At 67.7% G+C, this 112,698-nt stretch carries 102 protein-coding genes and 3 tRNA genes (2 of these 105 cut by a window edge); 42 read left to right on the top strand and 63 right to left on the bottom strand.

The genetic code is table 11. The features are described 5' to 3' along the window. Both H609_RS0106060 and H609_RS0106055 read left to right on the top strand, forming a co-directional pair. A protein-coding gene (locus H609_RS0106060; protein WP_028484541.1) for a hypothetical protein crosses the window boundary here: on the top strand, window positions 1–292 show its end. Its footprint begins 518 nt before the window's first position; the window shows 292 of its 810 coding nt (coding positions 519–810); its start codon lies off the left edge, out of view; the stop codon is at window positions 290–292. A gap of 15 nt (window positions 293–307) precedes the next feature. Further along, a complete protein-coding gene (locus tag H609_RS0106055; protein WP_018866363.1) occupies window positions 308–1,195 on the top strand; it encodes a mechanosensitive ion channel family protein in 888 nt (295 codons plus the stop codon). A 17-nt stretch (window positions 1,196–1,212) separates the two neighbouring features. Here the strand turns inward: H609_RS0106055 and H609_RS0106050 are convergent, their stop codons facing one another. After that, on the bottom strand, window positions 1,213–2,922 hold the full coding sequence (locus H609_RS0106050; protein ID WP_018875515.1) for an ExeM/NucH family extracellular endonuclease: 1,710 nt from the start codon (window positions 2,920–2,922) through the stop codon (window positions 1,213–1,215). Between the two features lie 19 nt (window positions 2,923–2,941). After that, the gene (locus tag H609_RS0106045) at window positions 2,942–3,379 is read right to left on the bottom strand and encodes an Rrf2 family transcriptional regulator (protein WP_018875514.1); all 438 of its coding nucleotides are present in this window, start codon (window positions 3,377–3,379) and stop codon (window positions 2,942–2,944) included. Between the two features lie 200 nt (window positions 3,380–3,579). On the opposite strand from H609_RS0106045, the gene H609_RS0106040 reads away from it, so the two are divergent. Beyond that, complete coding sequence (locus H609_RS0106040; protein ID WP_018875513.1) at window positions 3,580–4,887, top strand: methyl-accepting chemotaxis protein; 1,308 nt, start codon at window positions 3,580–3,582, stop codon at window positions 4,885–4,887. A 261-nt stretch (window positions 4,888–5,148) separates the two neighbouring features. Continuing rightward, complete coding sequence (locus H609_RS0106035) at window positions 5,149–6,027, top strand: undecaprenyl-diphosphate phosphatase (protein ID WP_018866359.1); 879 nt, start codon at window positions 5,149–5,151, stop codon at window positions 6,025–6,027. A 28-nt stretch (window positions 6,028–6,055) separates the two neighbouring features. Here the strand turns inward: H609_RS0106035 and H609_RS0106030 are convergent, their stop codons facing one another. Both H609_RS0106030 and H609_RS0106025 read right to left on the bottom strand, forming a co-directional pair. Beyond that, entirely contained in the window at window positions 6,056–8,590 is a 2,535-nt protein-coding gene (locus H609_RS0106030; RefSeq protein WP_028484540.1) for an ABC transporter permease, read from the bottom strand. Beyond that, window positions 8,587–9,297 (bottom strand): ABC transporter ATP-binding protein, encoded by a 711-nt coding sequence (locus H609_RS0106025; RefSeq protein ID WP_018875510.1) that lies wholly within the window; start codon window positions 9,295–9,297, stop codon window positions 8,587–8,589. Before H609_RS0106025 ends, H609_RS0106030 begins: the two co-directional genes overlap by 4 nt. Between H609_RS0106025 and H609_RS0106020 the strand changes: the two genes are divergently transcribed. After that, the gene (locus tag H609_RS0106020; RefSeq protein ID WP_018866356.1) at window positions 9,296–9,988 is read left to right on the top strand and encodes an arylesterase; all 693 of its coding nucleotides are present in this window, start codon (window positions 9,296–9,298) and stop codon (window positions 9,986–9,988) included. The genes H609_RS0106025 and H609_RS0106020 overlap by 2 nt on opposite strands. Before the next feature lie 15 nt (window positions 9,989–10,003). Here H609_RS0106020 and H609_RS0106015 read toward each other — a convergent pair whose 3' ends face one another. From H609_RS0106015 to H609_RS0105995, 5 genes are all read right to left on the bottom strand, one after another. Next, window positions 10,004–10,330, bottom strand: coding sequence for a hypothetical protein (locus tag H609_RS0106015; protein ID WP_018866355.1), 327 nt, complete (start codon window positions 10,328–10,330; stop codon window positions 10,004–10,006). Between the two features lie 65 nt (window positions 10,331–10,395). Further along, window positions 10,396–10,472 (bottom strand) — tRNA-Arg (locus H609_RS0106010). A gap of 117 nt (window positions 10,473–10,589) precedes the next feature. After that, a complete protein-coding gene (locus H609_RS0106005) occupies window positions 10,590–11,507 on the bottom strand; it encodes an HPP family protein (RefSeq protein WP_028484539.1) in 918 nt (305 codons plus the stop codon). Window positions 11,508–11,608: 101 nt separating this feature from the next. Further along, window positions 11,609–12,421 (bottom strand): OmpA family protein, encoded by an 813-nt coding sequence (locus H609_RS0106000; protein ID WP_018866353.1) that lies wholly within the window; start codon window positions 12,419–12,421, stop codon window positions 11,609–11,611. A 3-nt stretch (window positions 12,422–12,424) separates the two neighbouring features. After that, window positions 12,425–13,267, bottom strand: a complete 843-nt coding sequence (locus H609_RS0105995; protein ID WP_018866352.1) for a motility protein A — start codon at window positions 13,265–13,267, stop codon at window positions 12,425–12,427. 133 nt (window positions 13,268–13,400) lie between these two features. On the opposite strand from H609_RS0105995, the gene H609_RS0105990 reads away from it, so the two are divergent. From H609_RS0105990 to H609_RS0105975, 4 genes are all read left to right on the top strand, one after another. Further along, the gene (locus H609_RS0105990) at window positions 13,401–13,991 is read left to right on the top strand and encodes a LemA family protein (protein ID WP_018866351.1); all 591 of its coding nucleotides are present in this window, start codon (window positions 13,401–13,403) and stop codon (window positions 13,989–13,991) included. A 13-nt stretch (window positions 13,992–14,004) separates the two neighbouring features. Then, window positions 14,005–15,972, top strand: a complete 1,968-nt coding sequence (locus H609_RS0105985; RefSeq protein ID WP_028484538.1) for a M48 family metallopeptidase — start codon at window positions 14,005–14,007, stop codon at window positions 15,970–15,972. Window positions 15,973–16,028: 56 nt separating this feature from the next. Beyond that, a tRNA-Leu gene (locus H609_RS0105980) sits at window positions 16,029–16,115 on the top strand. A 331-nt stretch (window positions 16,116–16,446) separates the two neighbouring features. Beyond that, on the top strand, window positions 16,447–18,609 hold the full coding sequence (locus H609_RS0105975) for a diguanylate cyclase (protein WP_028484537.1): 2,163 nt from the start codon (window positions 16,447–16,449) through the stop codon (window positions 18,607–18,609). On the opposite strand, the gene mnmD is transcribed toward H609_RS0105975, so the two are convergent. From mnmD to H609_RS0105955, 4 genes are all read right to left on the bottom strand, one after another. Next, window positions 18,579–20,384, bottom strand: a complete 1,806-nt coding sequence (gene mnmD, locus H609_RS0105970) for a tRNA (5-methylaminomethyl-2-thiouridine)(34)-methyltransferase MnmD (protein WP_051206751.1) — start codon at window positions 20,382–20,384, stop codon at window positions 18,579–18,581. The genes H609_RS0105975 and mnmD overlap by 31 nt on opposite strands. Before the next feature lie 124 nt (window positions 20,385–20,508). Beyond that, entirely contained in the window at window positions 20,509–22,017 is a 1,509-nt protein-coding gene (locus H609_RS0105965; RefSeq protein WP_018875501.1) for a peptidoglycan DD-metalloendopeptidase family protein, read from the bottom strand. Window positions 22,018–22,116: 99 nt separating this feature from the next. Continuing rightward, a complete protein-coding gene (locus tag H609_RS0105960; protein WP_018866346.1) occupies window positions 22,117–22,899 on the bottom strand; it encodes an ABC transporter permease in 783 nt (260 codons plus the stop codon). Further along, on the bottom strand, window positions 22,896–23,873 hold the full coding sequence (locus H609_RS0105955; protein ID WP_018875500.1) for an ABC transporter ATP-binding protein: 978 nt from the start codon (window positions 23,871–23,873) through the stop codon (window positions 22,896–22,898). The genes H609_RS0105960 and H609_RS0105955 overlap by 4 nt, the downstream gene beginning before the upstream one ends. Window positions 23,874–23,991: 118 nt before the next feature. Between H609_RS0105955 and H609_RS0105950 the strand changes: the two genes are divergently transcribed. Continuing rightward, window positions 23,992–25,377: a M17 family metallopeptidase gene (locus tag H609_RS0105950; protein WP_028484535.1), complete on the top strand. Its 1,386-nt coding sequence runs from the start codon at window positions 23,992–23,994 to the stop codon at window positions 25,375–25,377. 56 nt (window positions 25,378–25,433) lie between these two features. Here the strand turns inward: H609_RS0105950 and H609_RS0105945 are convergent, their stop codons facing one another. Further along, the gene (locus H609_RS0105945) at window positions 25,434–26,861 is read right to left on the bottom strand and encodes a Glu/Leu/Phe/Val dehydrogenase (RefSeq protein ID WP_026332042.1); all 1,428 of its coding nucleotides are present in this window, start codon (window positions 26,859–26,861) and stop codon (window positions 25,434–25,436) included. Between the two features lie 56 nt (window positions 26,862–26,917). Between H609_RS0105945 and dusA the strand changes: the two genes are divergently transcribed. Continuing rightward, complete coding sequence (gene dusA / locus H609_RS0105940) at window positions 26,918–27,907, top strand: tRNA dihydrouridine(20/20a) synthase DusA (protein WP_028484534.1); 990 nt, start codon at window positions 26,918–26,920, stop codon at window positions 27,905–27,907. 21 nt (window positions 27,908–27,928) lie between these two features. On the opposite strand, the gene H609_RS0105935 is transcribed toward dusA, so the two are convergent. Next, complete coding sequence (locus H609_RS0105935) at window positions 27,929–29,101, bottom strand: cupin domain-containing protein (RefSeq protein WP_028484533.1); 1,173 nt, start codon at window positions 29,099–29,101, stop codon at window positions 27,929–27,931. Window positions 29,102–29,112: 11 nt separating this feature from the next. After that, a complete protein-coding gene (gene purB, locus H609_RS0105930) occupies window positions 29,113–30,480 on the bottom strand; it encodes an adenylosuccinate lyase (RefSeq protein ID WP_018882074.1) in 1,368 nt (455 codons plus the stop codon). A 118-nt stretch (window positions 30,481–30,598) separates the two neighbouring features. On the opposite strand from purB, the gene H609_RS0105925 reads away from it, so the two are divergent. After that, window positions 30,599–31,978: a lyase family protein gene (locus H609_RS0105925; protein ID WP_028484532.1), complete on the top strand. Its 1,380-nt coding sequence runs from the start codon at window positions 30,599–30,601 to the stop codon at window positions 31,976–31,978. A 21-nt stretch (window positions 31,979–31,999) separates the two neighbouring features. Here the strand turns inward: H609_RS0105925 and H609_RS0105920 are convergent, their stop codons facing one another. From H609_RS0105920 to H609_RS0105890, 7 genes are all read right to left on the bottom strand, one after another. After that, window positions 32,000–33,949 (bottom strand): bifunctional diguanylate cyclase/phosphodiesterase, encoded by a 1,950-nt coding sequence (locus tag H609_RS0105920; protein ID WP_028484531.1) that lies wholly within the window; start codon window positions 33,947–33,949, stop codon window positions 32,000–32,002. Between the two features lie 29 nt (window positions 33,950–33,978). Further along, the gene (locus H609_RS0105915; RefSeq protein ID WP_018866337.1) at window positions 33,979–34,818 is read right to left on the bottom strand and encodes an HDOD domain-containing protein; all 840 of its coding nucleotides are present in this window, start codon (window positions 34,816–34,818) and stop codon (window positions 33,979–33,981) included. Further along, window positions 34,818–35,147 carry a hypothetical protein gene (locus H609_RS0105910; protein WP_018875491.1) on the bottom strand — a complete coding sequence of 110 codons (330 nt, stop codon included), beginning with the start codon at window positions 35,145–35,147 and terminating at the stop codon, window positions 34,818–34,820. Before H609_RS0105910 ends, H609_RS0105915 begins: the two co-directional genes overlap by 1 nt. 66 nt (window positions 35,148–35,213) lie before the next feature. After that, window positions 35,214–37,967 (bottom strand): aconitate hydratase AcnA, encoded by a 2,754-nt coding sequence (gene acnA, locus H609_RS0105905; RefSeq protein ID WP_018877410.1) that lies wholly within the window; start codon window positions 37,965–37,967, stop codon window positions 35,214–35,216. A 16-nt stretch (window positions 37,968–37,983) separates the two neighbouring features. Next, on the bottom strand, window positions 37,984–38,613 hold the full coding sequence (gene hflD / locus H609_RS0105900) for a high frequency lysogenization protein HflD (RefSeq protein WP_018866334.1): 630 nt from the start codon (window positions 38,611–38,613) through the stop codon (window positions 37,984–37,986). Between the two features lie 78 nt (window positions 38,614–38,691). Continuing rightward, window positions 38,692–39,819, bottom strand: a complete 1,128-nt coding sequence (gene mnmA / locus H609_RS0105895; RefSeq protein ID WP_028484530.1) for a tRNA 2-thiouridine(34) synthase MnmA — start codon at window positions 39,817–39,819, stop codon at window positions 38,692–38,694. Continuing rightward, window positions 39,816–40,277 (bottom strand): NUDIX domain-containing protein, encoded by a 462-nt coding sequence (locus tag H609_RS0105890; RefSeq protein ID WP_026280220.1) that lies wholly within the window; start codon window positions 40,275–40,277, stop codon window positions 39,816–39,818. Before H609_RS0105890 ends, mnmA begins: the two co-directional genes overlap by 4 nt. 155 nt (window positions 40,278–40,432) lie before the next feature. Here H609_RS0105890 and icd point away from each other — a divergent pair, with 155 nt between their 5' ends. From icd to clpA, 3 genes are all read left to right on the top strand, one after another. Beyond that, window positions 40,433–41,689, top strand: coding sequence for an NADP-dependent isocitrate dehydrogenase (icd, locus tag H609_RS0105885; protein WP_028484529.1), 1,257 nt, complete (start codon window positions 40,433–40,435; stop codon window positions 41,687–41,689). 111 nt (window positions 41,690–41,800) lie between these two features. Then, window positions 41,801–42,127: an ATP-dependent Clp protease adapter ClpS gene (gene clpS / locus H609_RS0105880; protein WP_018140091.1), complete on the top strand. Its 327-nt coding sequence runs from the start codon at window positions 41,801–41,803 to the stop codon at window positions 42,125–42,127. Window positions 42,128–42,132: 5 nt separating this feature from the next. Then, window positions 42,133–44,403, top strand: coding sequence for an ATP-dependent Clp protease ATP-binding subunit ClpA (gene clpA, locus H609_RS0105875; protein WP_018866329.1), 2,271 nt, complete (start codon window positions 42,133–42,135; stop codon window positions 44,401–44,403). 90 nt (window positions 44,404–44,493) lie between these two features. Here clpA and infA read toward each other — a convergent pair whose 3' ends face one another. Beyond that, a complete protein-coding gene (gene infA, locus H609_RS0105870; RefSeq protein WP_012982660.1) occupies window positions 44,494–44,712 on the bottom strand; it encodes a translation initiation factor IF-1 in 219 nt (72 codons plus the stop codon). 210 nt (window positions 44,713–44,922) lie between these two features. On the opposite strand from infA, the gene fabD reads away from it, so the two are divergent. The 10 genes from fabD to H609_RS0105820 all read left to right on the top strand — a co-directional run bounded on the left by fabD (window position 44,923) and on the right by H609_RS0105820 (window position 53,686). Continuing rightward, window positions 44,923–45,873, top strand: a complete 951-nt coding sequence (gene fabD, locus H609_RS0105865; protein ID WP_081618670.1) for an ACP S-malonyltransferase — start codon at window positions 44,923–44,925, stop codon at window positions 45,871–45,873. A 57-nt stretch (window positions 45,874–45,930) separates the two neighbouring features. Further along, on the top strand, window positions 45,931–46,668 hold the full coding sequence (gene fabG / locus H609_RS0105860; RefSeq protein ID WP_028484528.1) for a 3-oxoacyl-ACP reductase FabG: 738 nt from the start codon (window positions 45,931–45,933) through the stop codon (window positions 46,666–46,668). Between the two features lie 128 nt (window positions 46,669–46,796). After that, window positions 46,797–47,036, top strand: a complete 240-nt coding sequence (gene acpP / locus H609_RS0105855; RefSeq protein WP_017941560.1) for an acyl carrier protein — start codon at window positions 46,797–46,799, stop codon at window positions 47,034–47,036. Window positions 47,037–47,165: 129 nt separating this feature from the next. After that, window positions 47,166–48,386 (top strand): beta-ketoacyl-ACP synthase II, encoded by a 1,221-nt coding sequence (gene fabF / locus H609_RS0105850; protein ID WP_018866326.1) that lies wholly within the window; start codon window positions 47,166–47,168, stop codon window positions 48,384–48,386. 15 nt (window positions 48,387–48,401) lie between these two features. Further along, window positions 48,402–49,751: an aminodeoxychorismate synthase component I gene (locus H609_RS0105845; protein WP_028484527.1), complete on the top strand. Its 1,350-nt coding sequence runs from the start codon at window positions 48,402–48,404 to the stop codon at window positions 49,749–49,751. Continuing rightward, the gene (gene pabC, locus H609_RS0105840; protein ID WP_028484526.1) at window positions 49,748–50,560 is read left to right on the top strand and encodes an aminodeoxychorismate lyase; all 813 of its coding nucleotides are present in this window, start codon (window positions 49,748–49,750) and stop codon (window positions 50,558–50,560) included. Before H609_RS0105845 ends, pabC begins: the two co-directional genes overlap by 4 nt. Then, entirely contained in the window at window positions 50,547–51,581 is a 1,035-nt protein-coding gene (gene mltG, locus H609_RS0105835; RefSeq protein WP_028484525.1) for an endolytic transglycosylase MltG, read from the top strand. Before pabC ends, mltG begins: the two co-directional genes overlap by 14 nt. 15 nt (window positions 51,582–51,596) lie before the next feature. Beyond that, the gene (gene tmk, locus H609_RS0105830; protein ID WP_018879112.1) at window positions 51,597–52,253 is read left to right on the top strand and encodes a dTMP kinase; all 657 of its coding nucleotides are present in this window, start codon (window positions 51,597–51,599) and stop codon (window positions 52,251–52,253) included. Between the two features lie 3 nt (window positions 52,254–52,256). After that, window positions 52,257–53,246, top strand: coding sequence for a hypothetical protein (locus tag H609_RS0105825; RefSeq protein ID WP_018877400.1), 990 nt, complete (start codon window positions 52,257–52,259; stop codon window positions 53,244–53,246). A 101-nt stretch (window positions 53,247–53,347) separates the two neighbouring features. Next, the gene (locus H609_RS0105820) at window positions 53,348–53,686 is read left to right on the top strand and encodes a PilZ domain-containing protein (RefSeq protein ID WP_017941553.1); all 339 of its coding nucleotides are present in this window, start codon (window positions 53,348–53,350) and stop codon (window positions 53,684–53,686) included. A 105-nt stretch (window positions 53,687–53,791) separates the two neighbouring features. Here the strand turns inward: H609_RS0105820 and H609_RS0105815 are convergent, their stop codons facing one another. Next, window positions 53,792–54,925 (bottom strand): aminotransferase class V-fold PLP-dependent enzyme, encoded by a 1,134-nt coding sequence (locus H609_RS0105815; RefSeq protein ID WP_028484524.1) that lies wholly within the window; start codon window positions 54,923–54,925, stop codon window positions 53,792–53,794. A gap of 289 nt (window positions 54,926–55,214) precedes the next feature. On the opposite strand from H609_RS0105815, the gene H609_RS0105810 reads away from it, so the two are divergent. After that, a complete protein-coding gene (locus H609_RS0105810; protein WP_018880634.1) occupies window positions 55,215–56,585 on the top strand; it encodes a KamA family radical SAM protein in 1,371 nt (456 codons plus the stop codon). A gap of 38 nt (window positions 56,586–56,623) precedes the next feature. After that, the gene (locus tag H609_RS0105805; RefSeq protein ID WP_028484523.1) at window positions 56,624–57,982 is read left to right on the top strand and encodes an adenosylmethionine--8-amino-7-oxononanoate transaminase; all 1,359 of its coding nucleotides are present in this window, start codon (window positions 56,624–56,626) and stop codon (window positions 57,980–57,982) included. A gap of 210 nt (window positions 57,983–58,192) precedes the next feature. Here H609_RS0105805 and H609_RS0105800 read toward each other — a convergent pair whose 3' ends face one another. The 5 genes from H609_RS0105800 to uvrB all read right to left on the bottom strand — a co-directional run bounded on the left by H609_RS0105800 (window position 58,193) and on the right by uvrB (window position 63,245). Further along, entirely contained in the window at window positions 58,193–58,945 is a 753-nt protein-coding gene (locus tag H609_RS0105800) for an S-methyl-5'-thioinosine phosphorylase (protein ID WP_018866317.1), read from the bottom strand. 14 nt (window positions 58,946–58,959) lie between these two features. Further along, entirely contained in the window at window positions 58,960–59,511 is a 552-nt protein-coding gene (locus tag H609_RS0105795) for a hypoxanthine-guanine phosphoribosyltransferase (protein WP_018866316.1), read from the bottom strand. Window positions 59,512–59,646: 135 nt separating this feature from the next. Further along, window positions 59,647–60,015, bottom strand: a complete 369-nt coding sequence (locus tag H609_RS0105790; protein ID WP_018866315.1) for a DsrE family protein — start codon at window positions 60,013–60,015, stop codon at window positions 59,647–59,649. Window positions 60,016–60,129: 114 nt separating this feature from the next. Then, entirely contained in the window at window positions 60,130–61,173 is a 1,044-nt protein-coding gene (gene nagZ / locus H609_RS0105785; RefSeq protein ID WP_028484522.1) for a beta-N-acetylhexosaminidase, read from the bottom strand. Between the two features lie 41 nt (window positions 61,174–61,214). Next, window positions 61,215–63,245, bottom strand: a complete 2,031-nt coding sequence (gene uvrB, locus H609_RS0105780; protein ID WP_018879106.1) for an excinuclease ABC subunit UvrB — start codon at window positions 63,243–63,245, stop codon at window positions 61,215–61,217. 84 nt (window positions 63,246–63,329) lie between these two features. Here uvrB and H609_RS0105775 point away from each other — a divergent pair, with 84 nt between their 5' ends. Then, window positions 63,330–64,520 (top strand): pyridoxal phosphate-dependent aminotransferase, encoded by a 1,191-nt coding sequence (locus H609_RS0105775; RefSeq protein ID WP_018877392.1) that lies wholly within the window; start codon window positions 63,330–63,332, stop codon window positions 64,518–64,520. Window positions 64,521–64,603: 83 nt separating this feature from the next. Next, window positions 64,604–64,679 (top strand) — tRNA-Asn (locus H609_RS0105770). A 66-nt stretch (window positions 64,680–64,745) separates the two neighbouring features. Here H609_RS0105770 and H609_RS0105765 read toward each other — a convergent pair. Then, window positions 64,746–65,666, bottom strand: a complete 921-nt coding sequence (locus H609_RS0105765) for a cytochrome c (RefSeq protein WP_028484521.1) — start codon at window positions 65,664–65,666, stop codon at window positions 64,746–64,748. 9 nt (window positions 65,667–65,675) lie between these two features. Next, complete coding sequence (locus H609_RS0105760; RefSeq protein WP_028484520.1) at window positions 65,676–66,143, bottom strand: cytochrome c; 468 nt, start codon at window positions 66,141–66,143, stop codon at window positions 65,676–65,678. Window positions 66,144–66,358: 215 nt separating this feature from the next. Between H609_RS0105760 and H609_RS0105755 the strand changes: the two genes are divergently transcribed. Continuing rightward, the gene (locus H609_RS0105755; protein WP_018879104.1) at window positions 66,359–67,033 is read left to right on the top strand and encodes a class II aldolase/adducin family protein; all 675 of its coding nucleotides are present in this window, start codon (window positions 66,359–66,361) and stop codon (window positions 67,031–67,033) included. A 13-nt stretch (window positions 67,034–67,046) separates the two neighbouring features. Here H609_RS0105755 and H609_RS0105750 read toward each other — a convergent pair whose 3' ends face one another. Then, window positions 67,047–67,607 (bottom strand): NUDIX domain-containing protein, encoded by a 561-nt coding sequence (locus tag H609_RS0105750; protein WP_018866308.1) that lies wholly within the window; start codon window positions 67,605–67,607, stop codon window positions 67,047–67,049. Between the two features lie 123 nt (window positions 67,608–67,730). On the opposite strand from H609_RS0105750, the gene hspQ reads away from it, so the two are divergent. From hspQ to H609_RS0105735, 3 genes are read left to right on the top strand one after another with little or no spacing between them, the layout of a single operon-like run. After that, window positions 67,731–68,051 (top strand): heat shock protein HspQ, encoded by a 321-nt coding sequence (hspQ, locus tag H609_RS0105745; RefSeq protein ID WP_018866307.1) that lies wholly within the window; start codon window positions 67,731–67,733, stop codon window positions 68,049–68,051. A 56-nt stretch (window positions 68,052–68,107) separates the two neighbouring features. After that, window positions 68,108–69,799: a dihydroxy-acid dehydratase gene (gene ilvD, locus H609_RS0105740; RefSeq protein WP_028484519.1), complete on the top strand. Its 1,692-nt coding sequence runs from the start codon at window positions 68,108–68,110 to the stop codon at window positions 69,797–69,799. A 15-nt stretch (window positions 69,800–69,814) separates the two neighbouring features. Further along, on the top strand, window positions 69,815–70,501 hold the full coding sequence (locus H609_RS0105735; RefSeq protein ID WP_018875469.1) for a rhomboid family intramembrane serine protease: 687 nt from the start codon (window positions 69,815–69,817) through the stop codon (window positions 70,499–70,501). A gap of 24 nt (window positions 70,502–70,525) precedes the next feature. On the opposite strand, the gene galU is transcribed toward H609_RS0105735, so the two are convergent. The 17 genes from galU to H609_RS0105650 form a co-directional block, all read right to left on the bottom strand. Further along, a complete protein-coding gene (gene galU / locus H609_RS0105730; RefSeq protein ID WP_028484518.1) occupies window positions 70,526–71,413 on the bottom strand; it encodes a UTP--glucose-1-phosphate uridylyltransferase GalU in 888 nt (295 codons plus the stop codon). A 105-nt stretch (window positions 71,414–71,518) separates the two neighbouring features. Beyond that, window positions 71,519–71,800: a ComEA family DNA-binding protein gene (locus H609_RS0105725; protein ID WP_018875468.1), complete on the bottom strand. Its 282-nt coding sequence runs from the start codon at window positions 71,798–71,800 to the stop codon at window positions 71,519–71,521. Window positions 71,801–71,925: 125 nt separating this feature from the next. Beyond that, window positions 71,926–72,669, bottom strand: coding sequence for an orotidine-5'-phosphate decarboxylase (gene pyrF / locus H609_RS0105720; protein WP_155988720.1), 744 nt, complete (start codon window positions 72,667–72,669; stop codon window positions 71,926–71,928). Beyond that, complete coding sequence (locus H609_RS0105715) at window positions 72,666–73,898, bottom strand: tetratricopeptide repeat protein (protein ID WP_028484516.1); 1,233 nt, start codon at window positions 73,896–73,898, stop codon at window positions 72,666–72,668. Before H609_RS0105715 ends, pyrF begins: the two co-directional genes overlap by 4 nt. A gap of 66 nt (window positions 73,899–73,964) precedes the next feature. Continuing rightward, entirely contained in the window at window positions 73,965–74,282 is a 318-nt protein-coding gene (locus tag H609_RS0105710) for a lipopolysaccharide assembly protein LapA domain-containing protein (protein ID WP_019558030.1), read from the bottom strand. A 7-nt stretch (window positions 74,283–74,289) separates the two neighbouring features. After that, window positions 74,290–74,586, bottom strand: a complete 297-nt coding sequence (locus tag H609_RS13750; RefSeq protein ID WP_018866299.1) for an integration host factor subunit beta — start codon at window positions 74,584–74,586, stop codon at window positions 74,290–74,292. 93 nt (window positions 74,587–74,679) lie between these two features. Next, entirely contained in the window at window positions 74,680–76,386 is a 1,707-nt protein-coding gene (gene rpsA, locus H609_RS0105700) for a 30S ribosomal protein S1 (protein WP_255349376.1), read from the bottom strand. Window positions 76,387–76,435: 49 nt separating this feature from the next. Beyond that, the gene (gene cmk, locus H609_RS0105695; RefSeq protein ID WP_018879100.1) at window positions 76,436–77,143 is read right to left on the bottom strand and encodes a (d)CMP kinase; all 708 of its coding nucleotides are present in this window, start codon (window positions 77,141–77,143) and stop codon (window positions 76,436–76,438) included. Further along, entirely contained in the window at window positions 77,140–78,444 is a 1,305-nt protein-coding gene (gene aroA, locus H609_RS0105690) for a 3-phosphoshikimate 1-carboxyvinyltransferase (protein ID WP_018875462.1), read from the bottom strand. The genes cmk and aroA overlap by 4 nt, the downstream gene beginning before the upstream one ends. 6 nt (window positions 78,445–78,450) lie before the next feature. Then, the gene (locus H609_RS0105685; RefSeq protein ID WP_028484515.1) at window positions 78,451–79,332 is read right to left on the bottom strand and encodes a prephenate dehydrogenase/arogenate dehydrogenase family protein; all 882 of its coding nucleotides are present in this window, start codon (window positions 79,330–79,332) and stop codon (window positions 78,451–78,453) included. Beyond that, entirely contained in the window at window positions 79,329–80,486 is a 1,158-nt protein-coding gene (gene hisC, locus H609_RS0105680) for a histidinol-phosphate transaminase (protein ID WP_028484514.1), read from the bottom strand. The genes H609_RS0105685 and hisC overlap by 4 nt, the downstream gene beginning before the upstream one ends. Before the next feature lie 32 nt (window positions 80,487–80,518). Continuing rightward, window positions 80,519–81,634 (bottom strand): prephenate dehydratase, encoded by a 1,116-nt coding sequence (gene pheA / locus H609_RS0105675; protein WP_018875459.1) that lies wholly within the window; start codon window positions 81,632–81,634, stop codon window positions 80,519–80,521. Between the two features lie 3 nt (window positions 81,635–81,637). Beyond that, window positions 81,638–82,801, bottom strand: a complete 1,164-nt coding sequence (locus H609_RS0105670; protein ID WP_018875458.1) for a phosphoglycerate dehydrogenase — start codon at window positions 82,799–82,801, stop codon at window positions 81,638–81,640. Between the two features lie 49 nt (window positions 82,802–82,850). After that, complete coding sequence (gene serC, locus H609_RS0105665; RefSeq protein ID WP_028484513.1) at window positions 82,851–83,933, bottom strand: 3-phosphoserine/phosphohydroxythreonine transaminase; 1,083 nt, start codon at window positions 83,931–83,933, stop codon at window positions 82,851–82,853. Next, entirely contained in the window at window positions 83,930–86,548 is a 2,619-nt protein-coding gene (gyrA, locus tag H609_RS0105660; protein WP_018875456.1) for a DNA gyrase subunit A, read from the bottom strand. The genes serC and gyrA overlap by 4 nt, the downstream gene beginning before the upstream one ends. Before the next feature lie 142 nt (window positions 86,549–86,690). Continuing rightward, window positions 86,691–87,767, bottom strand: a complete 1,077-nt coding sequence (gene mtnA, locus H609_RS0105655) for an S-methyl-5-thioribose-1-phosphate isomerase (protein ID WP_018866289.1) — start codon at window positions 87,765–87,767, stop codon at window positions 86,691–86,693. 4 nt (window positions 87,768–87,771) lie between these two features. Next, window positions 87,772–90,084: a DNA internalization-related competence protein ComEC/Rec2 gene (locus tag H609_RS0105650; RefSeq protein WP_051206755.1), complete on the bottom strand. Its 2,313-nt coding sequence runs from the start codon at window positions 90,082–90,084 to the stop codon at window positions 87,772–87,774. Between the two features lie 215 nt (window positions 90,085–90,299). Here H609_RS0105650 and H609_RS0105645 point away from each other — a divergent pair, with 215 nt between their 5' ends. Next, complete coding sequence (locus tag H609_RS0105645; RefSeq protein ID WP_018866287.1) at window positions 90,300–90,887, top strand: DUF2062 domain-containing protein; 588 nt, start codon at window positions 90,300–90,302, stop codon at window positions 90,885–90,887. Between the two features lie 19 nt (window positions 90,888–90,906). Here H609_RS0105645 and H609_RS0105640 read toward each other — a convergent pair whose 3' ends face one another. Both H609_RS0105640 and H609_RS0105635 read right to left on the bottom strand, forming a co-directional pair. Beyond that, window positions 90,907–91,626, bottom strand: a complete 720-nt coding sequence (locus H609_RS0105640) for an ABC transporter ATP-binding protein (RefSeq protein ID WP_028484511.1) — start codon at window positions 91,624–91,626, stop codon at window positions 90,907–90,909. Then, window positions 91,619–92,869, bottom strand: coding sequence for a lipoprotein-releasing ABC transporter permease subunit (locus H609_RS0105635; RefSeq protein WP_018877378.1), 1,251 nt, complete (start codon window positions 92,867–92,869; stop codon window positions 91,619–91,621). The genes H609_RS0105640 and H609_RS0105635 overlap by 8 nt, the downstream gene beginning before the upstream one ends. A gap of 123 nt (window positions 92,870–92,992) precedes the next feature. On the opposite strand from H609_RS0105635, the gene H609_RS0105630 reads away from it, so the two are divergent. The 5 genes from H609_RS0105630 to H609_RS0105610 all read left to right on the top strand — a co-directional run bounded on the left by H609_RS0105630 (window position 92,993) and on the right by H609_RS0105610 (window position 99,726). Next, window positions 92,993–93,340, top strand: coding sequence for a hypothetical protein (locus H609_RS0105630; RefSeq protein ID WP_051077444.1), 348 nt, complete (start codon window positions 92,993–92,995; stop codon window positions 93,338–93,340). Continuing rightward, window positions 93,337–94,410 (top strand): agmatine/peptidylarginine deiminase, encoded by a 1,074-nt coding sequence (locus H609_RS0105625; RefSeq protein ID WP_028484510.1) that lies wholly within the window; start codon window positions 93,337–93,339, stop codon window positions 94,408–94,410. Before H609_RS0105630 ends, H609_RS0105625 begins: the two co-directional genes overlap by 4 nt. A gap of 21 nt (window positions 94,411–94,431) precedes the next feature. Beyond that, a complete protein-coding gene (locus H609_RS0105620; protein ID WP_028484509.1) occupies window positions 94,432–95,328 on the top strand; it encodes a carbon-nitrogen hydrolase in 897 nt (298 codons plus the stop codon). 249 nt (window positions 95,329–95,577) lie between these two features. Further along, window positions 95,578–99,048 (top strand): transcription-repair coupling factor, encoded by a 3,471-nt coding sequence (gene mfd, locus H609_RS0105615; protein WP_028484508.1) that lies wholly within the window; start codon window positions 95,578–95,580, stop codon window positions 99,046–99,048. Beyond that, window positions 99,049–99,726 (top strand): CsiV family protein, encoded by a 678-nt coding sequence (locus H609_RS0105610; protein WP_018866280.1) that lies wholly within the window; start codon window positions 99,049–99,051, stop codon window positions 99,724–99,726. A 15-nt stretch (window positions 99,727–99,741) separates the two neighbouring features. Here the strand turns inward: H609_RS0105610 and H609_RS0105605 are convergent, their stop codons facing one another. From H609_RS0105605 to H609_RS0105595, 3 genes are read right to left on the bottom strand one after another with little or no spacing between them, the layout of a single operon-like run. Next, window positions 99,742–100,707, bottom strand: a complete 966-nt coding sequence (locus H609_RS0105605) for a S49 family peptidase (protein ID WP_018866279.1) — start codon at window positions 100,705–100,707, stop codon at window positions 99,742–99,744. 13 nt (window positions 100,708–100,720) lie between these two features. Then, window positions 100,721–101,416, bottom strand: a complete 696-nt coding sequence (locus H609_RS0105600) for an HAD family hydrolase (RefSeq protein ID WP_018877374.1) — start codon at window positions 101,414–101,416, stop codon at window positions 100,721–100,723. Continuing rightward, window positions 101,413–102,396, bottom strand: a complete 984-nt coding sequence (locus tag H609_RS0105595) for an RluA family pseudouridine synthase (RefSeq protein ID WP_018879086.1) — start codon at window positions 102,394–102,396, stop codon at window positions 101,413–101,415. The genes H609_RS0105600 and H609_RS0105595 overlap by 4 nt, the downstream gene beginning before the upstream one ends. A gap of 435 nt (window positions 102,397–102,831) precedes the next feature. On the opposite strand from H609_RS0105595, the gene H609_RS0105590 reads away from it, so the two are divergent. After that, window positions 102,832–105,798, top strand: coding sequence for an Rne/Rng family ribonuclease (locus H609_RS0105590; RefSeq protein WP_028484507.1), 2,967 nt, complete (start codon window positions 102,832–102,834; stop codon window positions 105,796–105,798). A 127-nt stretch (window positions 105,799–105,925) separates the two neighbouring features. On the opposite strand, the gene H609_RS0105585 is transcribed toward H609_RS0105590, so the two are convergent. Next, window positions 105,926–106,417: a low molecular weight protein-tyrosine-phosphatase gene (locus H609_RS0105585; RefSeq protein ID WP_026279202.1), complete on the bottom strand. Its 492-nt coding sequence runs from the start codon at window positions 106,415–106,417 to the stop codon at window positions 105,926–105,928. 345 nt (window positions 106,418–106,762) lie between these two features. Between H609_RS0105585 and H609_RS0105580 the strand changes: the two genes are divergently transcribed. Together H609_RS0105580 and H609_RS0105575 are read left to right on the top strand one after the other, a co-directional pair. Then, window positions 106,763–107,827, top strand: a complete 1,065-nt coding sequence (locus H609_RS0105580) for a flagellar hook-length control protein FliK (RefSeq protein WP_081659422.1) — start codon at window positions 106,763–106,765, stop codon at window positions 107,825–107,827. 3 nt (window positions 107,828–107,830) lie between these two features. Further along, a complete protein-coding gene (locus tag H609_RS0105575) occupies window positions 107,831–108,202 on the top strand; it encodes an EscU/YscU/HrcU family type III secretion system export apparatus switch protein (RefSeq protein WP_018866273.1) in 372 nt (123 codons plus the stop codon). On the opposite strand, the gene H609_RS0105570 is transcribed toward H609_RS0105575, so the two are convergent. From H609_RS0105570 to H609_RS0105540, 7 genes are all read right to left on the bottom strand, one after another. Then, entirely contained in the window at window positions 108,197–108,622 is a 426-nt protein-coding gene (locus tag H609_RS0105570; RefSeq protein WP_018866272.1) for a DUF2802 domain-containing protein, read from the bottom strand. The two genes, H609_RS0105575 and H609_RS0105570, sit on opposite strands and share 6 nt — an antisense overlap. Window positions 108,623–108,770: 148 nt before the next feature. Next, the gene (locus H609_RS0105565; protein ID WP_018866271.1) at window positions 108,771–108,956 is read right to left on the bottom strand and encodes a hypothetical protein; all 186 of its coding nucleotides are present in this window, start codon (window positions 108,954–108,956) and stop codon (window positions 108,771–108,773) included. A 63-nt stretch (window positions 108,957–109,019) separates the two neighbouring features. Beyond that, complete coding sequence (locus H609_RS0105560; protein WP_018866270.1) at window positions 109,020–109,478, bottom strand: chemotaxis protein CheW; 459 nt, start codon at window positions 109,476–109,478, stop codon at window positions 109,020–109,022. 128 nt (window positions 109,479–109,606) lie between these two features. Further along, window positions 109,607–110,299: a chemotaxis protein CheW gene (locus tag H609_RS0105555; protein ID WP_019558018.1), complete on the bottom strand. Its 693-nt coding sequence runs from the start codon at window positions 110,297–110,299 to the stop codon at window positions 109,607–109,609. After that, complete coding sequence (locus H609_RS0105550) at window positions 110,296–111,096, bottom strand: ParA family protein (RefSeq protein ID WP_028484505.1); 801 nt, start codon at window positions 111,094–111,096, stop codon at window positions 110,296–110,298. The genes H609_RS0105555 and H609_RS0105550 overlap by 4 nt, the downstream gene beginning before the upstream one ends. Further along, window positions 111,093–111,995 carry a flagellar motor protein MotD gene (gene motD, locus H609_RS0105545; protein ID WP_028484504.1) on the bottom strand — a complete coding sequence of 301 codons (903 nt, stop codon included), beginning with the start codon at window positions 111,993–111,995 and terminating at the stop codon, window positions 111,093–111,095. The genes H609_RS0105550 and motD overlap by 4 nt, the downstream gene beginning before the upstream one ends. 7 nt (window positions 111,996–112,002) lie before the next feature. Further along, window positions 112,003–112,698: the 3' portion of a flagellar motor protein gene (locus H609_RS0105540; protein ID WP_018866266.1), read on the bottom strand. The gene runs 48 nt beyond the window's last position; the window shows 696 of its 744 coding nt (coding positions 49–744); the start codon falls outside the window, past its right edge — the gene reads right to left on this strand; its stop codon occupies window positions 112,003–112,005.

Here is a 112,698-nt window from a genome sequence, read left to right as displayed (position 1 = left end):
ACGGCCGCATCGTGTGGTGACGCCGCTGACCATCGCCAACAAGGCGGACGATGCCCTGTTCCTGGAGCGCGTGAACCTGCCGGTGCCGCGACTGCCGGTGTATGCCGATCGCCACCATCGGCTGTGGACCCCGGCCGTGCGCATGGAGCGCGAGGAGGACCGTGACATGGCGGCGATGAAGATCGACCCGGGGCCGCCCGGGGCCGCGACGGGGGCGCAGCGTATCGCCGAGCCCCGCGAGGCCGGCGGACGGCATTTGATGGTGCGGGCGTTCAGCGCCCTGTTTCAGTAGGGGGCGACGCACACGATGAACGAATGGCTACAGGCCGCGCAGGCCTTCGTCACCAGCGAGGCGTTCCTCGCGGCCGTCCGCGCGGCGGTTTATCTGCTGGTGGGTCTGCTGGTCGCGCGTCTGGTGTCGCGCGGGCTGGCGCGGGTGCTGGAAGACAAGCTCGATGCCCAGCAGGTGATGCTGACCCGGCGCATCAGCTTCTATGTAATCGTGCTCCTGGTGCTGGCCTCGGCCCTGCGCGAGCTGGGCTTCGACCTCACCGTGCTGCTGGGTGCGGCCGGGATCCTCACGGTGGCGCTGGGCTTTGCCTCGCAGACCTCCGCCTCCAACCTGATCTCCGGGCTGTTCCTGATCGGTGAGCGGCCGTTCTCTGTCGGGGATGTGATCAAGGTGGGGGATGCCACCGGAGAGGTACTGTCCATCGATCCGCTGTCGGTGAAGCTGCGGACCTTCGACAACCTGATGGTCCGGGTGCCCAACGAGAGCCTGGTGAAGTCCCAGCTGACCAACCTCAGTCGGTTCCCGATCCGTCGGCTCGACATGCAGATCGGGGTCGCCTATCACACCGATCTCAAGCAGTTGCGCGATGTGCTGATGGGGGTCGCCGAGGGCAACCCGGTCTGTCTGGAGGAGCCCAAGCCGTTGTTCATCTTCCTCGAGTACGGCGACTCCGCGCTGAAGATCCAGCTCTCGGTCTGGGCGCGGCGGGAGAAATTCCTGGACCTGCGTAACTCCATGCACGAGGGGGTGAAGGCGGCACTGGACGAGGCCGGTATCGACATCCCGTTCCCGCAGAGGACCCTGGGCAGCCTGGGCGGGCCGTTGCCGGTACGGATTGTCGACAACGTGTCGGCGGCCGAGGCGGAGGCCGCCGTGCCTGCGGAACCGGACGCCCGCGACTGAGTGGCCGCAGTCACCGACTAGTCCAGGTACAGGTCGGCCCAGACCGGATCGTGATCCGAGGCGCGCCAGGGCCCGTCGGCTGGGGCGCGGCCATCAAATCCGAGGAATTCCGGTTCGTCGGCGTTGACCGCCCAGGTGGCGCCGTCCCGGACTCGTTCACGCAGCGTGTCGGGCCCCAGCAGGTAGTCCAGCTGCCCGGCCTGGCCGCGAAAGACGTAGGTATGGGCGGTACTCGGGTCGTCGTGCACGAGATCGTGTTTTCCTGCGGCATGGAGGACGTGCAGGGGGTCCTCGGCGGCATAGGCGTTGAGATCGCCCAGGACCACGACGGGAGCATCCGCGAACTCGCCGGTTTGCTGTTCGCGTATCCAGGCGACGAGGCGTTCGGCCTGCGCGGTACGGCGCTGGTTCCAGCAGCCCTGGCCACGGTCGATATCGCCGCTGTCGGGGCAGCCGCTCTTGGCCTTGAAATGTACGACCACGGCACCGAGATGTTCGCCGGTAGCGCCCGCTTCGAACCAGCCCAGCAGCGGGGGGCGGTGGTGGACGGTATCGCGGTCGGCGGCCCTGTCGACCAAACGCAGCCGTTCCGGTCGGTAGAGCAGGCCGACCTTGATCGCGTCGTCCCCCGGTGCCGGGTGAACGATGGCCGCATATTCGCCACGCTCCCCGGGGCGGGCGTTCAGGCGCGCCACCAGGGTCTCGCGCGCAGCCGCGGCGTTTTCCAGTTCGACCGCGCCCAGCAGGTCCGCATCCAGGCCCTGCAGCAGGGCATCCAGCTTGGCGGTCTGGCGTTGGCGCTCGGCCGGGGTCTGCGCACCACGCTCGCCCAGCGTGACGAAGTCATTCTCCATGTTCGCGGTGGCAATGCGCAGGTCACCCGCATCCGCGGTTGGCACCGGGTCGGGACGCTGGCCGCCGGTCCAGTCTACGCGCTCGGTGGGGTGGATCCGGTACGCGCCGAAGGCGTGGGTGAGGATGCCGGTGAGGCCTTCCACCGAGCTTCCCGCGCGGCGGGTCCCCTGGTCGTCGAGGTACGGGATCGGGTCGGGGTTCGCGCGATAGCTCCCGTCGTCCAGTTCGATCCGCCGATCTATGTCCTGGCGCCCCGGGCTGTCCGCGGGGGCGGTCTGGCCCGGGTGCGCCAGGCGCCCGTCGGCGACCAGCGTCAAGCTTCCGTAGCGGCCGAGGTCCCGGTTGTCGGTGACCGTCAGGCGCTGCGGGAAACGGACAGGCTGGTCGATAAAGTCGCCCAGCCGGTCGGCTGCGTCGGGCAGGCGCAGGTCGACGGGGGCGGGCGGTTCGCCGTCGGCGCAGGTCACCACCGCGTCCAGTTGCGAGAGTTGGGGGCGGCCTCGATGGCGGGTGAAGGCGCCATGCACCTGCAGGCGCTGCCCGGCCGCGACCGGGTCCCTTCGTGGGGCGTAGACGAACAGGCCCGTGGCCCCGGTGGCCGAGCCCTGTTGCAGGTAGAAGCCCCCCAGCTGGTCCGTGTCCATGAAGACGCCGGTTACGGTGCCTTCCGCGACCACCTCCGTTCCTTCGGGGAGGGTCCCCGCGCGCAGTTCGGCGAGGGGGGTGGGTGTGGTCCCGGGATCGGGACAGGCCTGGCGTGCGTCGGCGCTCGCAAGCGCCAGCAGGCACGGAACGGCCACGGCCAGCCAGCGGGCGCCGGTGTGCGCGTGGAGGGCGGTTCGTTTTCGGGGTGCCGGGTCGGGCCGTTCCATGGCCGAAGGATACCGGGGTTCAGGCGCTCTTGCCGGGATGCAGGAGCTCGTAGAGGTAGTCGGGCGCCTGGGTCACATCGGCAATGGTGTAGCGGTCGAGCACGGCGAGGAAGGCGTCGCGTGCGTCGTTGAGAACACCGCGCAACTGGCAGGCGGGTAGGATCGGGCAGACGGGGTTCTCGCAGTCCACCACGTTCAGGTTCGGCTCCATGTCGCGGATTACGCTGCCGACGTTGATCTCCGCCGGTTCGCAGGCGAGCGAGATCCCGCCCCCCTTGCCGCGCCGGGTGATGATGTAGCCCTTCTGGCCGAGCTGGTGCACGATCTTGACCAGGTGGTTGCGGGGGATGGCGAACTGCTCGGAGATGTCGCTGACGGTTACGCGCTGCTCGCGCGGCTGCACGGTGAGGTACATCAGGACGCGAAGGGAAAAATCGGTATAGCGGGTGAGCTGCATAGGAGGGTTTCGTCGGTTCGCGGTGATCGAGGATATGCTTGAACGTATATTTCAGAGAACCTTAATCGGTCCGGACCTGCGTCACAAGCGCATGCGTTGCGGGCACGTAAAGCACAGGTGCGCCACGGCCTATAGTTTCGGGCCGGTGGGTCGTTACAGCGATAACAAAATCCGGAGTGTACCGGCATCAGGGGGCGGCAATGGAGCAGGAGAGTGGGTGGCTGAGTCGCCTTTCGCTGGCGGGACGTTTCTCGCTCGCATTGAGTGCGATTGTCGGGGTGTTCTTCCTGATCGCCGCCGCGGCGGTGTTCTGGCATACGGCCACGCTGAAGGGCGGGATGGAGGCCACCCTGGAGCAGGTCATGCAGGAGCACGCGACCACGCCGGCCCTGGAGGCCGAAGTGGCCGCTGCGGTGGACCGGCTGCTGGATGTCGCGGCCTGGCAGGTCAACGCGATGATGCTGGGCGTGGCGATTGGCGTGATCGTGGTGGTGTACTTCCTGTTCGTGTTCATGATCCGTCGCCGCCTGGCTGGACTGGCCGGGCGCTTCCGTGCGGTCTCGGAGGGTGAGGGGGACCTGCGCCAGCGCATCGAGGCCCCGCGCAACGACGGCATCGACCGCCTGGCTCGTCTGTTCAACGCCTTCATCGAGCGTCTGCAGCGCATGGTCTCCGAGATGGTGGAGCATGCACGGGAGCTGGGGGAGTCGGTTGGCACCCTGCACCGCGTGGCGGAGGAGACGAATCAGGAGGTGCAGCAGCAACAGGCGCGGCTGGGCCAGGTGGCGACGGCCATGAACCAGATGACGGCCTCGGCCGAGGAGATCGCCCGCAACGCGCGCACGGCCTCCGAGGCGGCCGACCAGGCCGAGACCGAGACCCGGACCGGCTCCGGCGTGGTCGACACAACCGTGCGCACCATGCGCGAGCTGGCGAGCGAGATCGGCACCGCCAACGAACAGGTGGCGCGTCTTCAGGCCGAGTCGGACCAGATCGGGTCGGTTCTCGATGTGATACGCGGGATCGCCGAGCAGACCAACCTGCTGGCACTGAATGCGGCCATCGAGGCGGCCCGCGCGGGCGAGCAGGGTCGGGGGTTTGCCGTGGTCGCCGACGAGGTCCGGACGCTCGCGACCCGGACGCAGGAGTCCACGACCGAGATCCAGGCCATGATCGAGCGGCTGCAGGCGGGTGCGCGCTCGGCGGCCGGTGCGATGGAGCGCAGTCGGGAGAAGGGCGAGACCGGCGTGGACGAGGCCGCCGGTGCCGGCGAGGCCCTGCAGTCGATCCGCTCGGCGGTCGAGCGGATCCGGCATCTCAACAACGAGATCTCCGGTGCCGTGTCACAGCAGGCGGAGGTCGCGCGCGAGGTCGATGGCACCCTCACGGAGGTCAGTCAGGGGGCCCAGGTGACAGCGGCCAATGCCGAGGCCACCGCCAGCGAGACCGATGCCCTGGTGGCGCGCATCGAGCAGTTGCGGGGTCTGACGACGCAGTTCCGAGTCTAGGAGCCAGTTGGATTTGGGACTGATCTGCTGCGCGCGCAGGAGAACGGCCCCTTTTTCCGCTCTCTCTCGTTACATAGTGCCCACTATGCGCCTCGAGAGACCGAAAAAATGGGCTCGCTCTCCCGCCACGCTCGCGACGATCACCCAAATCCGACTGGCTCCTGGCCGGGCTTTTGCCGGCGGTGCGACGCCGGTACCGACGCCGGGTAGGTGGTTTGCGTATACTGCGGCCCGCCTCGGGATCACGGAGTCGCACCTGTCATGACAGTCTGGGTCGCCACCCTGCTCGGGATCGTGCAGGGCATCTTCATGTTCTTGCCGGTCAGCTCGACCGCCCACCTGGTTCTGACCCAGCACTGGCTGATTCGTCAGGGCGAGCCACTGCCGCCCCCGGAAAGCCCTGAGATGATCCTGTTCGATCTGGTGGTGCACGTCGGCACGCTGGTATCGATTGTCTTTGTCTTCCGCAAGAGCCTGCTGCGGCTGAGTGGCGGGATCGCCCGCGAGAGCTGGCAGTGGGCCTCCGCCCGGGGCTCCGCGGGGCGCGAGATGCTGTTCCTGCGCCTGGCGCTGCTGTGCGGGTTGTCGGTGTTCGCGACCGCCGTCGTGGGTTTTACCCTGAAGGCCGGGTTCGAGCAGGTGTTTGCCCACCCGACGCTGATCGCCGGGACGCTCAGCCTCACCGGCGTGCTGCTGTGGTGGACGGACCGGTTGCAGCGGCGCCCGCTGGGCCTGCGCCAGTTGAGCCCGAAGATCGCGGCGATCATCGGCGTGGCGCAGGGTTTCGCGCTGATTCCCGGGCTCTCGCGCAGCGGAATGACGATCGTCTTCGCGCTGTTCACCGGGCTCAAGCGGCGCTGGGCGGCGGAGTACAGCTTTTTCCTCGCGATCCCCACGATCCTGGCGGCGACCGCCGTGCAGTCGCTGGACGTCCTGAACGGCAACGGCCTTGGGGACCTGAACTGGACGGCCCTGGCGGTGGGCTTTGTGGTATCCGCGCTGGTCGGGATCGTGTCGCTGAAGATGGTGCTGTTCTTCCTGTACCGCGCCAACCTGAAGGTCTTCTCCTTCTACCTCTGGGCGCTGGCGTTACTGGTCCTGTTCGGCTTCCTCGACGTGGACATCATGTACGGCCATTGATCCCGGTACGCGAGCGGTCCGGCCCGGCTTATTCCGGGCCGCGCAGCACCGCCAGCGGGGCCTGGTCCAGCACCCGGCGCGTCCCCAGCCAGCCGGCCAGGGCGATCCCCAGCGTGCCGCCCCCGATCCCGTAGACGAAGGTCAGGGGATTGACGCTGTAGTCGAACTCGAACACCTGCCAGGCGAGCAGGGCGCCCACTGCCGTGGCGATCACGGCCGCGAGCAGCCCGGCCAGCAGGCCCAGGGTCCCGAATTCCGCCAGCAAGCCGTTGCGAATGTGGTCGCGACGTGCCCCGAGGGTGCGCAGCAGGGCGGCCTCCCGTCGTCGGACGTCGCGGGTGGCCTGGACCGCGGCGTAGAGCACGGTCAGCCCGGCGATCAGGGTGAACAGGAAGACGTATTCGACCGCCCGCGTGGCCTGGTCCATCACATCGCGGACCTGCGCGAGGATGGCGCTCACGTCGATGGCCGATACGGCGGGGAACTCCCGCAACCACTGGTTCTGGGCGCTGCGCTGGTCTTCGGGCACGTGCATGGCCGTGATGAAGGTCCGGGGCTGCTGGTCCAGCAGCGGAGGCGGGCCGATGACGAAGAAATTCACCTGGAAGCTGTCCCAGTCGACCTCGCGGACGCTGGTGATCGGACTGCGGATGGGCTGCCCCCCGACCCGGAACGTCAGGTAGTCGCCCAGTGCCAGGTCGAAGCGTTCCATGAGTCCGGCCTCCACCGACCAGCCCCGGTCGGGATCCTGCCCGGCCTCGCCGAACCAGTGTCCGTCGACGATGCGATTGTGCGCCGGCGGGGTGTGCGCATACGACAGGTTGAATTGGCGATCCACCAGTCTTCGGTCGCGATCATCGTCAAAATCCTGCGGATGAACGCGTTCGTCGTTGATCTCGATCAGGCGGCCGCGGATCATCGGGTCGAGTTGCGGGCGTTCGAGGCCGGCCGCCTCGACCCGGTCGGCGAAGGCCTGCTCCTGGCCCGGCTGGATGTTGATGAAGAACTGGTTGGGGGCGTCCTCCGGGATGCTGGCATCCCAGGCCTCCAGCAGGTCGACGCGCACGATCGCCAGCAGCAGCAGGGCCAGGATCCCGACACTGAAGGCCACCAGTTGCACCGCGCTGAGGCCGCCGCGCCGGGACAGGTTGGCCAGCCCGAAGCGCAGGGCCATGCCGCCGCGGTTGCGCAGAGGCCTCAGGGCGAGCACCAGCCCCATCCCGAGGACGGCCAGCAACGCGATGGCCACCGCGGTGCCGATCAGGACCCAGGCGGCGAGTTGCGGGTCGGCGGCCTGCCAGTAGAGTAGGCCGCCGAAGGCGAGCAGTGCGAGGGCGCCGGAGAGCCATACCGAGGTGGGCGGCAGGCCCAGATCGCGGCGCAGGACGCGCAGCGGCGAGACCTGGCCAATGCGCAACAGCGCGGGGAGGGCGAAGCCAACGGCGGTAATCAGTCCCACGCCCAGGCCGGCGACCAGTGGCCGCGCCCCCGGAGGAGGGAGATCCCCGTCAAGCCAGCCGCCGAGCAGGGACGCGAGGACGAACTGCGCGGCGAAGCCGATGGCGAGCCCGACAGCGCTGGCCAGCAGGGCGACCAGCACCACCCGGCCGAAGTAGGTCACCAGGACCCGGCGGCCGCTGGCGCCCAGGGCGCGCATCACGGCCGCCGGATCGGCGCGGCGCTGGGCGAAGTGATGGGCCGCCACGGCAATCGCGGCCCCGGCCAGAAGCACCGCCATCAGCGAAGCGAGCCCGAGGAAGCGCTCGGCGCGCTCGATGGCCGTGCGCAGCTCCGGGTTCGCGTCGTCCAGGCCCAGGAGGCGTTCCCCGGCCTCCAGTTCGTCCCCCAGCCAGGCGCGGAAGGCGGCAACCTCCGCACTCGGTCCGGCGGCAAAGAACTCGTAGCGCACCCGGCTGCCGGGGCCGATCAGTCCACTGGCGTCCAGGTCGTCGAATGCGAGCATCAGACGCGGTGCGATGTTCAGCAGGTTGCTGCCACGGTCCGGTTCATGCGCGAGGATGCCGGTGACCTCCAGGTCCAGGTCGCCGACCTCTACCCGGTCGCCCACCTGAAGCCCCAAGGCCTCGAGCAGGGTGGATTCCAGCCAGGCGGTACCGGGTTGCGGCCCGCGTTCGCGCGGTTGCTCCTCCCCGTCCGGTCCCGAGCGGGTGCGGGCCTCGCCCTTCAACGGCCAGCTGGGCTCGACTGCGCGCAGGGCCGCCAGGCGCGACTGGTCGTCCTTGCCAAAGACCACGCTGGGCAGCGAGGCGGTGCGCGCCGTGTCCAGCCCGCGGTTCGCGGCTTCGTCGGGCCAGCCCGCCGGCAGCGGGTTGTCACTGACCACCGCAAGATCACCGCCGAGGAGGGCGGTGGCCTGCTGGGCCATCCCGCGATCCACGCGATCGGTAAAGAAGCCGACGGCGGCGACCGCGGCGACCGCGACGACCAGCGCCGCGGCCAGTACCCGCAGTTCGGCGGAGCGCCATTCCCGCCAGGTGCCGCGCAGCAGCGCGCGCAGGGGATTGCGGCCCTGACCCCGGGTATGGATGTGGCTTGCCGTCATGCCAGCACGCCATCCTGAATGGAGATGATGCGGTCGCACTGCGCCGCCAGTTCCGGATCATGGGTCACCAGCACCAGTGCGGTGGCGGGCCCGTCGCCGTCCGGATGCCGGGCCAGGCCGAACAGCAGCTCGATGATGCGCTGCCCGGTCTTGCCGTCGAGATTCCCAGTGGGCTCGTCGGCGAACAGGACCGCCGGGTGGTCGACAATGGCGCGGGCAATGGCCACCCGTTGCTGCTCGCCCCCCGAAAGCTGGTGCGGGTAATGCGCGGCGCGTTCGCCAAGGCCCACGCGCTCCAGGGCCTGGCTGGCCCAGCGGTTCAGGGTGGCCTGATCTTCGCCGGCATGGGCCGGGTTCAGCTCCAGTGGCAGCAGGGCGTTCTCCAGGGCCGTCAGCGCCGGGAGCAACTGGAAGGACTGGAACACGAACCCGACCCGGCCGGCGCGCAACGCGGCGCGGCCATCCTCGTCCAGTTCGCTGATGGTCCGGCCCAGCAGGCGAACTTCTCCCGCGCTCGGGGCGTCCAGACCTGCAAGGAGCCCGAGCAGGGTGGACTTGCCCGATCCGGAGGCGCCGAGGATCGCGACCGTCTCGCCAGCCTGGACCGCCAGCGATATGCCGCGCAGGATGTCCAGCGGCCCGCTGGGTCCGTTGATCCGCTGTTCGATGTCCCGGGCCTCCAGTACATATGACGAGGATGCATCCATGTTGCGTATTCCGTTGGTCGTGATGGGCTTGATCGCGTTGCTATGGAGTCCCGTCGCGCCCGGGAATTCCCCGGAAGACGAAAATCGCTCCGCCGAGGCGCTGCGAATCCTGGTGTTCGGGGATTCGTTGAGTGCGGCCTATGGCATGCCGGAGTCTGCCGGGTGGCCGGCCCTTCTGGAAGAGCGCCTGGCCGAGCGCGAGCGGGAATGGGTGGTGGAAAACGTCTCCATCAGCGGTGACACGACAGCCGGCGGCCGGGCGCGTCTGCCAGAGGTACTGGAGCGCATGGACCCCGCCCTGGTGATCCTGGCCCTCGGGGGCAATGACGGCCTGCGGGGCCTGGCACCGTCGGCCATGCGCGAGAACCTCGAGGCGATGGTGGACGCGATCGACGCCGCAGGGGCCGAGACCCTGCTGCTGGGCATCCGCATCCCGCCGAATTACGGGCGGCGCTACACCGAACGCTTCGAGGCGGTCTTTGCCGACCTGGCGGCCGCGCGGGATCTGGCCTTCGAGCCATTCTTTCTCGAGGACGTGCTGCTGGAGGACGGCATGCTGATGGATGACGGCATTCACCCCAGCGAGGCGGCGCAGCCGCACCTGCTGGATGCCGTGTGGCCACGCCTGGAACCCATGGTGGAGGACGCCGAGGCGCGCAAGCCGCCACGCGGTGACCGCGCGGCCGGGTAAAGCCCGCGATTCGCCTCAGTCGGCCAGCAGCGCCCGCAACTCCGCCACAACGTTGTCCGGAAGCAGTTGCCGCAGGACGGGATGCAGGTCGCGCTCGACCTCGGACAGCAGGGACAGGGTGCGGACCTCCGAGTGCCGGCAGAGCGGATTGCCGTACTGGTTGGCCTGGATGCTGCGCCGGGAGCCCATGCTCATCAGGGCCACGCCGGGCAGCCCGCGCGGGCCTTCGTCGAGGACCTCGACCAGTTCCACCATGCAGCCATCCACTTCGCCCTGGATCCCGATCAGCGGGGCGAGGCGATCGATCATGCGGCTGGACTGTTCGGTCGTCAGCATGGCCATTTGCCTACCTTACGACCGATGGGGCCGCAGCGCCAGAGTGAGAACGCGGCATCATGCGAGAGAAATGGTGTCCCCGGCAGGATTCGAACCTGCGACCTGCCCCTTAGGAGGGGGCTGCTCTGTCCAGCTGAGCTACGGAGACCCGGGAATCTGCCGGATTTGGGCTTCGCGATCCCGCCACGCTTGCGACGATCACCGAAACCCGACAGAGGTCTGGCGCGAGAGTATAAGCGCCGGGTGCGGAGAGGCCCAAACGCGCTTACTCGTCCGGGCCGTATTCCGGCTCCAGCCGGTGATGGGCCCAGGCGAGGAAGTCGTCCAGTGTGGCGCGGTCTTCACCCGGGGCCTCGGGGCCCGCCAGGTGGCGGTAGATCACCTGCGCCCCGTCGCGCCGGAGCACGCGGCGAACCGCCCAGTCGGCGTCCGTTCCACCGTTGCTGAAGCAGGCCCCGGGCTGGATGGCCTCCGGGGTGATCGGGTCGGGGTGCTGGTGATGGCGGCGGGCCAGCAGGTACAGGCGTGCCAGATCGTCCTCGGTCAGATCCAGATACAGGTTCATCTCGCGCATGGCGTGCTCGAGATCCTCGCGGCCGAGACCGGCCCGCTCCAGGGCCGCCAGCGGGCTTTGTTCCGGGCTTTCGGGGGACGGGGTCAGGCTCGCGGGATAGCGGCGCCAGGGGAACGGGTAGTTGATGATGACGGCCACCATCAGCATGACCCCGACACTGGTCAGCACAGGGTGCAGCAGGAACCACGGTCCCAGGGCCGTGACCGAGTCGCCGCCCACGACCGCATAGAGCGCCGTGGCGCCGCCAGGGGGATGCAGGCAGCGCAGGTAGTGCATCAGCCAGATGGCGAGGCCCACGGCGACGGCGGCGGCCAGCAGGGGGTGGGGCAGCAGGTCGCGTATCAGTATCCCTACGATGGCGGCAACGCCATGACCACCGAGCACGTTCCAGGGTTGCGAGAGGGCGGCATGCGGCGCGGCGAACAGCAGGACGGCGGTGGCGCCGAGGGAGGCGAGGATCAGACCGTTGATGCCGTTGTCGGTTACCGAGGCGGCGACCTCCAGCGACAGGTAAAGGCCGATCATCCCGCCCATCAGGGCAATGAGCTTGTCCCAGTGATTGGTGGTGTCGAGGAAGTCGCCCAGCAGGGACCCGCGTCCGGTACGCACACCAGCCTCCTTAAAGTGCAAGTGTTGCGCATCTTCTATGGGGGTCGCGCGGGCGTCAAGTGGCCCTGCGGGCTCGCGGAATGCGGGTGGGGCGTCGGGTATCAGTTCGCTTCGGCCTCCAGGATCAGTGACACGCGACGATTCTCGGCGCGCCCACCCGGTGTCTCGTTGCCGGCTACCGGCAGCGTGTCGGCGCGCCCGACCGCGCGCAGCCGCGAGGGCTCCAGCCCCTGCGCGACCAGGTGCCGCACGACGCTGCTGGCTCGCGCCGCGGACAGTTCCCAGTTGGAGGGGAAGCGCTCGGTCGCGATGGGGACGTTGTCGGTGTGCCCCTCTACGGTGATGAGGCCCGGGTGGTCCGCCAGGATGGTCAGCAGTCCTTCCAGGAGCGTTGCGCCGTCCGAACGCAGATCGGCCTGGGCGGTGGCGAACAGGATCTCGTCGCGGATGCGCAGTTCCAGACGGCCGGGTTGCTCGACGATATCGACCCCCTCCGGGGCCCGATCCCGCAGTTGATCGGCATCGGCGCCGGTTCCGGTTGTTTCGGCGGACGTTTCGGGGGGCGCCGGGTCCTCGGCGACGCTGTCGTCGAGGTCGGCAAGACCGAGCAGCGTGGGGTGGACCAGGGGCTCGACCAGCGCGCTGCGGTCGGGATGGGCCAGCGCGACGGGGCTGGCGGACACCGCGCGGGGATCGTCGTCGCGCGGGTCCATGAAGGTCAGCAGGATGACGAAGACGACGATGACCAGGGTCAGCACGTCGAGGTAGGTGAGGATCCAGGCGTGTTCGTCGTCGCGCTGGCGTTCGCCGGGGTAGGAGGCGAGAAATGCCTGTTCCGGGCGGGTCGCCGCGTGGGCGTCCATTTCGGCCTGCAGCGCGGCGCGCTCCGAGGTGGAGTAGGCGGGGCCGGGCATGGTTCAGCGACGCTCGTTCGACGGGTCCGGGTCCCGTGGGTCCGCGGCGGGTTCTTCGTCCCCGTTGGTGGGGGCGGCCTGGCGGATTTCGTCGCTGTGGTTCTCCATGAACGAGCGCAGGGTCTCGCGGATGTATCCGGGCGAACGGCCCTTGCGCATGAGCATGATGCCTTCCAGCACCATGGTCATGAGGACCACGCGTTCCTCGGTCCGTCGCTCCAGCTTGATGGCGATGGGGCGAAACACCAGGTTGGCCAGGAGGATGCCGTAGAAGGTGGTGATCAGCGCGATGCCGAGGTTGACCGCGATCACGGTAAAATCGTCGCTCTCGGTCGTCAGGAGCAGGTTGATCAGCCCGATCAGGGTGCCGAGCATGCCAAAGGCCGGGGCATAGGTGGCCATGGTCCGGAACATCTGGGCGTCGGCCTGTTCGCGGGCGCGCAGGCGGGCCATGCGCCAGTTCAGCAGGTCGGAGACGTCGTCCATCGGGGTGTCGTCGATGACCAGCTGGATGCCGGTGCGCAGGAATGGGTTGCGGATCTGGTCCAGGCGGTCCTGGATGCGCTGCAGGTTCTGGGAGAACCAGTAGCGCGAGACCTGCACGATCTCCTCGAGGTCCTGGCTGGCGTCGTAGCGTTCCTCGCGGATCGCGTTGGCCCCGGCGCGGAAGACGCGCATGACCTCGTGGAAGGGGTAGCTCATCAGGGTGGCCGCAATGGTGCCGCCCACCACGATCCCCAGTCCCGGCAGGTTCAGGAAGGCGTCGAGGTCCTGGGAGGAGAACGCGATGACACTGCCGAACACCAGCAGGCTGCCGAGGATGCCGAGCAGGGTGGAGAGATTCATGCGAGGTTCCGAGGATGGCCTGGCGCAAGGATAAAGCACGGCGGCGGTTGCCGTCTGCGCCCGAGAATCCTCTCGCGGGGGACCCGTCCGCCGCGTACACTCGGCCGGGTAAACCGCAAAGGAGCTTTGCACGATGGATACGAAGTGGGTGGTGCTGGCGATTCTGGTCCTGCTGGTGGTCTGGGGGGTATGGACGTACAACCGGCTGGTCACGTCGCGCAACCGGTACAAGAACGCGTTTGCCCAGATCGATGTGCAGCTGACCCGGCGCTACGACCTGATCCCCAATCTGGTGAAGGTCGCCGAGCGCTACATGAGCCACGAGCGGGATACCCTGGAGGCGGTCATCCAGGCCCGGAATCAGGCCCAGCAGAGCCTGCAGGAGGTGGCCGGCGACCCGACCAACGCGGAGGCCGTGCGCAAGCTGTCCAGTTCGGAGCAGGGGCTGTCCGGCGCCCTCGGGCGGCTGTTTGCGCTGTCGGAGGCCTATCCGGATCTGAAGGCTAACCAGAACATGATGCAGCTGTCGGAGGAGCTCACCAGTACCGAGAACCGGGTCGCCTATGCCCGTCAGGCCTTCAATGACGCGGTCATGCAGTACAACATCCTGCGCGAGATGTTCCCGAACAGCCTGATTGCCAACAATCTGGGCTTCCGTCCGGCGCAGCTCCTGGAGATCGAGGATCCGCAGAAGCGCGAGGCGGTCGAGGTGAATTTCTCCTGACGGCCCGGGCGATATGAACTTCTTCGAGCATCAGGACCGGGCCCAGCGACGCACCCGCTGGTTGCTGTTCCTGTTCGGACTGGCGGTGCTGGCGATCGTGCTGGTGATGAACGCCATTGTGCTCGTGCTTTTCGGGCAGGCCGAGCCGGTGGCGGCGGGGGAACCCTGGCTGACCCGGGAATTTCTGGCGCGCAACGTCGAGGTGATGGTCTGGACCAGCGTGCTGACGATCGGGCTGATCGGGGTCGGCAGCCTCTATCGCACCCTGGGGCTGCGCGATGGCGGCGGGGCCGTGGCCCGCGAGCTGGGTGGCACCCGGGTGGACGGCGATACCCGCGACCCGTTGCGGCGGCGCCTGATGAATGTGGTCGAGGAGATCGCGATCGCCTCCGGCGTGCCCGTGCCGGAGGTCTATGTGCTGGAGCAGGAGGCCGGTATCAACGCGTTTGCCGCGGGGTACTCGCCGGACGACGCGGCCATTGCCGTCACGCGCGGGGCCCTGGAACAGCTGGATCGCGACGAACTGCAGGGGGTGGTGGCGCACGAGTTCGGGCATGTCCTGAACGGCGATATGCGCCTGAATATCCGCCTGATGGGGATGTTGTTCGGGATCCTGGTGATGGCGCTCATCGGGCAGCGCGTGCTGCTGGCCATGCGCCTGTCGCGCAACAACCGCAACGCCGGGGGCATTGTTGCGGCGGGTCTGGCGTTGATGGTGGTGGGCTATATCGGGCTGTTTTTCGGGCGCTGGATTCGCGCCTCGGTCTCGCGCCAGCGGGAGTACCTGGCCGATGCCTCGGCGGTGCAGTTCACGCGTCAGCCGTCCGGCATTGCCGGTGCCCTGAAGAAGATCGGGGCCGGACACACTGCGTTGCGCGCCGATACCGAGGAGGTGGGGCACATGCTGTTCGCCTCCGGCGCCCTGGGCCAGATGTTCGCGACCCATCCGCCGCTGGTGCGGCGCATCCAGGCCATCGAGCCCGGGTTCCAGCCGGAAGAACTGGAGACCATCCGCGAACAGATGGAGCGGGATGCGCAAACCCGTCGCAGGGAACAGGAGGCGCAGGCCGAGGCGGAGGCGCGCGAGCGCGAACAGCCGCGCGAGTCGGGCAATATGCTGCTGAATCCGGAACGCCTGATGGAGAACATCGGGGATCCGGGCCTGGCACAGATCCTGGGCGCCGGATTATTGGTCGCGGCGATGCCGGGACCACTGGAGCGCGCCGCGCATTCCGATGCCTGGGCCGTGGAGGTGCTGCTCTATCTGCTGATCAGCGCCGACCCCGAGGTGCGGGAACACCAGTTGTTGCGGATCGCCGCGAAAAGGGGCGGAGAGAGCGAGTCGCGTGTGCGTACCTTGCTGGACGCTGCGCCGGACCTGCGGCCGGACCTGCGCATCCCGCTGCTGGAGATGAGCTTCCCGGCCGTGCGCCATCGTCCGTCGGAGGAGCGCCAGGCGCTGGAGACGCTGATCGACGAACTGGTCCGGGCTGACGGCCGGGTGTCGGTCTTCGAATACGCCACCGGGCGGCTCCTGCGGCGTCAGCTGCGCGACCTCGATCAGCCCGCACGCGCCCGCCCGGGTGGACGGGATCGCCTGGAACGCCACGAACGCCATGCGCGAAGTGTGCTGGCCGTGCTCGCCCATCACGGTCATCCGGAGGACTCCGAGGCCGCACGCGAGGCGCTGCGGGCGAGCCATGTCGCCCTGGGCATCGCAGATCCGGCGAAAGACGTGATGGATACGGCCCTGGAGGCCGCTGCCGACGCGGCGGCCTGGGCGGATGAGCTCGATCGCGCCCTGGACGCGCTGGACGCACTGCGTCCGGCCGACAAGCAAAGGCTGGTCACGGCAATGCTCGCCACCATCACCCATGGCGGGCAGACGGTGATCGCCGAGGTCGAGCTCCTCCGGGCGATCGCGGCGTCCCTGCACGTGCCGTTGCCAGTCGCGGAGATGCCGGCCGCGGAAGCGGAGTAGGCCCCGCCGGGTTCGGGTGCGGCATCGTGGCACGCACGGTATGATGCGGCGGCTCCGGGGGCGTGGCGGAACTGGTAGACGCATCGGACTTAAAATCCGCTGGCCGCAAGGCCGTGCCGGTTCGATTCCGGCCGTCCCCACCAATCCCAGACTGTTCCGCTCGGCGGGCCCCTTGGCCACGGTGCCGAGCGCGCAGTGGTCGCCGGGACGGCGGCCAACCGCCCATGTCCGGGCGCGACCGGCCGCTTCAGGCGGGGTGCCGCGTCTCCCGTGTGAGCGGGGCGTCAGCGGTGCATTTCCGGAGCCGTTTCGGTTTGCCCCCCGTTGGCGCATAGTAGAACCCTGTGCGCCCGCAAAAGACCCGGCATGAGCCCACCACCGGACACCACGGAAGCTTCCGACGCCCAAAACGCCGCCCGTGACAGCGCTTCGTCGTCGCGGGCCCGCACCACCGAACCGTATGTGCGGGGCCCGATGGTGGCCGCGCTGTTCGCGGCGCTGCTGTTCGCCCTGCTTTTTCTGGCCATCGATCACGGCTGGAAGCAGCAGATGGCCGAGCGTTATGAGCAGTCGCTCGCGACCGAGGCGAACAGCCTGCGCTCCCGCCTGGAGAGCGTGCTGAATGCGTCGGTGCACGCCACCATCGGGTTGGCGGCCTACGCCTACGTCCATCCGGAGTTGAACGAGGAGGAGTTCGCCCGCGCCGCGGAACGGCTTTACCGGGGGCAACCCGAGCTGATCCGGTCGCTGACGCTGGCACGCGGCGAGATTCTCGAGCTGGTTTACCCACGGGCCGGCAACGAGGGCGCGATTGGGCTCAACCTGGCCGAGCATCCCCAGCAGTCCGCGTCCTTCCATCGCGTCCTGGAGAGCCGAGAGACCGTGGTGGCCGGTCCCTGGCCGCTGGCCCAGGGCGGCCGCGGGCTGCTGGTGCGGGCGCCGGTCCTGACCGAAGCTGAGGACGAGGACGTGTCGGGTTCCGCCAACCCGTGGAGCCTGTCGAGCATCGCGCTCGATTTCGACACCCTGCTGCGGCAGGCCGGGTTGGTACCCGGCTCGGAGCGCCTGAAGCTGGCCCTGCGCGGCCGCGACGGGACCGGTGCTGAGGGCGAGGTGTTCTACAACCCGCAGGCGCTCGACGTGGAATCGGCGCCATTGCAGCTCGATGTGACGTTTGCCGGGGGGCAGTGGCGGCTGCTGGCAAAGCCGGTCCCCAGCCCGTCCGCCACGGCCCGCCCCGCCGCCTGGTGGGTCCTGGGCGCAGTCGGCCTGATGGCGGTCAGCGGATATACCTTCCGCATTGGCCAGGGGATGCGGCAGCGCCGCGAGGCCCTGAGCCGCTACCAGGCCCTGGTCAACCGCCTGGAGGACGCGACGCTGGTCGTGGCCGGGCGACGCGTTCTGTGGGCCAACCCGGCCTTCGCGCGCATGACCGGGGTGTCGCCGAACCCCGGGCAGGCCCTGGCCACACTGGATGTGATCCATCCGGCGGATCGTCCGCGTCTGCCCCCCGATCTCGATTTCACCCGCGCCGCGGTGCCGGAGGAGCCCCGGGGGCGCGAGATCCGTGTGAAGGCCGCGGACGGGGATCAGCGTTTTCATCTGTTGCGCTGGGTGCCGATCGACTGGGACGGGCAGCGGGCCTGTCTGCTGAGCTTCGTCGACGTGCACGAGAATCGCATGCTGTTCAATGCCCTGAGCGAGGCGCGGGACCTCCAGGACGCCCTGTTCGAGGCCATGCCCGGCGATGCCCTGGTGATCGATGCGTCCGGGCTGGTGCGGCGGGTGTTCGGCGAGGCGCGCCATGGCCGCGACCCGCACACCACGGCCGTGGGGCATACCCTGGCCGAGTTGTTACCCCCCGAGGTGGCGGATCGGTTCTCCGATATCGTACAAAGGGCCCTGCGCGAGGGGGCGATGCAGGAACTCGAGTACCGTCTGCAGGCCAGTGCGTTCCATGCGGGCGAGCCGGGGGTGGCAGCGGACGAGACGCGCTGGTACGAGGCGCGGGTCCGACCGATTCACACGCCGTTCGAGGGTTCCGCGGCCGTGGTCTGGCATGCCCTGGACGTGACCGAGCGCAAGCAGCTGGAGGAACGCATGCAGGCGCTCGCGTGGGAGGACCCGTTGACCGGCACCGCGAACCGGGCCGCGCTGGACCGCGCGTTTCCCCGTCTGGCGGCCCGGGCCGACCGCAGGGAAGGTCAGCTGGCGCTGCTGTTCATCGACCTGGATCGCTTCAAGCCGGTGAACGATCAGTATGGCCACGCGGTGGGCGACGAGTTGCTGCGGCTGCTCGCCAGGCGTCTGGCCGGCAGCCTGCGCACGGATGACCTGCTGGTTCGCCTAGGCGGGGACGAGTTCATCGTATTGAGTGCCCCGCTGCACCACGCGGAGGAGGCAACGCGGCTGGTCGAGCGGCTGCAAGAGGCCTTCCGTGAGCCCTTTGAGCTGCACCCCGGGCATATGGATACGGTGGAGGTGAGCCTGTCATGCAGCATCGGCGTCGCCTTCTATCCGGGTGACGGACAGCGGCTCGCCGACCTGATGATGGCCGCGGATCATGCGATGTACCGGGTGAAGGCGGCGGGCCGCAACGATGTGGCCTACGCCTCGTCGGAGGCTCCCGGGGCCTGACCCGCGTGTCGGGCGGGATCCAGTCGCGCGGCGGTAGTGGTCTCCAGGGGTTCGATCAGGCCCAGCCAATGGTCGGCCAGCCACTCGGCGGCCAGGGGTGCGTACAGCAGGCCGCGTGAGCCATGCGCGAGGTTGAGCTGGACGCGGCCGCGCGCGTCCATTCGGCTGGGCCCGACCAGGGGCAGGCGATCGCGGACCACCGCCCGTTCGCCGGCCCAGTGGTCCAGGACCTGGGTGGCGGGATCGTCCAGGCCGGGCACCCAGGCCAGGTGGCGAAGGTTTGCCGCGTCGTCCGTAGCCAGGAGGGTGTCGGCCTGACGGATGCCGGGGCCTTCCGTGCGCCGGTAGGTCGCGCCGATCCATGCTGTTTGGTCGGGGGACGGGATGCAGTAGCCCTGTCCGGTGGCGACGAACCCGCCCCAGTCGGGCAGGGTGGCCGCCACTCGGGTCATCTGGCCGGTGACCGTCGAGACCGCCCCGTGTTCGGGGCTCAGGGGCGCCCCCTGACCGGCGCCATTGGCCAGCACAACGGCGTCGAATGACTCCCGGCCGTACTCCGTCTCCAGTTGGACCGCCTCCTGGCCCGGAGTCAGGTGGATGTGCGTGACAGCCTCTGCGCGGGGCGCCGGCAGGCTGCTGGCAAGGGCACGACAAAGAGCGGCCATATCCACCGCCAGGCCCTCGGGGTAGTACAGATGCGGGGCGTCGGTGCATCCCGGGCCCGCCGGATCAAAGAGCAGCCCGGTCGCTTCGCTGCCGGCTTTGAGCAGACGGGTCACCCGTTTCTTCCCGTGGGCGCTGATGCCGTGGAAGGCGACGCCGGAGGCCAGCTGCAATACTTCCCCCGTATGGGCCTCCAGTTCGTTGATCAGGGTCCGAGTCCTGCGCATCCCGGCCAGGGCCAGGCGGTTCAGGTCGGCATCGCGCGGGTGCAGGTTGGGCAGCAGCACGGCGGCCGGGTTGCCGGACGCACCGCCGGCGACCCCGGCGGGGTCGAACAGAGTGGTGAGGATGCCGCGACGTTCCAGCGCGTGCGCGCTGGCCAGCCCGGCCAGTCCGGCCCCGACGACGGCCACGTGGCGGGGCGCCCCCGGTGCCGACGGCGCCGGTTCGGCGGACGGCGCGCGGAGAGCCCCGGTCAGGCGCTCGCGCTTGCGTCCGTGGCCCGGGACCCGCCGGACCGTGAATCCGACACCCTCCAGATCGCGACGGACCTGGCCCGCGGCGGTGTAGGTGCCGAACGTGGCGCCGGGCGCGGACAGCCGGGCGATCTGGCGAAAAACGCCGGTGTTCCACAACGCGGGATTGCTGCGCGGCGCGAAGCCGTCCAGGAACCAGGCATCGATCCGGCCGCGCACGCCCGCGAGCATTGGCGCGGCGTCGCCCAGGCCCAGGGTCAGGGTGGCGCGCGCCCCGGGGAATTCGATCCGGTGCAGTCCCGGCACCGGGGGCGGGTACTGCGCGCGCAGGGCGCGGCTGTCGGCATCGTCGAGCCCGAGGTGTTGGTGCAGGGTGGCGAGGTCCTCCGGCGAAAGGGGGTGTGCCTCCAGGCTGAGCAGCGAGAGGAAGGCATCGGGCGGGGCGTGCCGGCGCCATTGCTCCAGCGCCAGCAGCAGGTTCAGCCCGGTCCCGAAGCCGGTTTCGCCGATCGCGAAGTGGCGGCAGCCGGAGAACCGCTCCGGCAGGCTGTTGGCCTCGAGGAAGACCTCTTGCGCCTCTGCGCGTGGCTGGCTCGATCCGAAATAGCCGTCGCCGTAGTCGACAGCAAAGGGCATGCCGTCGCGCCAGTCAAGACGCGCCCAGTCGAGCAGGGGAGACAAGGGAGAGGAGGCCACCACGCAATCAGGACCCCGGCGATGAACGCGAGGCGCGCACCGCCGGGACCCTCGGATCAATCCCTCAACGGGTCAGCTCTTCGAACGAGGTGAAGGCGACCTGCTGGTTGCGCACCCCGTTGTCCAGCTGGGCCAGGAGGGTCTGGCTGATGGACTTGAAGCGGTCGAGTTCGTCGCCTTCCAGGGCATCGCTCTCCGGGAGCTCCACGCGCATCGGGTTCTGCGGCCGGTTGTTCACGTGGATCTCGTAATGCAGGTGGGGCCCGGTGCTGCGGCCGGTGTTGCCGGACAGGGCGATACGGTCACCGCGCTCCACGGTCTGCCCGGGGCGTACCAGCTGTCGCTGCAGATGGAGGTAACGCGTGGAGTATCCCTGGCCGTGCTCGATGACGATGAAGCGCCCGGCGTAGGGGTGATTCTCCACGCGGGTCACGCGGCCGTCGGCCGGCGCGAGGATGGGCGTGCCCACCGGCATGGCGAAGTCCGTACCGTGGTGGGGGGCCACACGGCCGGTGACCGGATGGCGGCGGCGGGGATTGAAACTGGAACTGATGCGGTAATTGCCCGCAAACGGGCGGCGGTCGAATGGCGGCAGCAGGCTCTCGCCCTCGGGCGTGTAGAACCGGCCGTTGACGTTGCGGGCGGCGCGGATCTCGATGCGTTCGCCTTCGTAGTCGAAGGCGAGCAGGCGGAGGTTGTGCGGGGTGTCGTCGCCGACCAGCGTCTCCTGTTCCACCAGCAGGGTGAACTGGTCACCGGTACGGGCATGGGTACGCACGGGCAGGTAGCGGTCGAGCAGTACGGCCAGGGCGTTGGCCGCCCCCGGGGAGATATCCGCGCGTTCGCTCAGCGCGGACGCGATGTTCCCGTCGATCTCGGCGCTGATGATCAGATGGCTGACCTCGCGGCCATTCTCGACCTCGCCGCGTTCGAAGTCCCAGCCCTCGGACTCGCGGATCCACTCGTGCCCGCTGGCGCGGGAGGTCCACAGGCGCATGCGGGTCAGATAGCCCTCGTCGTCGACCTGCCATTCGATCTCCTGGCCGGGACGCACACGGTTCAGGATGGAGGCGTTCTCGTCGTCATCCAGCAGGCGGTAGAGCGTCGCGAGGGGGAGATCCCATTCGCGTTCCCAGAGTCCGGTCAGGCGCTCGCCATCCTTCAGCGTATGGCTGTGCCATTCGTCCTCGGCCGCGTCCGCCTCGGCGGCGGTATCGCCCTCACCGTCGAGGTCGAAGGTTTCGTAGGAGGTGGGCGCCTCCGCGTCCGGGTCGATGGGGTCGTCGTGGTAGCCGGTGCTCGGGTCGTCCAGCATGTCGGTGGCAAACGCGACGGTCTGCGCGCCCGCATCGAACGACGCCGACGGTGCCGGGCTGATCGACGCGCCTCCGGCCGGGTGGTCCGGGCGTGCGAGGGACAGCTTGGCGACGGGGAGCGGGTTGCCGGCACCGATCTGGAGCGGCTGGGAGGTCTCGGCGGGCTGGGAGGCGAGCAGGAGGCTGGTACCCACCAGGATGGCGAGTCCGGCGGTGCCCGCCAGAAAGAAATGCGATGTCTTTCTGTTGTAACCCATATGGCCCTTGCCCCGGAGAGTTTCCGCTTTATACCACGTTTTTTCGGGCAATAAACACCGTCGGAAGCCGCTTTCCGGCGGTTTCGCCGGGGCTGGGCGTCAGGATCGGATTCCGACGCCGCGATTGAGCAGGATCAGTGCCACGGAGTAAAGGACGGCGATGAAGCCCGCGATGATGGCGAAGGACATGGCCACGGGGAAGTCGCTGTGGCCGAGACTGCCGTAGCGGAAGGCGTCCACCATGTACAGGATGGGGTTGAGCATCGACACGCCCTGCCAGAACTCCGGCAGCAGGCTGATCGAGTAGAACACCCCGCCCAGGTACGTCAGCGGCGTGAGCACGAAGGTCGGGACGATCGCGATATCGTCGAAGGTACGGGCGAAGACACCATTGATCAGCCCGGCAAGGGCGAACAGGATCGACGTCATCAAAACGATAACCAGCATGACCGGGGCGTTGTGCACGCTGAGCGGACTGAAGAACAGCGACACCAGCAGGACGGCCACACCCACCGCCAGGCCGCGGGCCACGCCGCCGAAGACGAAGCCGAGGATGATCACGCTGTTGGGGATCGGCGAGACCAGCAACTCCTCGATATGGCGCTGGAACTTGGAACCGAAGAAGGACGAAACCACATTGGAATAGCTGTTGGTGATCACGGCCAGCATGATCAGGCCGGGCACGATGAAGTCCATGTAGCGGTAGCCTTCCATCTCGCCGATTCGCTCGCCGATCAGGCCACCGAAGATGATGAAGTACAGGGCCGTGGTGATCACCGGCGGCAGCACCGTCTGCACCCAGATGCGGGCGAAGCGCAGCACCTCCTTGGTGACGATGGTGCGGAAGGCGGTCCAGTAGTGACGCAGGTGGGTGCTGCTCATGCCTGGTTCTCCGGCTGCTCGCTGGCGCCGCTGGCACCCGGCGTGAGGTGACTGGGGCTCTGGCCGTTGCGGGTCATGCGGATGAACAGTTCCTCCAGGCGGTTGGCCTTGTTGCGCATGCTCTGAACGCGGATTCCGGCCTGATCCAGGACCCGGAACAGATCGTTCAGGTGCTGGCCGCGGCGGATGTCGGCCTCCAGCGTGAGCTCGTCGACCTGGCGCAGGGCCACCGGCGCATCCTCGGGGAGGCCCGGCGGTGGTTCGCTGAGATCCAGGACCATGGTCTCCGTCTCGAGCTTGGCGAGGAGCTGCTTCATCGTGGTGTTCTCGATGATGCCGCCGTCATCGATGATCGCGATGTTGCGGCACAGCGTCTCCGCCTCCTCGAGATAGTGCGTGGTCAGGATGATGCTGCGTCCGTCGGTGTTGATACGGGTCAGGAAGTCCCACATGGAGCGGCGCAGTTCGATATCGACGCCGGCGGTGGGTTCGTCCAGGATCAGCAGCCGCGGTTCGTGCACGAGGGCGCGCGCAATCATCAGCCGGCGCTTCATGCCCCCGGAAAGCGTACGCGCCATGTCCTTGCGCTTTTCCCACAGGCCCAGCTCGTTCAGGTAGTGCTCGCAGCGCTCCCAGGCCTCGCGCCGGGGGATGCCGTAGTAGCCCGCCTGGTTGACGACGATCTCGCCGATCGGCTCGAAGTTGTTGAAGTTGAACTCCTGCGGGACCAGCCCGATGGAGCGCTTGACCGCCTGCAGGTCGGTGTCCAGGTCGTGACCGAAGACCTTGACCGTGCCCGCGGTCTTGTTGATTAGCGAGGTGATGATCCCGATGGTGGTGGACTTGCCGGCCCCGTTGGGGCCCAGCAGGGCAAAGAAGCTGCCGGGCGCCACCTCGAGGTCGATCCCCTTGAGGGCCTCGAATCCGTTCTTGTAGGTCTTCTTGAGCCCGCGAATCTCCAGCGCTGGCGTCATCGTCACATCCTGTAGGGCCCCGGCACACGGAACCGTGCACCGGCTGAGTGGGTACGATCCCGGGGGATCGACAAGATGCGTATTATGGCCGTTTTGGATCGATTTCGAGGAAAGCCGCGTGGATTCTGTCTTTGTTGCGTCGTCCGAAACCGCTGTCCCGCTGATCCCGGTCAGCCGCGAGTCACTCCCGGTCCGCCTGGAGGCCGCGCCGGAGAGCTGGCGCAAGTGGGTCGAGGCCTCCGGCTTCGAGGCGGAGCCGGGCGCGATCCTGCGTATTCCCGACGCGGACGGCGGGCTGGCGGCAGTTCTGGCCGGGTTCGACGCCGAGACGCCGATCTGGATGCTGGCCGCGGCGGCGGAGACACTGGGCAGCGGCGACTATCGTCTGGAGACGGACTTTCTCAACGCCGACGTCCAGAACCTCGCCGCCATCGGCTGGGGCCTGGGGCGCTACCGCTTTGACCGCTACCGCGAACCGCAGGAACGCACGCCACGGCTGGTCTGGCCGGAAGACGCCGACCCGGCCCGGGTTCAGGCCTTTGTCGAATCGATCGGCCTGACCCGCGACCTGATCAACACCCCCGCCGCCGACATGATGCCGGCCAACCTGGCCCTGCAGGCCCGGGATCTGGCTGAGGCCTTCGGTTGCAGCCTGCATGTCGTGAGTGACAGCGACAAGCTGGAACAGGACTTCCCCTGCATCCACGCGGTGGGTGCGGCCAGTGACCACGGCGCGCGGGTGATCGAGCTGACCTGGGGGCCGCCGGATGCCCCGTCGCTGGTGCTGGTGGGCAAGGGCGTGTGCTTCGATTCGGGCGGGCTGAACCTGAAGCCCGGGAATTCCATGCGTCAGATGAAAAAGGACATGGGCGGGGCGGCCATCGCGCTGGGTCTGGCCCGCCTGATCATGGCGCAGGCGTTGCCTGTGCGCCTGACCGTGCTGATCGGCGCGGTCGAGAATGCCATTGGTGCCGGGGCGTTCCGCCCGGGCGATGTCCTGACCGCGCGCAACGGCAAGCGCATCGAGATCGACAACACCGATGCCGAGGGGCGGCTGGTGCTGGCCGACCTGCTGGATCGGGCGGGATCGTTCCACCCCGACCTGCTGGTGGATTTCGCCACGCTGACCGGTGCCGCGCGCGTGGCCGTGGGGACCGAGATCAGCGCCTGTTTCACCGAGGACGAAGGCTGGGCCCGGGCGCTGGTCGAGCCGGCTCGGGAATGGGACGATCCGGTGTGCCAGTTGCCCCTGCACACGCCGTATCGCTACATGCTGGACAGCGACGTGGCCGACATCGTGAACAGCTCCAGCGGTGGCTACGCCGGTGCGATCACCGCGGGGCTGTTCCTGAAGGAATTCGTCCCCGAGGACACGACCTGGCTGCACTTCGACATCATGGCCTTCAACGATCGGGCTCGGCCGGGCCGGCCCAAGGGCGGCGAGGCGATGGGCCTGCGCGCCCTGTTCGCGGCGCTGGAGTCGCGGTACGGGCCGGCGGGTTAGCGGCGTGGGCAGGGGAGGGAACTCCCCGGATCCTCTGCGTTCGCGGAGCGTGTGGGTCAGATGAGCTTGAGGTCGCTGCGGGCGCGGATGATCTTGCGCAGGGCGATCAGATAGGCGGCGGTGCGGTAGTCGAGTACCTCGCCGTTGCTTTCCACCTCGCGGACCTCGTGCATCTCGCGGAACGCCTCGCGCATGGTGTCCTCGAGGCCGGAACGAACCAGATCGATCTCCTCGGCACCGCGAACCACCGCGTCGCGAATCCATTCCGGGATGCTCTCGTTGGTCATCATCTCGATGGCCGTCACGATGTGCTGGCCCTGGGACTGGTCGTAGCGCCGCTCCAGGCGCCCGAAGCGCATGTGCGACAGGTTGCGCACCCATTCGAAGTAGGACACGACGACACCCCCGGCATTGACGTAGACGTCCGGCAGGATCGTGATCCCGCGGGCCCGCAGTGCCTGGTCGGCCTCCCAGGTGCAGGGCCCGTTGGCGGCCTCGGCGATCAGCCGGGCCTGGATGCGGTCGGCGTTGCCGCGATGGATCGCGCCTTCCAGCGCCGCCGGGATCAGGATGTCGCATTCGCGTTCCAGGATGCGGTTGCCGTCGCGCTCGAACTCGACGCCGGCAAAGCCCTCCATGGTGCCGCTGCGGCGGACGTAGTCGTGTAGCGCCTCGACGTCGATACCGTCTTCGCAGTACACGCCGCCATCGCTCTTGATGACGCCGACGATCTTCGCGTGATCGTCCTGCTGCAGGAAGCGCGCGGCATAGTAGCCGACGTTGCCGAAGCCCTGAATGATGATGCGCTGTTCGCCCAGGCCACCCTCGAACCCGGCCTCGCGGGCGGCCGAGCCCTCGCGAAAGAACGCCTGTAGCGCGTACTGCACACCGCGTCCGGTGGCCTCGAGACGCCCGACGATGCCCCCCAGCTCCACGGGCTTTCCGGTCACCGAGGCGGCGTGATCGAGATCTTCCGGATGCCGTTCGCGGTAGGTCTCCATGATCCAGGCCATCTCGCGCTGGGAGGTCCCCACATCGGGGGCCGGCACGTTTTGCGCGGGGCTGATGTAGTCACGCTGGATCAGTTCGTGGGCGAAGCGTCGGGTGATGCGCTCCATCTCCCACTCGTCGTATTTCTGCGGATCGATCCGAAGCCCGCCCTTGGAGCCCCCGAAGGGGATGTCCACGATGGCGCATTTGTAGGTCATCAGGGCCGCCAGGGCCTCGGCGTGCTGCTGATCCATGGTCGGGGAGAAGCGCAGACCGCCCTTGGATGGCAGGCGATGCGCGGAGTGCACCGCGCGCCAGCCCTTGAATACTTCGATGCGGTCGCGAAAGCGGATCGGAAAGCTGACCTGAATCACCGAGTCGCAGGACTTCAGGGCCTCGCGCGCCCCCTCGGGGAGTTCGAGGTAGGCCATGGCCCGGTCGACCATGTGTGAGACACTATCAAGAAAGGTTTCAGGGACTTCGCTTTCCGACATGACGGCAATCCTTTATGGCTTTGCGAGGCGGCCTGCGCGGCACGGGGGCTTCGCGTATGGGTGACGCGGGCCACTTTCCCGACCCGCGGTTCTCGGTTGCACCGATGATGGACTGGACGGACACCTGGTGTCGCCGGTTCCATCGGCTGCTGACCCGGCGGGCATTGTTGTATACCGAGATGGTGCATGCCAACGCGGTGATCCATGGCGATCGCGACCGCCTGCTCGGCTTTGCCGCGGAGGAACACCCGATCGCGTTGCAGCTGGGCGGGTCGGACCCGGCCACGCTGGCGCAGGCGGCACGCATCGCGGCCGATCGCGGCTTCGACGAGATTAACCTGAATGTGGGTTGTCCCTCCGACCGCGTCCAGTCCGGCGCGTTCGGCGCCTGCCTGATGGCGGATCCGGGGCTGGTGGCCGACTGTGTGGCGGCGATGCGCGACGCGGTGGAGGTCCCGGTAACCGTCAAGCACCGCATCGGCATCGACGACCAGGACTCCGAGGCCGACCTGCATGCCTTCGTGGAACAGGTCGCCGCGGCCGGCTGCCGGGTGTTCGTGGTGCACGCGCGCAAGGCCTGGCTGCAGGGGTTGAGCCCCAAGGACAACCGCGATGTCCCGCCGCTGGACTACGCCCGCGTGTACCGCCTGAAGGCGGAGTTTCCCCAGCTGACCATCGTGCTGAACGGCGGGCTCGACGATGTACCGGGTGCCCGGGCCCATCTGCAGCAGGTGGATGGCGTGATGTTCGGACGCAAGGCCTACCACGAGCCCTGGAGCCTGTCCGTGGTGGACCGGCTGTATTTCGGTGCGGACCAGGATCCGACACGCGAGGGGGTGCTGGAGGGGCTCCTGGAGCTGGCCGAGGGGATGCGGCGAGACGGCGTGCCGCTGGCACGCCTGACCCGGCACATTCTGGGGCTGTTCCACGGGGAGCCCGGGGCCCGGCAGTGGCGGCGTGTCCTGACCGAGGGGGCCCATCAACCCGGCGCCGGCCCGGAGCTGATCGAGCGCGTCGCCCGGGCTTGTCTGCCCCGGGCGGCCTGACGCCTCACACCGTACAGGCGGCTACTCGGCGGGCGTCTCCGGGGCGATCCAGCCCGCCTCGAGCCCGTCCGCCAGGATCTGGCGGATCGCGGGGATCGCCTCCTCCCATTCGGCGACGCTGAGCGTCTCCGCGCGGCAGAACGTCTCCAGGACCTCAGGCGCGACGTGCTGTGCGGGATAGTCATTGCCACCGACGCACAGGACCGGGCCGTCGGGGCCCTGGAACCACGCGCGGCGGATACCGGGGTGGAGGACAAAGCGTTCCGCAACCCCGGCACGGGCTGCGATCCCGGGGTCTTCCGGAGCGAGCTCGATGTTCCCGGCGGGGCGGGTCAGGAACCGGCCGAGATAGGCGTCCAGGTCCTGGTCCTCCGCGGCGAGCAGCGCGCGCAGGGCCTCGCGCAGTTCCCTGCGATCCGCGGCGGGGAGTTCGGCGGGGCAGGCAGCCGGGTGACGCCCCGGATCCTCGAAACGCGTCTGGTCGCCGATCACGTTGGCGCGCTCCTCGAGAAAGCCGGTCAGGACGTCGAGGATGGTCGGGGCGCGAAAACCGACCGACCAGGTCATGCACTGCGCATCCAGCGACAGGCCGTAATGCGGCAGACCGGGCGGCAGATAGAGCAGGTCGCCGGGGCCCAGCTCCCAGGTCTCGCTCGGGTGGAACTCGCGCAGGATGGCGAGCGGTAGGTCGTCGTGGCAATCCAGTGATCCCGGTGGGTCCTGGATCTGCCAGCGGCGGCGTCCCGCGGCCTGGAACAGGAACACGTCGTATTGATCCACATGCGGTCCGACGGAGCCCCCGGGCGGGGCATAGGAGATCATCAGGTCGTCCCGGCGCCAGCGCGGGATGAAGTCGAAACGGGCGAGGAAGTCCGACCCGCCGGGCCAGAAGCGTTCCACGTCGGTGATCAGCAGGGTCCAGTCGCGCGCGGGCAGCTGCCCCAGGTGCTCGGCGTCGAAGGGGCCGTACTCCACGTCCCAGTCCTGGCGGTCGACATGCCCGCGGACGATGCGGCTGGCGGCATCCGGATCGGTCGCCAGGCCGGCAAGATCGTCGGGCTCGATGGGATTCTCGAAACCCGGGACCGCATTGCGCACGAGCAGCGGGCGTTGCTGCCAGTAGTCGCGCAGAAACTCGGCGGTCGTGAGCCCGCCAAGCAGGACCAGCGGTTGGTTCGGATCCGGGGCCGCCATGCCGTGCGGGATCAGAGGTCGCGCGCGAGCTTCTCGGCGATGCCGGTGTAGGTCCCCGGCGTCAGCTCGCGCAGGCGCGCGCGGGCCTCTTCCGGGATCTCGAGGCCGTCGATGAAGGCCGCCAGGGCCTCGGGCGTAATGCGCTGCCCGCGGGTCAGTTCCTTGAGCTTCTCGTAGGGCGACTCGATGCCGTAGCGACGCATCACGGTCTGGACCGCCTCGCCCAGGACCTCCCAGTTCTGGTCCAGGTCTTCCGCCAGGCGGCCGGGCTCGATCTCCAGCTTCCCGAGGCCGCGATCGAAGGCCTTGTAGGCGATCAGCGACCAGGCGAACGCCAGGCCGATGTTGCGCAGCACGGTGGAGTCGGTCAGATCGCGCTGGAAGCGCGACACCGGCAGCTTGCCCGCGAGATGATCGAACAGGGCATTGGCCAGGCCGAGGTTGCCCTCGGCGTTCTCGAAGTCGATCGGGTTGACCTTGTGCGGCATGGTCGAGGAGCCGACTTCGCCGGCCACAACCTTCTGCTTGAAGTAGCCCAGCGAGATATAGCCCCAGATGTCGCGCGCCGCATCCAGCAGGATGGTGTTCGCGCGCATGAAGGCATGGAACAGCTCGGCGAGGAAGTCATGCGGCTCGATCTGGGTGGTGTGGGTATTCGGTTCCAGCCCCAGGCCCTCGATCATTCGCCGCGACAGGGCCGGCCAGTCGACCTCCGGGTAGGCCACGCTGTGGGCATTGAAGTTGCCGACCGCGCCGTTGATCTTGCCGCGGCAGGCGACGGCGGCGATCTCGTCGCGCTGGCGCTCCAGACGCGCGACCACGTTGGCCAGTTCCTTGCCCATGGTGGTGGGGGAGGCCGGCTGGCCGTGGGTGCGCGCGAGCATCGGTTGTTCGGCGAAGCGTTCGGCAAGCGTGCGCAGGGGGGCGAGCACGCTGTCCAGGGCCGGCAGCATCACCTGGTCGCGGGCCTCGCGGACCATCACGCCGTAGGCGAGGTTGTTGATGTCCTCGGAGGTGCAGGCGAAGTGCACGAACTCGATCTGGCTCTGCAGGTCGGCGCGGTCCGCCATCTGTTCCTTGATGTAGTACTCGATCGCCTTCACGTCGTGGTTGGTGGTCGCCTCGATCTCCTTCACCCGGGCGCCTGCGACCTCGTCGAAGCCGAAGGCGATCTCGTCGAGGAAGGCACCCGCCGCGTCGGTCAAGGCCGGCACCTCGGGGATAGCCGGCTCGGCGGCCAGGGCCTTGAGCCAGGCGATCTCCACGCGCACGCGGGCCTGCATCAGGCCCTGTTCGGAGAAGTAGGGCGCCAGGTCGCGGGTATGGCGCGCGTAGCGGCCGTCGACAGGGCTGATCGCAGTCAGGGGGCTCGGGGACATGGGCATTCCGGGGTCGGGTTCGAGTCAGGCGGCGCAGTATACTAAGGCGTTCAGTTGCAATACAGCATCGCGCCGGGGAGACCCCGGTTACCGGCGCGGACCCAACCAGGAGAACGGCATGTCGAAGCCCGCAATGCGTCAGGAACAGGACAGTCTCGGACCGGTGGCGGTCCCGGAGCAGGCCCTGTGGGGCGCCCAGACCCAGCGTGCGGTGGACAACTTCCAGATCGCCGGACGCCCCCTCCCGGCGGCCTTCATTCGTGCCCTGGCGCAAACCAAGGCGGCCTGTGCCGAAGCCAATCAGGCCCTGGAGCAGCTGCCGGCGGAGGTGGCCGGGGCCATTGTCGCGGCCGCCGAGACCATCGCCAGTGGCGAACATGCGGATGCCTTCCCGGTGGATGTCTACCAGACCGGATCGGGCACCAGTACCAACATGAACATGAACGAGGTGATCGCGCGCCTGGCCTCCAGCGAGGCCCTGCCGATCCACCCCAATGACCACGTGAACCGTTCCCAGAGCTCGAACGACGTGATCCCGACCGCGTTGCACGTGGCGGCATCGACCCAGCTGGAACAGGAACTGATCCCGGCGCTGCGTCACCTGATCGCCACCATCGCGCGGCGCGAGGGCGAACTGACCGCGATCGTGAAGACCGGGCGCACCCACCTGATGGACGCGATGCCGGTGCGCATGAGCCAGGAGTTGTCCGGCTGGCGCACGCAGCTGGAGCTGGATGTCGAACGCCTGCGCGCGACCCGCGACCGGGTAAACCGGCTGGCGATCGGTGGCACCGCGGTGGGTACGGGGATCAATGCCCCGGCTGCGTTCGGCGAGCGTGTGGCACAGCGCCTGGCGGAACGCACCGGCATTGCCTTCGAGCGCGAATCCAACGGGTTCGCGGGGCTCGCCAGCCAGGACACGGCGGTGGAACTGTCGGGGCAGCTGCGCACCACGGCCACCAGCCTGATCAAGATCGCCAACGACCTGCGCTGGATGAACTCCGGTCCGCTGGCGGGGCTGGGCGAGATCGCGCTGCCGGCCCTGCAACCGGGCAGCTCGATCATGCCGGGCAAGGTGAATCCGGTGATCCCGGAGGGCGTCATCATGGCCGCGCAGCAGGTGATCGGTCTGGATGCGGCGATCGCGGCCGCCGGGCAGGGCGGCAATTTCCAGTTGAACGTGGGATTGCCGATGATCGCCGACAATCTGCTGAATCAGACGGGCCTGCTGGCGCGTGCGGCCGGGCATCTGGCGGACCGCGCCATCGCGGGGTTCACCGTGAACGAGGCGGTCGTGCGCGCCGCCCTGGACCGCAACCCCATCCTGGTGACGGCGCTGAACGCGGAGATTGGCTACGAGGCCGGTGCGCGTATCGCCAAGGAGGCCTACGCGACCGGGCGGCCCATCGTCGAGGTGGCGGCGGAACACACTGACATCCCGCGCGAGCGCCTGCAGGCCCTGCTGGACCCCGCGAACCTGACCGGCCCGTCAGAATAGGTCGCGGGGCAAAGGAGGGCGTCAGGCGGTCGCGAGCGGGAGTGCCACGCCTGGCTGGAGCAGCTCGCGGAAGTCGGCAAACGGGACGGGGTGCGAGTAGAAGTAGCCCTGGGCCGTGTGGCAGTCGAGGTCCTGCAGGATCTGCGCCTGGCGCTCGGTCTCCACGCCTTCGGCGATCACGTCGAGCCCCAGGGTGCGGGCCATCAGCACGATCGCGCGCACGATCTGCGCATGCTCCTCGCCGTGGTCGAGATCCTTCACGAAGGAGCGGTCGATCTTCAGGGTATCGGCCGGCAACTGCTTGAGCTGCATCAGCGAGGCGTTGCCGGTGCCGAAGTCGTCGACGGCCAGGGACATGCCAACCTGGCGCAGGCGCTGGAAGACGCGCGCGGCACCCTTGGGGTCATCCATGATGCTGGTCTCGGTGAGCTCCAGCTCGATGCAGCGGGTGGGGATGCCGGCCTCGCGGATGATGCGATGGAAGCCGCCGGCCAGATCCGGCTGGCGCAGCTGGCGGGCGGAGACATTGATCGCGACCCGCGGGAGCTCGTCCTCCCCCATGCGCAGGGATTGCAGGTCGCGGCAGACCTGACGCAGCACCCATTCCCCGATCTCCTCGATCAGGGTCATGTCCTCGGCCAGTTCGATGAAGTGACCGGGTGGCAGCAGGCCCAGCTTCGGGTGCTGCCAGCGGATCAGGGCCTCGGCTCCGATGACGCGGCCAGTCGCGAGCTCCACCTTGGGCTGGTAGTGCAGCACCAGCTGCTCGTTGGCAATGGCCTGGCCCAGTTCGTTCTCCAGCTCGAAGTGACGGAAGGTGCGGGCGTTGAGGTCCTGGGTATAGAACCGGAACCCGTTGCGCCCACGCTGCTTGGCCTCGTACATCGCGGCATCCGCGTTGCCCAGCAGGGTGTCCGCGTCCTCGCCGTCGTAGGGGTAAACCGCGATACCGCAGGACACGCTGCTGACCACCGGCTGATCGAAGATCTGGCGCTCGGTTGCCGTCTTGCGGACGACGTCGGTGACCAGACGGACGATACCCTCCAGCCCCTGGCTGTCCTCGACGAGGATGCCGAACTCGTCGCCGCCCAGGCGCGACAGGGTGGTGCGCAGGTGGCGGCCGGAACGCTCGCGCGCATGGTCCAGCAGTTCGGAGAGGTCCTGCGCGACCTTGCGGATCAGCTCGTCGCCGGCGCGATGGCCGAGGGAGTCATTGGTGCGCTTGAAATTGTCGAGGTCCAGCAGGATCAATGCCACGTGACCGGCGGCGCCGGCATGGCGCTCCATGGTCTGTGACAGGCGGTCGCTGAACAGCATGCGATTGGGCAGGTTGGTCAGCGAGTCGTGCGACATGTGGTGCAGCAGTTCGCGCGACTGGCGCTCGGTGATCCGCTGCAGGGCCTTCTGGCGCCGATCCATCATCTGGAACAGGTCGGCGCTCTCGAGGGCATAGGCGGTATTGAAGAGCACCATGGTCAGGGTCGACAGGATCATCTCGTACCGCTGCAGCTCCGACTGGCGGAAGCGGGCGACGAACATCCCCCGAATCCGGGTGCGCGTGGAGATCACGTGGAGCATGACGCTCTCGCCGTCGACCGGCGAGGGGAGGCAGACCGGGTGATTCTGATGCAGCGCCCAGGAGAACTGCCCGTCGCGGATCAGCTGTTCCACGGTGTCCGCGAGGTCCGGCTCCAGCTCCTCCGGGCGCTCCTGGTAGGCGAGATTGAAGGAGCAGTCGTTGTCCAGCACGTAGACCGCCATGTCCTGTGCCGGCAGAAGCCGACGAATGGACTCGATGCTGTTCTGGATGATCAGCTCGGGGCTGCGGTTGCGGTCGGTGTCGCCAAAGATCGCCGTGGTCGAGGCGAGCACGTCCATCGCGTAGGCGTTGGCCTCCAGGGCCTCCTCGAGGAAGCGGATCCGCTCATGGAGGGCATTCACCTCCTCGGGCGTGCGATACGATGGGCTCATGCAACAGCGTCCTTTGCCTGCATACGGGCTCAGTCGAGGAGGATCGCCTGCATCTGGTCCAGATGCTTGCGGGCGTGGCCGATGATGTCTTCGTAGACCGGCATCTCCAGGCCGATCCGGTCGAAGGTCTCGGGGCTTACCGGGGGCACGAAGCGCTCGCCGGACGATCCCAGGCGCAGCGAATTCGCGATGCTGTCGGCGACGTGCACGATCGCGGTTTCCACCGGGAAGGCGCGTGCCTCCTCCGGGGCATGGTGGTAGCGCGTGGCCTCCACCTGGGCCGGGGTCATGCCCCATTCCTCCAGCAGGGCGGAGCCGATGGCGGCATGATCGAAGCCGAGCAGCTCGCGTTCGGCCTCGAACAGCAGGCACTGCTCGCGTTCGCGGATGTTGATCAGCTCCTCGGTGCGGGTGCCCAGGCGCAGGAACAGCAGCAGCCGCCCCAGGTCGTGCATGATGCCGTAGAGGTACAGCCGTTCGATGTTGGCCTCGCGGCGGAACCGTGCGATGGAGCGACTGAGCACGCCGACCGCGATGCTGTGGCGCCAGAACGACTCCATGTCGACGCCGATGACCGGCAATCCACGGAAATGCTCGATGACGATTGTCGACAGCACGATCTGGCGCATCTGCTGCAGGCCGATGATGGAGACCGCGCGGTGCAGGGTGTCGATGGGCTCGGGAAAGCCGTACAGCGAGGAGTTCGCCATGCGCAGCGTCTTCGCGGCAATGGTGGGGTCCAGCTCCACTGCCTCGGTGATCCCGGCGACGTTGGCCGTGGGATCGCTAAGACGGGTGAAGATCGTGTTGTAACTGCCGGAAAAGCTGCACAGCGAGTCGTCCTGCTCGAGGAACTCGGCGACGGTCATCATGCACCTCGGGACCGGTGCCCGCGGCGCATCAGCTCATCCAGCAACTGCTCGCGGGCGAGCTGGTGGAACCCGTCCATGGGGTGGGCGTTCACGTCACAGTGGCGGAAGCGCTCGGACAGGATGGTATCGGCCTGTTCCTCCATCTCCGGCGTGGGCCGGGTTTCTGGCGGGAGCTCCACAGGCTCGTCCTGACCATCATTGGCCGCTGCCTGCTCGTCCTCGACCACCTCGACCGTGCTGATACCCCAGGACAGCAGCACGCGGATCTGCTTGTCCTGCAGCACCATGCCGGCGGGGATCAGGAGACGGCCGGAGCGGTCATGCACGGCGGTCGCCAGTGTCTGACCGGACTGTATTGCCTCCGTGGAGATCCGTCGTCCCATGCCGAAACCTTATGCGGAACCCGCGAGCTGGCGCAACACGTAGGGCAGGATGCCGCCGTGGCGGAAGTAGTCCACCTCCTGCGGGGTATCCAGGCGTACACGCACGGTGAAGGTGGTGCGCTGACCGTCGTCGTCCACCGCGGTCACCGTCGCCTCGCGGGCCTCGCCGTTCTCCACGCCGGTGATGCTGTAGGTCTCGCGCCCGGTCAGTCCGTGGCTGGCCGCGTTCTCGCCGGGCAGGAACTGCAGCGGGAGGACACCCATGCCCACCAGGTTGGAGCGGTGGATGCGCTCGAAGCTCTCGACGATCACCGCCTTGACCCCCAGCAGCAGGGTCCCCTTGGCGGCCCAGTCGCGCGAGGAGCCGGTCCCGTATTCCTGACCGGCGATCACGATCAGCGGGGTGTCCTCTTCCTGGTAGCGCATGGCGGCGTCGTAGATGGACATCTGCTCGCCATCCGGCAGGTGCTGGGTGACGCCGCCCTGGGTGCCCGGGGCCAGCAGGTTGCGCAGGCGCACGTTGGCGAAGGTGCCGCGCATCATCACCTCGTGGTTGCCGCGCCGCGAGCCGTAGGAATTGAAGTCCGCGGGCTTTACGCCCTTGGATTCCAGGTACTTCCCGGCGGGGCTGTCCTTGGCGATCGATCCGGCCGGGGAGATGTGGTCGGTGGTGACCGAGTCGCCCAGCAGGGCCAGCACGCGCGCACCCTGGATGTCGTGCCAGGGCATCGGGGTCATGCCCATGCCCTTGAAGTAGGGCGGATTGCGGACGTAGGTGGAGTCCTCCTGCCACTCGAAACGCTCGCCCTTGGGGGCCTCCAGGTTGCGCCAGCGCTCCTCGCCGGAGTAGAGATCCCCGTAGGCACTGGTAAAGCTGCCGGCGCCGACGTGGCTGGCGACGGCCTCGCGCACCTCGTCGGTGGTCGGCCAGATGTCCTTCAGGTAGACCGGCGCGCCCTCGGCGTTCTCGCCGATGGGATCGTTGTACAGGTCGATATTGCTGCGCCCGGCCAGGGCGTAGGCGACCACCAGGGGCGGCGAGGCGAGGAAGTTCATCTGCACCTCGGAATGGATGCGCCCCTCGAAGTTGCGGTTGCCGGAGAGCACCGAGCTGACGATCAGGTCGTCCTTGATGATGGCCTCGGAGATCGGCTCCGGCAGCGGGCCCGAGTTGCCGATGCAGGTGGTGCAGCCATAGCCGACCACGTGAAAGCCAAGGGCCTCCAGATCGGTCAGCAGGCCGGACTTCTCCAGGTAGTCGGTGACCACGCGCGAGCCGGGGGCCAGCGAGGTCTTCACCCAGGGCTTGACCTGCAGCCCCGCCTCGCGCGCCTTGCGCGCGACCAGGCCGGCACCCAGCATCACCGACGGGTTGGAGGTGTTGGTGCAGGAGGTGATCGCCGCGATCACGATGTCGCCGTGATCCAGCGTGAAGGTCTCCCCGTCCATCTCGATGGCGGTGTGATGGGGTTCCTCCGCCTGGTGTTCCACGCCCACGGCGGTATGCCCGCCCTCGGCCGCGAAGCGCTCGGCCTCGGCCGGTTCGTCGGCGCCGCTCTCGCGCTCCTTCAGCATGGTGTCCAGATGGCGGCTGATGGTGGCGCCGGCCTGGCTCAGCGGGATGCGGTCCTGCGGGCGCTTGGGCCCGGCGAGGCTGGGTTCGACCGTGGACAGGTCCAGCTCCAGCATGTCGCTGTAGCGGGCGATCGGGGCGCTGTCGTCACGCCACAGCCCCTGGGCCTTGGCATAGGCCTCGATGAATTCGATATGGCCGGCGTCACGCCCGGTCAGGCGCAGGTAGTTCAGGGTCTCGTCGTCGATCGGGAAGATGCCGCAGGTGGCGCCGTATTCCGGTGCCATGTTGGCAATGGTCGCGCGGTCGGCGAGGGGCAGATCGGCGAGGCCGTCGCCAAAGAACTCGACGAACTTCCCGACCACGCCCTTCTTGCGCAGCATCTCGACGATCACCAGCACCAGGTCGGTTGCGGTGGCGCCCTCGGCCAGCTTGCCGGTCAGGCGGAAGCCCACCACCTGCGGGATCAGCATGGAGATCGGCTGGCCGAGCATCGCGGCCTCGGCCTCGATGCCGCCCACGCCCCAGCCGAGTACGCCGAGGCCGTTGATCATGGTGGTGTGGGAATCGGTACCGACCAGGGTATCCGGGTAGGCCATGCAGCCCCCCTCGGCCTGGTCGTCCACGAACACCGTACGGGCCAGGTATTCGAGGTTCACCTGGTGGACGATGCCGGTGTCCGGTGGCACCACCTTGAAGGTATCAAAGGCCTGCTGGCCCCACTTGAGGAAGCTGTAGCGCTCGCGGTTGCGGGAGTATTCCAGCTCCGCGTTCAGGTTCATCGCGTTGGCGTTGCCGTGGGCATCCACCTGGACCGAGTGGTCGATCACCAGCTCCGCCGGCTGCAGCGGGGTGATCTTTTTCGGATCGCCGCCGAGGGCCTCCATCGCGTCGCGCATCGCGGCGAGGTCGACCACCGCCGGCACGCCGGTGAAGTCCTGCAGCAGCACGCGGGCCGGTCGGAAGGCGATCTCCTGGGCCGGCTCGGCCTTCGGGTCCCAGTCCAGCAGGGCCTCGATGTCGGCACGCCGGACGGTGCGTTCGTCCTCGAAGCGCAGCAGGTTTTCCAGCAGCACCTTGAGGGCAAAGGGCAGACCCTTCGCGCGGGCGTCATCGGTGATCGGCACGTAACGGCAGTCGAGGCCGCCAGCGGACAGGGTCTGGGTGTTCTTCGGGTCGGCGTGGCTCATGATGCGTCTTCCGCGTTCAGGTATTGAGTCGATTGAGGATGTGGTTCGCTTCGCGAATCAGCCGCTTGCGGCCAAAAAGCAGTTTCCAGCGCGATCCGCCGGCCTGGCGCCAGAGGACCGCGGCCCGGATTCCGGCCAGCAGCAACGCACGAATGCGCGCGGCGGTCTCCGGGTTGGAGAGGTTGTTCTGTTCCCCCTGCACGATGATGCGCGGGCCGAGTTCGGAGATGGTCTCCTTGTAGATCTCGGCGAGCCGCGCGATCACGCTCTCGTGGGTGATGTGAAAGTAGTCGATCTGGCGTTGCGCGCCCTGCAGACCGTCGGTCAGCGTCTGCAGCATATCGTCGCGTTTTTGCAGCTTGCGCTCGAGGAAGATCAAGCCGATCGCGTAGCGGGTGATCTCCATGTCCGGCGGCTTGCTGCCGTTTTGCAGCTGGCTCTCGATGCGTTCCAGGCCGCTCTTCAGGCTGACGGCTTCGCGGTAGACCGCCTCCGGTGTCTCGGCATCGAAGGCAAACAGGCTGCCGATCAGGACCTCGAACTCGTATTCGTCGCAGCTGCCGCGCCAGGCCAGATCCTTGACCAGGCTGGCGCACTGGAAGAGGGCGGCAAGCGCCAGCGTGCGGTTGTGATCGGAGCGGTCCAAGCCAGTTCATTCCTTGGTGGGTCGGGGGCGGGGCGCCAGGCAGGGCTCACTATACCGGAAGTGACCCGGCGGACTCACTCAGGGAGACGCGGATTGAATGGCGCCTGCGTGGTGGTCCAGCGTGGTCCGGGTCGCGATCACCGCGCCGCCCAGGCAGACATCACCGCGGTAGAAGGCGATGGACTGCCCGGGGGTGGCGGCGCGCTGCGGGCTGTCGAACACCACTGTGGCGCCCGTCGGCGCAAGCGCCTCGATGCGGCAGTCCTGCAGGGGCTGGCGGTGGCGCAGTCGGGCCCGGAGCGGCTCGTCCGGGGCAGGCACGTCGTGGATCCAGTGGACCGGCTCGGTGACAAGCGTCGGGCTCATCAGTCGCGGATGCTGCGGGTCCTGGGCGACGACCAGGGCGTTGTGCTCGAGATCCTTGTCGACCACATACCACGGGGCCTCGGCGAAACCGTCGACCCCGCCAATGCCGAGACCCTGGCGCTGGCCGAGGGTGTAGAACATCAGGCCCTGGTGGTAGCCGACGATCTGACCCTCCGGGGTGCGCATCTCGCCCTGGGTGGCGTTCAGGTACTGCGCGAGGAAGTCGCGGAAGCGCCGCTCGCCGATAAAGCAGATCCCCGTGGAGTCCTTGCGGGCGTGGTTCGGCAGACCCAGTTCGCGGGCCCGCACCCGGACCTGGTCCTTCGGGATATCCCCGAGCGGGAACAGGGCCGGGCGCAACTGCTCCTGAGTCAGGGTATGCAGAAAGTAGGTCTGGTCCTTGTTGGCGTCGGCCGCCATGCACAGCTCGCTGAAGTCCGCATGATGGCGGACTCGCGCGTAGTGACCGGTGGCGATCCAGCGGGCGCCCAGCTCGCGCGCGTGGTCGAGGAAGGAACGGAACTTGATCTCGCGGTTGCAGAGGATGTCCGGGTTGGGGGTGCGCCCAGCCTCGTATTCGTGGAGGAACTGGGCGAACACCCGCTGGCGGTAGTCCTCGGCGAAGTTCGCCTTGTGCAGGGGGATCTCGAGACAATCCGCGACCTCGCGGGCCATCGCGTAGTCGGCCTCGGCGGCGCAGTATTCGGCGTCGTCGTCATCCTCCCAGTTCTTCATGAACAGGCCTTCGACGCGATAGCCGGCCTCCAGCAGGCGGCTGGCGGCGACGGCGGAGTCGACGCCTCCGGAGAGGCCGATGATGACGCGCTCGCCGCCGCTCATGGCGCGACCGCCCGAACCAGCCCGCCGACCGCCGCGAGCGGGAGGCGCGGGCCAGCCTGGTAGCGATGGATGCTGCGCATCACCAGGGGGCTGCGCAGGGGCCAGTCGCGTTCGGCCGCCTCGGGTGTCAGCCAGTGCAGGGCATGGATCGCCGGGTCTCGCGGGCCGGGCGAAGGCAGGGGCGTGGTCGAGCCACAGAAGCTGGTGCGCAGGATGACGGCGCCGCTGGCCAGTTCCAGGAGATCGCAGCCGAGGGTGGCCTCGGGGGTGAACGCGAGGGAGGTCTCCTCGCGGACCTCGCGCACGACCGCCTCGATGAGGTCTTCGCGGGCATCCAGGTGCCCGGCCGGCTGGTTCAGGACCCGGCGCCCGCCGTCGGTCTCCTCGACAAACAGGAACCGGCCTTCGCGCTCGATCACGGCGGCCACGGTGATGTGACAGGGGAGGCGTTCGGTCATGCGGCGGATGATAACGCAGGCACAGGCGCACACGACCATGACGGAACGTCGATTTCACTCGCTCCGGGCCCCCGGAGATGGCGGTTGGGCATGTATAATCGAGGTATACCCGATTGACCGATCCATTGATCTCGATTTCCGTACAAGGAGTTGGCATGGCCTATCAGCACATTCAGGTCCCGGAGAAGGGCGAACGCATCACCGTCGACGAGCAGGGGAAGCTGCAGGTGCCGGATCATCCGGTGATCCCCTATATCGAGGGTGACGGCATCGGGGTCGATATCACCCCGGTGATGCGCCGGGTGACCGATGCGGCCGTGGAGAAGGCCTACGGCGGGAAGAAGGCGATCGAGTGGATGGAGGTCTATGCCGGCGAGAAGGCGACCAGGGTCTACGACGATGACTCGGGCCTTCCCGACGAGACCCTGGAGGCGGTGAAGGATTACTGCGTGTCCATCAAGGGCCCGCTGACCACGCCGGTCGGTGGCGGCTTCCGCTCCCTGAACGTGGCGCTGCGCCAGAAGCTGGATCTGTTTGTCTGCCTGCGTCCGGTGCGCTACTACGACGGCACCCCGAGCCCGCTGAAGGCGCCGGAGAAGACCGATATGGTGATCTTCCGGGAGAACTCGGAGGACATCTACGCCGGCATCGAATTCGAGTCCGGCACGCCGGAGGCGAAGAAGGTCATCGACTTCCTGCAAAACGAGATGGGCGTGACCCAGATCCGCTTCCCGGATACCGCCGGCATCGGCGTGAAGCCGGTCTCCAGCGAGGGCACCAAGCGCCTGGTGCGCAAGGCGATCGAGTACGCGATCGACAACGACCGCCCGTCGGTGACGCTGGTGCACAAGGGCAACATCATGAAATTCACCGAGGGCTCCTTCAAGGCCTGGGGCTACGAGCTGGCCCGCGAGGAGTTCGGTGCGAAGGACCTGGACGGCGGCCCGTGGCAGACCTTCAAGAACCCGAAGACCGGCCGCGACATCGTGATCAAGGACGTGATCGCGGATGCCTTCCTGCAGCAGATCCTGCTGCGCCCGGAGGACTACTCGGTGATCGCCACGCTGAACCTGAACGGCGACTACATCTCGGATGCGCTGGCCGCCCAGGTGGGTGGCATCGGCATCGCTCCGGGTGCGAACCTGTCCGACACCACCGCGATGTTCGAGGCCACCCACGGCACGGCGCCGAAGTATGCCGGCCAGGACAAGGTGAACCCCGGCTCGCTGATCCTGTCTGCCGAGATGATGCTGCGGCATCTGGGCTGGCCCGAGGCGGCGGACCTGGTGGTCAAGGGCATGGGCGGCGCGATCAGCGCCGGCGAGGTGACCTACGACTTCGCGCGGCTGATGGATAACGTCGAGCCGATTGCCTGCTCGGCCTTTGGCGAGGCGATGATCAAGCACATGTGACGGGACGGGTCGGTGGTCGGAGTGTCCGTAAGGGCACTTGGCCTCGGCCCGGAACCATTCGAGGATGGAGACGACCCAAACGAGTAACCGCTGAAGGCGCGAGTTCGACCGATGAGTGATGACAAGCCCCAAAACCCCGATCGAGACGACTCGGTAACGGTCGAAGAATCGAGGCCGGAGCTCAAGCCACCGCGACAGTACAAGGTGGTCCTGCTCAACGACGATTTCACGCCCATGGAGTTCGTGATCGAGGTACTGGAGACCTTCTTCAGCATGGATCGCGAAAAGGCCACCCGGGTGATGCTGCACGTGCACACGCGCGGCAAGGGAGTATGCGGCATCTTTACCCGGGATGTGGCCGAGACCAAGGTGGCGCAGGTGAACGACTACGCCCGCAGCCATCAGCACCCACTGCTTTGCTCGATGGAGGAGGCCTGACTCCCATGCTCGACAAGGAACTCGAATTCAGCCTGAACATGGTCTTCAAGGAGGCCCGCGAAAAACGTCACGAGTTCGTGACCGTTGAGCATCTGCTGATGGCGCTGGCGCAGAATCCCAGCGCGGCCACGGTGCTGCGGGCCTGCGGGGGCGATCTCGATCGCATCCGCGACGAGCTGGAGGCCTATATCGACGAGAACACGCCGCGCATCCCGCCGAACGATTCGCGCGAGACGCAGCCGACGCTGGGCTTCCAGCGGGTGCTGCAGCGGGCCGTGTTCCATGTGCAGTCCAGCGGACGCAAGGAGGTCTCCGGCGCCAACGTTCTGGTGGCCCTCTTCGGCGAACAGGACAGCCAGGCCCTGTACGTGCTGGGGCAGCAGAACATCTCGCGCCTGGACGTCGTCAACTTCATCTCGCACGGGATCTCCAAGGTGGGCGAGGACGAACTCGGGGCGCAGCCCAACCCGAACGAGTCCCAGGCCGAGCCGGTGGAGGGCGAGCGCGAGGAAAAGACCAACGCGCTGCAGCTCTACGCCACCAACCTCAACGACAAGGCGCGCAAGGACGAGATCGACCCGCTGATCGGGCGCGATCACGAGATCGAGCGCACTATCCAGATCCTCTGCCGCCGGCGGAAGAACAACCCGCTGCTGGTCGGAGAGGCCGGGGTCGGCAAGACCGCCATTGCCGAGGGTCTGGCGCGGCGCATCGTCGACGAACAGGTGCCCGAGGCGATCGAATCCGCGACCGTCTATGCCCTGGACTTGGGGGCGCTGGTCGCCGGGACCAAATACCGCGGCGACTTCGAGAAGCGCCTTAAGGGCGTTCTGGCCCAGCTCAAGAAGGAGCCGGGTGCGGTGCTGTTCATCGACGAGATCCACACCATCATCGGGGCTGGCGCGGCCTCCGGCGGGGTGATGGATGCCTCCAACCTGATCAAGCCGATGCTCGCCTCGGGCGAGCTGAAGTGCATCGGCTCCACGACCTACCAGGAGTACCGCGGCATCTTCGAGAAGGATCGTGCCCTGGCGCGGCGTTTCCAGAAGATCGAGGTGCCCGAGCCGACGGTCGACGAGACCGAGCAGATCCTGCGCGGTCTGAAATCCCGCTTCGAGCTGCACCACAACGTACGGTTTACCAAGCCGGCGCTGCGGGCGGCGGCGGAGCTGGCCGACCGTTACATCACCGACCGCTTCCTGCCGGACAAGGCGATCGACCTGATCGACGAGGCCGGGGCCAGCCGCCAGCTGCAGCCGGCCAGCCAGCGCAAGAAGACCATCGGGGTGCAGGATATCGAGAGTATCGTGGCGAAGATCGCGCGCATCCCGCCGAAGTCGGTCTCCAGCTCCGACAAGGAGACCCTGCGCAACCTCGATCGCAACCTGAAGATGACCGTGTTTGGCCAGGACGAGGCGATCGGCACCCTGGCGACAGCCATCAAGATGGCACGCTCCGGTCTGGGCGACATGGACAAGCCGATCGGCTCGTTCCTGTTTGCCGGGCCGACGGGGGTCGGCAAGACCGAGGTCACCCGTCAGCTGGCGCAGCAGATGGGCATCCACCTGGCGCGGTTCGACATGTCCGAGTACATGGAGCGCCACACGGTCTCCCGCCTGATCGGGGCACCGCCCGGCTATGTGGGGTATGACGAGGGCGGGCTGCTCACTGACGCCATCCTGAAGCATCCGCATTCCGTGCTGTTGCTGGACGAGATCGAGAAGGCGCACCCGGACGTCTTCAATGTGCTGCTGCAGGTCATGGACCACGGCACGCTGACGGATGCCAATGGACGCGAGGTGGATTTCCGCAATGTGATCCTGGTGATGACCACCAACGCTGGTGCCGAGCAGGCCAGCCGCCCGTCGGTGGGCTTTACCCAGCAGGACCACTCCAGCGATGCGATGGAGGCGATCAAGCGGACCTTTACGCCGGAGTTCCGCAACCGGCTGGATGCGACCATCCAGTTCGGGCCGCTGGACGAGGCGACCATCCTCAATGTGGTCGACAAGTTCCTGACTCAGCTGCAGGCCCAGCTCGACGAGAAGAAGGTCCACCTGACGGTGGAGCCGGACGCCCGGGCCTGGCTGGCCGAGCATGGCTACGACGTCAAGATGGGTGCGCGACCGATGGCCCGCACCCTGCAGGAGCACATCAAGAAGCCGCTGGCCGACGAGCTGCTGTTCGGCCGTCTGGCGCACGGCGGCGAGGTGGTGGTCCGACTGGGCGAGTCCGGGCTGGAGCTGGATATCCAGGAGACGGCCGTGTCGTCCTGATGCGGCGTGCTGGCATAACCGGGCCCGCGCAAGGGCCCGCAAATGAAGAAGCCCCGGTCCTGCCGGGGCTTCTTCGTTGGAGAGGCGAACTTACTTGTTGCGGTAGACGATGCGACCCTTGGTCAGGTCATAGGGCGTCATCTGCACGATCACCTTGTCGCCGCGCAGGATCCGGATGTAATGCTTGCGCATCTTGCCGGAGATGTGCGCCGTGATCGTGTGCCCATTTTCGAGCTCCACCCGGAAGGTGGTGTTCGGGAGCGTCTCGACGACGGTACCCTCCAGCTCGATTTCGTCTTCCTTCGCCATACAGTTCCTCTCGTATTGAATCAAGGTGGCGACATTATCCGGATGCACCAGCGGAACACAAGTCATGGCGCGCCTCGCAGGGCCGGTCCACGGCGTGGATCGACGGGGCGAGGGCCGCGGCGCGCGTGTGGAACGAGCCGGCCGCCGCGTTTGCCGCGATTTCCCTGACCGCCTACACTACGCGCGCTTTCACGCGCGAGACCATTGCGAATGACAACTTCTTGGGCAGCCGTTTTTCCCGGCCAGGGGTCCCAGTCCACCGGCATGCTGGCCGATCTGGGCGACGACCATGCCATTGTCCGTGACACCTTTCAGGAGGCGTCGGACTGCCTCGACGCCGATCTCTGGAGCCTGTGCCAACACGGCCCGGTCGAGCAGCTGAACCAGACCGAATGGACCCAGCCGGTGATGCTGGCCGCGGGGGTTGCCGCCTGGCGACTGCTGAGCGAGCAGACCACCGCGCGCCCGCAGGCGGTTGCCGGTCACAGTCTCGGCGAGTACAGCGCCCTGGTGGCCGCGGGCGTGCTGCGCTTCCCCGATGCGGTACGGCTGGTCGCGGAACGCGCCCGGGCGATGCAGGCGGCGGTCCCGGAAGGCGAGGGCGCGATGGCCGCGATCCTCGGGCTCGACGATGCCGCGGTGCAGGCCCTTTGCAGCGAGCATGCGGGTGGCGAGGTGCTGGAGGCGGTCAATCTGAACGCCCCGGGCCAGGTGGTCATCGCGGGTAATGCCGCGGCGGTGGACCGTGCGGTGGGGGCGGCGAAGGACGCCGGCGCCAAGCGCGCCCTGAAGCTTCCGGTCTCGGTTCCCTCGCACTGCGCCCTGATGCAGCCGGCGGCCGAGCGCCTGCAGGCCGCGCTGGACAGCACCCGCTTCAGCTCGCCGAGCATCCCGGTCTGGCAGAATGTGACGGCCGCGCCGGCGGATTCGGCGGAGACCATCAAGGACAACCTGGCCGCGCAGCTGTACCGGCCCGTGCGCTGGGTCGAGACCATTCGCGGTCTGCGCGAGCAGGGCGTGGCGGTGCAGGTCGAGTGCGGGCCCGGGCGCGTGCTGACCGGACTGGCCAAGCGCATCGACCGCGATCTGGAATTGTTCGATGTCGCCGATCGCGACACGCTGAACGCCACCCTGGAACGCCTGGGGTCGGACGCATCCTGAGCGCGCTCGCGCCGCCGCGGTTCGCGACTCCCTCTCACATGAAGCAAAGGCACAACCATGTCTGACAGCAAACGTGTAGCCCTGGTAACCGGCGCCAGCCGCGGCATTGGCGCCGCCATCGCCCGGCGTCTGGCCGAGCAGGGCCTGCAGGTGGTAGGCACCGCCACCAGTGACGCCGGCGCCGAGCGGATCACCGAGGCCCTGAAGGAATGGAGCGGCCGCGGCATCGCCATGGACGTCACCGACGCTGATTCCGTCGCCGCCGGCCTGCAGGCGATCCAGGCGCAGGAAGGCCCGATCGAGGTGCTGGTGAACAACGCCGGCATTACCCGCGACAACCTTTTCATGCGCATGAAGGACGAGGAGTGGGATGCGATCATCGACACCAACCTCTCCGCCGCCGTGCGCCTGACCCAGCGCCTGCTGAAGGGGATGATGAAGCTGCGCCGCGGCCGTATCATCCTGATCGGGTCGGTGGTCGGCTCCACCGGCAACGCGGGACAGACCAACTATGCGGCGGCCAAGGCGGGCCTGGCCGGGTTTGCCCGGTCGCTGGCGCGCGAGGTCGGCAGCCGCAGTATCACGGTGAACACGGTCGCCCCCGGGTTCATCGATACCGACATGACCCGCGAGCTGGGCGATGACACGAAAGCGGCCCTGCTGGGCCAGATCCCGCTGGGGCGCCTCGGCGCGCCGGAGGAGATCGCCGCGGCGGTGGGTTTCCTCGCGTCCGAGGAGGCCGGTTACATCACCGGCGAGACCCTGCACGTGAACGGCGGGATGTTCATGCATTGATCACGGCGGGCAGGCCGCGTGCCGCCCGCATGGCTCGCTGCACGGATCGCTAGATCGCGGCGGGGCTTTTCTCTAGAATGGCGGACCTTTCAACGAAGCCGCCTCACACCGAAGGGGATTTCTGAACCATGAGTAGCATTGAAGAACGCGTCAAGAAGATCGTTGTCGAGCAACTGGGAGTCAAGGAAGAGGACGTGACCAACGCCGCCGCTTTCGTTGACGACCTGGGTGCGGACTCGCTGGACACGGTGGAACTGGTGATGGCGCTCGAAGAAGAATTCGAGACCGAGATCCCCGACGAGCAGGCGGAAAAGATCACCACCGTGCAGCAGGCGATCGACTATATCAACGAGCACATGAAGGACTGATCCGACGCCTCCGGGCGCCGGTCAGGACGACGCGAACGGGCCTTCCTGCGCGCAGGGCGGCCCTTCGTCGTTTCGCTGAACGCGTATTTCAGTCTTTCGAGGAGAACATCATTGGCTAAGCGACGTGTCGTGATTACCGGACTGGGGATCGTGTCCCCGGTCGGATCCACTATCGACAAGGCCTGGAGCAACATCAAGGCCGGCAAGAGCGGCATTTCCCCCATCGATGTCTTCGATGCCTCGGACATGCCGGTGAAGATCTCCGGCGCCGTTCGGGATTTCGAGGCCAATGATTACGTCCCGACGAAAGATCAGAAAAAGATGGACACCTTCGTCCTCTACGGGCTGGCCGCGGGGCTTCAGGCCCTGGACGACTCCGGACTGGAGGTGACCGAGGAGAACGCCGAACGCATCGGGGTCGCGATCGGCTCCGGCATCGGCGGTCTGCCGTATATCGAACGTTCCTACGGGGCATACCTGAAGGGCGGGGCGCGCAAGATCTCGCCATTCTTCGTGCCCAGTGCGATCATCAACATGGTGGCTGGCAATCTGTCCATCATGCGCAACCTGCAGGGCCCGAACATCTCCATCGTCTCGGCCTGTGCCACCGGCACCCACAACATCGGCGACGCGGCGCGCATGATCGCCTACGGCGACGCCGATGCGATGGTGGCCGGCGGGGCCGAGATGGCGACCACGCCGCTGGGCATCGGCGGCTTTGCCGCGGCTCGCGCGCTGTCCACCCGCAACGACGATCCGGAACGCGCGTCCCGCCCCTGGGACCAGGATCGTGACGGCTTCGTGCTTAGCGATGGCGCTGGCGTGATGATGCTGGAAGAGTACGAGCATGCGAAGGCTCGCGGGGCGAACATCTACTGCGAGGTCGCGGGGTTCGCCTGGAACGCGGATGCCCACCACATGACGCAGCCCATCCAGGATGGCTCCGGCGCCGCCAAGTGCATGCACCGGGCGCTCAAGGATGCCGGCGTGAATCCGGAAGAGGTCGGGTATATCAATGCGCACGGGACCTCGACGCCGGCGGGCGACCTGGCGGAGACCCAGGGGCTGAAGAAGGCCTTCGGCGACCATGCCTACAAGCTTCTGGTGAACTCCACCAAGTCGATGACCGGCCACCTGCTGGGGGCCGCCGGCGGGATCGAGGGCGTTTTCACGGCGCTGGCCCTGCGCGATCAGGTGTCGCCGCCGACCATCAACCTGGAAAACCCGAGCGAAGGCTGCGATCTGGACTATGTGGCCAACGAAGCGCGCGAGATGAACACCAAGGTCGGCCTGTCCAACTCCTTCGGGTTCGGCGGCACCAACGGCACGCTGGTGTTCCGCAGCATCTGACGCTGCGGCGCCGCCATGGCGGTCCATCCACTGGCCGCCGGGGTCGATTTCGCGGCCCTGGCGCGGCGATTCCCCGAACGCTACCCGCATCTGCTGGAGTCGGCCCTCATCGGGCAGGCCCCGGCACGCTTCTCCATCCTGTTTGCCTTTCCCGGTCGAACCCTTTCGACCGCGGCGGGCGAGGATTTCCTGCAGGCGCTGGACCAGGACCTGTCCGGGGTACCGGAGCTGGCCCCGGACGACACGCCCCATGCCCATCTCCCATTCCTCGGAGGGTGGTTTCTCTACGCGGGATACGAGCTGTCCTGGGGCCTGGAGCCGGCGCTGGGTGAATGCCGGTCCGATCCCTGGCTGCCGGATGCGCTACTGACCTATTTTCCCGCGGCCCTGATCCGTGATCACCACGCGGGCCGGACATTGTTCGTGGACGAAACGGACGATGCCGAGCGCCGGGCGCTGGTCGAGCGGGACCTGGAGGCGGTGCGGGAGGATGCGGACGCGGCGTGCAGCCCGTTGCCCGATCTTTCTTTGCAGGAGGAGGATCCGGCCCGGTACCGCGAGGCGGTACTTCGCGGCCTCGAGTACATTCGGGCCGGCGATACCTTCCAGGTCAATCTGTCGCGGGAATGGCAGGCCACGGCGGCCGCACCGCTGGATCCGGCGGTGCTGTATATGCGCCTGCGTCAGGCGAATGCGGCCCCGTTTGCCGCCTGGCTGCAGTTGCCGGGGGCCCACGTGATCAGCTCCTCGCCGGAACGCCTGGTGTCGGTGGAGCGGGGCGAAATCGAGACCCGGCCGATCGCGGGAACCCGCAGACGGGATGCGGACGCCGACAAGGATCGGCTTCTTTTCAGTGAGTTGAGCTTTAATCTTAAAGAGCGGGCCGAGCATGTGATGCTGGTGGACCTGGAACGCAACGATGTCGGGCGGGTGGCCGAGATTGGCAGCGTGCGGGTCGCGGAGCTGATGACCATCGAGAGCTATCGCCGGGTGCACCACATTGTCTCGAGCATCGTCGGGCGCCTGCGCCCCGGGACCACGGCCGCTGATGTCCTGCGGGCGGTCTTCCCCGGCGGCACCATCACCGGGTGCCCGAAGATTCGCAGCATGCAGATCATCCAGGAACTGGAGCAGTACGCGCCGCGTGGCGCCTATACCGGCGCCTGTGGCTACGTGAGCCGGCATGGGCGCATGGATACCAATATCCTGATCCGTACGCTCGTTGCGCACGGGAACGAGCTGCGCTTCCGCGCCGGTGCCGGCATCGTGGCTGACTCGGACCCGGAGCGCGAGCTGGAGGAGACCCGGCACAAGGCACGGGGTCTTCTGGAGGCGCTGGGCGTGCACAACGAGGCGCTTTCGTGATCCTGGTGAACGGGGAACCGGACGAGAACGTCTCGGTGGGTGATCGCGGGCTGCTGCTCGGGGATGGGCTGTTCGAGACCCTGCGCGTGCGTTCGAGCCAGCCGCAATTGTGGGCGTACCACCGGGATCGGCTGTGGCGGGGCCTGCGCCAGCTGGGCTTCCCGGAGCCCGAGGAAGGGCAGATTCTCGAGGAAGTGGCACGGGTGGCGCACGGGCCCGAATGCCTGGTGCGGGTGACGATTACGCGTGGCGGAGGGCCCCGAGGGTACGCGCCACCCGCCCGTCCGGCACCCACGCGGATCGTCAGTGCCGGGCCCGCGCTGGACGCCACGCCACCCGGCGACCGGAGCCCCCTGGTTCTGGGCTGGTCGGCCGTCCCCGTTGGGGTGAACCCGGCGCTCGCGGGGCTCAAGCACACCAGCCGCCTGGAACAGGTGATGGTACGCAGCCACTGGGAAACTGGCTGGGAGGAAGCGATCGTTTGCGATGCACTGGGGCGGGTGATCAGCGCCACCCAGGGCAATCTCTGGGTGCGCGAGGGGCAGCGCCTGCTGACGCCCCCGCTCGACCAGGCCGGGATTGCCGGGACCCGGCGGGCCTGGATCCTCGATCATGCGGCAGGGTTTGGATTCTCCGTGGTCGAGGAGTATCCGGAGACCGCACGGATCAGGCAGGCCGACGGTATCTACATAACCAATGCACGTCTCGGGATGACCCCGGCGGTGCTGGCTGAAGCGGACAATCCGGGGCGCGCGTGGCAGGATGATCCGCTCTACCGCATGGGAATCGCGTTGCATGAAGCGCATTAGTCTCGCCGTCCTGGCCCTGGTGGTCGTGCTTGCCCTGGGCACCGCCTGGTGGTTGGGCGAACACTACCGGGCACAACTGGACACGCCCCTGGCGCTGGACGCCTCGGAACGCTACCAGCTTGCATCCGGTCAGGGGCTGCGCTCGGTCAGCCGCTCGTTTGCTGAGCGCGGCTGGATCGAGTCCGCCTGGGTGGCGGAGGTCTACGGGCGGCGCCAGGGGCTTGCGCCGCGGCTACAGGCCGGCGAGTACGCAGTGACCCCGGGGATGACGCCGCGCGATCTGCTGCACGCGATGGCCCGGGGCGAGGTCGTCCAGCATCGCCTGACCTTTCCCGAGGGCTGGACCATCCGCCAGGCACTGAGCGCGCTGCGCGAACATCCGGAGCTGGTCGGTCCGCCGGAGTCGGTCGGGGTTCACAATCTCCTCGAGACCCTGGGCTTGTCGGACCTGGATCATCCGGAAGGCTGGTTTCTTCCGGATACCTATTTCTTCGGCTCCGGCACCGAGGCCCTGACGGTGCTGGAGCGCGCCCATCAGGCCATGCGCCTGCACCTGGAGCGGGCCTGGGAAGGCCGTATCGAGGACCACCCGGTGGATTCCCCCTATGAGCTGCTGATCCTGGCCTCGATCATCGAGCGCGAGACCGGGCGTGGGGACGAGCGGGAACGGGTAGCGGGCGTATTCGTGAATCGGCTGAAGCGCGGCATGCGGTTGCAGACCGACCCGACCCTGCTGTACGTGCAGGAACCGGGCGTGCAGCGGCTGACGCGTGCCGAGCTGGATCGTGACCACCCCTACAACACCTACACGCGGGCCGGGTTGCCCCCGACGCCCATCGCGCTGCCGGGCCGGGCCGCCCTGGAGGCCGCCGCGCGGCCGGCGGATACCGACGACCTGTTCTTTGTCTCGCGCGGCGATGGCAGCCATCATTTCTCCCAGACCTATCGCGAACACCGCGAGGCCGTGATCCGCTACCAGCTGGGCGGGGACGGCAGCCGCTACGGCATCCGCAACCGCTAACGGGAGCCCCTGCGCATGGATCGCTCACCCCATCCTGGTCGTTTTCTGGTGCTTGAGGGTATCGAGGGCTCGGGCAAGACCACCCAGATCGAGCGGCTGGAGGCTCGATTGCGCGCCGCCGGCCACAGCCTGCGCGTCACGCGCGAGCCGGGCGGAACCGCGCTGGGCGAGCGCCTGCGCGGGTTGCTGCTGGATCCGGATCTGCCCGGGATGTGCCCGGAGGCGGAATTGTTGCTGATGTTCGCGGCGCGGGCCCAGCATCTGGCCGAGATCATCCGGCCAGCCCTGGACGCGGGCGACTGGGTGCTCAGCGACCGCTTTACCGACGCCTCCTTCGCTTACCAGGGCGCGGGGAGGGGCCTGGGCGACCACCGAGTGGCCCGTCTGGAAGACTGGTTGCAGGGCGAGCTGCGGCCGGATCTGGTGATCCTGCTGGATATTGCCCCCGAGACCGGACTGGAACGGGCGGTGCAGCGGGGGCGCCGTGACCGGATCGAGCGAGAGGCGCTGGACTTCTTCGAGCGCGCGCGCGAGGCGTATCGCCAGCGCGCGGCAAAGGCCCCCGACCGATACCTGGTGGTGGATGGAGCGGCGGATCCGGACACCGTGGCCGAGCGGATCCTGGCGGGCGTGCGGGAGCGCCTGCCGCTGCACGCGCTGGGGGGCGGCTGAAGGATGGAGGGAACCGACACCCGGGAGGCGCTTCCGCCCTGGCTGCAGGCGCCGTGGAGCGGACTGGTCCGGCGCGGACGTGACGGCCGCCTGCCCACCGGTCTGCTGATCCACGGCGCGACCGGGGTGGGCAAGGCCCTGCTGACCACCGCGCTGGTTCAGGCACTGTTGTGCCAGCGCGCCAGCGGCGAGGAAGCGGCCTGCGGCGAGTGTAACGCCTGCCGCAGCTTCAGTACCGGTGTGCACCCGGAGGTGATGGCCCTGGAACCGGAGGAGGCCGGGAAGGAGATCCTGATCGCCGCGGCCCGCGAGGCGATCGACTTCCTGTCGCTGTCCGGGTCGGGGGATTTGCGCTCCGTGATCATCCGCCCGGCCGACGCCCTGAACGCGAATGCCGCAAATGCCTTGCTCAAGACCCTGGAAGAACCGCCGACCGGGGCGATGCTGATCCTCGAGGCGGCGCAGCCCGCGCGTCTGCCGGCGACGATCCGCAGCCGCTGTCAGACCATCGAGATCGCCAATCCGGCCCCGGCGGACGCGACGGCCTGGCTGCGCGGGTTCTCGGATAATCCGGCAGCGGTGGACGAGGCCTATGCAGCCAGCCTCGGGCGACCGCTGGCCGCCCGCGAGATCCTGACCGACCCCGAACGCATGGGTCGCTGGGAACAGGACCGCGAGGCCCTGACCGCGTTGTTGCGTGGCGCCAGCGTGCACGCAATGGCGGCTACCCTGCAGCGCAGCCTGCCGGAATCCCTGATTCCGCGGATCCAGGCCCTGCTGGTGTCGGCCCAGCGTCTGGCGGTCAACGGCGAGCCGGATGCCTTTGGCCGGCAATTCCCGCGCGATCTTCTGGAGGGCTTTGCCCGGCGTGCCGGCGCGCGACGCCTGGCCGAGCTGTCCGCGCGGGCGCTGGTCTGGCAACGCCAGGCGAGCCGTCAGCTGAACCCGCAGCTGCGCATGGAGGATATCGCCCTGAATTTCCAGGCGAAGTAGCGGCACAACTCACGCCGCGAGCGGCCACGGGGTGGCGCGCGATCGCATCGATGGGCGATACTCCTCGGCCCAGCACGTAATCAGGTCACACGGGAGGGTCTATGGCCGGGCAGGGCATGCTCACCTTGGCAATCAAGGAAAAACCCGCGCTGTATGCGGCGTACATGCCGTTCGTGACCAACGGCGGGCTGTTCATCCCGACCGACAAGGCCTACAAGCTCGGGGATCAAGTCTTCCTGCTGCTGTCACTGCTGGAGGATTCGGACCGCCTGCCGACGCCGTGCACGGTGGTCTGGATCACCCCGCCACGGGCGCAGGGTAACCGCCTGCGCGGCATCGGCGTTCAGTTCAACAAGTCCGACAAGGGCGTGACTCATCGCCGCATCGAGGAGCACCTGGGCGGTATGCTGAACTCGGACCGCAAGACCCACACGTTCTAGCCGCCGGGCAAAGGCCAGGGTGTTCGGGCGGGCTTGCCGTTCGAGCCCGTCACCCGCCGCAGCTCGCCGCGTCCGGGTCCCCTTGTCGACCCGCATCCGCCACCCTCAGCGTACGCCTGCAGCCGCGTTCTCGCGGATCGCCTCGGCCAGGCACTCCAGCGCGCGGTCGATCTGCTCCCGCGTCAGATAGAAGTGGGGTGCAAAGCGGATCCCGCCGCCGCGCAGGGCACACAGCACCCCGTACTCCTGAAGCCGGGCGTACAGCGCATCCAGATCGTCCACCGGTGGCCGGAAGGTGAGGATGCCGGCGCGCCGGCCGCGCGGTGTCAGGATGCGGCATCCCTGGCTGCGCAACCCGTCCTCCAGGTGCAGCCAGTGCTCGCGGATTTCGTGGTCGATGGTCTCGAGCCCGGTCTCCAGCAGCAGCGACAGGCTGGCGTGCAGGGCGTGAATCCCCAGCATATTCGGGCTGCCCGGCTCAAACCGCCGGGCGCTGGTGGCTGGTTCGATGCCGGGGTTGGAGAAGTCACCGGCATGCGCCAGCATGTTCCAGCCGTATTCCTGCAGCGTCAGCTGCTCGCGCGCCTCCGGGTTCACGTAGAACACCCCGATCCCCTCCGGCGCCAGCATCCACTTGTGCGCATCCGCCATCACGAAATCGGCATGACAACCGGGCGCATCAAAGGGCAGGGCGCCCAGGTGCTGGATCGCGTCGACGCAGAACAGGATGCTGCGCGCGCGCAGTTCAGCGCCCAGCGCCTGGATGTCGATGCGCATCCCGGAGTCGTAGCGTACCGCGCTGGTGGCGACCAGGCGCGTATGCCCGTCGCAGGCGGCCAGAAGATCGCGTTCCGGCTCCGGACCAACCGGCACCTCGCGGGCCTCGATGCCGAAGCGCTCGGCCGCGGCCAGCCAGACCACGCGGTTGGACGGAAACTCGTGGGCCGGGAACACGACGTTGTCGCCCGGGCACCAGTCGAGGCCGAAGGCCACCATCGACAGCGCCTCCGAGGTGTTCTTGACGAAGGCGATATCCTCGGCCGACGGGGCGCCGATCAGCGTGCGGGCGAGCGCCCGGGTTGCATCGACATGCCGCAGCCACTGGAGGTAGTCGCGCGAACCATGGACGACGTTCGTATGGGCGAACTGGCAGACCGCCTCCTCGGTGCGTCGCGGCCATGGGCCGACGGCGGCATGGTTGAGATGGATAATCCCTTCCTGCGGAAATTCCGGGTGCATGCGATCCTCCTGGGCCGGGCCCGAAGGGTAACCCAGTCGGGCGGCCCGTAGAACACCGAGCGCGCGCCAGAGCCGCCGTGACCGGTGCCGCGTGTCAGGCGCTTGTTGTGATTCCCCGGGCAAGTTGTTAATTTGCGGGCTCCCTGAATACCCCGGGTCTGCGCCTCAATCCATGTCATCGGGTTTGGTGAACGGGCCCTCGCAGCGGCCGCATGGCCTCGTCCACCGCGCCTTCCGGCCTCCCGCAGGCGCTGCGCCGTTTTGCACCTTGCCAGTACAGGAGGGACGGATGAATTCCGTTGTCCAGTTCTATCAGGACCCCGAGCTCGGGGCGGTCGAGCCGCGCGAATTCCGGGTCTTCAATGACCGTTCGCTTGACCGTATTCCGGCGGTCGCGGCGCTGCCGGAGGCCATGCGGTTCGAAATGCGCGTGGTCGCCAGCGTGCTGCCGTTCCGGGTCAACGAGTACGTGATCGAGGAGCTGATCGACTGGGACCGCGTCCCCGACGATCCCATGTTCCAGCTGACCTTTCCGCAACGGGACATGCTCGCTCCCGAGGCCTTCGAGCGCATGGCACAGCTGCACCGAAGGGGGGCGGGGCGTGACGAGATCCAGGCGCTGGCACGCGAGTTGCGCCAGGCGTTGAACCCGCATCCCGCCGGGCAGATGGAGCTCAATCGCCCAAGCGAGGAGGCGGGCGAAGTGATCAACGGGCTGCAGCACAAGTACCGCGAGACGGTCCTGTTCTTCCCCGGACAGGGGCAGACCTGCCACAGCTATTGTACCTTCTGCTTTCGCTGGGCCCAGTTTGTCGGAGACAAGGAACTGCGGATCGCCAGTACCGATGCCGGATTGCTGCACGACTACCTGCGCAGCCACACGGAGATCAGCGACCTGCTGATGACGGGCGGCGACCCGCTGGTGATGAAAACCAAGCACCTGAAGGCCTACCTGGAAGGATTGCTGGAGTCGGATCTGGCCCATGTCCAGACCATTCGCATCGGCACCAAGGCTCTGACGTTCTGGCCCTATCGCTTCGTCACGGACAGTGACGCGGACGAGCTCCTGCATCTCCTGGAGCGACTCGCGGAGGCGGGGAAGCACGTGGCGCTGATGGCGCATTACAACCATCCCCACGAGCTGCGTACCCCGATCGCGCGCGAGGCGATCCGCCGCGTCCGGGATACCGGTGCCGAGATCCGTGCCCAGGGCCCGTTGCTGCGGCACATCAACGATGATGCATCCGCATGGGCGGATCTGTGGCGCGAACAGGTCCGCCTGGGGATCATCCCGTACTACATGTTCGTTGAGCGCGACACCGGCGCCCGCCGCTATTTCGAGGTGCCACTGGCCCGGGCCTGGGAGATCTATCGCGAGGCCATGCAGCAGGTTTCCGGACTGGGTCGCACCGCCCGGGGCCCCTCGATGAGCGCAGAACCCGGCAAGGTCGAGATCCAGGGCGTGGCGGAGATCCAGGGCGAGAAGGTATTCGTGCTGCGGTTTATTCAGGCGCGCAATCCCGACTGGGTACAGCGGCCCTTCTTCGCGCGTTATGACGACCAGGCCACCTGGCTGGATCAGCTGGAGCCGGCCTTTGGCGAGGAGCGCTTCTTCTTCGAGGACGAACGGGCCGCGATGAAGGCCGAATCCGGTCAGTAACCGCCTTCTATGCGAGCGGCTTTGGCACAATACGCTCCATGGACAACAACACCCTGAAGCAACGCGACCTGCGCGCCCTCTGGCATCCCTGCACCCAGATGAAGGATTACGGCGAGGAGGGCACCCTCCCGCTGCTCCCGATCCAGCGCGGGGAGGGTGTCTGGCTCTACGATTTCGACGGCAACCGCTACCTGGACGCGATCAGCTCCTGGTGGGTCAACCTCTTTGGCCACGCCAATCCGCGTATCGGCGATGCGGTCAAGGATCAGCTGGACCGGCTGGAGCATGTGATCCTCGCGGGCTGCACCCACGAACCGGTCGTGGAGCTGTGCGAACGCCTGATCGACATCACCCCCGACGGGCTGGAGCGGGTGTTCCTGGCGGACAACGGCAGTGCCGGGGTGGAAGTCGCCCTGAAGATGAGTTTTCACTACTGGCGCAACGTCGATCGCCCGCAAAAGACCCGCTTCATTCGGCTGTCGAACAGCTACCACGGCGAGACACTGGGGGCGCTTTCGGTCAGCGACGTGCCGCTGTACAGCGCCACCTACGAACCGCTGATGCTGGACGTAATCACTGTCCCGGCGCCCGACTGCTTCGAGCGCGAGGCGGGCGAGAACTGCGCCGACGTCGCCCGGCGGCAGTTCGCTCACATGGAGGAGGCCCTGGCGGCGCATGGCGACGAGGTGGCCGCGGTCATCATCGAGCCGCTGGTGCAATGCGCCGGCCATATGCGCATGTACGATCCGGAGTATCTGCGCCTGTTGCGCGCGGCCTGCGACCGCCACGGCGTGCACCTGATCGCCGACGAGATTGCCGTGGGCTTTGGCCGCACCGGCACGCTGTTCGCCTGCGAACAGGGGCCGATCACGCCCGATTTCCTGTGCCTGTCGAAGGGGCTGACCGCCGGCTATCTGCCCATGGCCGCGGTGCTCACCACGGACTCGATCTACCAGGCGTTCTACGACGATTACGAAAAGCTCAACATGTTCCTGCACTCGCATTCCTACACCGGGAATCCGCTGGCGTGCAGGGCGGCACTGGCGACACTCGACATCTTCCAGGCCGATCCGGTTATCGAGCAAAACCGTCAACTTGCCAAACATATCGCGAAACGACTGGAACCTCTGAAGGCGCATCCGCACGTCGCCGACGTGCGCCAGCACGGCATGATCGCGGCGGTGGAACTGGTGCAGGACAAAGCGACCCGTACGCCATACCCGTGGCAGGAACGCCGCGGCCTGCACATCTATCGCCACGGACTGACGCGCGGTGCCTTGCTGCGACCGCTGGGGAACGTGAGCTACCTGATGCCGCCGTATGTCATCACCGAAGACCAGATCGACTTTCTGGTGGAGGTGATGACCGAGGGGATCGAGAAGGCCGTGCACGCGTGATCCGACGACAACGCGGGCACTTCGCCAGGGATTGAGGGCGAGTCTCGTGCCGTACGGCTGTACCCATAACGACGCATAATACATATTATGTTAAATCGGAGGTGAGCGACGGTTGGCGGGTTTCAGGTCAGTCGCCGGTATCTCCCCCGGTCTTGCCCCTCTCTTGCCCGTCCAGGCCCGAATCCGGCCTTGGCCGGGCTCCGGCGGTTCTCAGGAAAGACTGCTGATCACGTGGGTCAGGATCTGTTTCACCCGCGTCATGCCCACATCCAGATTGGCCGCGATGTCGTCCATGGTGATCTCGCCCTCGGCCCGGCCGGCGGCCCAGTTGGCGATCACGGCGCAGCAGGCATAGTTGAGGCCCACTTCGCGCGCCAGGGCCGCCTCGGGCATGCCGGTCATGCCGACCAGGTCGCAGCCGTCGCGTTCCAGTCGGTCGATCTCCGCGGCCGTCTCCAGGCGTGGCCCCTGAGTCGCGCCGTACGTCCCGTGCTCCACCGCCTCGATCCCGAGCTCGTCGATCGCCCGGATCAGGGTCTGGCGAACCGCCTCGTTGTACGGCCAGGTCATGTCGATATGGGTGACCTCTTCCAGGTCGCCGCCTTCGAAAAACGTGTTCGCGCGTGACCAGGTGTAGTCGATGATCTGGTCCGGGATGGCGACGACCCCCGGTTTCATCTCCTCGGTGATCCCGCCGACCGCGGCGACGGCGACCACGTTGTCGATACCGGCGTTGTGCAGTGCCCAGATGTTGGCCCGGTAGTTCACCTGGTGTGGCGGGATGGTGTGGCGCGCCCCATGGCGCGGCAGGAACACGATCTCGATGTCGTTCAGCCGGCCAAAAACCAGCGGGCCGGAGGGCTCCCCATAGGGCGTGTGCATCACCTGGCGTCGGGTGATCTGCAGGTCTTTCAGTCGGGTGAGACCGGTGCCGCCGATGACGGCGATGCGGGGTGCGGACATTAATCAGTGCTTCCCTAGTGGTCGGCCACGGCGAAGATGCCGGGCGCGTTGCGCAGGTAGTCCTGGTAGTCCATACCGTACCCGAACAGGTAGCGGTTGGGCGCCTCCAGGGCCGCGTAGTCGACGGTGATCGCCGGATCCCGGTCGGGGTTGTGCTTGTCGACCAGGACGATGGAGATGACCTGCCGAGCGCCCTGCTCTTCGCAGAAGGTCTTGATGCCTTCCAGCGTAATGCCGCCGTCGAGGATGTCGTCGACGATCACGACGGTACGGTCCTGCAGGGCCGCCTGGGGACGCGCAAGCCAGTGCAGCTGGTCGCCGCCGCGGGTGCCGCCGCGATACCGCGTGGCATGCAGGTAGTCGACCTGCATCGGGAACGACCAGCGCGTCAGCAGCCCGCCCATCAGCACCACACCCCCGTTCATCACGCCCATCACCAGCGGATTGCGGTCCTTCAGCGCGACCGCCGTGCGTTCGGCCAGACGGTCGATCGCGGTCTCGACGGCGTCACGACTGAAGAGACAGTCGGCATCGCGCAGCGTGGCTCGCGCCTGTTCCGGGCTCATGGCATGTCCTGGGGGTGTCGGTGCGGGAAATCATGTCCGAGCATCCGGAGCGAGGCAAGCTCGCAAATTCCGGACCCCGGAAACGCAACCGGCCGGCACAAGGGCCGGCCGGCTGGCAGACGAAGGTCGAGGACCTTAGTAGGTGAAGGTCACCGTGTCGTCGTCCATCGCTTCGGAGATCACGTAGGCGCCGCCCACGGTTTCCTCGATTTCCGGGATCAGGTCGTTGCCCCACAGATCCAGGGTCGGGGTGCAGACCTTCATCACGACGCCGGCCTCGTGGGCATCCTTCATGAAGTCGTAGACGCTCTTGCTGGAGCCTTCCTGCACGAACAGGTTTTCGGCCACGCCCTTCTTGGCGAGTTCGCCGGCACGACCGGTCATCACGACTTCAACGTCGTATTCCATCGCGGCGGCGACAGTGGCCTGGAAGAACGGGGCACCCAGTTCGGAAGCGTTGCTCGGGTCGGTGTTGACCATGACGATCAGGAGCTTGTCGGCCATTTTGGATCTCCAACTTCAGTGGTGAGTGTGAATATTACTAGCTGCTCAATCGCAGACCGGTGGCGCATTATAGGCGCCTCGACGCGCGGGCGCCAATGCGCCGCCCGGCACGGTTCAGGCGGTGGCGAGCTGGCTTGCGCGGAGCCAGCGATCGAGCTGCGCGCGAAGCGCCGAGAGGCGGTTTGGATCGGCATCGACGGGCCGTGCGCGCAGGCGTTCCAGGCGGCGCGCCGACTCGGCGGACAGGGGCTGATCCTCCTGGGCCTCCAGGATCCGGTCGGCCTGTTCCGGCTCGTTGCAGATCAGCACCATGTCGCAGCCGGCGGCGCGTGCGGCGGCCGCCCGTTCCGCGGGGTCGCCGATCCCCTCGGCGCCAGCCATCGCCAGGTCATCGCTGAGGATGGCGCCGCGATAGCGCAGTTCGCGGCGGAGGATGTCCTGCAGCCAGACACGCGAGAATCCGGCGGGATAGCCGTCGACCTGAGGGTACAGGACGTGCGCCGGCATGATCCCCTCGAGATCTCCAAGCACGGGCCGAAAGGCCTCGAGATCCTGATTCTCGATTTCGGACAGGGGGCGATCATCCACCGGCAGCGCGACATGGGAATCCGCCTTCACGGCACCGTGCCCCGGGAAGTGCTTGCCGACCGCGGCCATGCCGGCGGCAGCCAGGCCCCGGATCAGTTCGCCGGCGAGGCGTGCGATCACGTCCGGGTCGTAATGAAACGCCCGGTCGCCGATGACGTCACTGATCTCCAGATCGCGGTCGAGGACGGGCGTGAAACTGAAATCGATATCCAGTGCGCGCAGTTCCCGCGCGAGCAGCTCGCCGGTCGCATGCGCCAGTTCACAGGCCTTGTTGCGGTCGTAGTCGTAGACGTGGCCCAGCTGGCGCATGGGCGGGATCGCAGTGAAACCCTCGCGCAGGCGCTGCACGCGCCCGCCTTCCTGATCCACGGCGATCAGGATGCCGGGGCGCTCGGCGCGGATCGCGGCGACCAGCGCCTGGATCTGCGCCGGCGTGCCGGCATTGCGGGCAAACAGGATCACCCCGCCGGTGGCGGGATGTCGCAGGCGTTCGCGATCTTCCGGGGTGAGTTCGATTCCGGTGACGTCGAGCATCACCGGACCCAGGGGCAAGGGGTCGTTCTGGGACATCACTCAAGGCTCGAATCGGCGCTCCCGCGGGAGCCATCTTTTCAGGATAGCGAGGCTTCGGGGAGAAAGGCGAGTGCCTTGAGCTTCTCGATGCGATCGCGGATGCGGGCCGCCTCCTCGAATTCGAGGTCGCGTGCTTTTGCGAACATCTCCTGTTCGAGGCGCTCGATCTCCTTCGCCGCGTTCTCCGGCGCCCCCAGATAATCAGCGCCCTCCTCCGCGACCTTCCGCCCGCGGCGGCCGCTGGAACCGGGCGTGGCGTTGCGCGCCTCGAGGATGTCCGCGATGTTCTTGCGGATGCCCTGGGGCGTGATGCCGTGGGCCTCGTTGTGCTCGATCTGTTTGGCCCGGCGGCGCTCGGTCTCGTCGATGGCGCGTTGCATGGAGCCGGTGATCTTGTCGGCGTAGAGGATGGCCTTGCCGTTCACGTTGCGCGCGGCGCGGCCGATGGTCTGGATCAGCGAGCGGTCGGAGCGCAGGAAGCCCTCCTTGTCCGCGTCCAGGATCGCCACCAGGGAGACCTCGGGCATATCCAGCCCTTCGCGCAGCAGGTTGATCCCGACCAGGACGTCGAACTCCCCCAGTCGCAGGTCGCGGATGATCTCCATGCGTTCCACCGTGTCGATATCCGAGTGCAGATAGCGCACGCGCACGCCGTGTTCGGTGAGGTAATCCGTCAGGTCCTCGGCCATGCGCTTGGTCAGGGTGGTGATGAGAACCCGTTCGTCGCGTTCGACGCGATCGCGCACCTCCGAGAGGACGTCGTCCACCTGCGTACCGGCCGGACGGACCTCCAGTTCCGGGTCCAGCAGCCCGGTCGGGCGGACCACCTGGTCGACAATCGCCCCGGCATGTTCGCGCTCGTACGGGCCGGGGGTGGCCGAGACGTAGATCGTCTGCGGCATCAGGGCCTCGAACTCCTCGAAACGCAGCGGGCGGTTGTCCAGGGCCGATGGCAGGCGGAAGCCGTATTCCACCAGGGTCTCCTTGCGCGAGCGGTCGCCCTTGTACATCCCGCCAACCTGGGGCACCGAGACATGGGATTCGTCGATGACCAGCAGCGCATCCTTCGGCAGGTAGTCGAAAAAGGTCGGCGGCGGCTCGCCCGGGGCGCGTCCGGAGAGGTAGCGCGAGTAGTTTTCGATCCCGTTGCAGTACCCGATCTCCAGGATCATCTCCAGGTCGAACAGCGTGCGCTGTTCCAGACGCTGAGCCTCGACCAGACGATCCTCCTTGCGCAGGAATTCCAGGCGCTCCTTGAGTTCGTCGCGGATGTGGTCCACGGCCTCCAGCAGGGTCTCGCGCGGGGTTACGTAGTGCGTCTTGGGGTAGATCGTAAGACGCGGCACCGTGCGCAGCTGTTCGCCGGTGAGCGGGTCGAAGTACGACAGCCGCTCCACCTCGTCGTCGAACAGCTCGATGCGCACCGCCTCGCTGTCGGATTCTGCCGGGTGGATGTCGATCACCTCGCCGCGTACGCGGTAGGTGGCGCGCCGCAGTTCGGTGTCGTTGCGGGTGTACTGCAGTTCCGCCAGACGCCGCAGCAGGTCGCGCTGGTCGATCCGGTCGCCGCGCTCGACGTGCAGCACCATCGACAGATACTTGCGCGGGTCGCCCAGGCCGTAGATGGCCGACACCGAGGCCACGATGATTGCGTCGCGCCGCTCCAGCAGCGCACGGGTGGCGGACAGGCGCATCTGCTCGATGTGATCGTTGATCGAGGCGTCCTTCTCGATGTAGGTGTCCGACGACGGGACGTAGGCCTCCGGCTGGTAGTAGTCGTAGTAGGAAACGAAGTACTCCACCGTGTTGTGCGGGAAGAACTCCTTGAATTCCCCGTACAACTGCGCCGCAAGCGTCTTGTTGGGTGCCAGGATGATGGTGGGGCGCTGTACCTGCTCGATCACGTTGGCGATGGTGAAGGTCTTGCCCGATCCGGTTACGCCGAGCAGGACCTGGTGCGCGAGGCCGGCCTCCAGCCCTTCGGTCAGCGCGCGGATCGCCGTCGGCTGATCGCCCGCCGGCTGATACTCCGATACGACCTTGAATTGTTCGCCTTCGCCTGGCTGCACCTTATCCTCCGCGCCTGATTTCAGTATCATTTCGCCCCGACCGCCCGCGCGGCCCATCGACCCGATCACACAGAGGCCTACCCCTTGGATATCGAGCTTTCCGACCGCGTCCAGCGCATCCAGCCCTCCCCCACTCTCGCCGTCAGCGCGCTGGCCGCTCAGCTTCGCGCGGAGGGGCGGGACATCGTCGGGCTGGGGGCCGGAGAACCGGATTTCGATACCCCCGAGCATATCAAGCAGGCGGCGGTGGACGCGCTTGCCCGCGGAGAAACCAAGTACACTCCGGTGGACGGTACGGCCAGCCTCAAGGCGGCCATCATCCGCAAATTCGATCGCGACAACGGCCTGACGTTCACCCCTGACCAGATCCTGGTGTCCTCCGGTGGCAAGCAGAGCATCTTCAATCTCTGCCAGGCCCTGCTGAATCCCGGGGACGAGGTCGTGATCCCCGCCCCCTACTGGGTGTCCTACCCGGATATCGCCCTGCTGGCCGGGGCGCGCCCGGTGATCGTCAGCGCCCAGCAGGATGCCGGCTTCCGCATCACCGGGGAACAGCTGGAGGCCGCGATCACCCCGAACACCCGCCTGGTGTTCCTGAACAGCCCGTCCAATCCCACGGGCGCGGCGTATTCGGCCGCCGAGTTGACCGAACTGGCCGAGGTGCTGCGGCGCCACCCCCGTGTGGTCATTGCCACGGATGACATGTACGAACATATCCGGTTTGGCTCGGCCCCGTTCGTGAACATCGTCAACGTCGCCCCGGATCTGCTCGAGCGCACCGTGGTGCTGAATGGCGTATCCAAGGCCTATGCGATGACCGGCTGGCGCATCGGCTACGCCGGTGGTCCGAAGAACCTGATCGCGGCGATGAAGAAGATCCAGTCGCAAAGCACCTCCAATCCGACCTCCATTGCCCAGGCCGGCGCCGAGGCCGCACTCAACGGCGACCAGGGCTGCGTGGTGGCCATGTGTTCGGCCTTCGCCGAGCGCGCTCGCCACGTCGTGGACGGCCTCAATGCCATCGACGGGATCGACTGCCTCATGCCGGACGGCACCTTCTACTGCTTCCCTCGCGTCACCGGCCTGATGGCGGCAGCCGATATCGACACCGACGTCGCCCTGACCAAGCAGCTGCTGGACGAGGTGGGCGTGGCCCTGGTTCCGGGGAGCGCCTTCGGCGCGCCGGGACATGTGCGTGTCTCGTTCGCCACCAGCGTGGACCAGCTCGACAAGGCCCTGGAGCGCCTGCGCGAGTTCGTGGCGCGCCACCACTGACGCCGGGTACGGCGGCGAAACGCGTCGGGCGGCCAGATTTTCCTTGACGCCCCCGCCCCGCCCGATTAGGATTTGCGCCCAATTCCCCGGTAGCTCAGTCGGTAGAGCGGGTGACTGTTAATCACTAGGTCGGCGGTTCGAGCCCGTCCCGGGGAGCCAGACAAAGAAAAAGCCAGGTCACCATGACCTGGCTTTTTTCGTTTGGGGGGTTACGGTCCCGTTACCCTACTCCGGCTCGTGCTCGAGGGGCTCCAGCGACTGCAGGTAGACGGCAATCGCGCGGCGGTCTTCGTCGGTCAGATGAGCGGTGCCGTGGTCGATCACGTCGGCCATGGCGCCGCCGGCAAAGTCGCCGTCGCGGGTCAGGCCCATCTCCAGGTAGCGGGCGATATGGCGTTCGCCCCAGCGTCCGATGCCGGTCTCGCGATCCGGGGTGATGTTCGAGGCGACATCCCCGTCCGGCAGGCGGGCCCCGGCGCCCAGACGCTCCAGGTCGAGACCGCCGGTCCGAGTGCGCGGGGTGTGGCACTCCATGCAGTGGCCGAGGGCCAGGGTCAGGTAGGCGCCGCGGTTCCACTGCTCCGATTCGTCCGGGTCGGGTTCGAAGGCCCCCGGCTCGAAATGCAGCCACTTCCAGCCCATCAGGGACGGCCGGAACCGCGCGTACCAGACCAGGTCGTGCGGCGTGTTCTCCCGCGCCACAGGCTCGACCTCGGCCTGCAGGAAGGCCCACAAGGCCTCGATGTCCTCGTCCTTCATGCGGGTGTAGGAGGTAAACGGAAACGCGGGATAGTAATGCCGCCCGTCCGGCCCGCGGCCCTGCTGGAGCGCGCGCTTGAAGTCGTCCTCGGACCATCCGCCGATGCCGTGTTCCGGATCCGGCGTGATGTTGGGCCCGTAGAACACGCCAAAGGGGCTCTCGATGGGGCGCCCGCCGGCCAGAAACTCGCCGTCTTCCGCCGTGTGGCAGGTGACACAGCCCCCGGCCCGCAGGACGTACTCGCCATAGGCGATGCGATCCTCCGCGTCCGCCTCGGGCTCCAGCTCACCGATCGAGGTGTCCGCCTGTATGGGGGCGGACCCGATCAGGCCGGCAAGACAGAGGGCCGGCAGCCAGGCTGTCGGCCCTCGTTTGGTACCCGCCATTGCCACCGATCAGTCGCGGCGGAAGTCGTCGTGGCAGGCCTGACAGGACTGCCCGAGGTTGCGGAAGCGAATGGCGTATTCGTCTTCGTTGCCCGCCTCCACGGCGGCATGGAGCGCCTCGGCGGCCTCGCGGGTGTCGTTGGAGAGTTCCTCGAAGCGCTCCCAGTCATCCCAGATCTCTTCCTTGGCATCGGTATCCGGGAAGTCGCTGCCCTCGGGGAACAGGCTGGGGATATCCTGACTGAGCGCCACCAGCTGGCTGGTGTGCATCTCGAGGTTGTCCCCGAAATTGGCCCCATCCACGACCACGGCGGCGATGGCCCCGACGTTCCCGCCGATCGCGCGCATCACGCCCTGACGGTAGTCGATCGTCGCCTCGTGTTCGTCAAAGGCGTGGACGGTGCTGCCAGCGCTCAACCCGAGGGTCAGTGCGGCGGCCACGGCCGAGGCGGTGACAAGACGTGCGGCATTCTTCATGGTGCTTCCTCCCTGTAACGAAAAGAATCTCGCCCGTGGCGGGCGAGCCGAAGCCTGAACGCTACCCGAGAACTGTAGACGACCCGCCGGCCGCCTTGCCACGGGGCGAAGGGTCCCGCGAAAACTCGCCAGACCTGCCCCATTGACCCTGCTCCGCGCGCGGGGTTCCCGGAGGCCCGTTACAATCGCCCGGCACCCAGTCGTCTGGTACCCACATGCACGAATACAGCCTCCCACCCGCCGACGCGACCGCCTTGCGCGAGGCCGTCATCCGCGCCGGCCTGGAGACCAACCGCCGCGGCCTCAATCAGGGCACGTCGGGCAACATCAGTGTGCGCCTGGGCGATGGCATGCTGATCACGCCATCCGGTGTGCCCTACGAGGCCCTGCGTCCGGAGGACCTAGTGTACGTGGATGCCGCCGGGCGCTGGGACCCGCAGTGCAAGCCCTCCAGCGAGTGGCACTTCCACCGCGCGATCCTGCAGGCCCGCCCGGAGCTGGGCGCGGTTGTCCACGTGCACTCTGTGTACGCCAGCGTGGTGGCCATCCAGGGACGCGACATCCCTGCCCTGCACTACATGATCGCGGCGGCGGGCGGGAACTCCATTCGCTGCGCGCCGTATGCGACCTTCGGTACGGAGGCGCTTTCGCGCCTGGCCGTTGAGGCCCTCGAGGACCGTACTGCCTGTCTACTCGCCAACCACGGCATGATCGCCACCGGGCCGGACCTTGAGCGGGCCCTGTGGCTCACCGAGGAAGTCGAGCTGCTGGCGCGCCAGTATGTCCTGAGTCTGCAGATCGGCGGGCCCACGCTGCTGGATGACGCGGAGATGGACCGGGTGCTGGAGAAGTTCCGCCACTACGGGCCGCAGCGCGACGCGCCACAATAGTTGCCAGACTGGTTCAGAGCCCCGGCACCGCTTCGTCCGCCTCCGGCAACGGCGCCGAGCGCGGGGCGAAGTCGATCCGCTCGCGGGTTTCCAGGTAATGACGAAGCGCCCAGCTTACGGACGGGAACGCACGTTCCTCCAGCGGCGGCAAGGCGTCGAACGGGAACAGCTTCACCTCTTCGGACTCCGGGCCGGGGGCGATCGTGTCGCTCAGCAGGCGCGCCCGGTAGATCATCTGCACATGCCCGACGTGCGGCACGCTGTACACCCCCAGCAACTGATCGACTTCCAGCTCCGCGCGGGCCTCTTCCCAGGCCTCGCGGCGGGCGCCCTCACCCGGGCTCTCGCCCTTTTCCATGAAACCGGCCGGCAGGGTCCAGTAACCACGGCGGGGCTCGATCGCCCGGCGACATAGCAGGACGCGATCCTCCCATATGGCCACGCTCCCGACGATGATTCGCGGGTTCTCGTAGTCCACGAAGCCACAATGGTCACAGACGCGGCGCTCGCGATCATCGCCCTGCGGGACTTCGTTGTGGAAACGTGGACTCAGGCCGGTCGGGTTACGATTCATGGCGGTTCCGTGAGGGCGTGTCAGGAGCTGCAAACAGGTAAACCGGCGCGGCGTGCCCTGAACATGCAACGCCGGTGGCGGTCCACAATAGATAAGGCGCACCGACGCAGTACAGAGGGGATCATGACCACACGCACACGCTTTACCGTCGGTGAACTGGTTCACCATACCAAGTTCGATTACCGCGGTGTGATCGTCGATGTGGACCCGGTATACGCCGGTTCCGATGAATGGTACGAGACGGTGGCCAGGAGTCGTCCGCCGAAGGATCAGCCGTGGTATCACGTACTGGTGGATGGCTATTCGCACAGCACCTACGTGGCCGAACGCCACCTGGAACCGGATCCGCGCGGGGAGCAGATCGAGCATCCGGCCCTCGGGCAGTTCTTTGACCGGTTCATGAATGGACGCTATTCGCGCCACGGGGACCCCGGCGCCCATTGATCGCGGCCGCCGCTTCTTGGGGCCACCCCGTTCAACCCAATACGACAGGGACGCATATGGCACAGGACAACCGGCGCAGTCGCGTCGTCACCGAAGGCCCGCGCCGGACGCCGAATCGCGCGATGCTGCGCGCGGTCGGTTTCGGAGATGACGATTTCCGGCGCCCGATCGTGGGGATCGCCAATGCCCACAGCACCATCACCCCCTGCAATATGGGGATCGGCGCCCTCGCCGCCCGAGCCGAGCAGGCGGTGCGTCAGGCCGGGGGCATGCCCCAGACCTTCGGCACAATCACCATCTCCGACGGCATCTCGATGGGCACCCCCGGGATGAAGTACTCCCTGGTCTCGCGCGAGGTCATCGCGGATGCCATCGAGACGGTCGTCAATGGCCAGAGCCTGGACGGCATCCTGGCCACCGGTGGCTGCGACAAGAACATGCCCGGAGCGATGATCGCGCTGGCCCGGCTCAATGTGCCCGGGATCTTCGTCTACGGTGGCACGATCAAGCCGGGGCACTACAAGGATCAGGACCTGACCATTGTCAGTGCCTTCGAGGCCGTGGGCCAGCATGGGGCTGGCAAGCTATCCGACGAGGATCTGCTGGGCGTGGAAAAGAACGCCTGCCCCGGCGCCGGTTCCTGTGGCGGCATGTTTACCGCCAACACCATGTCCAGCGCCTTCGAGGCCATGGGGATGAGCCTGCCCGGCTCCTCCACCCAGGCGGCGGAGGACCCGGAAAAGGGCGATTCCGCGGCGCGTTCGGCGGAGGTCCTGCTGGACGCAATCCACGCCAACCGCCGGCCACGCGACATTCTGACCCGCGAGGCCTTCGAAAATGCCCTCGCCGTCGTCATGGCGCTGGGCGGTTCCACCAATGCCGTACTCCATCTGCTGGCGATCGCGCACGCGGCGGAGGTGCCGCTGGACATCGACGATGTCGAGCGGGTTCGACGCAAGGTCCCGGTCCTGTGCGACCTGAAGCCTTCCGGGCGCTATGTCACCACCCAGTTCCATGCGGTGGGCGGGACACCCCAGGTGATGAAGATGCTGCTGGATGCCGGGTGGTTGCACGGCGACTGCCTGACCATCACCGGCGCGACGCTGGCCGAGACCCTGCGCGATATTCCCGCGACTCCCCCGGAGGACCAGGACATCATTCGCCCCCTCGACCGGCCGCTGTATCCACACGGGCACCTGGCCATCCTCAAGGGGAATCTGGCCGCCGAGGGCGCCGTGGCCAAGATCACTGGTCTCAAGCGGACCGCGATCTCGGGCCCCGCGCGCTGCTTTGATTCCGAGGAAGAATGCCTGGACGCGATCCTGGCCGGACGGATCCAGGCGGGGGATATCCTGGTCATCCGCTACGAGGGCCCGCGCGGCGGGCCCGGCATGCGCGAGATGCTGGCCCCCACCGCAGCCATTATCGGGGCTGGTCTGGGCGATGCGGTCGGCCTGATTACCGATGGTCGCTTCTCCGGCGGCACCTACGGGATGGTGGTTGGCCATGTCGCGCCGGAGGCCGCCGTCGGCGGCACGATCGCGCTGGTCCAGGACGGCGACGTCATCGAGATTGATGCCAGCGAGAACCGCCTGGCCCTGCAGGTCGATGACACCGAGCTGGAGCGTCGGCGCGCCCGCTGGACGACCCCCGCCCCGCGCTTTGATCGCGGGGTGCTGGGCAAGTATGCCCGGCTGGTGGGTTCGGCGAGCCGAGGCGCCGTGACCGACGACTTCAGCGGCACCTGACGCCCGCCCGCGCCCATGACGCATCCGGATCCGCGGCACCCCGATTTCAGCATGCTGCCGCCGGTGATCGGCTTCCTGCTGATCACCAACGTCGCTCTGTTTCTCGCGATGCCCTGGCTGGGGGACTGGCTCGTCAACCATTTCGGGCTCTGGCCCGTCGGCACCCCGGCCACTATCCACCAGGACGGCACTTGGATGCGGGTTCCGGACTTCCAGTTATGGCAGCTGGTGACCTACGGCTTCCTGCACGGCGGCCCGATTCACCTGTTCGTGAACCTGTTTGCCGTGTGGATGCTGGGCGTGCAGATCGAGAATGCCTGGGGCTCGCGCACTTTCGCCGTGTATTTCCTGGTCTGCGTGATCGGGGCCGGGCTGGTGCAGCTGTTCGTGACCGCCTACGGCAACGGCGACATGATCTATCCGACCATCGGCGCGTCGGGGGGCGTATTCGGGGTTCTGCTGGCGTTCGGGATGATGTTCCCCAACCAGCGCCTGTTCCTGATCTTCCTGCCGATTCCGATCAAGGCGAAGTATTTCGTCATCGGCTACGGGGCGCTGGAACTATACCTGGGAATCTCGGGCACCCTCGCCGGCATCGCCCACTTCGCCCACCTGGGCGGCATGGCCTTCGGCTTCTTGCTGATCCAGTACTGGCGAGGCCGCCTGCCCATCCGGCCGCGCCAGCGCCGTTTCTGGTGGTAGCGGCCCGGGTTGTGACGGACTCGATCAGCCCGCCGAGCGGGCCCGGAGGTATGCGGCGAAGTCGTCCTTCAGTTCCGGATGGTTGAGTGCAAACTCCACCGTGGCCTCCAGGTAACCCAGCTTCGACCCACAGTCGAAGCGACGCCCCTCGAAGTTGAAGGCCGTCACCCGTTCCAGTTCGAGCAGGCGTGCGATCGCGTCCGTCAGCTGGATCTCGCCGCCCGCCCCCGGCTTCTGGGTTGCCAGCATTTCGAAGATCTTCGGGGTCAGGACATAGCGCCCGACCACCGCGACACTGGATGGCGCATGGTCGGGGTCGGGCTTTTCCACGATGCCCTTGACGTCCCAGCTGCGCGGTCCGGTCTGCACCGGGTCGATAATGCCGTACTGGTGGGTGCGATCGGGCGGTACCTCCTCCACCCCAAGGACGCTGCAGCCGTGCTCGGCGTACTGCTCGACCATCTGCCGCGTCGCCCCGCCGTTGGCCGATTCGATCAGGTCATCGGCCAGGATTACCGCGAAGGGTTCGTTGCGGACGATCGGATGCGCGCAGGCCACCGCATGTCCGAGACCGAGTGCGTCGGACTGACGCACATAGACGCAGGTCACATTGGAGGGAACGATGTTCCGAACCTGCTCGAGCAGTTCGGTCTTGCCCCGCTCTTCCAGCTCGTGTTCGAGTTCGTAGGCCTTGTCGAAGTGATCCGGAATGGATCGCTTGTTTCGCCCGGTCACGAACACCAGGGTCTCGATGCCCGCGGCCACCGCCTCCTCCGCCGCGTACTGGATCAGCGGCTTGTCCACGACCGGGAGCATCTCTTTCGGGTTTGCCTTGGTCGCCGGCAGAAAGCGCGTACCCATCCCGGCAACCGGGAACACGGCGGTACGGATCGGGGCGTGATTCTGGCTCATTCCTTCTCCTGGTGACTTCACAGCAAACCCCCGGCCAACGCATCCTTTCGGACCCGTCGACCGGGGGCCGGTAGTGAGTGGCGGCCCATGCCGCCACCCGTCTCGCTACTCGACGACGATGCGCTCGAGGTTCATCTCCACGGTGCGCTCGCCAATCCCGGACACCTCGGTCAGGGCCTGGACCGAGGCGAAGTCACCGTGTGCCTCGCGGTGCTCCACAATGGCTTGCGCCTTGACCGGTCCCACGTTCTCCAGTGCGGCCAGCTCGTCGGCCGATGCCCCGTTCAGGTTGACCGGCTGGCCACCCGATGCGGTCACCATGACCAGTGGCAGGACACAGAGGCCCGCCAGGGCCCAGCACTTCGCGCATTGGAACAGCTTGTTCATGAAAACGCTCCTTATCTTCGTTGAACGACCGATGCGTCCATGCACCGAGGCAGACTCGGATTCCAAACGTCAATCCGCGTCTACCCGAGGCATCCTAGCGAGAACCGGCGTCCCGGAAAACCCCCTCATTCCACGCCGTCATTCGGTTTGCTCAGGCGTGTGACGAAGGCCTCCATCGCCGCGGCCGGGTCGGGGGCGCGGGTGATCGGCCGGCCGACCACGATCGCGCTGGCGCCCGCCTCCAGGGCCCGCTCGGGGGTCATGACACGCTTCTGGTCATCGCCTCCCGAGTCTTCCAGCCGGATCCCCGGTGTCACCAGCAGTGGCCGCTCGCCCAGCCGGCGCCGCAGCATGGCGGCCTCCTGCGCCGAGCACACCAGGCCCTCCAGCCCCGCCTTTTGTATCGCCAGTTCCCCCAGCAAGCCCACCTGATCGGCCGGCTCGCGACTCACGCCGATCTCACGCAGGGTGCCGGCGTCGCTGGAGGTCAGCACCGTGACGGCCAGCAGCGCCGTGGTGTCGTTGGTTTCGCGTACCGCTTCGTGTGCGGCCCGCATCATCTCCAGGCCGCCGCTGGCATGTACGTTGATCAGCCACACGCCGGTACGCGCCGCGGCCCGGCAGGCAGCCGCCACGGTATTCGGGATGTCGTGAAACTTCAGGTCCAGAAACACCCGAAAGCCGAGGTCGTGGAGCCGTTGCAGCAGCGCCGGACCGGCGACCACGAACAGTTCGAAGCCGACCTTCAGGGCACACTGCGCCGGGTCGAGTTGGCGGGCGAATGCCAGCGCCGCATCGGCCTCTGCAAAGTCGAGGGCGACGATCAGGCGCGTGGCGGGTTCCGGGGTCACTGTCGTGGGTCGGGTCATGGGTGGTGGCTCCCTTCGCGGATCAACGCCTCCTCGGCGGCTTCCGTCGTCTGGTCGATATCGAAATCAAGCCCGCGCAGGGTATCCCAGCGCCGGCAGCTCGGGCACTGCCATACATGCGCCCGTCCCTGGTAGCCGCAGTTCCCGCATTGGTACAAGTGCTGGCTGCCAAGCTGGTCGGCCAGGGCCTTCTCGAATGCCGAGAATTCCGTGCTGTATTGCTGCACCGCCGGCAGGATCTTCATCCAGCGGACCGCCTCCAGCAGGCCCGAGGTCGGGACCGGCCGTTGCGCCAGGATCTGCCCCAGTTCGGCAAGCGCAGCGTCCAGCCGTCCCGTGCGCCGGTACAGCCGCATCAGGGCAATCCGCGCCATGGTGATCCCGCGACTTCGGGCCAGGTCGTCCAGGAGTTCCTCCAGCTGCCCCAGACGGTTCTCGCCGGGCAGTTCCTGATGCAGGCGCTCGATCCGGGGCACCAGGAGAGGCGCCAGTTGCGGGGTGCGCGCCACGGCATCCCGCCCGAACCGGATCGCCTCGCGGATCTCGCCGGCGCGCGCCGCAATCTCCGACTGGATCAGCAGAGCCCGCGACAGACCGGGAACCAGTTCCTCGGCCTGTTTCGCGCGCGCCCTCGCCTCCTCGTGGTCGTCCTGGTCCAGCGCGATCCGCGCCAGTTCGCAGTGGTAGTGGGCGATCCGCAGCTGTTCATGGGCGACCCCATGCGCCTTCAGCCGGTCGCCCACCTCGATCGCCCGCTCCCATTCCCGCTGGGTTTCGTAGACCTGGCGCAGGCCCTCCAGGGCCGGCACGGCCTGGTGCGGCGAGTCCGCGAGTTCGCGAAAGACGGCCTCGGCCCGGTCCAGCACTCCCGCCAGCAGGAAGTCCTCGCCGAGCTCGCAAAGGGCCTGGGCCCGCTGGGCCGCCGGCAGCGTCGGGCGCGCCACCAGGTTCTGGTGGATGCGAATGGCGCGATCCACCTCGCCCCGGCGCCGGAACAGCCGCCCGAGGATTACATGCGTCTCGAAGGTCTCGTGATCGACCTCCACCATCTCGATGAAGGCCTGCAGCGCATCATCGGTGCGATCATCCAGCAGGTGGCGTACGCCCTCGAGGTAACGATCCAGTGACGGCTCGCGCTCTTCCTGGTCTTCCGGCACGCCATAGCGTGCCAGCCACCAACCACTTGCCGCGGCGAGCGGGAGCAGCAACCAGAACCAGTCATTGATCATCGGCGAGTACGCTCCCCGGGTACGGACAGCGAAACAAAAGGTATGGAAGACCGCATGGCGATGCGGCTAGTAGAAATCCCGCATGGGTGCGGTACGCAGCTGCTCGACCTCGACCTTGAGGGCATGGTTCTGCTCGCGCAGGTCGGCGATCTTCTGCCGCAGCCGGCGCAGGCGCAGCCAGAGCACCAGCGAGGCCAGGATCACTCCAAACAAGGCGGCCAACCCGAGGAACACCACCAGGGGGGCCTCGATCTCGAGACCCGGCAACACCAGTGTCACCAGGGCTTCGTTCAGAACAACAAGAATACCGACCGCGGACGAGATCAGGATCAGCGCGACAAACGCCACGGTGTTGCGAATCTTCTGTCGCCGCCGGTCGTCCATGGACGGTCTAGCCGTTTTCGGCTACAGAATCGTTTACCCGTTCGCGCAATTCCTTGCCGGGCTTGAAATGAGGGACATGCTTGCCGGGCAAGGCAACGCCTTCACCGGTCTTGGGGTTCCGGCCCAGTCGGGGTGGCCGGAAGTGCAGCGAAAAGCTGCCAAAGCCGCGAATCTCCACCCGTTGCCCGTTCGCCAGCGCGTGGCTCATGCGTTCGAGCAATGCCTTGACGGACATCTCCACGTCCCTGGCTGGCAGATGAGGTGACTTCCGGGCGAGGTTCTCGATCAATTCCGATTTGGTCATCTGGCACTCGTCACAGACAGGAAGGAAATCCGGTTTCCCGGTACAAAATGGCCCACGGCACCCCTTGGCACCGCGGGCCACGACGGAACGGACTTAGTCGTTCTTGTCCATCTGTTCCTTCAGCAGATCGCCCAGCGTGGTACCGCCGCCGGCATTACTGCCGTAGTCGGAGACCATCTCGGCTTCTTCCGCCCGGTCCTTGGCCTTGATCGACAGGCTGATGGCGCGGGTCTTCTTGTCGACGCCCATGAACTTGGCCTCGACCGTATCGCCCACCTTCAGCACGGTGCTGGCGTCTTCCACGCGGTCCTGGGAGATATCGGCCGCGCGCAGGATGCCGTCGATGCCGTCAGCCAGTTCGACCACGGCTGCCTTGGCGTCCACTTCCTTGACCGTGCCGGAGACAATGCTGCCCTTGCTGTGCTCGGCCACGAAGTTGGCGAACGGATCGCGATCCAGCTGCTTCAGGCCCAGGGAGATACGCTCGCGCTCGGGATCCACGGACAGGACCACGGCCTCGACCTCGTCACCCTTCTTGAAGTTGCGAATGGCCTCTTCGCCGGCTTCGTGCCAGGACAGGTCGGACAGGTGGATCAGGCCGTCGATGCCGCCTTCCAGGCCGACAAACACGCCGAAATCGGTGATCGACTTGATCTGGCCGCTGACCTTCTCGCCGCGGTTGTGGTTGGCCGCGAAGTCGTCCCACGGATTCGACTGGCACTGCTTCATGCCCAGCGAGATGCGGCGGCGTTCTTCGTCCAGGTCCAGGATCATCACCTCGACCTCGTCGCCGATCGCGACCATCTTGCCCGGGTTGACGTTCTTGTTGGTCCAGTCCATCTCGGACACGTGCACCAGGCCTTCCACGCCGTCTTCGATTTCCACGAAGCAGCCGTAGTCGGTGATGTTGGTGACCTTGCCGAAGATGCGGGTGCCGGTCGGGTAGCGGCGGGTGATGTTCTCCCACGGATCCTCGCCCAGCTGCTTCAGGCCCAGCGACACACGCATGCGCTCGCGGTCGAACTTCAGCACCTTGACCTCGACTTCCTGGCCGATCTCGACCACGTCGGACGGATGCTTGACGCGCTTCCAGGCCATGTCGGTGATGTGCAGCAGGCCGTCGATGCCGCCCAGATCCAGGAACGCACCGTAATCGGTCAGGTTCTTGACGATACCCTTGACCTGCGCGCCTTCCTGCAGATTCTTCAGCAGTTCCTCGCGCTCGGCGCTGTATTCCTGCTCGACCACGGCGCGGCGCGACACGACCACGTTGTTGCGGCGGCGATCCAGCTTGATGAGCTTGAACTCCAGCTCCTTGCCTTCCAGATACGCGGTATCGCGCACCGGACGGACATCCACGAGTGAACCCGGCAGGAACGCCCGGATATCGCCCAGCTCGACGGTGTAACCGCCCTTGACCTTGCCGGAGATCTTGCCGGTGACGTACTGCTCTTCTTCCATCGCAGCTTCGAGACGGTCCCAGGCCTTGGCCCGCTTGGCCTTCTCGCGCGACATGCGCGTCTCGCCGAAACCGTCTTCGGGGGTTTCGAGGGCCACTTCGACGACATCGCCGACCTTGACCTCGAGCTCACCCTCGTCGTTCATGAACTGCTCGGTGGGGATGACCCCCTCGGACTTCAGGCCGGCATTGACCACGACCACATCCGGGGTGACCTCAATGACGGTGGCACTGAGGATGGCACCCGGCTGCATCTGGGTGTAGGCCATGCTCTCTTCGAGCAGTTGCGCGAAACTTTCACTCATGGATTTGTGAACCTGTGGTTTAACAAATGCTTGCAGAAACTTCCTGCAACCAGTTCTAGACGTTGATAATCCCGCTTCCGACGGCTTATTCCGCGGGGCGGGGGCTTTGTTCCGGGAGTACGTCCCGGAGGCGCTCCAGGATCATGTCCACCACGCCAACGATGTCGAGGTCCGTGGTATCCAGTTCCCAGGCATCTTCGGCGGGCTTGAGGGGGGCCACGCTACGCTCGCGGTCGCGACGGTCGCGGGCCTCCATCTCGTCCTGAAGGGCGGAGAGATTAGCACTAAGTCCTTGTTCCTTCAACTGCATGTAACGCCTGCGTGCCCTCTCCTCGGCGGAGGCCGTGAGAAAGATCTTCAGGTCCGCCGCGGGGAAGACCACGGTCCCCATATCGCGCCCGTCCGCGACCAGCCCGGGGGGCTTGGCGAAGCCGCGCTGGCGCTCCAGCAGGGCCTCGCGCACGGCCGGGATGGCGGCCACCCGGGAGGCATCGCTGCCGGCCTGTTCGGTGCGCAGCAGCTGATCGACCGGCGCCCCCTCCAGCAGGGTCGTCACCGCCGTGGCGTCTCGATTCACCTCGAAGTCGACGTCGAGACCGGCGGCCAGTCGAGCGAGTGCGGCCTCGTCGGTCAGCTCGACCCCGTGCTGGCGTGCCGCCAGCCCCAACAGACGGTACAGCGCGCCGCTGTCCAGCAGATGCCAGCCCATGGCGGCGGCCACGCGCATGCAGACCGTGCCCTTGCCCGCCCCGCCCGGGCCGTCGATGGTCAGTACCGGAATTTCCGAACTCATGCGGCCTCCAGCTGCAGCCCGGCCTCGCGTGCAAGCGCCACAAAGCCGGGGAAGGATGTACCCACGTTCGCGCAATCGTGGATCCGGATGGGGGCGGTGGCCCGCAGACCCGCCATCGCGAATGACATGGCGATACGGTGGTCGCCATGACTGTTGATCTCGCCACCGGTGAAACCGTCGCCACCCCGGATCCGGATACCATCCGGCTGCACCGCGCAGTCGACGCCGAGTGCGGCGAGGCCGTCCGCCATCACCTGGATACGGTCGCTCTCCTTGACCCGCAGCTCCTCGGCGCCGGTCAGTACGGTCTCGCCCTCGGCGCAGGCCGCGGCGACGAAGATCGCGGGGAATTCGTCGATCGCCAGCGGCACCAGGTGCTCCGGAATCTGGATCCCCTTGAGCGGGGCGGCCTCGACCTCCAGATCCGCCACCGGCTCGCCGCCTGCCTCGCGTTCGTTGAGGATGCGGATCTCGGCGCCCATCAGGCGCAGGATATCGATCACACCGGTGCGGGTCGGATTGATGCCGACATGCTCCAGACGCATGCGCGAACCGGCCGCGATCGAGGCCCCGACCAGGAAAAAGGCGGCCGAGGAGATATCCGCCGGCACATCGACCGGACTCGCGACCAGCCGGCCACCCCCCTCGACGCAGGCCCGTGGCCCGTCGCGTTCGACCGCGTAACCGAAGCCGGCCAGCATGCGCTCGGTGTGATCCCGCGTGGGTGCCGGCTCGGTGACGCAGGTCTTGCCATCTGCCCACAGGCCTGCCAGTAGCAGGGCGGATTTGACCTGGGCGCTGGCGACCTCGAGCACATGATCGGTACCCCGCAAGGAGGCGCCGCCGTGCACCCGCAAGGGGGGCGTCCCGGCATCGCTGGTCTCGATCCTGGCCCCCATGCGGGCCAGCGGGTTGGTGACCCGGCGCATCGGACGCCCGGAGAGGGAGCGATCGCCGACCAGTTCACTGTCGAAGGCCTGCCCGGCGAGGACCCCGCACAGCAGCCGCATCGCGGTCCCCGAGTTGCCCATGTCCAGCGCAGTCGGCGGGGCCTGCAGCCCGCGCAGGCCGGCGCCCTGGATGCGCACGCAGCCCGGTCCGGTGCGCTCGATGGCCACGCCCATTGCGCGGAAGGCCTCCAGCGTGGCAATGCAATCCGCCCCTTCGAGAAAGCCGGTCACATGGGTCTCGCCCTCGGCCAGCGCCCCGAGCATGATGGCGCGGTGGGAAATCGATTTGTCGCCCGGCACGCGGGCGTGGCCCGCAAGCTGGCCTCCGGGCTGTACGGTAAAGGTATTCATGGGGTTTCAGGTATCCAGTTGTGCATCCGCGGGGTCGCAGAGGCGATCGCGGGTTTCCTTGGCATGTTCAAAGCTTTGTTCGATGGTGGCGGCATCGCCGCGTTCGATCGCGCCGCGCAGCGTCTCGAGGTCGTTCTGGTATTGCCCGATGACCTCGAGGATGGCGTCGCGGTTGGCCAGGCAGATATCGCGCCAGACCACCGGGTCACTGGAGGCGATGCGCGTGAAGTCGCGAAACCCGCCGGCGGCGTAGTGAAAGATCTCGTCGCGTTCGCTCATGTTCGCCAGCGACGAGACCAGCGTGAACGCCAGCACATGCGGCAGGTGGCTGGTCGCGGCCAGGACCCGGTCATGATGCGCCGGGGTCATGTATTCGACCCGCGCGCCGGCGGCCTGCCACATGACCGCCACGCGGTCCGTGGCCAGCGGGTTGGTGGCATCGGCCGGCGTCAGGATCACCAGGCGATCGCGGAACAGACTGGGGAAGGCGGCCCCTACCCCGCTTTTCTCGGTCCCGGCAATCGGGTGGCCGGGCACGAAGGCGCGCGGGACCGCACCGAAGCCGGCGCCCACCGCATCGATCACCGCTTGCTTGCTGCTGCCCACGTCGGTCAGCGGGCTGTCCTCGGGCCAGGCGGCCGCCAGGTCTCGGGCGAGCGGCTCCATCGCGCCCAATGGCACGGCGAGCACGCCCAGGTCGGCGCCCTCTGCGGCCGCGGCGACGTCCGTGGTCCAGCGGTCGATCACGCCCAGCCGCTTGGCCTCGCGCAGGTTGTCGGCATTGCGCGAGCAGCCGACCACCTCGCGTACCGCGCCGGCCTCGCGCAGGGCCAGCGCCAGCGAGCCGCCGATCAGGCCGACCCCGAAGATGACCAGCCGTTCGATCACGCCAGGACCTTGTCGAGTGCCGCGAGGAAGCGGTCGTTGTCTTCCCGGGTCGAGAGGGTGACCCGCAGGTGACCGGGCAGGCCGTAATTCTCCACCGGCCGCGTGATGACGCCCTCGCGCAGCAGGCCTTCGTATACCGGGGCCGGATCACGCCCGGTGTCAAAGGTCACGAAGTTCCCCACCGACGGAATCACACGCAGCCCCTTATCCCGCAGGGCCGCTGTCACCTGCCGCAACCCGTCGCGGTTGACGGCCACCGATCTCTCCACATGCGCGGTATCGTCCAGCGCCGCAAGGCCCGCGGCCTGGGCAATGGCGTTGACATTGAACGGCTGTCGGACCCGGTTGAGCAGGTCGGCGACCGCCGGGGAACTGACCGCGTACCCCAGGCGCAGTCCGGCCAGGCCCTGGATCTTGGAGAAGGTCCGGGTCACGATCAGGTTTGGGTAGCGATCCAGCCACTGCGTAGTGTCCGGATACCCGGCTGCCTCGACGTATTCGAAATAGGCCTCGTCCACGACCACCACGGTGGTCGCCGGCATCGCCGCCACGAAGGCCTCCAGCGCCGAATCCTCCAGCCAGGTCCCGGTGGGATTGTTCGGATTGGCCACGAACACCACGCGCACGTCGCCATCCACCCGTGCCCGCATGGCCTCGAGATCATGCCCGAAGGGCTGCTCCGGATGGTCGGTCCCCAGTGCGGGCGCGACCCTTGCCTCGGCATCGACCGCTTGGGTAACCAGCGGGTAGACCGCAAACGCATGCGCGGAAAACACGGCGGCTCGCCCCGGTGCCAGCCAGGTGCGCGCGACCAGCTCCAGCACCTCGTTGGAGCCGTTTCCGAGCGTGATCTGTTCCGGGGCGACGCCGTGGCGCTCGGCCAGTCGCGCCTTCAGCTCGAAGCCGTTCCCGTCGGGATAGACATGGGCCTCGGCCAGCGCCGCGCGGCCCGCCTCCACCGCAAGCGGCGACGGGCCCAGGGGGTTCTCGTTGGAGGCCAGCTTGATCGCCTGGCGAATACCCAGTTCGCGCTCCAGTGCGGCGACGGGCTTGCCGGGCTGATACGGGCTGAGGCCCTGGACCCCGGCGACCGCCAGGGCCTCGGGATCAAAGCCCGGGCCGGCCGCAGCGGATACGGAAGGGTTGGATGCCATGCGGGAAACCTCGGGGATAGCGGGTGGGCGTGTCAGGTGGCGGCCTGGGGATAGCTCCCCAGGACCTTGACGGTATCGGCACTGGCGCGCAGCTGCTCCAGGCAGTCGCGGATCAACGGGTCCTGCTGGTGCCCGACCAGATCGAGAAAGAACACGTAGTTCCACGGCGTGCAGCGCGAGGGGCGCGACTCGATCCGGGTCAGGCTGATGCCGGCCTCCGCGATCGGCTTGAGCAGCGAATACAGCGACCCCGGCCGGTTGGCGGTACTCAGCATCACCGATGTACGGTCCGCCCCGCTGGGTTGCGTGGTCCCAGAGCCGATGATCAGGAAACGGGTCGTGTTGTCGGCGCGATCCTCCACATGCGGGGCCCGCACCGGGACGTCGTAGTGTTCGGCCGCCGCCTGGCTGGCCAGCGCCGCCGCGGTCGAATCCTGTGCCGCGATCTCGGCCGCGCGGGCGTTGCTGGAGACCGCCTCGCGCTCGGCATGGGGCAGCTCGCTATCCAGCCACTGGCGGCATTGCGCCAGCGCCTGCGCATGCGCGAGGACCCGCCGTACCTGCCCGAGATCCTCGGCCCGGGACAGCAAGTGGTGGTGGATCGGGGTCACGACCTCGCCACAGATCTGGAGGGAGGAATCCATGAAGCAGTCCACGGTGTGGGTGACGACCCCCTCGGAGCTGTTCTCGATGGGAACCACGCCGAACTGCGCGCGCCCGGTCTCCACCGCGCCGAACACCGCATCGATCGAGGCCAGCGGCTGGGTCTCGACGGCATGGCCGAAGTGCTTGCGCGCCGCCAGGTGAGTGAAGGTCCCCACCGGTCCGAGATAGGCGACATGGAGCGGATGCTCGAGCGCCAGGCACTCGGACATGATCTCGCGGAACAGCCGCGTGATGGCCTCGTCGGACAGCGGGCCGGGATTCCGTTCGCGCACCCGCCGAAGGATCTCGGCCTCGCGCTCCGGACGGTAGAACACCGGGTCGCTCTCCTGGCTGCGCTTGACCCGCGCCACCGCCTCGGCGCAGCGGGCGCGCTCGCTCAGCCGCTCCAGGAGCTCGGCATCCAGCGCGTCGATACGCGCGCGCAGGGCCGCGAGGTCTTCGCGGTCCTCGGCGGATGGCGACGAATGCGGATCCCCGGCCATCGCCTATAGCACCCGGGCCCGCAGCACGCCGTCGATCCGGTGCAGGGCGTCCAGGGTCTCCGCGTCGGGGTGGCCGTCCACGTCCATCAGGGTGTAGGCCAGATCGCCTCGGGAGTCATTCATCAGGTGCAGGATGTTGATATTCGATTCGCCCAGCGTGTGCGAGATGCGCCCGACCCGGTCCGGCAGGTTCCGGTTGATAATCGCGATGCGGGTATCTCCCTTGCGGTCCAGCACCAGGGTCGGCAGGTTCACGGAGTTCACCACGTTGCCGTTCTCCAGGTAGTCCCGGAGCTGGTCGGCGATCATGACCGCGCAGTTCTCCTCGGATTCGGTCGTCGAGGCGCCCAGATGCGGCAGGGTGATCACCCGCGGGTGCCCCACCATGCCCTGTACCGGAAAGTCCGTGATGTAGGCATGCAGTCGATCCGCATCCAGCCCTTCGCGCACCGCGGCGTCATCCACGATCCCCTCGCGGGCCAGGTTGAGCACCATCGCCCCGGGGTTCATGCCGGCCAGCGTCTTGGCGTTCACCAGGTTGGCGGTATTCTCGGTCAGCGGCACGTGTACGGTGACGGCGTCGGCCCCTTCCATGGCCGCCTCCACCGAGCGCGCCCGCTCGATGCCGGAATCCAGGCGCCAGGCGTTTTCCACCGTGACCTTGGGGTCGAAACCGACCACTTCCATGCCCAGCGCACGGGCGGCATTGGCCACGCCGACCCCGATCGCCCCCAAGCCCAGCACGGCCAGACGTCGGCCCGGCAGTTCGAAGCCGGTGAACTTCTTCTTGCCCTGCTCCACCGCGGACATGAAGTCTTCCTTCGAGGGGTCCAGTTCCTGCACGTAGCCAGCCGCCGGCAGCAGGTTGCGGGCACCCAGCAACAGCCCGGCGATGACCAGTTCTTTCACCGCATTGGCATTCGCGCCGGGGGCGTTGAACACGGCCACGCCGCGCTCGGACAGGGCCGCCACCGGGATATTGTTGACCCCGCTCCCGGCGCGCCCCACCGCCAGGACCGAATCCGGGATCTCCACCGAATGCAGATCGAAGGAGCGCAGCATCAGCGCGTCCGGCTGATTGATATCCGAGGCGACCTCGTAATGGTCACGCGGGAAACGATCCAGCCCGCGCACGGCGATGTTGTTGTAGGTCTGAATCCGGTACATCACGACCTCCTCGTCCGGTAGCGTCCCCGGCAACAGCGATTCGACGGGATCAGGCGTGGCGGTTCTCGAAGTCCGCCATGAACTCGATCAGCGCATCCACGGCGCTCTCCGGAACGGCGTTGTAGATGCTGGCGCGCATGCCGCCCACCGACCGGTGGCCCTTCAGCGAGGACAGGCCGGCCGCATCGGCCTCGTTCAGGAAGGACCCGTCCAGGGCGTCGTCCGCGAGGATGAACGGCACGTTCATCCAGGAGCGGGCCGCGGGCTCCACCGGGTTCCGGTAGAAGGCGGAATTGTCGATGTACTGGTACAGCTTGGCCGCCTTGCACTGGTTGATCTCGGCCATCGCCTCCAGGCCGCCCTGCTCCAGCAGCCACTCGAATACCAGCCCGGCCAGGTACCAGCCAAAGGTCGGCGGGGTGTTGTACATCGAGTCATTCTTCGCCTGCAGGGCCCAGTCCAGCACTGCCGGCACGGGTGCCTGGCGCTCGCGTTCCAGCAGGTCGTTGCGCACGATCACCACGGTCAGGCCGGCCGGGCCGATATTCTTCTGCGCCCCGGCATAGATCACGCCAAACTTCGAGACATCGATCGGGCGCGACAGGATGGTCGAGGACATGTCCGCGACCAGCGGCACGTCACCCACATCCGGGATATCGGGAAACTCCACGCCGCCGATGGTCTCGTTCGGCGTGTAGTGCACGTAGGCGGCATTGGGGTCCAGGTTCCAGGAGGCACGATCCGGGATCGAGTCGTAGCCGCTTGCCTGCGAACTGGCCACGATGTTCACCGGCCCGTATTTCTGGGCCTCCTTGATCGCCTTGCCGGACCAGGCCCCGGTATCGATGTAGTCGGTGCTCTGGCCATTGGCCAGGTTCAGCGGGATGGCCGCAAACTGTCCGGTCGCCCCGCCCTGCAGGAACAGGACCGAATAGTTCTCGGGGATGTTCATCAGCTTGCGCAGGTCCTGCTCGGCCTTCTCGGCGACGGCCATGAACGGCTTGCCGCGGTGACTCATCTCCATCACCGACATCCCGGACCCGCGGAAGTCCAGCAGCTCGTCACGCGCCCGCTCGAGTACCGCCTGCGGCAGGGCCGCCGGCCCCGCGCTGAAGTTCATCACTCGCGTCATGCCTGTTCTCCATCGTCGCTGGATTCGGGACCCGTCTCCGGGTCCGCCCCGGTTTCCATCTCGTCGGATTCTTCGTCGCCGGCCTCGCCCTGCAGCTGGGCCACGCGGGCCAGCTCGACCAGGTTCTCGCCTTCGTCAAGCCGAATCAGCCGCACGCCCTGCGTATTGCGCCCGATCAGCGGAATCTGATCCACCGGCGTGCGCACCAGGGTCCCGCCGTTGGTGATCAGCATCACCTCGTCATCGTCCAGGACCCGCGAAGCCCCGACCAGCGGGCCGTTGCGCCCCTCGGTCTGGATCGCGATCACGCCCTGGCCGCCACGGCGGTGGACCGGGAACTCGTCGAAGCGGGTGCGTTTGCCGTAGCCATGCTCGGTCGCCAGCAGCGCCGATCCCTCGTCCACATTCAGCAGGGCAATCACCCGGTGATCGCCTTCCATACGCACCCCGCGCACGCCACAGGCGGTACGCCCCATGGCGCGCACATCGCTCTCGTGGAAGCGCACGGCCTTGCCGGCCGTGGTCACCAGCATCACGTCGAGGGTGCCGTCGGTCAGGGAGACGTCCACCAGGTGGTCGCCCTCGCGCAGATCCACGGCGATGATGCCGGAGGCCCGGCGGCGCGAGAAATCCGTCAGCGGTGTCTTCTTGACTGTCCCCTGCGCGGTGACCATGAACACATAGTGGTCCGGGTCGTATTCGCGCACCGGCAGGATCGCGTTGATCCGCTCGTCGGACTCCAGCGGCAGCAGGTTCACGATCGGCTTGCCGCGCGAGGCGCGCGAGCCCTGCGGCAGCTCGTAGACCTTCAGCCAGTACACCCGACCCCGGCTGGAGAAGCACAGGATCGTGTCGTGGGTGTTGGCCACCACCAGACGGTCGATGAAGTCCTCTTCCTTGAAGCTGGTCGCGGCCTTGCCACGCCCGCCCCGGCGCTGCGCGCGGTAGTCCGCCACTGGCTGGTACTTCACGTAGCCGGCGTGCGAGAGCGTGACGACCACGTCCTCCTCGCCGATCAGGTCTTCCAGGGTCAGGTTGGCCTGGCGTTCGCGGATCTCGCTGCGGCGCTCGTCGCCGAACTGTTCGGCCACGGCCAGCAGCTCGTTGCGGATCTCCAGTTGCAGGCGATCGCCGGAGCCGAGGATATCCAGCAGGTCGTCGATCAGCTCCAGCAGCTCGCGGTACTCGTCCAGGATCTTGTCCTGTTCCAGCCCGGTCAGGCGGTGCAGGCGCAGGTCGAGGATCGCCTGCGCCTGGGCCTCGGACAGGCGATAGCCGTCGTCCCCCACGCCGTATTCCGGCGCCAGGTCCTCCGGTCGCGAGGCGCTGGCCCCGGCGCGGTCCAGCATGTCGCTGACCACGCCCAGCGGCCAGCCGCGGGCCAGCAGGCCGGCCTTGGCCTCGGCCGGGTTGGGGGCCGCACGGATCAGCTCGATCACGGGATCGATGTTGGCCAGCGCGATCGCCAGGCCTTCCAGGATATGGGCGCGCTCCCGGGCCTTGCGCAGATCGAAGATCGTGCGCCGGGTGACCACCTCGCGGCGATGCCGCAGGAACGCCTCCAGCACCTGACGCAGATCCAGCACCTTCGGCTGTCCGTCGACCAGGGCGACGATGTTGATGCCGAAGACGTTCTGCATCTGGGTGTGCATGTACAGGTGGTTCAGGACCACCTCGGCCATCTCGCCACGCTTGAGCTCGATGACCAGACGCATGCCGTCCTTGTCCGACTCGTCGCGCAGCTCGGAGATGCCCTCGATGCGCTTCTCCTTCACCAGCTCCGCGATCTTCTCGGTCAGGCGTGCCTTGTTCACCTGGTAGGGCAGCTCGGTAACCACAATCGCCTCGCGCTGGCCACCCTCCAGCGGCTCGACATGCGAGCGTGCCCGGATCAGGACCCGGCCGCGACCGGTACGGTAGGCCTCGCGAACGCCCTCGATGCCGTTGATGATGCCGGCCGTCGGGAAGTCCGGGCCCGGCAGGTGTTCCATCAGACCATCGATGGAAATCTCGGGATCGTCGATCAGGGCCACACAGGCGTTGATCACCTCGCCCAGGTTGTGCGGCGGGATGTTGGTCGCCATCCCCACCGCGATCCCGGCGGAGCCGTTGACCAGCAGGTTGGGGAACTTGCTCGGCAGCACCGCCGGCTCGCTCTCGGAGCCGTCGTAGTTGTCGATGAAGTCGACGGTTTCCTTGTCGATATCGGCCAGCAGTTCCGCCGCGATGCGCGCCATGCGCACCTCGGTGTACCGCATGGCCGCCGGGGAGTCGCCGTCGATGGAGCCGAAGTTGCCCTGCCCGTCGGCCAGCATGTAGCGCATCGAGAACGGCTGCGCCATGCGCACGATGGCGTCGTAAACGGCGGAATCGCCATGCGGGTGGTACTTACCGATCACGTCACCGACCACACGCGCCGACTTCTTGTAGGGCTTGTTGTAGTCGTTGCCCAGCTCGCGCATCGCGTAGAGCACGCGGCGATGGACCGGCTTGAGGCCGTCACGGACATCGGGGAGGGCCCGGCCCACGATTACGCTCATTGCGTAATCGAGGTAGGACTGCTGCATCTCGTCTTCGAGATTGACCGGGAAGATTTCCTTGGCAAATTCAGCCATCGAGGGTTACGCCGTCCGTCTGAACAAGCTCGCGATCATACCACAGGGGTAACCACTGGGGCTCGGCTTTTCGCGCCTCAAAACGGTTCTCCGGGCCTCTCAGGCCCGAAGACCGTCCACCGGGGGCGCGTTTGAGCGCTCGTCAGTGAGCGGATGCGAGCGTCTCCGGGGCCGTGGGCTCGCGCAGCGCCGCGAGCCGCTCCGCCGTCGGCGCCTCCACGACCCCGCGTTCGGTGACGATGGCATCGATCAGCTCCGCCGGGGTCACGTCGAAGGCCGGGTTGTAGCCTCGGGCGCCTTCGGCCGCCACGCGCTGACCCGCCAGCGCCAGCACCTCGTCCTCGCCGCGCTGCTCGATGGGGATACCGGTCCCGTCCGGCATCTCGAAGTCGATGGTCGCGACCGGCGCGGCCACCATGAACCGGACCCCGTGGGCACGCGCCAGGAGGGCCAGGCCGTAGGTCCCGATCTTGTTTGCGGTGTCGCCATTGGCGGCGATCCGGTCCGCCCCGACAATCACCCAGCCGACGCGGCCCGAGCGCAACAGGCTGGCCGCGGCGCCTTCGCACAGCACCTGTACGGGGATCCCGTCATGTACCAGCTCCCAGGCGGTCAGGCGGCTCCCTTGCAGCCAGGGCCGGGTCTCGTCGGCGAAGACCTCCTCGATCCGTCCGGCATCCCAGGCGGCGCGGATCACGCCGAGGGCCGTGCCGTAGCCCCCGGTGGCCAGCGAGCCCGTGTTGCAGTGGGTCAGCACCCCCTGCCCCGGCTCGATCAGCCTCGCGCCGAGCGCGCCCAGCCGCCGGTTGCCGGCGATGTCCGACTCGAGCATCCACTCCGCCTCGGCCTGCGTCGCCGCGACCGCCGCCTCCGCGGACGGGCTCGCGTCCACCAGCGCCTGCATGCGATCCAGCGCCCAGAACAGGTTCACCGCCGTGGGACGCGCCGCGCGCAGGGTTTCGATATCCGCCGCAATGCTCGCACGCCAGTCGTCCCGCCCGGTCGCCCGCTGGCAGGCCAGTACCACCCCGAAGCCCGCGGTAATCCCGATCGCCGGCGCCCCGCGCACCACCATGTCGCGGATCGCGGCGGCCACGGCCGGCGCATCCCGGTAACGCTGCCAGAGGTTCTCGCCCGGCAGCCGACGCTGGTCGAGCAACTGAAGTTCGCTGTGGTGAAAGCGAATCGGGCGAATGGTGTCGGAGTGTTCACGGTTCATCCCGTCATTCTACCAGCCCGCCTGCGGTTTCGGGCCCGCGCGGACAGCCTGGCGGCAGGGGCGCTCCGGCGTCTGGCGCGGGCCGCCACAACCGCCGGGAACCCGCCCGGTGGCCGGGCCCGACCTTCAGTTCCGTATCCGCCTCAAGCCGCAGGGCCCCCTGGCGGCCGGTCTCCTGCAGCGGGACGCAGGCCCTGTCCAGGCGCTGGCGTGCCGCGCCGGCCAGCCCCCTGCCCTGCGCATCGGTGCTGGCCCAGGCCATGGCGGGGCGGGCGTCCTGCAGCCAGCCGCGGCTCAGGCTGTCGGCGCCGGCCCCGCGGGGCACGACCAGCAGGTCGCTGCTTCGCTGTTCCGCCCCTTCCTGCATCAGCACGGCCTCGCCCAGGCCGCCGAGCCCGCCGGTCAGTACCAGCCGCACACCGCCAGCCGTCTCCACCGCCAGCACGCAGGAGGCCGAGGCGCTCCCGTCCCAGCCGGCGGGTGGATGGAGAATCTCGAAATCGACGCCATCCCATTCCCAGACCTCGCCTGCCTCGCAGGGCCGTTCCCCGGGTCCTTGCGGGCGGCGCCGCAGGACCTCGCCCACAGGTAGCGTCGCGCGTACGGCGGCGGCCCCGCCGGAATGCGCGGCATGCTCGTGGCTCAGGATCATGCGGTCCAGGCGGCGTACCCCCTCCGCACGCAGGCTCGGAATCACGATCTGATCCCCCGCGCTGTAGCCCCCGGCGCGCCCGGGACCGGCATCCCATAACAACGCATGGTGGCGGGTCTGCAGCAAGAGCGACTGCCCGTTCCCTACATCCAGCAGAAGCGCCCGTACGCTGCCCGCATCGATCTGCGGACGCATGGGCAGGGCCAGGGCGATGCCGGCCAGCACCACCCACGGAGCGGCGAGGCGCAGGCGCGGCAGCAAGGCGACCAGCACCGCGACCCCGCCCAGGAGGCTGGCCGCCAGCGGCACCCGCCGCTCGTCCACCAGCACGGGCACGTGCGAAAGGCCGTCCAGTAGCCCGACCAGCAGCATCAGGATCCCGTCGCCGAGATGCAGGAACGGCTGGCCGAGCGGTGCCCACAATGCCGCCAGACCGGCCCCGACCAGCAACAAGGGCAGCACCAGCAGGCTGATCACCGGCACCGCCACCAGATTGGCGACGGGCGCCACCCAGGACCCCAGCTGGAACCAGGCCAGGCTGAGGGGAAGCATGGCCAGCGCGAGCATCACCTGAATGCTGCCGGCCGCGCGCCAGCCCGGACGGCCCGAACGGCCCTGCAACAGCAGAAGAATCACCGCCACGGCGCCGAAGGAAAACCAGAAGCCCGGAGCCAGCACACTGGTCGGCCGCCACAGCACCACGGCGATCGCCGCCAGCATCAGTCCGCGCCAGGCAAACGCCTCGCGCCGCCACAACAGCGCGGCCATAAAAGCCGCCAGCATGATCAGCGCGCGCTGGGTCGGAATGCTGAAGCCGGCCAGCGCGGCATAGAGCGCAGCCCCGGCGAGGCCCGCCAGCGCCATGAAGGCCGGCTTGCGTATCCGCGCCTGCACCGGGACGAGCCCGGACCAGGCAAGCCCCGCGAGCAATCCGACAAACCCGGCGACGAGGCCGACATGCAGGCCCGAGATCGCCATCAGGTGGTTGGTCCCGGTCCGCAGGAAGGCCTGCCACTCCTCGTCGGTCATGCCCTGCCGGTCGCCGATGACGAGCGCCTGCACCAGCCCGGGGTGGCGCAGCCCCGGGGCCGCCTGTTCCAGGCGCTCGCGCAGCGCACCGCGCATGCGATGCAACCCGGCCCGCCAGCGGGCGTCCTGAATCCGGGGTGCCCGGGCGTCCTCTAACGCCTCGAAGTCGAGCAGTGTCGCGGATCCATGCAGGCCCTCGCGGTAGTACCAGCCGGCACGATCGAACCCACCCGGATTCGCCGGCCCCCGGGCCGGCCGCAGGCGCAGGGTCATGTAGCCATGCGATCCCGCCTCGAGATCGGGGCGCGCGGGGTACGTCGAAACCAGCAGTTCGCGCGCCCGAAACGCTTCCGGTCCCGATCGGGTCGCGGCCACCCGTATCCGGAAACGGCTGCGACGTTCGCCATGTTCCGGCAGACTGATGATCGTGGCGAACACGGTGGCCTCCTCCCCGGCCAGGGCGGGAGGCAGCGCATGTTCCAGCCAGGTGTCCGCGTTCTGCTGGACCAGCCCCCAGGCGAGCAGCGCACCCAGCGCCAGCGTCCAGGGCCAGAGGCCCGGATAGCCGAGGCGCCGCAGGCCGAGTCTGACGCCCGCGGCGGCCAGAAACAGGGCCAGTATGGGTCCCGGCATCAGCGGAACCGGTTCGGGCAGCCGGTGAAGGCCCCACGCCGCCGCGATCAGCCCGAGGGCAAAGCCCGTCACAAAAGGCCTCGTTGACCGGGCGCCATGGCCGGACCGGATTTGGCTTGCCCCGCCGACCATGGTCCCGCACGTACAATAGCGGCGAGAATGCACGGCAGGTGCGCGGCGGCGCACCCACGCACGACGGACCATCGGCAGCCCGGTACATGGCAAGACACATCATCAAAAAGATGTTTCCCGGCATGGAACACATGCGCGGGCACAAGGCGCTCGCCCCGCTGGGGCCGCGCCTGGGTTCGCCGGATTTGTGGCATCTGAACCGCCGCTCCGTGGCTGGTGCGTTTGCCGTCGGGCTCTTCGTGGCCTTCCTGCCATTGCCCATGCAGATGCTGATCGCGGCCGCCGTGGCCGTGCTGGTCCGCGTCAATCTGCCGATCTCGGTGATCCTGGTCTGGATCTCCAACCCGGTCACCATGCCGCCCATGTTGTATCTGGCCTACACGATCGGGCGCAAGCTACTGGACGAACCGCGTCGCGACATCCATCTGGACTGGAGCTGGGAGTGGTTCTCCACGGAGCTGCTGACGATCTGGCAGCCCCTGCTCCTGGGCAGCGTCCTGCTCGGCGCGGCAGCCGGCCTCTCGGGGTACTTGCTGGTGCGTTTCCTGTGGCGGCTGAACGTCGTCCAGCGCGTGCGCAGCCGGCGTTACCTGCGACGGCTGCGCAAGGAAATGGCGGAACGCCAGGCGGCCGCGCGGCGGGATGGCCGCCCGCCGGATGACCGGGGCGCCTGAAGCGAGAGAGACACGCGGTCTATTCGTGCGTGGCGAGCTGACCGTCGAACGGTTGCAGCTCCAGGTGGCCCTTGACCAGTTGGACCGAGCGATCAAGCTCGCGCGCCAGGGTGATGTCGTGGGTCACCAGGGCCAGAGCGGTCCCGGTGGAACGGTTCATCGCGCGCAGCAACTCGAACACCTGCGCCGCCCGTTCCTGATCCAGGTTGCCGGTGGGTTCGTCCGCCAGGATGGCCGAGGGGCGCGTCACCAGCGCCCGGGCGATCGCGACCCGCTGGCGTTCGCCACCGGAGAGCTCCGCGGGTTTGTGTTCCAGGCGGGGTTCCAGGTCCACCTGGCCCAGCCAGTGGCGTGCCTCGGCCCGGGCCTTGCGGTTGGAGACCCCGCGGATGAGCAGCGGCAGGGCCACGTTCTCCACCGCGGTCAGCTCGGGCAGCAGATGGTGAAACTGGTAGACGAAGCCGAGGTGCTGGTTGCGCAGGTGGCCACGTCGGGCCTCGCTCATGCGGGTCCAGTCCATTCCCAGCAGGCGCACGGACCCCGCCGTCGGGCGGTCCAGCCCGCCCAGCAGGTGCAGCAAGGTGCTCTTGCCGCTCCCCGAGGCCCCGATGATCGCCGTCTGGTCGCCGGGCTGCAGGGCAAAGTCCACCCCGCTGAGAACGGCCACGTCCAGCTTGCCGTCGCGGAAACGGCGCTCCAGACCGACCGCCTCGAGGACCGGGGTGTCGTGATCAGTCATAGCGCAGCGCCTCCGCCGGCTGGGTGCGGGCGGCACGCCAGGCCGGGAACAGTGTGGCCACCACGGTCAGCAGGAAGCCGAGCACCCCGACCCGGAGCACATCCGCAAGCTTGAGCTCCGAGGGCAGGTCGCTGATGTAGTACACCTCGGCGGACAGGAACTCGATGCCGGAGACCCGCTCGATGAAGGGGACCACCACGTCGATGTTCGCGGCCAGCGACACCCCGGCGATGGTGCCCAGCAGGATCCCGATCGCCCCGATCACCACCCCCTGGACCATGAAGATCACCATGATCCCCGCCGGCGACAGCCCGAGCGTACGCAGAATGGCAATGTCTCCCTGCTTGTCGGTGACCAGCATGATCAGGGTCGAGACGATGTTGAAGGCCGCGACCGCGACGATCAGCGACAGGATGATGAACATCACCATCTTTTCCATCTGGATCGCGCGGAACAGGTTGGCGTGCTGGCGTGTCCAGTCGGACACCCGGAAAAGCCCGTCCAGCTGGGCCGCCACGTCGCGGGCCACCACACCCGCCTCCATCATGTCGGTCAGGCGCAGCCGCAGCCCGGTCACCTGTTCGCCCATCTGAAACACCGCCTGGGCGTCTTCCAGGTGGATGAACGCCGTCCCGCGGTCGTACTCGTACATCCCCACCTCGAACAGGCCGGAGACCTCGAAGCGGCGCATGCGCGGCATCACGCCGGCCGGCGAGACGGAGGCCTGGGGCGCCATCAGGATGATCGAGTCGCCGACCCGGACGCGCAGTTCGGCCGCCAGTTCCCGCCCGAGCACCACCCGGTAGCGCCCGCCCTCCAGGCTGCCCAGCTCGCCCTGCAGCATGTGCTCGGCAATGCGCGCGACGCGCTCCTCTGCCTCGGGCTCCACGCCCCGGATCAGTGCCCCGGAGATATTCCCGCGCGCACTCAGCATGGCCTCGCCCTGGACATACGGCGCGGCCGCGACCACGCGCTCGTCGATCTCCGGGGCCTCGCGCTGCAGGCGTTCCCAGTCCCGCAGCCCGCCATTGGCCTCGCGGATTGTGGCATGCGAGGCCATGCCCAGGATGCGGTCGCGCAACTCGCGTTCGAACCCGTTCATCACCGACAGCACCGTGATCAACGCCATCACGCCCAGGGCCAGCCCGATGATGGACACCACCGAGATGAACGAGATGAAGTGATTGCGCCGCTTCGCGCGCGTGTAGCGCAGGCCGATGGCGAGGGTCAGGGGGCGAAACATCGCGAAATCATGCCAGAGATACCCGTTCGCGCCTATAGCCCGGCGGACCTGCGTTGAGGGAGGGGAGGCATGGCGTCACGCTAGACGCTACCATGGGCCTGTCCAGCAAACGGAGAGTCGGCCATGCCAGGGAAATGCAACGCCTCTAACCCCACCCCGAAGACCACTGTGCGCACCGTCGCCAGCGCCCTCGTCCTGGCATTGTTTGCCGGGGCCATGGCGACTGCATCGGCCGACATCCTGCGCAGTCCCGATGGTGGATTCACCGTGAAGGAACGCGAAGGGGTTCCCACCCGTGGCCAGACCCAGGCCGCGGTAATCCGCCAGCACGGCGAGCCCGAGCGACGCCATACCACGGTGGGCGATCCGCCGATTACGCGCTGGGACTACGCCGACTTCTCCGTGGTCTTCGAGGGCGAATACGTCCTGCACAGCGCCGTGCGCAACGGATCCAGCGCCGATCGTCCATGAGCACCGGGGAAACCGCCCCGGCAGTCACGCAACGCCGGCTCCCGGCCGAATGGGAGCCCCAGGGCGCGATCCAGCTCACCTGGCCGCATGATGACACCGACTGGGCCCCGGCCCTGGAACAGGTGCATCCGGTGTTCGCGCTGATCGCGGCGAGCATCAGCCAGTACCAACCGGTGATTATCGTCGCGCGCGACCCTGAACACATCGAGGAGATCTCCGGCTTTCTCACCGAGACCGCGATCCGTCCGGATCGCCTGTGGTTCGCGCTGGCCCCCAGCAATGACACCTGGGCGCGCGATCATGGCGCTATCACCGTATTCGATGGCGACCAGCCGCGCCTGCTGGACTTCACCTTCAACGGCTGGGGGGGCAAGTATCCCGCGGACCTCGACGACGGCATCACCCGGGCCCTCGCGAGCCAGGGCGTCTTCGGGAGCTGCGTGCCGGAGCCGACCGGTCTGGTCCTGGAAGGAGGCTCCATCGAATCGGACGGCGCCGGCACCCTGCTGACCACCGCGCGCTGTCTGCTGTCCGCCACCCGGAACCCGCAGCTGGATCGCGCAGGCATCGAGCAAAGCCTGGCCCGATGGCTGGGGGCCCGGCGCGTGCTCTGGCTGGAACACGGCCAGCTGGAGGGCGACGACACCGACGCCCATATCGACACGCTGGCGCGCTTCTGTGCGCAGGACACCATCGCCTACGTCCAGTGCGACGACCCGCAGGATCCGCACTACCCGGAACTGCAGGCAATGGAACAGGAGCTACGGGCCCTGCGGCAGCCGTCCGGCGAACCCTACCGCCTGATCCCTCTGCCCTGGCCCGCCCCGATCTTCGAGGATGGCCGGCGACTGGCCGCGACCTATGCGAATTTCCTGATCCTGAACGGAGCCGTCCTCCTGCCGGTGTATGACGATGCCGCGGATGCCCTCGCGCGGGACCGGCTTGCCGAGGCCTTTCCGGGACGCGAGATCGTGGAAATCGACTGCCGCCCCATTATTCGTCAGGGTGGCAGCCTTCACTGCCTGACCATGCAGTATCCCGCGGCCGCCCTCGGCATCCCGCAGGAATAACCGCCAGCCCGAGTCCCCATCATGTCCCGTGACACCCTGTCCGTTGCCCTGATTCAGCACCAGGACGCCGGCAGCGTCGAGGCCAACCTCGACGCCACCGCTGCGGCCGTGGCTACGGCCGCGGCGAACGGTGCCCGCCTGGTGGTCCTGGCCGAACTGCATACCGGCCCCTATTTCTGCCAGACCGAGGATCTCGCCACCTTCGATGCGGCCGAACCGATCCCCGGTCCCAGCAGCGAACGCCTGGCGGCGATCGCGCGAGAGCACGGCGTGGTCCTCGTCGGCTCCCTGTTCGAGCGGCGCGCCCCGGGGCTCTATCACAACACCGCCGTGGTCTTCGAAACCGACGGCCGCCAGGTCGGCACCTACCGCAAGATGCACATCCCGGACGACCCGGGTTACTACGAGAAGTACTACTTCACGCCGGGCGATACCGGCTTTGTGCCCATCGACACCTCCGTCGGCCGGCTTGGCGTCCTGGTCTGCTGGGACCAGTGGTATCCCGAGGCTGCGCGCATCATGGCGCTGTCCGGCGCCGAGGTCCTGATCTACCCGACCGCGATCGGCTGGGACCCGCAGGACACACCGGAGGAACAGCGTCGCCAGCAGGAGGCCTGGATCACTGTCCAGCGCGGCCACGCCGTGGCCAACAACCTCCCGGTGATCGCCTGCAATCGCACCGGCCACGAGCCCGACCCCTCGGGGCATTCGCCCGGCGCAACCTTCTGGGGCACGAGCTTCGTCGCCGGTCCCCAGGGGGAGTTCCTGGCCCGCGCCGGCGAGGACGCGCCGGAGATCCTCGCTGTCGAGCTCGATCGCGGCCGCACCGAGGCCGTGCGTCGCCAGTGGCCCTTCCTCCGCGACCGCCGCATCGACGCCTACGCCGCCATCCTCAAGCGCTACATCGACCCCGACTGATTCCCCTGAACGCAAACAAAAGCGTTTACAGGAAGAAGGGAAGATTGGAAGGGGGATGATTTGAGCGGCCGCAGGGGCACGACAGGCGCCGTGTCAGGCAACGGCGTCCTCATGATTTCTTCACCCTGAAACCCTTCTTGCCTTCCAGGCTTCCTGTGAATCGCCCTTGATCGACACAAGGACCTCGCGCACCCGTGCGGCGGAATCCGTATAATCGCTGCCCTTTCCGCAGCCCCGATCCGCAGGCCCATGTCCGAAAAACGGCGCAATCCGCTTCTGCCCGGTCGCCTCCCCGGCTCCGGTTTCGAGATCTGGTCGGGACTCAACGCCACGGCGGCGACCCTCGCCCTGTCCCGCAATGCTGCGGCGTTCGACCGCCCGCTGCTCGTCATCACGGAATCCAACGAGGCCGCCGACCGCTGGCAGGAGGAATGGGAGTTTTTCGCCGGCGACCAGGACCTTTCGCTGCTGCGCCTGCCGGACTGGGAAACCCTGCCGTTCGATGTGTTCTCCCCGCACGAGGACATCATTTCGGAACGCCTGCGCACGCTGTACCACCTCCCCGGTCTGGAACGCGGCATTGTGCTGATGCCGGTCTCCACCCTGATGCAGCGTCTCCCGCCGCGCGACTGGCTGACCAGTCAGGGGCTCTCCCTGCAGACCGGCCAGCGGCTGGATCGCATGACCCTGCGCGAGAATCTCGCCGAGGCCGGTTACAACGCCGTGCAGCAGGTCATCAGCCATGGCGAGTTCGCGGCCCGCGGGGAGATCCTGGACCTGTTCCCGATGGGTGCCGACGAGCCCGTGCGGATCGAGTTCCTGGATGACGAGATCGACTCCCTGCGCCAGTTCGATCCCGAATCGCAGCGCTCCACCGAAAAGGTCGAGCGCCTGGAGATCCTCCCCAGCCACGAGTTCCCGCTGAACGATACGGCCATCCGCGAATTCCGGACACGCTACCGGGCTCAGTTCGCCGGCGACCCCACCCGGCACCCGATCTACCGCGACATCAGCGAGGGGCTGGTCCCGCCGGGTATCGAGGCCTACCTGCCACTGTTCTTCGAGGGCATGGACACGGTATTCGACTACTGCCCCGAGGCCCAGGTGGTGCAGCTCGGCAATATCGCCGGCGCCGCGGAGGAGTTTGCGCAGGAGATCCGCGATCGCTTCGAGCAGTTGAGCCACCAGTACGATCGCCCGCTGCTGCCGCCGGAGCGGCTTTATCTGGATATCGACCAGCTCGGGAACGCCCTGCGCGTGCACTCCGGCGTGGCCATGGGCCACCCGGCCGCACCACTTCCCGCGGACCGTGGCGCCGAGATCGCGTTCACCTGCGACCCGCTCCCGGAACTGGGGATGCAGCAGGGTCGCGAAGACCCGGCCCAGCGACTGAAGGCGTTCATCGAGGGGCAGCAGCGAGTCCTGCTCACCGCAGAATCGGCCGGGCGGCGCGAGGCCCTGCTGACCCTGCTGCGGGAACAGGCCGTCCCGCACCATCCAGTGGAGAACTGGGACGCCTTCCTCGATGCCGGGGCGGGCCTGCATGTCACCGTCGCCGCCCTCGGGGAGGGTTTCGTCCTGCCCGAGGGCGTCGCGGTCGCCCCCGAGGCCGCGCTGCTCGGCGAACGGGCCCGGCAGACCCGCGGCCGCAACCGCAGTACTCGGGACGCGGACGCGGTGGTGCAGAACCTCAGCGACCTCACCATCGGCGCCCCGGTGGTACACGAGGAACAGGGCGTGGGCCGCTACCTCGGGCTGCAGACCCTCGACTTCAACGGCCAGCCTTCCGAGTTCCTGACCCTGGAATACGCCGACGGCGCCAAGCTCTATGTGCCGGTCTCCTCGCTGCATCTGATCAGCCGTTACACCGGCGCCGACGCCGAGCACGCCCCGCTGCACCGGCTCGGCAGCGAACAATGGGACAAGGCGCGCCGCAAGGCCGCGGAAAAGGCGCGTGACGTGGCCGCGGAACTGCTGGACATCCACGCCCGGCGCGCGGCGAAACAGGGCACCGTCTTCGCCACCGACACCCCCGAATATCACGGCTTCGCCGCGGGATTCCCGTTCGAGGAGACCCTGGACCAGCAACAGGCGATCGACGCGGTCCTCGCGGACATGGCCGATACCCGGCCCATGGATCGCGTGATCTGTGGCGATGTCGGCTTCGGCAAGACCGAGGTGGCGATGCGCGCCGCGTTCGTCGCGGTGCAGAACAACAAGCAGGTGGTGGTGCTGGTCCCCACCACCCTGCTCGCCCAGCAGCATCATCAGAATTTCACCGACCGTTTCGCCGACTGGCCGGTCCGTATCGAGTCCCTGTCGCGCTTTCGCAGCGCCAAGCAGCAGGCGGCGGTGCTGGAAGGCCTGAAGGACGGCAAGGTCGACATCGTGATCGGCACCCACAAGCTGCTGCAGGCCAACCTCGACTTCTCCAACCTGGGACTGGTGATCGTTGACGAGGAACAGCGCTTCGGCGTGCGCCACAAGGAGGCGCTGAAGAAGCTGCGCGCCGAAGTGGACATGCTCACCCTGACCGCGACCCCGATCCCGCGCACCCTGAACATGGCCCTGGCCGGCCTGCGCGACCTGTCGGTGATCACCACCCCGCCGCGCGAGCGCCTGGCGATCAAGACCTTCGTCAACGAATGGAACGACGCCATTATCCAGGAGGCCTGCCTGCGCGAGATCCGTCGGGGCGGCCAGGTGTACTTCCTGCACAACGAGGTGAACACCATCGAGCGCACCGCCCAGCGCGTGCAGGAGCTGCTGCCCGGTGCGCGGGTAGGAATCGCGCACGGCCAGATGCGCGAACGCGAGCTGGAACAGGTGATGCTCGACTTCTATCACCGGCGCTACAACATTCTGGTCTGCACCACGATCATCGAAACCGGGATCGACGTCCCCACCGCCAATACCATCGTGATGAACCGTGCCGACAAGCTGGGCCTGGCGCAGATGCACCAGCTGCGCGGGCGCGTCGGCCGTTCGCACCACCGCGCCTATGCCTACCTGATCACGCCACCGGAAAAGGCCATGACCGCCGACGCGAAGAAGCGCCTGGAGGCCATTGCCTCGCTGGAAGACCTGGGCGTCGGTTTCACCCTCGCCAGCCACGACCTGGAGATCCGCGGCGCCGGCGAACTGCTGGGCGATGAACAGAGCGGGCAGATCCACGAGGTCGGCTTCTCGATGTACAACGACCTGCTCAACCGCGCGGTGAACGCCCTGCGCTCCGGCAAGATCCCGGAGCTGGAGGGGCCCGAGGCCACCGGCACCGAGGTCGAGCTGGGCCTGCCGGCCCTGCTCCCGGACGACTACGTACCCGACGTGCATACCCGGCTGATCCTCTACAAGCGGATCAGCAGCGCCGCCTCTGCCGACGCCCTGCGCGAGCTGGAGGTCGAACTGGTGGACCGCTTCGGCCTGCTCCCCGCCCCGGCCAAGGCCCTGATGGAGGCGGCCCGCCTGCGCCTGAAGCTCACGCCGCTCGGCATCCGCAAGCTGGAACTGGGACCGGCCGGGGGCCGTCTGGTCTTTGGGCCGAGTCCCAATCTGGACATCGCGGCCCTGATCCAGCTGGTGCAATCCGATCCGCAGGCGTACAAACTGGACGGCCAGAAGGCCTTCCGCTTCTTCGCACCAATGGAGACACTGGAGGCCCGGGCGCAGGCCGTTCTGCGTCTACTGGATACCATCAGCCCCGAACAGCAGGCCGCCTGAATGCCCAAGAACACCTTCCTCGCCCCGAATCCCCTGCGTCGCCGGATCCTGACCGGACTGGCCGCACTGCCCGTGGTCGGCCTGAGTGGCCCGGTAATCGCCCAGGCCGGGCGCCGGTACCGCATCGAACTGGTGATCTTCGAGCACCGCACAGAGGAGAGCCGGCGGCTGCAGATGGAGCTCGCGGCTCCGCGCGAGCCGCTGTTCGGCGAATCGGAGCTGGGTGGGCGGAACTACCGGGATTCGCGCCGCGGCTTCGAACTGCAGCGGGTGGTACGGCGCGTGGAGGATTCCGGCGCTGGGCGTATCATCGCCCGCCTCGCCTGGGACCAGACCGGGCGCGACCATGCGTCGGCCCCCTGGCTGCGGGTCCAGCAGGGGCGGCGCCTGGGGGTGCACGATGCCCTCGGGGATGCGAGCGGCCTGTCACCCCGCCCGCTGGCCGAAGCCGTCGAGGAGCGCTTCGAGCTGGAGGGCCGCCTGCGCATCTGGGTGGGACGCTTCCTCCACCTGGAGACCGACCTCATCTACCACGTCGAGGAGCCGCTGGATGACCGCCCCCCACGCGCAATCACGGTGCGCGGCAGCCAGCGCATGAACTCCGGCGATGACCTGTTCTACCTGGATCACCCGGTGATCGGCATGATCGCCCGCGTCACCCGCATCGACGAGACCTGACGCGCCCGAGGCCGGTCAGCGCCACTGGGGCGTGGATTCCCAGGTCATCCACTGCTGGAAGGCGGCCATGCCGAGGTCCTCGAACAACAACTGCAGCGGGCTGCGGCGCGGCTTGAACACCACCAGCTTCTCCACGCCGATCACGTCCCGGGCCACGCTCCGGTCGGTGCCCAGCCCGTCGATCAGGCCCAGCTCCACCGACCGGTCCCCGGTCCAGATCAGGCCATTGAACAGGTCGTCCCGCTCCACGAGGCGATCGCCGCGCCCGGTGCGCACCACGTCCACGAACTGCTGGTGCACGCCCTGCAGTACGCCGTCAAGGTGGTTCACATGGCCCTCGTCCAGCGGCAGGAAGGGGTCCAGGAACCCCTTGTTCTCGCCCGCGGTGAACAGGCGGCGCTCGACCCCGATGTTGTCGATCAGGTCCACCAGTCCAAAGCTGTCCATGCGGACCCCGATGGAGCCGACCATACTGGCCTGGCTGGCATAGATCTCGTCCGCGGCCACGGCGATGTAATAAGCGGCCGAGGCCCCCACGTCCCCGATGACCGCATACACCGGGATATCCGGGTGCTTCTCCTTCAGCCGCAGGATCTCGTCGTGCACGTTTGCGGCCTGCACCGGGCTGCCGCCCCCGCTGTTGATGCGCAGCATCACCGCCTGGGTACCTTTGGCCTCGAACGCCTCGTTCAGGACCTTGGCGATATCCTCGGCGTTGGCCGCCGCGCTGGAGGCGATCAGACCCTCGACCTCCACCACCGCCACGTGTTCGGAGGGCTCGCGCTCGGTCTCGAACAGGCCGGCAAGGCCCATATCGCCGCCGCGCACCAGAATCAGCAGTGCGACCAGGTAAAAGAAGAACAGCAGCTTGAAGAAGATGCCCCAGCGCCGGGCCCGACGCTGCTCGATCACCTGTGCCTGGACCAGCTTCTCCAGTGTCTCGCGTTCCCAGCCCGGTTTGTTCTCGTTTGCCCAGCCCATCGTGGTTCCTTGTTCAGGTTGTACGCTCGGCCTGCCGGAAGGCCTCCAGCAGCGCTGCCAGGTTCGGCAGCAGGGCCAGCGGCTCGGCGCCCTGCAGTCTCTGTGGCGGATGTACGCCGTGGGTTATCCCCACCGCGGGCACACCGGCATGGCGAGCCATTTCCAGATCATAAACGCTATCACCGACCATGCGCGTGCGCCCCGGTTCCACACCCGCCCGCTCCATCACGCAGCGGAGCATGGCCGGGTTCGGCTTGGACGGGTGTTCGTCGCCGGTGGCGGTCGCCACAAAGTAGCCCGCCAGACCGGTTGCCTCCAGCGCCTGGTCCAGGCCGCGGCGTGACTTGCTGGTGGCCACACCCAGCAGTACCTCGCGCGCATCCAGCCAGTTCAGGAGCTCGGGCACGCCGGCGAACAGCGGGGTCTCCGGGGCATCTTCAGCCTCCAGGTAACAGGCGCGGTAGGCGGCGGTGAACTGGTGAACGAATGCCTCGTCCGCGCCCGGGTACAGCTCCTGCACCGCCGCCTGCACCCCGAGCCCGATGATATTGCGCAGGCTGGCCTCGTCGCGCTCCGGGGCGCCGGTCGCGACCGCTGCCCGTTGCAGGCAGTGGACGATGCGGCGCGGCGAGTCCATCAGGGTCCCGTCCCAGTCGAATACGATCAGACGCAGGTCCGCGTCGCCGGGCGGCAGGAGCGGGATGCTCATGCGTCGTCCCCGGTGCCGGCATCCAGGTGCGCCAGCACCTCGCCCAGCTCGTCCGGTAGCGGTGCGGAGAACACATGCCGCTCGCCGTCCGCCGACTGATAGGCCAGCGCCTGGGCATGCAGGAACAGCCGTTTCAGGCCCTGCTTGCGGAGGTGGCGGTTGGCATCCGGCAGGCCGTAGTCGTGGTCGCCCGCCACCGGGTGGCCAATCGCCTGGCCGTGCACGCGAATCTGGTGCGTGCGCCCCGTCCCGATCCGCACCTCCGCCAGCTGGTACGCGCCATGCACCTCCAGCGGCTGAAAGACACTCCGGGCGGCACGAGCCCGTGGCCCGTCATCCCCGGCCTCCCCGCCGGCGCGCATCCGGCGCCGGCCGTCATCCTGACGGCCGCTGGCGATCGGGGCATCACACTCGATGGGCTGGCCACCCGGGAACGGGCCCACCAGCAACGCCAGGTAGCGCTTCTCCACCCGGCCCTCGCGGAGTGCGGCGTGGAAGTCCTGCAGCGCGGGGCGGTTCTTCGCCAGCAACAAGCACCCGCTGGTCTCGCGGTCGAGGCGGTGGCCCAGCTCGAGCTCCGTATCCGGCCGCAACTGGCGCATCGCCTCGATAATGCCGAAGGCCAGCCCGCTGCCGCCGTGCACGGCGAGGCCCGAGGGCTTGTCCAGCACCAGCAGGTCGTCATCCTCGTGGATGATGGCCCGCCGCAGTCGATCCAGCACCTTCGGCGGGATCTCCGAGGCGGCCGCTTCCGGCCGATCGAGATCGGGCACGCGAACCTCGTTGCCCGCCGCCAGGCGTTTGTGGGCCTTGGCCCGGCGTCCGTCGACGCGCACGGCGCCCTGGCGTACCAGGCGATAGATCAGCCCCTTGGGCACGCCCTTGAGTTCGCGGAGCAGAAAGTTGTCGAGCCGCTGCCCGTCACCACGCTCGGTGACCCGGAAGCTGCGCGGGCCGGAGGGTTCACGCCTTGCATTCATGGCGCGGGATGCTACCGGAGCGGCGCTTCCCGGGCTACTGCACGCGGCGTTCCCGCGGCCGAAAAAACTTGCCCATACGGGGGGTTATGCCCTACATTGGCGCACGGTACGTTGCTGCGAGTTGCCGGCAACGCGCCTCGAATCACCCGCCACTTCGACCCACGAGCTTTCGACAGCTCCCGGTCGAAGGGCCATCGCCGCAAAGCGACACTGTGACGCTATTTCTTCTAACCCAGTCCTGTCTCCCCGGCTCCGCCTCCAGCAGGCGACTGATCCCGTGGTTGCTGGTGAACACCTGGCTGGCGCGCTGGCTTTCGCTACGCGCCGCCGCTGCGAGCACGCGTGCGCAAGCGTTGCCGTGCCGCCGCTCGATCGCCGCACCCGGGGTCCCGCGGTTCCCCGCCGGACGCCAGGACGCCCTACCGAGTCCATTGCATGAAACGCATCCTGATCAATGCCACGCAGCCGGAAGAGCTGCGTGTCGCCATGGTCGACGGCCAGCGGCTGTACGACCTGGATATCGAACTGCCCTCGCGAGAGCGCAAGAAGGCCAATATCTACAAGGCCAAGATCACCCGAGTCGAACCGAGCCTGGAGGCCGCGTTCGTCAACTTTGGTGCTGATCGCCACGGCTTCCTCCCGTTCAAGGAGATTGCCCATACCGCCGCTGGCGCCCCCGCCGACAGTGACAAGCCGATCCGCGAATTCCTGAAGGAAGGCACGGAACTGCTGGTCCAGGTCGAGAAGGAAGAGCGCGGCAACAAGGGCGCCGCCCTGACGACCTACATCAGCCTCGCGGGCCGCTACCTGGTCCTGATGCCCAACAACCCGAAGGCGGGGGGCGTCTCCCGCCGCATCGAAGGCGAGGATCGCGCCTCCCTGCGCGATGCCCTCTCCGGGCTCAACATGCCGGAAGGCATGGGCGTAATCGCCCGTACCGCCGGCGTCGGGCGCAGCACCGAGGAGCTGCAATGGGACCTCGACTACATGACCGCCCTGTGGGCCGCCGTGACCGAGGCCGCGGACAAGGCCAAGGCCCCGGCACTCATCCATCAGGAAAGCAACGTCATCATCCGCGCCCTGCGCGACCACATGCGCAACGACGTGGGCGAGGTCATCATCGATGACAACGGGGTCTACCAGCAGGCGGAAGACTTTGTCCGCCTGGTGATGCCGAACAGCCTGCGCAAGCTCAAGCGCTACGATGACCCGGTCCCGCTGTTCAACCGCTATCAGATCGAGAGCCAGATCGAGAGCGCGTTCGACCGCGAGGTCACCCTGCCCTCCGGCGGTGCCCTGGTGATCGATCACACCGAGGCCCTGATCTCCATCGACGTCAACTCGGCCCGTTCCACCAAGGGCGGCGACATCGAGGAGACCGCCTTCCACACCAATCTGGAGGCGGCCGAAGAGGTCGCGCGCCAGCTGCGCATCCGCGATCTGGGCGGTCTGATCGTGATCGATTTCATCGACATGAACGCCAACAAGCACCAGCGCGAGGTCGAGAACCGCCTGCGCGAGGCGCTGGAGATGGATCGCGCCCGGGTTCAGGTCGGGCGCATAAGCCGCTTCGGACTGCTGGAGATGTCGCGCCAGCGGCTGCGCTCCTCCCTTGGGGAATCCAGCCAGAACACCTGCCCGCGCTGCGAGGGCCACGGCCAGATCCGCAGCGTGGAATCCCTGGCGCTGTCGATCCTGCGTCTGATCGAGGAAGAGGCCATGAAGGACCGGACCGGGCTCGTGATGGCCCAGGTTCCCGTCGACGTGGGCACCTTCCTGCTGAACGAGAAACGCGAGTCGATCACCGACATCGAGGGTCGCCACCAGGTCGACATCAGCATCATCCCGAACCCGCAGTATCTCACCCCGCGCTTCGAGGTCCGTCGCGTGCGCGGTGACGAACGCGAGGAGGCCATCAGCGACCGCGGCTCGCACGAACTCGTGGAGATCGTCGAGGACGACAGCGATCCGCATCAGGAACGCCGCAGCAAGGTCGAGAAGCCGCTGGTCCAGGGTGTCAAGATGACCGGGCCCGCCCCCGTCAGCGAAGCCGCACCCATGGCCCCCGAACCGTCGGAGCCGGTCACACAGCCGGGATTCTTTGCCCGTATCTGGTCCTCGCTGTTCCCCAATGCCGCGCCCGCATCCGACCAGGAACAGGAACAATCGGAAGGTCGTCGCAAGGAAGGCGGCCGCGACCGTGGCGGCAAGGGTGGCGGCGCGCGCGGCGGCTCCCGGAAAAAGGCCGACAGCGGCAGCCGCAAGTCCGGCGACAAGCGCGGCGACAGCACCAATGGGCGCAAGGGCGGCCCCGACAAGGCCGATGGCGCCAAGTCCGATAACGCCAGGGCCGACAAGGGTGATGGCGGCAAGGGTCGCTCGCGGCGCGGCGGCAAGAAGGACAGCGAGGCCGACAAGGGTCCGGGCCGCGATGCGACCAAACCCGCGGCCGAGAGCCGGGGCGGCGAGGGCCAGGCTGCTGACAAGATCGCCGGTGACAAGAAGGGCAACGGCAAGCCGGCGGAGAAGCCGCCTGCGCGAGATCAGGATCAACCCGCGACCGGCGACACCGGCGGTGCCCCCGCGGGCAAGGGTCCCGAGAAATCCGACGAGGACGACGGCAGCAAGGGGCGTACGCGGTCCCGCCGCTCCCGCCGTGGAGGCCGTCGTCGCGGTGGCCGTAGCCGCTCCGGTGACAATGCCGGCGACACCGGGGGCGATGGCACCCAGAGCACGTCGGGGGATGCAGACGCCACCGAGTCCGGTCGGGACGCGTCCACGCCTGCCGATTCCGCCCCGGCCTCCGGGAAGCCCCAGGACGCCCCGTCAGGGGGCGGTCGGCAGCCGCAAACCGAATCGACCCCCGCCTCGCCGGACGCTGCACCGGAGCGAACACCGGCGAAAGCGGACAGCGATGAAAGTGTGGCGGATGCGCCGTCAGCCAAGGGTCGTACCCGCGGTGGACGCGGCCGCAAGCCCGGCGCCGATGCCGACCCGACCGGGGATGTGAGCCCGGCCTCAAGCGAGAGCCAGGGCGCAGCGAAACCGGAAAAGTCGGAAAACGCGCCCGCCCCCAGTGCCGAGGCGGCACCGAAACCGGAGGCCGACAGCCCGGCCCCGGCCAAGCGTCGGCCGCGTGGTGCCGCGAAGACGGGAGCCGGCGAAGCGACCCCGGACCCGGGCGAAGCCACGCCGAAGGAGTCGACCGAGGCACCGGCCACGGCGAAGAGCGCGCGCTCGAAACCGACCCCGGAAGGGTCCGGCGACGAAGCCGCCGCATCCTCTGCCCCTGCCCCGTCGAAGCCCGACGAGGCAAAGGCCGAACGCGTCTCGACGCCCAAGCCTGCCCCGGAACCGGCCGACACCACGGCCGGCGACACGGAGCGCAAGGGCAACGACTGAACGGAACCAGCCGGTTCCAATCGAAAAGGGCCCGCCTTTCGGCGGGCCCTTTCTTTGTGGGTCCGGCTCCGCTATCCCCGGACCCGTTCCCATCATCGCGATCAGGCGTTACGGTCCCGGGGTCGGCTCAGGAGGCCTTCAGCGTGTGACGCTCGCGGATGTGGGCCAGAAGCCCGTCGGCGGCCGCCTCCACCAGATCCATGACGTGCACGAAGCCCTCGTCTCCGCCGTAGTACGGATCCGGGACTTCGTGTTCATCGAACTGCGGGGCAAAGTCCAGAAACCGCAGCAACTCGGCCCGCGCCTCGGGCGGACGAATCGCCTCGGCGTTGCGGTAGTTCGCGTCGTCCATGGTCAGGATGTAGTCGAACTCGAGGAAGTCCTCCGGCTCCAGCTGGCGTGCGCGCAGATCATCCAGGTCGTAGCCGCGCGAACGCGCCTCCTGGCTTGCGCGGCGATCGGGCTTGGCACCCACGTGATAGCCCGCGGTCCCGGCCGAGTCCACCTCGATCGCGTGTTCCAGCCCGTGTTCGCGGATGCGCGCCGCGAACACCCCGTGCGCCATGGGCGAACGGCAGATGTTGCCCAGGCACACCATCAGTACACGTATCTTCGCCATCTCCATCGTCATCCCGATCATCAAAACACGCAGGATACCAAACCGGAATGCGCCGGCGGATTCGTTTCATGCCCGGCCCCGCGGTGTGCGATGCTGAGCCTTTAAACTCAGGAAGTGGTCATGGTCGACCTTGGCGGCCCGCGAATCCCCGGCTGGACATCCCCCGGCGCCCTGACCGGGGGTGCCGGGAGTCGTGAAGCCACGAGCCTCCAGGTTGGGGCCCGTATCGAGGTTCGGGTTCTGGATGTCCTCCCGGATCGCAGCGTGCGCCTGCGTCTGGGACCCAGCGCGAATACCGCGGGGACAGCCGGAGCGGCAGCGCGACCTACGGCGAGCCCTGCGCTGATGACGGCACAACTGGCCGGCGCCCTGCCCGATGCACTGGTGAATCGCCCCGCGGGTGGCTCGGGCCCGCCGGTGATGCTCGCCGAGATCACCCGGACCGAGCCGCGCCTGGAGGTGCGTCTGCTACCCCTGCCGCTGGACCGCGCCGGCCCGCGACCCGCCGGGCTTGGTCCGTCGGCCAGTCCCGCTCAACAGTGGCTGGGACAGGAACTCCGCCAGCACCTCCCCGGGGCGCGCCCGTTGGGCCCTACCCTGCAAGCGCTGCTACCACCCGCCGGTGGAGCGCCACGCGGCGAACCGCCAACGCAGGCCACCGGAGCGGTGGCGCCGCTACCGCCGGCGCTCCAGCGTCTTGTCGATCTCCTCCCGACGCCGGCACAGCTGTCACAGCCGGAAAGCCTGCGCCAGCAGGTTCAGCAATCCGGGCTCTGGATGGAGGCCATGCTGGGGCTCGCGGCCCGGGGCCAGGGCCCGGCCCATCCCCTGGCCGCCGATCTCAAGGCCCAGTTGCTGCGCGCGGCCGATCAGCTCCGCCAGGGAGGCGAAGCCCGCCCCGCGGCGGCCCCGCCGGCCCCCGCGACGCCTGCGAACGCACCCGCCCTGCCAGCCCTGACGGGGCTGCTGGAAGGCTTGCTGAAGCGCGTCACCTCCCTGCAGCTCCAGTCGCTGCAGTCCTTCGCCAGCGACGAACCCGGGAACAGCCGCTGGTTCTTCGAGCTGCCGCTACGCAGCGAGCAGGCCGTGCACGGCGTCTTCGGCGAGATCCAGCGCGAGTCGCCTACCGACGAGGAGCCGGATCCTCCCTGGTCGATCGTGCTGACCCTGGATATCGGGGACCTGGGACCGATGCGCGTGGCAGCGGCCGCCCGCACAGCAGGCGTTAACGTGCACTTCACCGCAAGCGAGCCCGAGACGGTCGCGCGCCTGCGGCAGGAACTGCCCCAGCTGCGCGAACGTCTGGACGAGCGCGAATTGACGGTCACAGGGCTGTCGGTCCGCCAGGGCGAGGTGGAGCCCGAGCCGCGGCCGCCGGGCACCCACCGTATGCTCGACGAGCAGGCCTGAACGGTGGCACGCAGGGACACCGGAGAGCGGAAGGCCGGGCGCGACGGGGCGCCCGAGCGGGCGGTTGCGCTGGAATGGGATCGGCGCCGGGCGCCGAAGATCACGGCCAGTGGATCGGGAGCCACCGCCGAGGCCATCCTGCGGATCGCCGAGGAGCACGGCATCCCGCTGCATCAGGACCCGGCCCTCAGCGAGGCGCTGGCGCAGATCCCCGTCGGGAGCGAGATCCCGGAGGAACTGTACGTGGCGGTGGCGGAGATTCTCGCCTTCGTCTTTCTCCTGGCGGGCATTACCCCCGATGACCGCGCCGGTGGCTATCGGGATGCATCGCGCAGCCGGGGACGCTCGGGCGGCGGGCCCGAGCCGGAATCATGAACGCCCGCTAGAACCCGTTGGCGCCGCCGTGCCGGTCCCGTGCAGGCTGAAAAGCAGGTCGAGCTCGGTGGATGTGAGCCCGCAGCGCCGGCGCACCTCTTCGCGCCCCAGGCCCTGCTGGATCAGACGAATGGCCTGCTCGTAGGCACCGCTGTCCCCTTCGCGGGCCCGCAACTCGCTGTGCTGGTCATGCAGGCGTTCCAGGGCCCGCTGCACGGAGGCCTGGGCCTGGCCATGGGTGGCTACACCCTCGGACAGGGCCTTCATGGCCCCCTGCAACGCCATCACCGAGGTGGCTTGGCGCTGATAGTCCTGGCGCAGGGCGGCGAGCTGGCGCCGCAGCAGGATCACCAGCCCCACGGAAAATGCGGCCACGATGGTCGCCAGCAGCGCGATCAGCGCGACCAGCCAGATCACCATTCCCTCTCCCATTGCGCGCACTCTCCTGAATACCGGGCCCGGTGATTGTCGCGTGAATCGTGGGCGCCTGACCAGCGCAGCGCGATTGCCGGAGCGCGATCAGCCCGGGTTTGCGGATTTCTCGCAGCGGCGCGCGCGGACGGAGGTCTCAGGCGTAATCGTCGATCAGACCCCGCCGCTTGCCGCGTTCCTCCTTGCGTGGCGGGCGCTGCTGGGTCGGACGCACCGCGGGCCGAAAGACCGGGTCGCGGTCGTGATCGTCGCTCAGACGGCGACCGGGAACGGTGGTATGCACGGGCCGGACCGTGCGATCCGGCTGAAACTCGTCGACCATGGCTCACCTCCCGGCTTGCGCCCAATGGCCCGCTTGTTCAGGGAGTTGGACCCGACGCCCGCGCTACAGTTCGCGCAGTTGCGCCCACTCCTCGTCGGACAGCAGCTTGTTCAGGTCCACCAGGATGGTCAGCCCCTCCTCGGTGCTGGTGACCCCCTGGATGAAACGGCTGCTGTCATCGTTGCCGACCTCCGGCGCCGGCTCGACCGCATCCGGGGCGATCCGCACGACCTCGGATACCGAGTCCACCAGGATCCCGACGTTCTGGTTGTCCACGTCGATGATCACGATCCGCGAGGCCTCGTCGGATTCGCGATCGTCCAGCCCCATGCGCCGCCGCGCGTCGATCACGGTCACGACATTGCCGCGCAGGTTGATGATCCCGAGGATGTAATCCGGAACGCCGGGAACCGGCGCAATCTCGGTGACCTTGAGGACCTCCTGAACCTGCAGGACATCGATCGCGTAGGTTTCCTCCGCGAGGCTGAAGGTCACATACGGAGCGGTGTCGGCCTTGGCCATGGCTTCTACGTCTTGTGCGCTGCTCATGTCGTCCTCGATGTTCCGTGCAGGCGGGTTTCGCCCTGTGGTGTCTTCCTGACCGGGTTATCGGCCGCTCGCCGCGAGGCTTGAGTGCCGCGCGGGGTGCATCAGTCCCAGCCGCCCTCGTCGAGGGTCCGGTCCAGGGCCTCGAGATCCAGCAGCGTCGCCATCTTCTCGCGCTCCACCCCGGCCAGCCACGGCAGGCGCCGCCGGTGGCTGCGCCAGCGCAGCGAGTCCGGCTGGATCACGCGGGTCCCGTGGATCGCCCGGCAGGCCAGGGCGAAGCGGGAGCCGGCCAGGAACACGACCTGGCGGGCGGTATCCGGCTCGTATTCGCGGTCCTCCGGCGTCACCACCGCGGCCAGGTCGATCAGCTGCACCCGGCCCTGTTTGGTATCGGCCAGCCCAAGGTACCAGACGGAGTGATTCGGGGTCGGTCGCACCTCCAGGCTGTCCAGCGGGGCCACGCCGCCCAGTGCGTGCAGTGGCGCCAGTAGCGTCAGGTTGCCGGCCTCGATCACCAACGCGGAGAACGGCTCCTCGGGGCGCCGGTAGTCCCGCTCCGCCGGATCGTCGGGCGGTGCGGGCGGTGTCGCGGCAGGCGCCACCTCCGGCTCCCCAACCGACGTCGAAGTGTCGACCTCCGGAACGGCTTCCGCCACCGGCGCGGGCGGTTCAAGCAGATCCTGACGCAACAGCGTCCGCACCGGTTCCGGTTCGTCGAGCAGGCTGCCGAAATAGTCGTCCAGCGCGTCCGGTTCCGCCTTCAGGGCCAGGTTGTCGACTGTGGATCGCTTCATCCGCGCCGCCTCCGTTCATGGGGTTCGGACAGCTGCCCGCCAATCGCCTCCAGCAGGTCCGAGTATGCGAGCACGCCGCGCGCATCGGGGATCATGAAGCAAAGCGGCTGACCCGCGCTGGAGGCATCGCGAAACTTCGTGTCCACCGGGATCACCCCGGGCCACACGTCGTCCCCGTACAGCCGGCGCAGCTCGGCCAGGGCCTCGTGCGCGGCGCGTGTCCGGCGATCGAAAAGCGTGGGGATGATCCGGTACTGCAGCTCGGCCTTGCGCGACTTCTGTACCATTTTCAGGGTATTGATCATCCGTTCAAGCCCCTTCAGGGCGAGGAATTCCGTCTGTACGGGCACCAGCAGCTCGTCGCAGGCCGCCAGCGCATTCACCATCAGCACACCCAGCATCGGCGGGCAATCCAGCAGCACGTAGTCATACTGGTCGGAGACCTTCTCCAGCGCATGCCTCAGCACCAGGCCCATGCCGCTGCGCGTCCCCAGCTGGCGGTCCAGAGTGGCCAGGGCGGTGCTCGCGGTCAGCAGATCCAGCCCCGGGAAGCGGGTCTCGCGGATCAACCCGTTGGGATTCGGGTCGGCCCCTTCGGCGCACTGGCTGAACAGCTCGTACACCCCGCGCGTGGCGGTTTCCGGATCGTGGCCGAAATAGGCCGTCAGCGAACCATGCGGATCCACATCCACCAGCAGCACACGCTGCTCCGGACCGGAGAGCAGGCCGCCCAGCGTTACGGTGGTCGTAGTCTTGCCCACCCCGCCCTTCTGGTTTGCCACCGCCCAGACCTTCATGGTGTGTCTCCATCCGTCGGGAGCGGCGCGGGCGGAAGATCCTCGCGCAGGCGCTCCGGTTCCTGCGCCCCCTCGGCGCGTGGCCGCGCCCCGGGCAAGACCACGATGGACACGCGCCGATTCTCGGCACGGCCCTCCGCCGTTTCGTTGCTGGCCACCGGTCGGTGTTCGCCATACCCCAGGGCCACCAGATTCTCGGGGTCCACCCCGGTCTCCTCGAACACGCTGACGACCGCCGCGGCGCGTCCCGACGAGAGCTCCCAGTTGGAAGGATAGACCGCCGTCTGGATGGGGACGTTGTCGGTGTGCCCCTCCACGTGGACGCGCGACACCCGCGGGGCCAGGATGCCCCCCACTTCCTGCAACAACGCCGCGGCCTCCGGGTTCAGCGTCGCCGACCCGGACGGGAACAGCAGGCGGCTGGTGATCTCGATCTCCAGCCAGTAGGCCTCCCGGGTCACGCGCAGGTCGCCCTGGTCGATCCACTGCGCCATGGCCTGTTCGATCTCGCGGGCGGTCTCCGCCAGTTCGTCGAGAAAGGCCTGCATGCCGGCGTCGTCGGGGCTGTCGTCCAGCATCCCGCTCAAGGCCATGTCGATGGGTTGCGGACCGTCCTCCACCAGCCCCGGCTGGACCTCGATCGGCACCAGTGCGCGGAGATCCTGCGGGGTGCGGTCGCGTGCCACGGTGGGATCCCCCACCTGAATGGGCTCCGCCTGCATGGGCGCCCGGAAGGCATCCACCAGGGACTCCGACAGCACGCGATATTTGCCATCATCCACCGACGAGATCGCGTACATCACGACGAAGAACGCAAGCAGCAGCGTGACCAGGTCCCCGTAAGGAATGGCCCATGCTTCGTGATTCTGATGTTCCTCCGCCCGCTTGCGTCGCGCCATGGTGACCTCACTCGTGGATGAAGCCACTCAGCTTGCTTTCGATATTCCGCGGGTTTTCGCCCTCGGCGATCGCGATCAGGCCTTCCATCAGCATTTGCTGGTGTTGCGAGCGGTTCTGAATAATCGACTTTAACTTGTTGGCCAGCGGAAGGAACAGCAGGTTGGCCGAGGCGATCCCGTAGATGGTCGCCACGAAGGCCGCCGCGATCCCCGCCCCCAGCTTGCTCGGATCCGCCAGGTTCTGCATCACCGCCATCAGGCCCATGACCGCCCCCACGATACCCAGGGTCGGCGCATAGATGCCCATGCTCTCGAACACCTTCGCACCCTGCATGTCGAAGTGCTCGCGGTTGTCGAGGTCGGCCTCGAGGATCTGGCGGATGGTCTGCGGCTCGCTGCCGTCGACCAGCAGTTGCAGCCCCTTGCGAGCGAAGCCGTCGCTCTCCTCGTCGGCGAGGGTCTCCAGCCCGAGCAGGCCTTCCTTGCGCGCCACATGCGACCATTCCACGATCTGCTCGACCATGGCCCGGTTGTCGATCTTCGGCGGCTTGAAGGCCCACGGCAGGATCCGCATCCCGTGCATGAACACCGTCAGGCGCGCCTGCACCAGGGTCGCCCCCAGCGTCCCCAGCACCACGATCACGAACGCCGCAGCATTCCACAGTGCGCCCAGGCCGCTGCCCTTGGCAATGCTGCCTCCAAG

The sequence above is a fragment of the Thioalkalivibrio sp. ALE17 genome (assembly GCF_000425605.1).
Classification (GTDB): Bacteria; Pseudomonadota; Gammaproteobacteria; order Ectothiorhodospirales; family Ectothiorhodospiraceae; genus Thioalkalivibrio.
This window is presented reverse-complemented; position numbering and strand designations above follow the sequence as displayed.

Bases quoted from the DNA above. Each gene is read 5' to 3' on its own strand.
- fabD (WP_081618670.1), top strand. From the start codon at position 44,923: ATGACAACTTCTTGGGCAGCCGTTTTTCCCGGCCAGGGGTCCCAGTCC.
- H609_RS0105825 (WP_018877400.1), top strand. From the start codon at position 52,257: ATGGAGGGAACCGACACCCGGGAGGCGCTTCCGCCCTGGCTGCAGGCG.
- hisC (WP_028484514.1), bottom strand. From the start codon at position 80,486: ATGGCATCCAACCCTTCCGTATCCGCTGCGGCCGGCCCGGGCTTTGAT.
- H609_RS0105725 (WP_018875468.1), bottom strand. From the start codon at position 71,800: ATGAACAAGCTGTTCCAATGCGCGAAGTGCTGGGCCCTGGCGGGCCTC.
- H609_RS0105735 (WP_018875469.1), top strand. From the start codon at position 69,815: ATGACGCATCCGGATCCGCGGCACCCCGATTTCAGCATGCTGCCGCCG.
- pheA (WP_018875459.1), bottom strand. From the start codon at position 81,634: ATGGCCGGGGATCCGCATTCGTCGCCATCCGCCGAGGACCGCGAAGAC.
- H609_RS0105965 (WP_018875501.1), bottom strand. From the start codon at position 22,017: ATGGGTTACAACAGAAAGACATCGCATTTCTTTCTGGCGGGCACCGCC.
- mtnA (WP_018866289.1), bottom strand. From the start codon at position 87,767: ATGAACCGTGAACACTCCGACACCATTCGCCCGATTCGCTTTCACCAC.
- mfd (WP_028484508.1), top strand. From the start codon at position 95,578: ATGTCCGAAAAACGGCGCAATCCGCTTCTGCCCGGTCGCCTCCCCGGC.
- H609_RS0105570 (WP_018866272.1), bottom strand. From the start codon at position 108,622: ATGGTGATCTGGCTGGTCGCGCTGATCGCGCTGCTGGCGACCATCGTG.
- H609_RS0105640 (WP_028484511.1), bottom strand. From the start codon at position 91,626: ATGACTGATCACGACACCCCGGTCCTCGAGGCGGTCGGTCTGGAGCGC.
- acpP (WP_017941560.1), top strand. From the start codon at position 46,797: ATGAGTAGCATTGAAGAACGCGTCAAGAAGATCGTTGTCGAGCAACTG.
- clpS (WP_018140091.1), top strand. From the start codon at position 41,801: ATGAGTGATGACAAGCCCCAAAACCCCGATCGAGACGACTCGGTAACG.
- H609_RS0105625 (WP_028484510.1), top strand. From the start codon at position 93,337: ATGAGCACCGGGGAAACCGCCCCGGCAGTCACGCAACGCCGGCTCCCG.
- H609_RS0105935 (WP_028484533.1), bottom strand. From the start codon at position 29,101: ATGGCGGCCCCGGATCCGAACCAACCGCTGGTCCTGCTTGGCGGGCTC.
- H609_RS0105560 (WP_018866270.1), bottom strand. From the start codon at position 109,478: ATGGCCAAGGCCGACACCGCTCCGTATGTGACCTTCAGCCTCGCGGAG.
- H609_RS0105945 (WP_026332042.1), bottom strand. From the start codon at position 26,861: ATGTCGGAAAGCGAAGTCCCTGAAACCTTTCTTGATAGTGTCTCACAC.
- H609_RS0105955 (WP_018875500.1), bottom strand. From the start codon at position 23,873: ATGACGCCAGCGCTGGAGATTCGCGGGCTCAAGAAGACCTACAAGAAC.
- mnmA (WP_028484530.1), bottom strand. From the start codon at position 39,819: ATGAGCGGCGGCGAGCGCGTCATCATCGGCCTCTCCGGAGGCGTCGAC.
- H609_RS0105805 (WP_028484523.1), top strand. From the start codon at position 56,624: ATGGACAACAACACCCTGAAGCAACGCGACCTGCGCGCCCTCTGGCAT.
- hspQ (WP_018866307.1), top strand. From the start codon at position 67,731: ATGACCACACGCACACGCTTTACCGTCGGTGAACTGGTTCACCATACC.
- mltG (WP_028484525.1), top strand. From the start codon at position 50,547: ATGAAGCGCATTAGTCTCGCCGTCCTGGCCCTGGTGGTCGTGCTTGCC.
- H609_RS0105600 (WP_018877374.1), bottom strand. From the start codon at position 101,416: ATGAGCATCCCGCTCCTGCCGCCCGGCGACGCGGACCTGCGTCTGATC.
- mnmD (WP_051206751.1), bottom strand. From the start codon at position 20,384: ATGCCCTTTGCTGTCGACTACGGCGACGGCTATTTCGGATCGAGCCAG.
- H609_RS0105890 (WP_026280220.1), bottom strand. From the start codon at position 40,277: ATGACCGAACGCCTCCCCTGTCACATCACCGTGGCCGCCGTGATCGAG.
- H609_RS0106015 (WP_018866355.1), bottom strand. From the start codon at position 10,330: ATGGCCATGCTGACGACCGAACAGTCCAGCCGCATGATCGATCGCCTC.
- H609_RS0105960 (WP_018866346.1), bottom strand. From the start codon at position 22,899: ATGAGCAGCACCCACCTGCGTCACTACTGGACCGCCTTCCGCACCATC.
- H609_RS0106050 (WP_018875515.1), bottom strand. From the start codon at position 2,922: ATGGAACGGCCCGACCCGGCACCCCGAAAACGAACCGCCCTCCACGCG.
- H609_RS0106040 (WP_018875513.1), top strand. From the start codon at position 3,580: ATGGAGCAGGAGAGTGGGTGGCTGAGTCGCCTTTCGCTGGCGGGACGT.
- H609_RS0105610 (WP_018866280.1), top strand. From the start codon at position 99,049: ATGCCCAAGAACACCTTCCTCGCCCCGAATCCCCTGCGTCGCCGGATC.
- H609_RS0105590 (WP_028484507.1), top strand. From the start codon at position 102,832: ATGAAACGCATCCTGATCAATGCCACGCAGCCGGAAGAGCTGCGTGTC.
- H609_RS0105645 (WP_018866287.1), top strand. From the start codon at position 90,300: ATGGCAAGACACATCATCAAAAAGATGTTTCCCGGCATGGAACACATG.
- gyrA (WP_018875456.1), bottom strand. From the start codon at position 86,548: ATGGCTGAATTTGCCAAGGAAATCTTCCCGGTCAATCTCGAAGACGAG.
- H609_RS0105790 (WP_018866315.1), bottom strand. From the start codon at position 60,015: ATGGCCGACAAGCTCCTGATCGTCATGGTCAACACCGACCCGAGCAAC.
- H609_RS0105760 (WP_028484520.1), bottom strand. From the start codon at position 66,143: ATGAAGAATGCCGCACGTCTTGTCACCGCCTCGGCCGTGGCCGCCGCA.
- H609_RS0105975 (WP_028484537.1), top strand. From the start codon at position 16,447: ATGGTGGCCGCGCTGTTCGCGGCGCTGCTGTTCGCCCTGCTTTTTCTG.
- pyrF (WP_155988720.1), bottom strand. From the start codon at position 72,669: ATGACCCGACCCACGACAGTGACCCCGGAACCCGCCACGCGCCTGATC.
- infA (WP_012982660.1), bottom strand. From the start codon at position 44,712: ATGGCGAAGGAAGACGAAATCGAGCTGGAGGGTACCGTCGTCGAGACG.
- H609_RS0105755 (WP_018879104.1), top strand. From the start codon at position 66,359: ATGCACGAATACAGCCTCCCACCCGCCGACGCGACCGCCTTGCGCGAG.
- H609_RS0105555 (WP_019558018.1), bottom strand. From the start codon at position 110,299: ATGAAGCGATCCACAGTCGACAACCTGGCCCTGAAGGCGGAACCGGAC.
- tmk (WP_018879112.1), top strand. From the start codon at position 51,597: ATGGATCGCTCACCCCATCCTGGTCGTTTTCTGGTGCTTGAGGGTATC.
- H609_RS0105635 (WP_018877378.1), bottom strand. From the start codon at position 92,869: ATGTTTCGCCCCCTGACCCTCGCCATCGGCCTGCGCTACACGCGCGCG.
- serC (WP_028484513.1), bottom strand. From the start codon at position 83,933: ATGACGCGAGTGATGAACTTCAGCGCGGGGCCGGCGGCCCTGCCGCAG.
- H609_RS0106020 (WP_018866356.1), top strand. From the start codon at position 9,296: ATGTTGCGTATTCCGTTGGTCGTGATGGGCTTGATCGCGTTGCTATGG.
- motD (WP_028484504.1), bottom strand. From the start codon at position 111,995: ATGGCGCGACGCAAGCGGGCGGAGGAACATCAGAATCACGAAGCATGG.
- acnA (WP_018877410.1), bottom strand. From the start codon at position 37,967: ATGAGCCACGCCGACCCGAAGAACACCCAGACCCTGTCCGCTGGCGGC.
- H609_RS0105985 (WP_028484538.1), top strand. From the start codon at position 14,005: ATGAACTTCTTCGAGCATCAGGACCGGGCCCAGCGACGCACCCGCTGG.
- H609_RS0105845 (WP_028484527.1), top strand. From the start codon at position 48,402: ATGGCGGTCCATCCACTGGCCGCCGGGGTCGATTTCGCGGCCCTGGCG.
- H609_RS0106045 (WP_018875514.1), bottom strand. From the start codon at position 3,379: ATGCAGCTCACCCGCTATACCGATTTTTCCCTTCGCGTCCTGATGTAC.
- H609_RS0105995 (WP_018866352.1), bottom strand. From the start codon at position 13,267: ATGAATCTCTCCACCCTGCTCGGCATCCTCGGCAGCCTGCTGGTGTTC.
- purB (WP_018882074.1), bottom strand. From the start codon at position 30,480: ATGTCCCCGAGCCCCCTGACTGCGATCAGCCCTGTCGACGGCCGCTAC.
- H609_RS0105710 (WP_019558030.1), bottom strand. From the start codon at position 74,282: ATGGACGACCGGCGGCGACAGAAGATTCGCAACACCGTGGCGTTTGTC.
- H609_RS0106000 (WP_018866353.1), bottom strand. From the start codon at position 12,421: ATGCCCGGCCCCGCCTACTCCACCTCGGAGCGCGCCGCGCTGCAGGCC.
- H609_RS0105715 (WP_028484516.1), bottom strand. From the start codon at position 73,898: ATGATCAATGACTGGTTCTGGTTGCTGCTCCCGCTCGCCGCGGCAAGT.
- galU (WP_028484518.1), bottom strand. From the start codon at position 71,413: ATGAGCCAGAATCACGCCCCGATCCGTACCGCCGTGTTCCCGGTTGCC.
- H609_RS0105550 (WP_028484505.1), bottom strand. From the start codon at position 111,096: ATGAAGGTCTGGGCGGTGGCAAACCAGAAGGGCGGGGTGGGCAAGACT.
- H609_RS0105765 (WP_028484521.1), bottom strand. From the start codon at position 65,666: ATGGCGGGTACCAAACGAGGGCCGACAGCCTGGCTGCCGGCCCTCTGT.
- cmk (WP_018879100.1), bottom strand. From the start codon at position 77,143: ATGAGTTCGGAAATTCCGGTACTGACCATCGACGGCCCGGGCGGGGCG.
- aroA (WP_018875462.1), bottom strand. From the start codon at position 78,444: ATGAATACCTTTACCGTACAGCCCGGAGGCCAGCTTGCGGGCCACGCC.
- H609_RS0105565 (WP_018866271.1), bottom strand. From the start codon at position 108,956: ATGGTCGACGAGTTTCAGCCGGATCGCACGGTCCGGCCCGTGCATACC.
- H609_RS0106030 (WP_028484540.1), bottom strand. From the start codon at position 8,590: ATGACGGCAAGCCACATCCATACCCGGGGTCAGGGCCGCAATCCCCTG.
- H609_RS0105750 (WP_018866308.1), bottom strand. From the start codon at position 67,607: ATGAATCGTAACCCGACCGGCCTGAGTCCACGTTTCCACAACGAAGTC.
- H609_RS0105795 (WP_018866316.1), bottom strand. From the start codon at position 59,511: ATGAGCCCGGAACAGGCGCGAGCCACGCTGCGCGATGCCGACTGTCTC.
- H609_RS0106035 (WP_018866359.1), top strand. From the start codon at position 5,149: ATGACAGTCTGGGTCGCCACCCTGCTCGGGATCGTGCAGGGCATCTTC.
- dusA (WP_028484534.1), top strand. From the start codon at position 26,918: ATGGGTGACGCGGGCCACTTTCCCGACCCGCGGTTCTCGGTTGCACCG.
- ilvD (WP_028484519.1), top strand. From the start codon at position 68,108: ATGGCACAGGACAACCGGCGCAGTCGCGTCGTCACCGAAGGCCCGCGC.
- H609_RS0105580 (WP_081659422.1), top strand. From the start codon at position 106,763: ATGACGGCACAACTGGCCGGCGCCCTGCCCGATGCACTGGTGAATCGC.
- H609_RS0105595 (WP_018879086.1), bottom strand. From the start codon at position 102,396: ATGAATGCAAGGCGTGAACCCTCCGGCCCGCGCAGCTTCCGGGTCACC.
- clpA (WP_018866329.1), top strand. From the start codon at position 42,133: ATGCTCGACAAGGAACTCGAATTCAGCCTGAACATGGTCTTCAAGGAG.
- H609_RS0105605 (WP_018866279.1), bottom strand. From the start codon at position 100,707: ATGGGCTGGGCAAACGAGAACAAACCGGGCTGGGAACGCGAGACACTG.
- H609_RS0105815 (WP_028484524.1), bottom strand. From the start codon at position 54,925: ATGCACCCGGAATTTCCGCAGGAAGGGATTATCCATCTCAACCATGCC.
- H609_RS0105820 (WP_017941553.1), top strand. From the start codon at position 53,348: ATGGCCGGGCAGGGCATGCTCACCTTGGCAATCAAGGAAAAACCCGCG.
- nagZ (WP_028484522.1), bottom strand. From the start codon at position 61,173: ATGTCCCAGAACGACCCCTTGCCCCTGGGTCCGGTGATGCTCGACGTC.
- H609_RS0105630 (WP_051077444.1), top strand. From the start codon at position 92,993: ATGCCAGGGAAATGCAACGCCTCTAACCCCACCCCGAAGACCACTGTG.
- H609_RS0105915 (WP_018866337.1), bottom strand. From the start codon at position 34,818: ATGACCGTCGCCGAGTTCCTCGAGCAGGACGACTCGCTGTGCAGCTTT.
- H609_RS0105585 (WP_026279202.1), bottom strand. From the start codon at position 106,417: ATGGCGAAGATACGTGTACTGATGGTGTGCCTGGGCAACATCTGCCGT.
- H609_RS0105925 (WP_028484532.1), top strand. From the start codon at position 30,599: ATGTCGAAGCCCGCAATGCGTCAGGAACAGGACAGTCTCGGACCGGTG.
- H609_RS0106055 (WP_018866363.1), top strand. From the start codon at position 308: ATGAACGAATGGCTACAGGCCGCGCAGGCCTTCGTCACCAGCGAGGCG.
- fabG (WP_028484528.1), top strand. From the start codon at position 45,931: ATGTCTGACAGCAAACGTGTAGCCCTGGTAACCGGCGCCAGCCGCGGC.
- H609_RS0106025 (WP_018875510.1), bottom strand. From the start codon at position 9,297: ATGGATGCATCCTCGTCATATGTACTGGAGGCCCGGGACATCGAACAG.
- H609_RS0105670 (WP_018875458.1), bottom strand. From the start codon at position 82,801: ATGTACCGGATTCAGACCTACAACAACATCGCCGTGCGCGGGCTGGAT.
- H609_RS0105810 (WP_018880634.1), top strand. From the start codon at position 55,215: ATGAATTCCGTTGTCCAGTTCTATCAGGACCCCGAGCTCGGGGCGGTC.
- H609_RS0105620 (WP_028484509.1), top strand. From the start codon at position 94,432: ATGTCCCGTGACACCCTGTCCGTTGCCCTGATTCAGCACCAGGACGCC.
- H609_RS0105920 (WP_028484531.1), bottom strand. From the start codon at position 33,949: ATGAGCCCATCGTATCGCACGCCCGAGGAGGTGAATGCCCTCCATGAG.
- icd (WP_028484529.1), top strand. From the start codon at position 40,433: ATGGCCTATCAGCACATTCAGGTCCCGGAGAAGGGCGAACGCATCACC.
- H609_RS13750 (WP_018866299.1), bottom strand. From the start codon at position 74,586: ATGACCAAATCGGAATTGATCGAGAACCTCGCCCGGAAGTCACCTCAT.
- H609_RS0105800 (WP_018866317.1), bottom strand. From the start codon at position 58,945: ATGTCCGCACCCCGCATCGCCGTCATCGGCGGCACCGGTCTCACCCGA.
- H609_RS0105990 (WP_018866351.1), top strand. From the start codon at position 13,401: ATGGATACGAAGTGGGTGGTGCTGGCGATTCTGGTCCTGCTGGTGGTC.